The 110394-nt window shown below is 71.5% G+C and carries 110 protein-coding genes, 2 tRNA genes and 1 pseudogene (2 of these 113 only partly in view); 43 read left to right on the plus strand and 70 right to left on the minus strand.

All coding sequences use genetic code 11. From position 1 onward, the window contains the following. Positions 1–355, minus strand: the 5' portion of a protein-coding gene (locus tag EXU48_RS03115) for an efflux RND transporter permease subunit (protein ID WP_133106144.1). It extends 2822 nt beyond the left edge of the window; 355 of the gene's 3177 nt are visible here — the first part of the coding sequence; the start codon lies at positions 353–355; the stop codon falls past the left edge of the window. 72 nt (positions 356–427) lie between these two features. On the opposite strand from EXU48_RS03115, the gene EXU48_RS03120 reads away from it, so the two are divergent. Next, complete coding sequence (locus EXU48_RS03120; protein WP_133106145.1) at positions 428–892, plus strand: MarR family winged helix-turn-helix transcriptional regulator; 465 nt, start codon at positions 428–430, stop codon at positions 890–892. A gap of 33 nt (positions 893–925) precedes the next feature. Here the strand turns inward: EXU48_RS03120 and EXU48_RS03125 are convergent, their stop codons facing one another. Together EXU48_RS03125 and EXU48_RS03130 are read right to left on the minus strand one after the other, a co-directional pair. Continuing rightward, complete coding sequence (locus tag EXU48_RS03125) at positions 926–1303, minus strand: VOC family protein (protein WP_133106146.1); 378 nt, start codon at positions 1301–1303, stop codon at positions 926–928. Between the two features lie 40 nt (positions 1304–1343). Then, positions 1344–2519, minus strand: coding sequence for an acyl-CoA dehydrogenase family protein (locus EXU48_RS03130; RefSeq protein WP_133106147.1), 1176 nt, complete (start codon positions 2517–2519; stop codon positions 1344–1346). A 223-nt stretch (positions 2520–2742) separates the two neighbouring features. On the opposite strand from EXU48_RS03130, the gene EXU48_RS03135 reads away from it, so the two are divergent. Then, positions 2743–3213: a hypothetical protein gene (locus EXU48_RS03135; RefSeq protein ID WP_207947611.1), complete on the plus strand. Its 471-nt coding sequence runs from the start codon at positions 2743–2745 to the stop codon at positions 3211–3213. 14 nt (positions 3214–3227) lie between these two features. Here the strand turns inward: EXU48_RS03135 and EXU48_RS03140 are convergent, their stop codons facing one another. From EXU48_RS03140 to EXU48_RS03160, 5 genes are all read right to left on the minus strand, one after another. Next, positions 3228–3902 (minus strand): response regulator, encoded by a 675-nt coding sequence (locus EXU48_RS03140; RefSeq protein WP_133106148.1) that lies wholly within the window; start codon positions 3900–3902, stop codon positions 3228–3230. Beyond that, a complete protein-coding gene (locus EXU48_RS03145) occupies positions 3899–5983 on the minus strand; it encodes a sensor histidine kinase (protein WP_133106149.1) in 2085 nt (694 codons plus the stop codon). The genes EXU48_RS03140 and EXU48_RS03145 overlap by 4 nt, the downstream gene beginning before the upstream one ends. 19 nt (positions 5984–6002) lie before the next feature. After that, positions 6003–6716: a hypothetical protein gene (locus tag EXU48_RS03150; RefSeq protein ID WP_207947612.1), complete on the minus strand. Its 714-nt coding sequence runs from the start codon at positions 6714–6716 to the stop codon at positions 6003–6005. Positions 6717–6869: 153 nt separating this feature from the next. Beyond that, the gene (locus EXU48_RS03155; RefSeq protein ID WP_133106150.1) at positions 6870–7205 is read right to left on the minus strand and encodes a TraR/DksA family transcriptional regulator; all 336 of its coding nucleotides are present in this window, start codon (positions 7203–7205) and stop codon (positions 6870–6872) included. A gap of 55 nt (positions 7206–7260) precedes the next feature. Further along, a complete protein-coding gene (locus EXU48_RS03160) occupies positions 7261–7962 on the minus strand; it encodes a GNAT family N-acetyltransferase (protein WP_133106151.1) in 702 nt (233 codons plus the stop codon). Between the two features lie 149 nt (positions 7963–8111). On the opposite strand from EXU48_RS03160, the gene EXU48_RS03165 reads away from it, so the two are divergent. Then, positions 8112–9962 carry a lipase family protein gene (locus EXU48_RS03165; protein WP_207947613.1) on the plus strand — a complete coding sequence of 617 codons (1851 nt, stop codon included), beginning with the start codon at positions 8112–8114 and terminating at the stop codon, positions 9960–9962. Between the two features lie 16 nt (positions 9963–9978). Here the strand turns inward: EXU48_RS03165 and EXU48_RS03170 are convergent, their stop codons facing one another. From EXU48_RS03170 to EXU48_RS03220, 11 genes are all read right to left on the minus strand, one after another. Then, positions 9979–11298, minus strand: a complete 1320-nt coding sequence (locus tag EXU48_RS03170) for an aspartate aminotransferase family protein (protein ID WP_133106152.1) — start codon at positions 11296–11298, stop codon at positions 9979–9981. 98 nt (positions 11299–11396) lie between these two features. After that, positions 11397–12554 (minus strand): ABC transporter substrate-binding protein, encoded by a 1158-nt coding sequence (locus tag EXU48_RS03175; RefSeq protein ID WP_133106153.1) that lies wholly within the window; start codon positions 12552–12554, stop codon positions 11397–11399. A 57-nt stretch (positions 12555–12611) separates the two neighbouring features. Beyond that, on the minus strand, positions 12612–13370 hold the full coding sequence (locus EXU48_RS03180) for an ABC transporter permease (protein ID WP_133106154.1): 759 nt from the start codon (positions 13368–13370) through the stop codon (positions 12612–12614). Further along, positions 13367–14209, minus strand: coding sequence for an ABC transporter ATP-binding protein (locus EXU48_RS03185; protein WP_133106155.1), 843 nt, complete (start codon positions 14207–14209; stop codon positions 13367–13369). The genes EXU48_RS03180 and EXU48_RS03185 overlap by 4 nt, the downstream gene beginning before the upstream one ends. Continuing rightward, entirely contained in the window at positions 14206–15159 is a 954-nt protein-coding gene (locus EXU48_RS03190; protein ID WP_133106156.1) for an ABC transporter permease, read from the minus strand. Before EXU48_RS03190 ends, EXU48_RS03185 begins: the two co-directional genes overlap by 4 nt. A gap of 34 nt (positions 15160–15193) precedes the next feature. Further along, positions 15194–16216: a TIGR03842 family LLM class F420-dependent oxidoreductase gene (locus tag EXU48_RS03195; protein WP_133106157.1), complete on the minus strand. Its 1023-nt coding sequence runs from the start codon at positions 16214–16216 to the stop codon at positions 15194–15196. A 16-nt stretch (positions 16217–16232) separates the two neighbouring features. Continuing rightward, on the minus strand, positions 16233–17654 hold the full coding sequence (gene hydA / locus EXU48_RS03200; RefSeq protein ID WP_133106158.1) for a dihydropyrimidinase: 1422 nt from the start codon (positions 17652–17654) through the stop codon (positions 16233–16235). Between the two features lie 29 nt (positions 17655–17683). After that, a complete protein-coding gene (locus EXU48_RS03205) occupies positions 17684–18532 on the minus strand; it encodes a nitrilase-related carbon-nitrogen hydrolase (protein ID WP_133106159.1) in 849 nt (282 codons plus the stop codon). A gap of 276 nt (positions 18533–18808) precedes the next feature. Then, positions 18809–19279, minus strand: coding sequence for a hypothetical protein (locus tag EXU48_RS03210; protein WP_133106160.1), 471 nt, complete (start codon positions 19277–19279; stop codon positions 18809–18811). A 70-nt stretch (positions 19280–19349) separates the two neighbouring features. Next, the gene (locus EXU48_RS03215; RefSeq protein WP_133106161.1) at positions 19350–20135 is read right to left on the minus strand and encodes an SDR family oxidoreductase; all 786 of its coding nucleotides are present in this window, start codon (positions 20133–20135) and stop codon (positions 19350–19352) included. Positions 20136–20222: 87 nt separating this feature from the next. Continuing rightward, complete coding sequence (locus EXU48_RS03220; protein ID WP_133106162.1) at positions 20223–20948, minus strand: hypothetical protein; 726 nt, start codon at positions 20946–20948, stop codon at positions 20223–20225. 137 nt (positions 20949–21085) lie between these two features. Here EXU48_RS03220 and EXU48_RS03225 point away from each other — a divergent pair, with 137 nt between their 5' ends. From EXU48_RS03225 to EXU48_RS03250, 6 genes are all read left to right on the plus strand, one after another. Further along, positions 21086–21628 (plus strand): RNA polymerase sigma factor, encoded by a 543-nt coding sequence (locus EXU48_RS03225; protein ID WP_133106163.1) that lies wholly within the window; start codon positions 21086–21088, stop codon positions 21626–21628. Then, positions 21625–22464, plus strand: a complete 840-nt coding sequence (locus tag EXU48_RS03230) for a hypothetical protein (RefSeq protein WP_133106164.1) — start codon at positions 21625–21627, stop codon at positions 22462–22464. Before EXU48_RS03225 ends, EXU48_RS03230 begins: the two co-directional genes overlap by 4 nt. Positions 22465–22711: 247 nt before the next feature. Then, complete coding sequence (locus tag EXU48_RS03235) at positions 22712–23737, plus strand: putative F420-0 ABC transporter substrate-binding protein (RefSeq protein WP_133106165.1); 1026 nt, start codon at positions 22712–22714, stop codon at positions 23735–23737. Continuing rightward, positions 23734–24918, plus strand: a complete 1185-nt coding sequence (locus EXU48_RS03240; RefSeq protein WP_133106166.1) for a putative F420-0 ABC transporter permease subunit — start codon at positions 23734–23736, stop codon at positions 24916–24918. Before EXU48_RS03235 ends, EXU48_RS03240 begins: the two co-directional genes overlap by 4 nt. Continuing rightward, positions 24915–25772: an ABC transporter ATP-binding protein gene (locus EXU48_RS03245; RefSeq protein ID WP_133106167.1), complete on the plus strand. Its 858-nt coding sequence runs from the start codon at positions 24915–24917 to the stop codon at positions 25770–25772. Before EXU48_RS03240 ends, EXU48_RS03245 begins: the two co-directional genes overlap by 4 nt. A gap of 10 nt (positions 25773–25782) precedes the next feature. Continuing rightward, positions 25783–27069, plus strand: a complete 1287-nt coding sequence (locus EXU48_RS03250; RefSeq protein WP_207947614.1) for a phospholipase D-like domain-containing protein — start codon at positions 25783–25785, stop codon at positions 27067–27069. Between the two features lie 18 nt (positions 27070–27087). On the opposite strand, the gene EXU48_RS03255 is transcribed toward EXU48_RS03250, so the two are convergent. From EXU48_RS03255 to EXU48_RS03265, 3 genes are all read right to left on the minus strand, one after another. Next, complete coding sequence (locus tag EXU48_RS03255) at positions 27088–27627, minus strand: MOSC domain-containing protein (protein WP_133106168.1); 540 nt, start codon at positions 27625–27627, stop codon at positions 27088–27090. Positions 27628–27697: 70 nt separating this feature from the next. After that, positions 27698–28432, minus strand: coding sequence for a coenzyme F420-0:L-glutamate ligase (cofE, locus tag EXU48_RS03260; protein WP_133106169.1), 735 nt, complete (start codon positions 28430–28432; stop codon positions 27698–27700). Next, on the minus strand, positions 28433–29431 hold the full coding sequence (locus tag EXU48_RS03265) for a TIGR03557 family F420-dependent LLM class oxidoreductase (protein ID WP_133106170.1): 999 nt from the start codon (positions 29429–29431) through the stop codon (positions 28433–28435). It lies immediately after the preceding gene. 128 nt (positions 29432–29559) lie between these two features. Here EXU48_RS03265 and rpmG point away from each other — a divergent pair, with 128 nt between their 5' ends. Next, positions 29560–29730 carry a 50S ribosomal protein L33 gene (rpmG, locus tag EXU48_RS03270; protein WP_133106171.1) on the plus strand — a complete coding sequence of 57 codons (171 nt, stop codon included), beginning with the start codon at positions 29560–29562 and terminating at the stop codon, positions 29728–29730. A gap of 51 nt (positions 29731–29781) precedes the next feature. Here rpmG and EXU48_RS03275 read toward each other — a convergent pair whose 3' ends face one another. Together EXU48_RS03275 and EXU48_RS03280 are read right to left on the minus strand one after the other, a co-directional pair. Beyond that, positions 29782–30738: a hypothetical protein gene (locus EXU48_RS03275; protein ID WP_133106172.1), complete on the minus strand. Its 957-nt coding sequence runs from the start codon at positions 30736–30738 to the stop codon at positions 29782–29784. An 81-nt stretch (positions 30739–30819) separates the two neighbouring features. Then, the gene (locus tag EXU48_RS03280) at positions 30820–32160 is read right to left on the minus strand and encodes a family 4 glycosyl hydrolase (protein ID WP_133106173.1); all 1341 of its coding nucleotides are present in this window, start codon (positions 32158–32160) and stop codon (positions 30820–30822) included. Positions 32161–32200: 40 nt separating this feature from the next. On the opposite strand from EXU48_RS03280, the gene EXU48_RS03285 reads away from it, so the two are divergent. The 8 genes from EXU48_RS03285 to EXU48_RS03320 all read left to right on the plus strand — a co-directional run bounded on the left by EXU48_RS03285 (position 32201) and on the right by EXU48_RS03320 (position 43567). Beyond that, on the plus strand, positions 32201–33379 hold the full coding sequence (locus EXU48_RS03285; RefSeq protein WP_165962670.1) for a carbohydrate kinase family protein: 1179 nt from the start codon (positions 32201–32203) through the stop codon (positions 33377–33379). Between the two features lie 27 nt (positions 33380–33406). Further along, positions 33407–34774: an extracellular solute-binding protein gene (locus EXU48_RS03290; RefSeq protein ID WP_133106175.1), complete on the plus strand. Its 1368-nt coding sequence runs from the start codon at positions 33407–33409 to the stop codon at positions 34772–34774. Positions 34775–34836: 62 nt separating this feature from the next. After that, entirely contained in the window at positions 34837–35706 is an 870-nt protein-coding gene (locus EXU48_RS03295) for a carbohydrate ABC transporter permease (RefSeq protein ID WP_133106176.1), read from the plus strand. After that, on the plus strand, positions 35703–36521 hold the full coding sequence (locus tag EXU48_RS03300) for a carbohydrate ABC transporter permease (protein ID WP_133106177.1): 819 nt from the start codon (positions 35703–35705) through the stop codon (positions 36519–36521). The genes EXU48_RS03295 and EXU48_RS03300 overlap by 4 nt, the downstream gene beginning before the upstream one ends. Positions 36522–36580: 59 nt before the next feature. Then, a complete protein-coding gene (locus tag EXU48_RS03305) occupies positions 36581–36973 on the plus strand; it encodes a VOC family protein (RefSeq protein WP_133106178.1) in 393 nt (130 codons plus the stop codon). A 55-nt stretch (positions 36974–37028) separates the two neighbouring features. After that, positions 37029–39719 carry a valine--tRNA ligase gene (gene valS, locus EXU48_RS03310; protein WP_133106179.1) on the plus strand — a complete coding sequence of 897 codons (2691 nt, stop codon included), beginning with the start codon at positions 37029–37031 and terminating at the stop codon, positions 39717–39719. A gap of 183 nt (positions 39720–39902) precedes the next feature. Then, positions 39903–41201: an alpha-L-fucosidase gene (locus EXU48_RS03315; RefSeq protein ID WP_133106180.1), complete on the plus strand. Its 1299-nt coding sequence runs from the start codon at positions 39903–39905 to the stop codon at positions 41199–41201. 62 nt (positions 41202–41263) lie between these two features. Further along, positions 41264–43567 carry a glycoside hydrolase family 3 C-terminal domain-containing protein gene (locus EXU48_RS03320; protein WP_133106181.1) on the plus strand — a complete coding sequence of 768 codons (2304 nt, stop codon included), beginning with the start codon at positions 41264–41266 and terminating at the stop codon, positions 43565–43567. Positions 43568–43569: 2 nt separating this feature from the next. Here the strand turns inward: EXU48_RS03320 and EXU48_RS03325 are convergent. Together EXU48_RS03325 and EXU48_RS03330 are read right to left on the minus strand one after the other, a co-directional pair. Beyond that, a pseudogene (locus EXU48_RS03325) lies at positions 43570–43938 on the minus strand (NADPH-dependent FMN reductase); the annotation flags it as partial. A 147-nt stretch (positions 43939–44085) separates the two neighbouring features. After that, a complete protein-coding gene (locus tag EXU48_RS03330) occupies positions 44086–47652 on the minus strand; it encodes a GH39 family glycosyl hydrolase (RefSeq protein WP_133106182.1) in 3567 nt (1188 codons plus the stop codon). 243 nt (positions 47653–47895) lie between these two features. Here EXU48_RS03330 and EXU48_RS03335 point away from each other — a divergent pair, with 243 nt between their 5' ends. Beyond that, entirely contained in the window at positions 47896–48123 is a 228-nt protein-coding gene (locus tag EXU48_RS03335) for a ribbon-helix-helix domain-containing protein (protein ID WP_207947615.1), read from the plus strand. Between the two features lie 8 nt (positions 48124–48131). Further along, positions 48132–48536, plus strand: a complete 405-nt coding sequence (locus EXU48_RS03340; RefSeq protein ID WP_235856850.1) for a type II toxin-antitoxin system VapC family toxin — start codon at positions 48132–48134, stop codon at positions 48534–48536. 41 nt (positions 48537–48577) lie between these two features. Here the strand turns inward: EXU48_RS03340 and EXU48_RS03345 are convergent, their stop codons facing one another. Next, positions 48578–49840 (minus strand): ATP-grasp domain-containing protein, encoded by a 1263-nt coding sequence (locus EXU48_RS03345; protein ID WP_133106185.1) that lies wholly within the window; start codon positions 49838–49840, stop codon positions 48578–48580. Positions 49841–49929: 89 nt separating this feature from the next. On the opposite strand from EXU48_RS03345, the gene EXU48_RS03350 reads away from it, so the two are divergent. Further along, positions 49930–50514, plus strand: a complete 585-nt coding sequence (locus EXU48_RS03350; protein ID WP_235856808.1) for a uridine kinase family protein — start codon at positions 49930–49932, stop codon at positions 50512–50514. Positions 50515–50523: 9 nt separating this feature from the next. Here EXU48_RS03350 and EXU48_RS03355 read toward each other — a convergent pair whose 3' ends face one another. Together EXU48_RS03355 and EXU48_RS03360 are read right to left on the minus strand one after the other, a co-directional pair. Next, on the minus strand, positions 50524–51270 hold the full coding sequence (locus tag EXU48_RS03355) for an esterase family protein (RefSeq protein ID WP_133106186.1): 747 nt from the start codon (positions 51268–51270) through the stop codon (positions 50524–50526). Further along, on the minus strand, positions 51260–52330 hold the full coding sequence (locus EXU48_RS03360; RefSeq protein WP_133106187.1) for an alpha/beta hydrolase-fold protein: 1071 nt from the start codon (positions 52328–52330) through the stop codon (positions 51260–51262). Before EXU48_RS03360 ends, EXU48_RS03355 begins: the two co-directional genes overlap by 11 nt. A gap of 84 nt (positions 52331–52414) precedes the next feature. Between EXU48_RS03360 and EXU48_RS03365 the strand changes: the two genes are divergently transcribed. Further along, the gene (locus tag EXU48_RS03365) at positions 52415–52846 is read left to right on the plus strand and encodes a PPOX class F420-dependent oxidoreductase (protein ID WP_133106188.1); all 432 of its coding nucleotides are present in this window, start codon (positions 52415–52417) and stop codon (positions 52844–52846) included. A 12-nt stretch (positions 52847–52858) separates the two neighbouring features. On the opposite strand, the gene EXU48_RS03370 is transcribed toward EXU48_RS03365, so the two are convergent. Both EXU48_RS03370 and fgd read right to left on the minus strand, forming a co-directional pair. Beyond that, positions 52859–53629, minus strand: a complete 771-nt coding sequence (locus tag EXU48_RS03370; protein ID WP_328591616.1) for a sirohydrochlorin chelatase — start codon at positions 53627–53629, stop codon at positions 52859–52861. 82 nt (positions 53630–53711) lie between these two features. Next, positions 53712–54734 (minus strand): glucose-6-phosphate dehydrogenase (coenzyme-F420), encoded by a 1023-nt coding sequence (gene fgd, locus EXU48_RS03375; protein ID WP_133106189.1) that lies wholly within the window; start codon positions 54732–54734, stop codon positions 53712–53714. A gap of 80 nt (positions 54735–54814) precedes the next feature. Between fgd and cobA (EXU48_RS03380) the strand changes: the two genes are divergently transcribed. The 4 genes from cobA (EXU48_RS03380) (at position 54815) to EXU48_RS03395 (ending at position 57611) form a co-directional block, all read left to right on the plus strand. Further along, the gene (gene cobA, locus EXU48_RS03380; RefSeq protein ID WP_133106190.1) at positions 54815–55819 is read left to right on the plus strand and encodes a uroporphyrinogen-III C-methyltransferase; all 1005 of its coding nucleotides are present in this window, start codon (positions 54815–54817) and stop codon (positions 55817–55819) included. A 63-nt stretch (positions 55820–55882) separates the two neighbouring features. Continuing rightward, entirely contained in the window at positions 55883–56866 is a 984-nt protein-coding gene (locus EXU48_RS03385; RefSeq protein ID WP_133106191.1) for a zinc-binding dehydrogenase, read from the plus strand. 131 nt (positions 56867–56997) lie between these two features. Continuing rightward, on the plus strand, positions 56998–57225 hold the full coding sequence (locus tag EXU48_RS03390) for a type II toxin-antitoxin system Phd/YefM family antitoxin (RefSeq protein WP_133106192.1): 228 nt from the start codon (positions 56998–57000) through the stop codon (positions 57223–57225). Next, positions 57222–57611 (plus strand): type II toxin-antitoxin system VapC family toxin, encoded by a 390-nt coding sequence (locus tag EXU48_RS03395; protein ID WP_235856809.1) that lies wholly within the window; start codon positions 57222–57224, stop codon positions 57609–57611. The genes EXU48_RS03390 and EXU48_RS03395 overlap by 4 nt, the downstream gene beginning before the upstream one ends. 50 nt (positions 57612–57661) lie before the next feature. Here EXU48_RS03395 and EXU48_RS03400 read toward each other — a convergent pair whose 3' ends face one another. Beyond that, positions 57662–58156 carry a hypothetical protein gene (locus EXU48_RS03400; RefSeq protein WP_133106194.1) on the minus strand — a complete coding sequence of 165 codons (495 nt, stop codon included), beginning with the start codon at positions 58154–58156 and terminating at the stop codon, positions 57662–57664. A 405-nt stretch (positions 58157–58561) separates the two neighbouring features. On the opposite strand from EXU48_RS03400, the gene EXU48_RS25480 reads away from it, so the two are divergent. Then, positions 58562–58804 (plus strand): zinc-binding dehydrogenase, encoded by a 243-nt coding sequence (locus EXU48_RS25480; RefSeq protein ID WP_133106195.1) that lies wholly within the window; start codon positions 58562–58564, stop codon positions 58802–58804. On the opposite strand, the gene EXU48_RS03410 is transcribed toward EXU48_RS25480, so the two are convergent. The 10 genes from EXU48_RS03410 to EXU48_RS03455 form a co-directional block, all read right to left on the minus strand. Then, complete coding sequence (locus EXU48_RS03410; RefSeq protein ID WP_133106196.1) at positions 58746–59270, minus strand: hypothetical protein; 525 nt, start codon at positions 59268–59270, stop codon at positions 58746–58748. The two genes, EXU48_RS25480 and EXU48_RS03410, sit on opposite strands and share 59 nt — an antisense overlap. A 130-nt stretch (positions 59271–59400) precedes the next feature. Beyond that, positions 59401–60483: a uroporphyrinogen-III synthase gene (locus EXU48_RS03415; RefSeq protein ID WP_133106622.1), complete on the minus strand. Its 1083-nt coding sequence runs from the start codon at positions 60481–60483 to the stop codon at positions 59401–59403. Positions 60484–60527: 44 nt separating this feature from the next. Continuing rightward, positions 60528–61421: a uroporphyrinogen-III C-methyltransferase gene (cobA, locus tag EXU48_RS03420; RefSeq protein ID WP_235856810.1), complete on the minus strand. Its 894-nt coding sequence runs from the start codon at positions 61419–61421 to the stop codon at positions 60528–60530. Beyond that, on the minus strand, positions 61418–61843 hold the full coding sequence (gene nirD / locus EXU48_RS03425) for a nitrite reductase small subunit NirD (RefSeq protein WP_133106197.1): 426 nt from the start codon (positions 61841–61843) through the stop codon (positions 61418–61420). Before nirD ends, cobA (EXU48_RS03420) begins: the two co-directional genes overlap by 4 nt. Next, entirely contained in the window at positions 61840–64530 is a 2691-nt protein-coding gene (gene nirB / locus EXU48_RS03430; RefSeq protein ID WP_133106198.1) for a nitrite reductase large subunit NirB, read from the minus strand. Before nirB ends, nirD begins: the two co-directional genes overlap by 4 nt. An 84-nt stretch (positions 64531–64614) precedes the next feature. After that, positions 64615–66261: an FAD-dependent oxidoreductase gene (locus EXU48_RS03435; RefSeq protein ID WP_235856811.1), complete on the minus strand. Its 1647-nt coding sequence runs from the start codon at positions 66259–66261 to the stop codon at positions 64615–64617. Continuing rightward, complete coding sequence (locus EXU48_RS03440) at positions 66258–68423, minus strand: molybdopterin oxidoreductase family protein (protein WP_133106625.1); 2166 nt, start codon at positions 68421–68423, stop codon at positions 66258–66260. The genes EXU48_RS03435 and EXU48_RS03440 overlap by 4 nt, the downstream gene beginning before the upstream one ends. Before the next feature lie 22 nt (positions 68424–68445). Further along, on the minus strand, positions 68446–69828 hold the full coding sequence (locus tag EXU48_RS03445) for an MFS transporter (RefSeq protein WP_133106199.1): 1383 nt from the start codon (positions 69826–69828) through the stop codon (positions 68446–68448). A gap of 134 nt (positions 69829–69962) precedes the next feature. Then, positions 69963–70268: a chorismate mutase gene (locus EXU48_RS03450; RefSeq protein ID WP_133106200.1), complete on the minus strand. Its 306-nt coding sequence runs from the start codon at positions 70266–70268 to the stop codon at positions 69963–69965. Positions 70269–70385: 117 nt separating this feature from the next. Next, a complete protein-coding gene (locus tag EXU48_RS03455) occupies positions 70386–71564 on the minus strand; it encodes a baeRF2 domain-containing protein (RefSeq protein ID WP_133106201.1) in 1179 nt (392 codons plus the stop codon). A gap of 339 nt (positions 71565–71903) precedes the next feature. Here EXU48_RS03455 and EXU48_RS03460 point away from each other — a divergent pair, with 339 nt between their 5' ends. The 3 genes from EXU48_RS03460 to EXU48_RS03470 all read left to right on the plus strand — a co-directional run bounded on the left by EXU48_RS03460 (position 71904) and on the right by EXU48_RS03470 (position 75488). Continuing rightward, on the plus strand, positions 71904–73268 hold the full coding sequence (locus EXU48_RS03460; RefSeq protein WP_133106202.1) for a cystathionine beta-synthase: 1365 nt from the start codon (positions 71904–71906) through the stop codon (positions 73266–73268). Between the two features lie 15 nt (positions 73269–73283). Further along, positions 73284–74474 carry a cystathionine gamma-synthase gene (locus EXU48_RS03465; RefSeq protein ID WP_133106203.1) on the plus strand — a complete coding sequence of 397 codons (1191 nt, stop codon included), beginning with the start codon at positions 73284–73286 and terminating at the stop codon, positions 74472–74474. 129 nt (positions 74475–74603) lie between these two features. Beyond that, positions 74604–75488 carry a LysR family transcriptional regulator gene (locus tag EXU48_RS03470; protein ID WP_133106204.1) on the plus strand — a complete coding sequence of 295 codons (885 nt, stop codon included), beginning with the start codon at positions 74604–74606 and terminating at the stop codon, positions 75486–75488. A gap of 120 nt (positions 75489–75608) precedes the next feature. Here the strand turns inward: EXU48_RS03470 and EXU48_RS03475 are convergent, their stop codons facing one another. The 9 genes from EXU48_RS03475 to EXU48_RS03515 form a co-directional block, all read right to left on the minus strand. Further along, entirely contained in the window at positions 75609–76691 is a 1083-nt protein-coding gene (locus EXU48_RS03475) for an LLM class flavin-dependent oxidoreductase (protein WP_133106205.1), read from the minus strand. A gap of 45 nt (positions 76692–76736) precedes the next feature. Next, positions 76737–77501: an alpha/beta hydrolase gene (locus EXU48_RS03480; protein ID WP_133106206.1), complete on the minus strand. Its 765-nt coding sequence runs from the start codon at positions 77499–77501 to the stop codon at positions 76737–76739. Further along, a complete protein-coding gene (locus EXU48_RS03485) occupies positions 77498–78637 on the minus strand; it encodes an LLM class flavin-dependent oxidoreductase (RefSeq protein WP_133106207.1) in 1140 nt (379 codons plus the stop codon). Before EXU48_RS03485 ends, EXU48_RS03480 begins: the two co-directional genes overlap by 4 nt. Before the next feature lie 65 nt (positions 78638–78702). Continuing rightward, positions 78703–79617 (minus strand): ABC transporter ATP-binding protein, encoded by a 915-nt coding sequence (locus tag EXU48_RS03490; protein WP_133106208.1) that lies wholly within the window; start codon positions 79615–79617, stop codon positions 78703–78705. Beyond that, complete coding sequence (locus tag EXU48_RS03495; RefSeq protein WP_133106209.1) at positions 79610–80476, minus strand: ABC transporter ATP-binding protein; 867 nt, start codon at positions 80474–80476, stop codon at positions 79610–79612. Before EXU48_RS03495 ends, EXU48_RS03490 begins: the two co-directional genes overlap by 8 nt. Further along, the gene (locus EXU48_RS03500; RefSeq protein WP_133106210.1) at positions 80466–81335 is read right to left on the minus strand and encodes an ABC transporter permease; all 870 of its coding nucleotides are present in this window, start codon (positions 81333–81335) and stop codon (positions 80466–80468) included. The genes EXU48_RS03495 and EXU48_RS03500 overlap by 11 nt, the downstream gene beginning before the upstream one ends. Next, positions 81332–82381 carry an ABC transporter permease gene (locus tag EXU48_RS03505; RefSeq protein WP_133106211.1) on the minus strand — a complete coding sequence of 350 codons (1050 nt, stop codon included), beginning with the start codon at positions 82379–82381 and terminating at the stop codon, positions 81332–81334. Before EXU48_RS03505 ends, EXU48_RS03500 begins: the two co-directional genes overlap by 4 nt. Next, positions 82378–83907 carry an ABC transporter substrate-binding protein gene (locus tag EXU48_RS03510; RefSeq protein ID WP_133106212.1) on the minus strand — a complete coding sequence of 510 codons (1530 nt, stop codon included), beginning with the start codon at positions 83905–83907 and terminating at the stop codon, positions 82378–82380. Before EXU48_RS03510 ends, EXU48_RS03505 begins: the two co-directional genes overlap by 4 nt. Positions 83908–84388: 481 nt before the next feature. Then, positions 84389–84865, minus strand: a complete 477-nt coding sequence (locus EXU48_RS03515; RefSeq protein ID WP_133106213.1) for a hypothetical protein — start codon at positions 84863–84865, stop codon at positions 84389–84391. Positions 84866–85068: 203 nt separating this feature from the next. On the opposite strand from EXU48_RS03515, the gene EXU48_RS03520 reads away from it, so the two are divergent. The 3 genes from EXU48_RS03520 to EXU48_RS03530 are packed head-to-tail and all read left to right on the plus strand — an operon-like array spanning position 85069 to position 87427. Next, positions 85069–85725, plus strand: coding sequence for a DUF998 domain-containing protein (locus EXU48_RS03520; protein WP_133106214.1), 657 nt, complete (start codon positions 85069–85071; stop codon positions 85723–85725). A 35-nt stretch (positions 85726–85760) separates the two neighbouring features. Further along, complete coding sequence (locus EXU48_RS03525; RefSeq protein WP_133106215.1) at positions 85761–86129, plus strand: YciI family protein; 369 nt, start codon at positions 85761–85763, stop codon at positions 86127–86129. After that, positions 86129–87427 (plus strand): RNA polymerase sigma factor, encoded by a 1299-nt coding sequence (locus tag EXU48_RS03530; RefSeq protein WP_133106216.1) that lies wholly within the window; start codon positions 86129–86131, stop codon positions 87425–87427. Before EXU48_RS03525 ends, EXU48_RS03530 begins: the two co-directional genes overlap by 1 nt. Positions 87428–87434: 7 nt before the next feature. On the opposite strand, the gene clpX is transcribed toward EXU48_RS03530, so the two are convergent. The 7 genes from clpX to EXU48_RS03565 all read right to left on the minus strand — a co-directional run bounded on the left by clpX (position 87435) and on the right by EXU48_RS03565 (position 93819). Further along, complete coding sequence (gene clpX, locus EXU48_RS03535; protein ID WP_133106217.1) at positions 87435–88718, minus strand: ATP-dependent Clp protease ATP-binding subunit ClpX; 1284 nt, start codon at positions 88716–88718, stop codon at positions 87435–87437. Positions 88719–88902: 184 nt separating this feature from the next. Beyond that, positions 88903–89529, minus strand: a complete 627-nt coding sequence (locus tag EXU48_RS03540; protein WP_133106626.1) for an ATP-dependent Clp protease proteolytic subunit — start codon at positions 89527–89529, stop codon at positions 88903–88905. A gap of 80 nt (positions 89530–89609) precedes the next feature. After that, complete coding sequence (locus tag EXU48_RS03545) at positions 89610–90227, minus strand: ATP-dependent Clp protease proteolytic subunit (protein WP_133106218.1); 618 nt, start codon at positions 90225–90227, stop codon at positions 89610–89612. Positions 90228–90407: 180 nt separating this feature from the next. Beyond that, positions 90408–91931 (minus strand): trigger factor, encoded by a 1524-nt coding sequence (gene tig / locus EXU48_RS03550; protein WP_133106219.1) that lies wholly within the window; start codon positions 91929–91931, stop codon positions 90408–90410. Between the two features lie 313 nt (positions 91932–92244). Then, positions 92245–92544, minus strand: coding sequence for a hypothetical protein (locus tag EXU48_RS03555; protein WP_133106220.1), 300 nt, complete (start codon positions 92542–92544; stop codon positions 92245–92247). Between the two features lie 58 nt (positions 92545–92602). Then, positions 92603–93433 (minus strand): MerR family transcriptional regulator, encoded by an 831-nt coding sequence (locus EXU48_RS24715; protein WP_133106221.1) that lies wholly within the window; start codon positions 93431–93433, stop codon positions 92603–92605. 2 nt (positions 93434–93435) lie between these two features. Next, a complete protein-coding gene (locus EXU48_RS03565) occupies positions 93436–93819 on the minus strand; it encodes a VOC family protein (RefSeq protein WP_133106222.1) in 384 nt (127 codons plus the stop codon). A gap of 122 nt (positions 93820–93941) precedes the next feature. Here EXU48_RS03565 and EXU48_RS03570 point away from each other — a divergent pair, with 122 nt between their 5' ends. Together EXU48_RS03570 and EXU48_RS03575 are read left to right on the plus strand one after the other, a co-directional pair. Beyond that, the gene (locus EXU48_RS03570; protein WP_133106223.1) at positions 93942–95021 is read left to right on the plus strand and encodes an NAD(P)H-dependent flavin oxidoreductase; all 1080 of its coding nucleotides are present in this window, start codon (positions 93942–93944) and stop codon (positions 95019–95021) included. A gap of 40 nt (positions 95022–95061) precedes the next feature. Further along, positions 95062–95652, plus strand: a complete 591-nt coding sequence (locus EXU48_RS03575) for a carboxymuconolactone decarboxylase family protein (RefSeq protein WP_133106224.1) — start codon at positions 95062–95064, stop codon at positions 95650–95652. Positions 95653–95788: 136 nt separating this feature from the next. On the opposite strand, the gene EXU48_RS03580 is transcribed toward EXU48_RS03575, so the two are convergent. After that, a tRNA-Pro gene (locus tag EXU48_RS03580) sits at positions 95789–95862 on the minus strand. A 67-nt stretch (positions 95863–95929) separates the two neighbouring features. Here EXU48_RS03580 and EXU48_RS03585 point away from each other — a divergent pair. Beyond that, positions 95930–96003: transfer RNA gene (locus tag EXU48_RS03585), tRNA-Gly, on the plus strand. Between the two features lie 176 nt (positions 96004–96179). On the opposite strand, the gene rpmF is transcribed toward EXU48_RS03585, so the two are convergent. From rpmF to rpsN, 3 genes are all read right to left on the minus strand, one after another. After that, complete coding sequence (rpmF, locus tag EXU48_RS03590; RefSeq protein ID WP_133106225.1) at positions 96180–96350, minus strand: 50S ribosomal protein L32; 171 nt, start codon at positions 96348–96350, stop codon at positions 96180–96182. Positions 96351–96454: 104 nt separating this feature from the next. Next, positions 96455–96712 carry a type B 50S ribosomal protein L31 gene (locus EXU48_RS03595; RefSeq protein ID WP_133106226.1) on the minus strand — a complete coding sequence of 86 codons (258 nt, stop codon included), beginning with the start codon at positions 96710–96712 and terminating at the stop codon, positions 96455–96457. Positions 96713–96765: 53 nt separating this feature from the next. Next, positions 96766–97071, minus strand: coding sequence for a 30S ribosomal protein S14 (rpsN, locus tag EXU48_RS03600; protein ID WP_133106227.1), 306 nt, complete (start codon positions 97069–97071; stop codon positions 96766–96768). Between the two features lie 378 nt (positions 97072–97449). Between rpsN and EXU48_RS03605 the strand changes: the two genes are divergently transcribed. Together EXU48_RS03605 and EXU48_RS03610 are read left to right on the plus strand one after the other, a co-directional pair. Next, positions 97450–97806 carry a GntR family transcriptional regulator gene (locus EXU48_RS03605; RefSeq protein WP_133106228.1) on the plus strand — a complete coding sequence of 119 codons (357 nt, stop codon included), beginning with the start codon at positions 97450–97452 and terminating at the stop codon, positions 97804–97806. A 23-nt stretch (positions 97807–97829) separates the two neighbouring features. Further along, entirely contained in the window at positions 97830–98843 is a 1014-nt protein-coding gene (locus tag EXU48_RS03610; RefSeq protein ID WP_207947616.1) for an SdpI family protein, read from the plus strand. 12 nt (positions 98844–98855) lie between these two features. Here EXU48_RS03610 and EXU48_RS03615 read toward each other — a convergent pair whose 3' ends face one another. Further along, the gene (locus EXU48_RS03615) at positions 98856–100067 is read right to left on the minus strand and encodes an FAD-dependent monooxygenase (RefSeq protein ID WP_165962671.1); all 1212 of its coding nucleotides are present in this window, start codon (positions 100065–100067) and stop codon (positions 98856–98858) included. Continuing rightward, positions 100064–100705, minus strand: coding sequence for a PadR family transcriptional regulator (locus EXU48_RS03620; protein WP_133106231.1), 642 nt, complete (start codon positions 100703–100705; stop codon positions 100064–100066). Before EXU48_RS03620 ends, EXU48_RS03615 begins: the two co-directional genes overlap by 4 nt. Before the next feature lie 235 nt (positions 100706–100940). Between EXU48_RS03620 and cysK the strand changes: the two genes are divergently transcribed. Both cysK and epsC read left to right on the plus strand, forming a co-directional pair. After that, a complete protein-coding gene (gene cysK / locus EXU48_RS03625) occupies positions 100941–101876 on the plus strand; it encodes a cysteine synthase A (protein ID WP_133106232.1) in 936 nt (311 codons plus the stop codon). 1 nt (position 101877) lies between these two features. Then, complete coding sequence (gene epsC / locus EXU48_RS03630) at positions 101878–102459, plus strand: serine O-acetyltransferase EpsC (protein WP_133106233.1); 582 nt, start codon at positions 101878–101880, stop codon at positions 102457–102459. Here the strand turns inward: epsC and EXU48_RS03635 are convergent. Further along, positions 102450–102794 (minus strand): MGMT family protein, encoded by a 345-nt coding sequence (locus EXU48_RS03635; RefSeq protein ID WP_235856812.1) that lies wholly within the window; start codon positions 102792–102794, stop codon positions 102450–102452. The two genes, epsC and EXU48_RS03635, sit on opposite strands and share 10 nt — an antisense overlap. A gap of 27 nt (positions 102795–102821) precedes the next feature. On the opposite strand from EXU48_RS03635, the gene EXU48_RS03640 reads away from it, so the two are divergent. After that, positions 102822–103568, plus strand: coding sequence for a hypothetical protein (locus tag EXU48_RS03640; protein WP_133106235.1), 747 nt, complete (start codon positions 102822–102824; stop codon positions 103566–103568). 134 nt (positions 103569–103702) lie between these two features. Here EXU48_RS03640 and EXU48_RS03645 read toward each other — a convergent pair whose 3' ends face one another. Continuing rightward, on the minus strand, positions 103703–104152 hold the full coding sequence (locus EXU48_RS03645) for a ribose-5-phosphate isomerase (RefSeq protein WP_133106236.1): 450 nt from the start codon (positions 104150–104152) through the stop codon (positions 103703–103705). Positions 104153–104220: 68 nt separating this feature from the next. Between EXU48_RS03645 and EXU48_RS03650 the strand changes: the two genes are divergently transcribed. After that, complete coding sequence (locus EXU48_RS03650) at positions 104221–106227, plus strand: M13 family metallopeptidase (protein ID WP_133106237.1); 2007 nt, start codon at positions 104221–104223, stop codon at positions 106225–106227. A 90-nt stretch (positions 106228–106317) separates the two neighbouring features. Here the strand turns inward: EXU48_RS03650 and EXU48_RS03655 are convergent, their stop codons facing one another. The 4 genes from EXU48_RS03655 to EXU48_RS03670 form a co-directional block, all read right to left on the minus strand. Next, positions 106318–106710 carry a rhodanese-like domain-containing protein gene (locus EXU48_RS03655; protein WP_133106238.1) on the minus strand — a complete coding sequence of 131 codons (393 nt, stop codon included), beginning with the start codon at positions 106708–106710 and terminating at the stop codon, positions 106318–106320. A 178-nt stretch (positions 106711–106888) separates the two neighbouring features. Then, positions 106889–107269, minus strand: a complete 381-nt coding sequence (locus EXU48_RS03660) for a DoxX family protein (protein ID WP_133106239.1) — start codon at positions 107267–107269, stop codon at positions 106889–106891. A gap of 108 nt (positions 107270–107377) precedes the next feature. Continuing rightward, positions 107378–107950 carry a hypothetical protein gene (locus EXU48_RS03665; RefSeq protein ID WP_133106240.1) on the minus strand — a complete coding sequence of 191 codons (573 nt, stop codon included), beginning with the start codon at positions 107948–107950 and terminating at the stop codon, positions 107378–107380. A 122-nt stretch (positions 107951–108072) separates the two neighbouring features. Next, the gene (locus EXU48_RS03670) at positions 108073–108723 is read right to left on the minus strand and encodes a mycothiol-dependent nitroreductase Rv2466c family protein (RefSeq protein ID WP_268958142.1); all 651 of its coding nucleotides are present in this window, start codon (positions 108721–108723) and stop codon (positions 108073–108075) included. Positions 108724–108911: 188 nt separating this feature from the next. On the opposite strand from EXU48_RS03670, the gene pepN reads away from it, so the two are divergent. After that, a protein-coding gene (gene pepN / locus EXU48_RS03675; protein WP_133106241.1) for an aminopeptidase N crosses the window boundary here: on the plus strand, positions 108912–110394 show its 5' portion. 1094 nt of this gene lie beyond the right edge of the window; 1483 of the gene's 2577 nt are visible here — the first part of the coding sequence; it begins with the start codon at positions 108912–108914; the stop codon falls past the right edge of the window.

Raw genomic sequence — 110394 nt, forward strand, 5'->3', positions numbered from 1 at the left:
TCGTGGCGAGCCGGGACAGCGCCGACTGAAGTTCCTGCTGCGCCACCGTCGCGTCGGTTCCGTACTCGAGGGTGAGCAGCACCGTCGAGACGTTCGCGCTCGAGGTGGACGTACTGCTCTCCAACCCGCTCACGGCGCCGGTGGCCTGCTCGACGTACGTCGTGACCTGCTCCTCGACGATCTCCGGGGAGGCCCCGGGCAGGATCGTCACCACCCCGACCACGGGCAGTTCGAGCGACGGCATCAGCTCCTGCTTGAGCGTGGTGGTCGACCATAGCCCACCGAGCACGGCGAGGATCGTGGCCAGGGCCACGAGGGCACGATTGCCGAGGCTGAAACGGGCGAGGAACGTCACGAGCGGACTCCGATAGGATCGCAATGGTGAAAGAGAACCGAACAGTTCGGTTCAACCGAAGTAAGGGTACACGTGGGTCAGCACGACGATGAGCGGGACCACCTGATCGAGCAGGTCTTCGAGACCCAGCACGCGATGATGCGGTCGAGCCTGGCAGCGGAGCTCGAGCCGCTGCTGGACAGCACGCTGACGATGCAGCAGTTCAAGCTCCTCGCGATCGTGCACTTCCACGGCGAGCAGACGGTCTCCGGACTCGCCGAGGCCATGCGGGTCTCGATGCCGACGGTCTCCGGTGCCGTCGAGCGGCTCGTCGAACGCGACCTGCTGAGCCGCCGCGAGGACCCGGACGACCGTCGGGTGCGGCTGATCGGCCTCGCCGAGGCCGGCAAGCGGCTGTTCGCGGAGGCCGAGGCGACGAGGACCCGGCTCGGCCGGGACCTGCTCGGCGAGCTGGACCTGGATGCGCTGCGGGCCCTCGCCGGCGCCTACACGCAACTGGCGGACGCCGTCGAACGCAGACTGGGACCGAGCCGGTAGGCGCGATCCGGTCCGGCCCGGTCCGCCCCGGGCTCAGCCCAACCAGAGGCAGAACGGGTGGCCGTGCGGGTCCAGGCAGACCCGCACGTCCTCCTGGGGCTGGAACTGGGCGAGGGTGGCGCCGCAACCGAGGGCGAACCCGACCGACGTGTCCAGATCGGTCACCCTGATGTCGAGGTGCATCATCATCTGCTGGTGGTCGGCGGTGTTCGGCCACGCCGGTGGCGTGAAGACGTCCTCGAGCTGGAACGACAGGGAGATCCCGCCGGCGGGATTGCGCAGGTGGGCGTCGGTCTCCTCCACCCGGGCCACCTCCCAGCCGAGCAGCCGGGCGTAGAAGTGGGCGAGCGTCGCCGGGTCGGGCGAGCCGATGTTGATCGTGGTCAGGGTCAGGCTCGGTCGATCGGTCATGGATTCCTCTCCTCGCCCGCTCCGCGACGCTCGCGCCGGCTCAGAGTCCGGCGCCGGCCAGGCCGAGCCCGCGGGCGATCACCATCAGTTGCACCTCGGTGGTGCCCTCGCCGATCTCCAGCACCTTCGAGTCGCGGTAGTGCCGGGCCACGAGGTTCTCGTTGAGGTAGCCGTAGCCACCGAAGATCTGGGAGGCATCCCGGGCGTTCGCCATCGCCGCCTCGCTGCCGGTGAGTTTCGCGATGGACGCCTGCGTCTTGAACGACCCACCCGAGGCCATCTGCCGGGCGGCGTTCAGCCAGGTGAGCCGGGCGGTGTGCACCCGGGCCTGCATGCGGGCGATCATGAATGCGGTGTGCTGGTTCTGGGCGAGCGCCCGCCCGAACACCTCGCGCTCCTGGGCGTACCGGACCGCCTCCTCCAGGCAGCCCTGGGCCGCGCCGGTGCACAGGGCCGCGAAGGCGATCCGGCCCTCATCCAGGGACTCCAGGAAGTTCGCGTACCCGCGCCCTCGTTCACCGAGGAGGTTCGCCTCGGGCACCCGGACGTTCTCCAGCGTCAGCGGGTGCGTGTCGGAGGTGTGCCAGCCGACCTTGTCGTAGGGGGGCCCGACGGTGAGCCCTTCGGCGGGGACCGGCACCAGGATCGCGGAGAGTTCCTTCTTGACGGTGCCGTCGGCCCGGGTTGTCTGCCCGGTGACGGCGGTGATCGTGATGAGGCGGGTGATGTCGGTGCCGGAGTTCGTGATGAACTGCTTGGACCCGTTGATGACCCATTCGCCGTCGACGAGTTCCGCCGTCGTGCAGGTGCCGCCGGCGTCGGAGCCGGCCGCGGCCTCGGTGAGCCCGAACGCGGCGAGCGCCTCACCGGACGCGAACCGTGGGATCCACTCGCGCCGCTGCGCCTCGGTGCCGAACCGCATGATCGGCATGGCGCCCAGCCCGATGCCCGCCTCCAGGGTCACCCCGAGGCTCTGGTCCACCCGGCTGATCTGCTCCACGGCCAGACAGAAGGAGACGTAGTCGCCGCCACTGCCGCCGTACTCGGTCGGGAACGGCAGACCGAACAGGCCCAGGTCCCCCATCTGCTTGATGATGCCGTACGGCAGTTCGCGCTTCGTGTCGTACTCGTAGGACGCCGGCCGGACGACGGTGTCCGCGAACTCGCGGACCTGGTCGATCAGTTCCTGCTGCTGCGGCGTGAACCCGTAGGACATGCTCGTGACTCCCTCGTCGGATCTTGTGGATCGTGGCCCGGGTGGTGACCTTGTGGGTCGGTCCCGGGGGGCGTCGACGGCGATCGACCGGTCGCAGGGCCCAGTCACCTGCGACCGGTTTCCCCTGGCGAGCACACTCCTCGACGACGGCGTCCGGGCCCGAGTCTACCGGCGGCACCGCCGGGCGAGCCAGGAAAAGCACCCCGCACCTACCATCGACAGGGTGAGGCCACCCGTGCGCGTGACCCGCAGCGTAGGCGTCGCGGCCCCGCTGGCCGAGGTCTGGGACCGGGTCACGGCCCCCGCCGGCATCAACGACGAACTCGCACCGTTCCTCACCATGACCATGCCGGCGCGCTGGCGGGCCGAGACGATCGCGACCGTGCCGGTCGGCGAACACCTGGGCAGAGCGCACCTCCGGTTGGCCGGCCTGGTCCCGGTCGAGTACGACGACCTGTTCCTCGTCGCGGTGGCGGCCCCGACCATGTTCCATGAGCGTTCGGAGATGGTCACGGCCCGGGTCTGGGAGCACCGGCGCGAACTCGTCGCCCTCGCCGACGAGTACACCCGGGTCACCGACGAGGTGACGATGGTCCCCCGGTTCCCGCTGCCCGGGCGTCGCGTGCGGGTGCTGATCGATGCCCTCTTCGCGCACCGCCACCGCCGGCTACAGGCCTGGGCCCACTCGCGCTGAGGCGTGCGCCGGTCTCAGGCCGGACCCATCTCCTCCGACGCCTCCATGCCGCCGAGTCCGCCTTCGCGGGCCCGCACGATCAGCGTCGGCCTGCTCGAGACCGACAACTTCGTCAGGATGGTCGTCACATGATTGCGGACCGTCTTCGGGCTGAGCACCAGCCGGCGGGCGATGGCCGCGTTGTCATGGCCGCGGGCGACCAGGTCGAGAACCTCGCGTTCCCGCGCGGACAGTTCCGGGAACGGCACGCGGACCGCGGTGCGCCCGGACACGAGCGTGGACATCGCCCGGGCCGCGACTTGGGGACCGAGGATCATCTCCCCGTTGGCCACCGCCCGGATCGCCCGTTCCACCGCGTCCGGGCCGGCGGTCTTGAGCAGGTAGCCCCGCGCGCCGCAGCGAACCGCCGCGACCACGGCCTCCTCGTCGTCGCTCATGGTGATCACCAGGACGGCGAGCCCGCGATGGGCACGGACGAGGTCCCGGGTCACCTCGATGCCGGAGTCGCCGCCGAGGTGCAGGTCCATCAGCACCACGTCCACGTCCGCGGTCACCAGCGCGCGGGCCTCGGCGGCGTCGGCCGCCTGACCCACGACCACGACGCCGGGAAGGGAGCCGAGCAGGCCGGTCATGCCGAGCCGGAACACCGGGTGGTCGTCGACGATGGCGACCCGGATCGGCCCGGTCATGGCGTCCCCACGGTGCCCACAGTGCCCACAGTGCCCGCAGTGCCCACAGTGCCCACAGTGCCCACGGTCTCGGGAGTCCCGGTGGCCACGCCCGGCGGGCGCACGGGGACGATGGCCTCGACCGCAGTGCCGTGCGGGAGCAGGTGGTGCACCTCGACCGTCCCGCCCAGATCCTGGGCGCGTTCGCGCATCGACCGGGTGCCGACCCCGGCGCGCGCGTCGCTGCGGTAGCCCGCGCCGTCGTCCCGGCAGGACACGCGCACGGTCGGTCCGTCCTCGAGTACCTCCAGGTCGCACCCGTCGGCGCCGCTGTGCCGGGCCGCGTTCAGCACGGCCTCGGACGCGATCCCGTAACAGCCGGCGGCCACGGCCTCCGGCAGGTCCGAGTCGACGGCGTACCGCAGGCGCACGTCGAAACCGCTCTGCCGGTGCCGGGCCACCAGTTCCACGAGGGCCGGCTCGAGCCCGAGCTCCTCGAGCACCGGCGGCAACAGCGTGCGCGCGATCGTGCGGACGTCCTCGATCCGCTGGTCGAGTTCGTGCTGCAGCGTCCGCAGCATCCGGCCGGCCTCCGCCGGGTCGTCCGCGATGGTGTTCGCCACCCCCTGCAGGCCGAGCCGCAGGCCGGCCAGCCATGGCCCGAGCCCGTCGTGCAGTTCCCGCCTGATCACCCGGCGCTCCTGCAGCCGCGCGTCGGTCAGCCGGCGACGGGTCCGCGCGAGCTCCTCGGCCGTGCGGGTGAGCACAAGACCGGCGGTGATCACGGCCGCGAGCTCGTCGAGGGCACCACGGGTGGTGAGGTCGAGGGTCTCGCCGGGTCGCGGCGTCGCCTCCAGGGTCCCTATCGTCCGTTCCCCGGAGACCAGTGGAAGGGCCACGGGCGTGCCGGTCGGGGAGCCCCAACCAGCCAGCACCGGTCCCGGCGGCTGCCGGAGCGTCGCATCCGCCGGCGGCGCGGCCCACTCGGTGCCGCGCACGGTCACCGATTCCAGCCGCAGGGCGGTCCCGACGCTCTCGACGAGCGAGGTGAGCAGGCCCTCGTCCGTGCCGGTTCGTCCGATCCGGGTGCCCATCGACCCGGCCACCCGCCAATGGTCGTGCGCGACCCCGTACACCAGCCGCCGGATGCGCGCGGCGAACCACAGACGTGTCGGTCCGACCGCGATGACCACCGCGGCGGCCGCGGCCGCCTGGGCGACGCCCTGTCCCGGGACCAGCACCCCGGCGAGCAACGCGGCGACGAGATAGATCCCCGCGAGCGCCGCCGTCAGCACCCCGGCCAGGAGCGCTCGCGAGACCGCCAGCTCGATGCCCCAGAGCCGCTGCCGAAGGATCACGGTGAGGATCGCCGCTGGGAACAGCGCCTGGCTGGCCAGGTGCAGCGCCGGGGTCAGCCAGTCCGGCACGGTCCCCACCGGCGCCAGCAGCGGCACGAACGACACGGCGAGCACCAAGGTGCCCAGGCCGAGCCAGCCCAGACCGACCGCCTCGGACTCGGGCGACCTCCGCCGTCGGACCTCCACCGCGGCCGCGGTGACCGCCCCGAAGCCGACGGCGGCAACGAGCACCCCCGCGAGCATCGCGTAGTTGCCCGCCAGGCTCGCCGCCAGGGCGGCGACGCTGATCAGTCCCCCGGTCGCGGGCCCCCACCAGGCGGACCCGAGCGGTCGCTCCCGGACCAGCCACGGCACCACGAGGAACAACGCGAGGGTGCCCGGGACCCAGGCCCAGCCGAACGTGTCCGCGAGCGGGCCGGGCGTCAGGCCCCGGCTCTCGGTGAACATGCGCCACCCGCCGCCGAGCGCGGACAGTCCGCCACCGAGCGCCGTGAGCGCCACCAGGTAGCCGACCGGGTGGCGGCGTCGGGACAGGACGAGGGCCGCGACCGCCCCGTAGACGAGGCCGACCATGACATCCACGATCAGGAACAGGTCGTCGACCGTGCCGACCGGTCGGGCGGCCAGGAACAGCAGCAGACCGAGGAACGCGAGGAGTCCGGGCAGTCCGGCCGCCCAGGCCGCCACGAACCCCGGGCGCGGCGGTCCGTGACCGCCGCGTCCGCCGTCGCCGGGCTCTGACATGAGCAAACTGTAGGGACGATCAGCGCCCCGCCGAGGCGAATTCCGGCCGTGATTGCGCGCGCAGCGCCGCGAGCCCCACGACGAGCAGCCAGATCGGGCCGACGAAGCCCGCCATGTACTGCAGCGGGGAGACCCCGACCAGGACGATCAAGGCGCCGAGGACCACGCTGACCAGACCGACGACGCGACCGAATGCGCCGTGCCGGATTGCGGCCAGGCCGAGGGCGAGCCCGCTCACGCCGGCGGTGACCCAGAGCCAGGGGATCGTCGCTACCCAGTGCGAGTAGAACGACACGTCGGTGGCGACCAGCAGTTCCGGTTCGGTCAGCCCGAACACGAACTCGGTGTCCAGGCCCGATCCCAGCACGAGCACGGCCGAGAGCACGACCAGCCCGACAGCGGCCACGCCCGGCAGGAGCGACCCGGCCGGGGTGCGACGGGTCAGGTGTCGGTGCAGCCCGACAGCGAACGGGATCAGCGCCAGCCCGGCGACGATGGTCGCGACGTGGAAGCCGAGGAGCTGCGGCACCATCGTGGAAAGGTGCGCGGTGATCGACTCCGGGGTCGGTGGCGCCGCCGGGTCGTACGCTGGGCTGACGGTCAGCGACAGGTAGATGCTCGCCATCCCCGCCAGGCCCGCTCCGACGCCGGCGAGGGCCCAGCCGCGGGACGTGCGCTCCGGCGCCGGACCGCTCGGCGGCACCCGATGGGACGCAACGGCATGAGTGGACATGATGGTTCTCCTTCACACACCCGCCGGGGCCGGTCACCGTGACCGGGGCGCGCGGGCTGAGGAACGCCATGCTCGGTGACCCACCGTCCCGGCCGACAGGGCCGTGCGTCCCGGGATGCCGGGCAGTTCCGGCGGGACCGGGTCGAGGGACCCTCAGACGCAGGTGACGCAGGTCCGAGCGGCCGGCCGGGCCTCGAGCCGAGCGGCCGGGATCGGCCGACCGCATCGCTCGCAGACGCCGTACGTCCCGTCCGCGGCCCGGACCAGGGCCGCGTCCAGCTCCTCGCGTTCGCGCTCCGCGTCGGCGATCAGAGAACCGATCTGGGCCCGGTCGTAGGCGATCGTCGAGCCCTCCGGGTCGTGCTCGTCGTCGGCGTTCGACGACGCCGAGGAAGCCACGATCTCGGCGTGGGACGCGGTCAGGCCGCGCAGCCGCGCCTCGAGCGTGGCTCGCCGCTCGCGCAGCCGGGCCTGGGGGTCGACGGGCATGTGGAGGCAACGCGGCGTGAGGCACGGGCATTCCACCTCGCCCGCGCCCGGTGGGTCAGTCGATCCGCAGGAACTCCCGCACCGCCTCGGTACCGGTGAGGGTGACGTCCGGCAGCCGTGCGGACGCGTTCGCCTCCCAGTCCGCCCGGTCCAGGCGATAGTGCAGCTTCTCGGCGGGCTTGCCCTCGCGGGCCTCCAGCCGCACCCCGTTCGTGGTGTAGCCGAGTTTGCGGGTGACCCCGTTGGAGGGTCCGTTGTCCGCCCAGGCGCTGGTGGTGGCGATCTCGGCGCCGAGGCCGGCGAACGCCAGGTGCAGCATCAGCGCCCGCATCCGGGTCCCGACACCGTGGCCCTGGTGGGCGCGGCCCAGCCAGGAGCCGGTCTCGACGGTGTGGGCCACCGTGAAGTCCCGTGCGTCGATCGCCTGGATCCCGGCCGGCACACCGTCCACGACGACGCCGAGCTCGATCGTCCAGCCCGCGGGTGACATCGCCGCACGCTTGCCCCATTCGTAGGCGAGCACGCTGCGGGCCACCTCCGCCGGGGTCCCGCGCGTCCACGGGTGGTCGAACGGCATGAAGCCCTCGGCATGCACCCCGGCGGCGGCGACGGCGGCGACGGCGAACAGCAGGTCGTCGTCGAGGTAGCGCAGTTCGAGGTCGCCCGACCGAGCGGAGAGACCCGGGAAGGGCCAGAGGGCAGCAGGGCTCAGGCCCTCGTCGGGGTGGATCTCGGCATGCGTGCGGCGTTCGGGCATGCGTCACCCTAGCCGTCGACATCGGCGGCGATCACGCTCAATTCGGGCGCGTCACGTTGGACGACGGACGACCCTGATCGGTTGAATGGGACGGAGCCGGTCGAACGGGTTGTTCGACCACGCGCCGAGGTGCGCTGGGAGACCCGAAGATGACCGAGGACCGACGTAAGCGGTGGTGGCGGGACCGGATCCGGGCGCTGCCCTGGGTGACCGCTCGAGCGCCGTGGTGGGTGGCGGCGGTGCTCGGGGTGATCCTGGTCGCGGCCGGGCTGGTGCTGGTGAGCCACCCGCTGGGGGCGCTCGGCGTCCTCGGCTTCTACGTCGGGGCGAGCTGCGTGGTCTCGGGCGTCGCCGACCTGCTGGGACGCGGCCCGGCGGCACTGCGCACTGGCGGGGTCGACAGCGCCGAACCGGCCGGTGCGACGTCGGCGCGGTCGCTGTCGGACCGGCTCCTCCCGTGGTTCTGGATCGCGGTCGGCGTCGTTGTGATCGTCTGGCTCGGACGCGACGTCGGCCTGTTCGGGCCGGCCATCGCGATCGCGATGATCGTGTCCGGCTGCGTATCGGTGCTGCGACCGATCGTCGGCCGGACCTGGCGGGGAGCACCCGAGGCGATGCTCGGGATCGCCGAGGTCACCTTCGGGGTACTGGCTCTGCTCTGGCCGGACGCCACCCTCATCGTGATCGCGGTGCTCTTCGGGGCTCGCACCGTTCTGTTCGGCCTGACGCTGCTGATCCGCGCCGGGCAACAGGTGTGGCGGCCCGGGCATCGTCCCGAACTCCGGGATCGCCGCACGGCGGTCCTGCGCTGGGTCGGCGCCGCGGCGGTGCTCGCGCTGGCCGTCGGTGCCGGATGGATCAGCCACACGTTGCGGGCCGGCATCCCCGTTGCGGACTCCTTCTTCGACACCCCGGGCGAGTTGCCGGACACCCCCGGGCACCTGATCCGGTGGGAGGAGTACTCCGGCAACCTGCCGGACGGGATGGTCGGCTTCCGGATCTTCTACACCACCACGAACGCCTGGGGCGAGGTCGTGCCCAGCAGCGGGATGCTCGCGGTCCCCGCGGATGCCGACGGTCCGGTCCCGCTGATCACCTGGGCACACGGGACGGTCGGGGTGGCCCGGGCCTGTGCCCCCTCGATCGGACCCGACGCCCTGACCGTCGGTGGCCAGCCGGCCGCAGCGCAGCTCGCGGACCTGGGCTGGGCGATGGTCGCGTCCGACTACCCCGGCATGGGCGCCGCAGGCGACGACCCGTACCTGATCGGTGAGGGTGAGGGCCGGGCGGTGCTGGACGCCGCCCGGGCCGCACGTCAGCTGGAGACCACGTCACTGTCCGACCAGACCGTCATCTGGGGACACTCCCAGGGCGGGCACGGGGCACTCTGGGCCGGGCAGCTGGCCGATGACTACGCACCGGACCTAAATGTCCTCGGCACCGCCGCACTCTCACCCGCGAGCAACCCGCGAGCCCTGGCGGACAGCGTCCTGGCCCACCCGGACGCGGCCGGGGCGACGCTCGGGATCGCGTTCGTGGTGGACTCCTACACCCGGTACTATCCGGACCTCGCCCTCGATGACACGGTGGTTCCGGCCGGCCGCACGATCGTGCGCGAGGCGGCGTCCCGGTGCACCGGCGAGGGCGGCACCCTGGTCACGATCCTGGCCGGCCTCTCGGTCGCCCGGGACCAGCCGATCGTGGACCCGGACGCGCTCGCCGGAACCTTCGGCGACCGGCTCACCGAGAACACGGCGACCGGCCCGTGGGCCGCGCCGGTGTTCATCGGACAGGGTGAGGCCGACGAGGTGATCGAGTTCGGGATCAACACCGACTATGTCGGTCTGCTCTGCGGTCAGGGCGTCGACGTCGAGTTCCACGGCTACCCCGACGGCACCCACATGAGCGTGCTCGCCACCGGGTCGCAACTGAACGCCGACGTCGTGCGGTGGACCCAGGAGCGGCTCGCCGGCAGTCCGTCGGAGCCGAACTGCCCGTGAGCCGGGCCCGCTCCCGTCAGCCGGCCTCGACCTCGGTGAACACCTCGTCGTAGATCGCGAGCGCCTGGGCCACCTCGTCATCGGTCACGATGCACGGCGGCACCACGTGGATCCTGTTCTCCGCGGCGAACACGAGCAGGCCGCGGTCCGCGCACGCGGCCTTGATCGCCCCGACCGTGGCCGGCGGCGCCGGGGTGCGCGCCTGCGGGTCCGTGACCAGGTCGAGGGCCCAGAACACGCCCATCCCCCGGACCTCGCCGATGATCGGATGCTTCTCGGCGAGCGCGCGCAGGCCCGGCCCGAGCACGTCGGTCCCGATCCGGTTCGCGTTGGCCACGATGCCCTCGGACTCCATCGCCCGCAGGGCCGCGAGGATGGACGCCGCGGCGAGCGGGTGTCCCGAGTAGGTGAGCCCACCGGGGAACACCGTGTCGTCGAACGTCTTCGTGATCGGCTCGGAGATCATCACCCCGCCGACCGGCACGTAGCCGGAGTTGACGCCCTTCGCGAACGTGACCAGGTCCGGGACCACCGTGCCGCCGTCGACCCCGTCCAGGGCGAGCCAGTGCCCGGTGCGGCCGAACCCGGCCATCACCTCGTCCAGGACCAGCATGATGCCGTGCCGGGTCGCCAGTTCCCGGACCCCGGTCAGGTACCCCGGCGGGGGCACGATCACGCCGGCGGTGCCGGGCACGGTCTCGAGCAGGATCGCCGCGATCGAGTTCGGCCCCTCACTGAGGATGACCCGCTCGAGGTGGTGCAGGGCGCGCTCGGTCTCCTGCTCCGGGGAGTCGGACCAGAACTCGGACCGGTACGGGAACGGCCCGAAGAAGTGCACATGCCCACGGGCGTACTCGTTCGGGATCCGCCGCCAGTCACCGGTGGCGACGACGGCGGCGCCCGTGTTCCCGTGGTAGCTGCGGTAGGTGGACAGCACCTTGTCCCGTCCGGTGTGCAGGCGCGCCATCCGGATCGCGTTCTCGACGGCGTCCGCCCCGCCGTTGGTGAGGAACACCTTCGTGAAACCCTCGGGTGCGTGCCGCAGGATCTCGGCGACGGCGCGGCCCCGGACCAGGTTCGCCGTCGGCGGGGCGATGGTGGCCAGCTCGGCCGCCTGCTCGGCGATCGCGGCGACCACCTTCGGGTGACTGTGCCCGATGTTGGTGTTGACCATCTGCGAGGAGAAGTCCAGGTACTCCCGCCCCGCGTGGTCCCAGAGCCGCGAGCCTTGGCCGCGGGCGATCGCGATCGGGTTCAGGTGCGCCTGCGCGGACCAGGAGTGGAAGACCTGTTTGTCCAGCGCCAGTGCCTCGGCGCCGAGGTCGGTGTCCGTCATCGATGATCAGCCTTCTGTTCTGGGTGGGCCGTACCCGGCGAGGCTATCGCCGGGCACGGCCCAGTGTGGACGGGGTGGGTGAGGTTGCGTGGCGGGGCCTAGTTGCCGCCCTCCACCAGTTCCACCTCGATCGGCTGGAAGTCGGCGCCCATCACGTCCAGGCCCTCGGCCTCGACGTCCTCGAGCGCCTGCTCGATGTACTGCATGTCCAGCGCCGTCTCCGGCGGCGGTGCAGTGATCAGCGTCGAACCGGTCTCGTTCTGGGTCTGCAGGGCCATGTCCACGGTGTTGTCCCAGGTGCCCTGGTCGACGAGCCCGATGCCGTTCGTGGACGGCCAGATGAGCCGGTTCGTCTCGTTCGTCATCCACAGCTGGTGGCTCTCACCGAGGGTGGACCCGGCGTTCGTGACGATCGTGGCCGACTCCTCGGGGTTGTCCCTGGCGTAGACCCAGCCGCGGATGACCGCGCGCAGGAACGCGGTCGTGGTCTCCGCGAAGCCCTCCTCGTTGGCCAGCCGCTCGGTGTCCGCCCAGATCGCATCCTGCAGCATCGCCGACCCGACCTCGTTGTAGTCGATGATGTTCAGGTCCTCCGGCTGGTACAGCTCACCGGTGTCCGGGTTGAGGGTCTCGAGCACCTGCGCGTACTCGTTGTAGGTCATCGCCTGGGCGGCCTCGATGTCTCCGGAGAGGAAGCCGAGCATGTCGAAGCCCTGGGTGACGAGCTCGATGTCGTCGACCGTCAGACCCTCCTGGGTCATCGCGGCGAAGATCTCCCACTCGTTGCCGAAGCCCCAGGACCCGACCCGGCGGCCCTCGAAGTCCGCGATCGTCTCGATCCCGGAGTCCGCCATGGACAGCTGCAGTGTCCCGGACCGTTCGAAGATCTGCGCGATGTTCGTGATGTTCGCGCCCTGCTCGATCGACCCGAGCACCTTCGGCACCCACGCGATCGCGTAGTCGACGTCCCCGTTGACCAGGGCGTCCTGCGGCACGATGTCGCCACCGCTCTCGACGATCTCCACCTCGAGACCCTCGTCGGCGAAGAAGCCCTGGTCCTGTGCGGCGAAATAGCCCGCGAACTGGCCCTGCGTGAGCCATTGCAGCTGCAGCCGCACCTGGGTCAGTTCACCGTCGCCACCGGTCTCGCCCGATCCGGTGCCGTTGTCGCCACCGTCGTCGACGGTGCAGGCGGCCAGCAGCAGCGCTGCCGCGACCGCCCCGGCGCCGATCGCCAGTCGTCTTGAATGCCTCATCGTGGTTCCTTCCGTTGGGTGGTGCGAGTGCTTCAGGGCCCGACGGCGGTGGTCGCCTCAGGCCGGGCGGCGCCGCAGCGCGAGGGTCTCGACGGCGAGCGCGGCCAGGTAGAAGATCAGGCCGAGCACGATCGAGGCGAGGACGTAGGACCAGGCCCGCGCGTAGTCGCTGCCTGCCACGGACGCGGTGATGAACGTGCCGAGCCCACCCCGTGGGCCGCCGAAGTACTCGGCCACGAGGGCGGCGATCACGGAGAGTGAGGACGCGATCCGCAGGCCGGTGAAGATGAACGGGCGAGCAGTCGGCAGGGTCACGGTGCGCATGGCCTGCCGGCGGGTGGCGGCGTAGGCCCGCATCAGGTCCCGGTGCACGGGCCGGGTCTGACGCAGGCCGCGCAGCGTGTTCAGGAAGACCGGCACGAACACACTGATGCCGGCCACGACCTGCCGGGCGGACTGCAGGTCCGCGCCGAACATCGTGTAGAGCACCGGCGCGAGCGCCACGATCGGGATCACCGCCAGGGCCGCGACCAGCGGCACCGTCAGCTCGTCGAACACCCGGGCGTTCGCCGCCACCAGGGCCAGTGCGATCCCGAGGACGCTGCCGATGACGAGGCCGACCAGGGCGTTCCACCCGGTCACCAGGGCCGCGGACACCAGCACCGGGAGGTAGGCGAGCGTCTCGGCGAGGATGGCCGACGGACTCGGCAGCACCAGTTCCGGGATCGCCAGCACCGTGACCGTGGCCTGCCAGATCACGAGCGCCACGACACCGAGGACCACCGGTGGCAGCACCCGGCGGGCCACGAGGTTCATGTCGCCTCCCCGGAGCCGCCCGCACTGCCCGCGTGCAGGGCCTCCCGGATCGCTGTGACCGCCTCGAAGAACCGGGGGTCCTCCCGCAGGGCGTCGGTGCGCTGGCCGACCGGACCGAGCCCGGTGGTCACCGTGGTGGTGACCCGGCCGGGTCGCGGCGACATCACGACCACCCGGTCGGACAGGAACGCGGCCTCCGAGATCGAGTGCGTGACGAACACGACGGCGGCGCCGGTCTCGGCGCTGATCCGGGCCAACTCGGTCTGCATCCGTTCCCGGGTCATCTCGTCCAGGGCACCGAACGGTTCGTCCATGAGCAGCAGCCGGGGCCGCTCCGCCAGGGCCCGGGCGATCGCGACCCGCTGCTGCATGCCACCGGAGAGCTGGTCGGGGAACCGGGCAGCGAACTCGCTCAGTCCGACCAGGTCGAGCAGTTCGGCGGAGCGGGTCCGGCGTTCGGACCTGCCCACGCCGTGCAGTTCGAGCGGGAGTTCGACGTTCGCGGCCACGGTGCGCCAGCCGAGCAGCCCGGCCTGTTGGAACGCGATGCCATAGGCCTGGTCGAGGCGGGCCTGCGGGGCCGACGTCCCGAACACCCGAACCTCCCCCGAGGTGGGCCGCTCCAGGTCGGCGATGATCCGCAGCAGGGTGCTCTTGCCGCATCCGGAGGGCCCGATCAGGGACACGAACTCACCGGCGGCGACCGCCAGGTCGATGCCCTCGAGGGCCTGGGTCAGGCCGTCGGAGGTGGTGAAGGTCTTGTCCAGCCCGGCGACGGCGACGGCCGGCACACCTGCGTCGGCCCGCCCGGGAGGTGCCGTGGTCTCGGTGGTACTCATGCGGGTTCCTCTCCACGTCGGTAGCGGCGCAGCGCCAGGCCGAGCAGCGCGACAGCGCCGGCGGCGAGCAGACCGAGAACGATGGCGCCGAAGATCGGTGCCCAGGACTTCGGCGGGTCCCCGGCCGCCGACTGCGCGAACTCGAGGATCATCCGCCCGATCCCGCCACGCAGGCCGATGGACACCTCGGCCACGACGGTGCCGATGACGGCGTTCGCGGCAGCCAGGCGCAGGGCGGGCAGCAGATAGGGCACGCTCGCCGGCAGCCGGAGCCTGATCAGGGTCTGCCACCAGGAGGCCGCGTAGGAGCGGAGCAGGTCGGCGTGGATCGCGTCCGGGGACTTCAGGCCGCGCAGGGCACCGACCGCCACCGGAAAGAACGCCAGGTAGGACGCGATGACCGCGACCGACATCCAGTTCTCCCAGGAGATCGGTCCGACGGACAGCCGTGAGCCCCAGTTCCGCACGAGCGGGGCGAGCGCGATCAACGGGACGGTCTGGGACAGCACCACCCAGGGCAGCACCGCCGACTCCGCAGTACGCAGCCGCTGCATCAGCAGGGCCAGGGCCAGGCCCACGCTCACTCCGATGACCCAGCTCAGCGCGGCCACCCCGAGGCTGAAGGCTGCTGCCTTGGCGGTGGCCACCCAGAGCAGGTCCGCCCCTTCGGCCCGGGTCACCGGTTCGGTCAGCCGGACGGCCATGTCCCACAGGTGCGGCATCGCGATATCCGTGGTCCGTGGCAGGATCCGCACCCCGGCCACCACCACCCCGTCGTCCGGGCCGATGAACTTGTAGGCCTCCCATGCCACCCCCACGGCGAAGACCCCGAGCACCCCCATCAGCACCCGCCGCGTCCGGCCGGTCCGCTCGTGGGGCGGTGTGGTCAGGGCCGCCGCGGGGTCGGCGGTGCGCTCGGCGACCGCGGTCGCCGTCGTGTGCTCGCTCATCGGCGGGCCCGTCCGCCGATCGCGACCGGCGGCCTCATACGGCGGCGAACCGGTCGATCACGTGCGCGCCGTAGGCCTCCAGGGTGGCGTCGATGGCGTCGTGCTGGAGATAGGCGGCGAACTGGTCCACGCCGAGGTCGGCCAGCACCCGGAGCTTGGCGAGGTGCTCCTCCGGGGTGCCGATGATGCAGAACCGTTCCACGATCTCGTCGGGCACGAACGTGGTGTGGGTGTTCCCGGCCCGGCCGTGCTCGGCGTAGTCGTAACCCTCGCGGCCCTTGATGTAGTCGGTCAGGGCCTGCGGCACGACTCCCGCACTGCCGTCGCCGTAGCGCGCGACGATGTCGGCGACGTGGTTGCCGACCATCCCCCCGAACCACCGGCACTGCTCCAGCGCATGCGCCCGAGCCTCCGGTCCGCCGTCGGGCAGCACGTACGCGGGTGCGGCCACGCAGAACGCGATAGCACTCGGATCCCGGCCCACGGCCTCGGCGGCGGCGCGAACGGCGGTGATCATCCACGAGGCGATCTCCGGGTCGGCCAACTGCAGGATGAACCCGTCCCCCACCTCTCCGGCCAGGGCGAGCGCCTTCGGCCCGTACGCCGCCACCCACACCTCGAGCTGGGACGACGTGATCCACGGGATCCGCAGCGTCTTCTCGCCCACGGTGGCCTGCCGGCCGTTGGCGAGCTCCCGGATCACGCCGACCGACTCCCGCAGGCTCGCGAGGGTGGTCGGCCGCCCGCCCTGCACCCGCACGGCCGAGTCCCCCCGCCCGATCCCGCAGATGGTGCGATTGCCGTACATCTCGTTCAGGGTGGCGAACATCGACGCCAGGACGCTCCAGTCCCGGGTGGCCGGGTTGGTCACCATCGGCCCGACGAGCACCCGCTGCGTGCGGGCGAGCATCGCCGAGTAGATGACGAACGGTTCCTCCCACAGCACGTGCGAGTCGAACGTCCACACATGGGAGAACCCGGCCTCCTCCGCGGCCACGGTGAGGTCGACCACGCGCGAGGCGGGCGGGTTGGTCTGCAGGACGATGCCGAGATCCATGTGCGCTCCTTCGCGGTCAGATCAGGTACTGGGACAGGCCGCGCTTGATGTACCGGCCGTGTCCCGCGCGCCCGCGGTACTCACCGTCGTCGACCACCACGGTGCCCCGGGAGAGCACCGTGTCCACGTGACCGTCGATCTCGAAGCCCTCCCATGCGGAGTAGTCCATGTTCATGTGGTGGGTCTTGCCGAGCCCGATGGACGTGTGCCCGTTCGGGTCGTAGACCACGACGTCCGCGTCGGCACCGGGTTCGATGACTCCCTTGCGCCCGTACATGCCGAACATCCGCGCCGGGGTGGTGGACGTGATCTCGACCCACCGTTCCAGGCTGAGCCGGCCCTCGACCACGCCCTGGTAGAGCAGGTCCATCCGGTGCTCCACCGAGCCGATGCCGTTCGGGATCTTCGAGAAGTCCCCGACGCCCATGTCCTTCTGGTCCTTCATGCAGAACGGGCAGTGGTCGGTGGAGACCATCTGGATGTCGTTCGTGCGCAGGCTCCGCCACATGTGGTCCTGATGGCCCTCGGCCCGGGCCCGCAGCGGCGTGGAGCAGACCCACTTGGCACCCTCGAAGCCGGGCGCACCCAACTGCTCCTCGAGCGAGAGGTACAGGTACTGCGGGCAGGTCTCGCCGAAGACGTTCATGCCGCGGTCCCGGGCGGACATGATCTGCTCCACGGCCTGCTTCGCGGACACGTGCACCACATACAGGGGCGCCCCGGTGACGTCGGCGATCATGATCGCCCGGTGGGTGGCCTCCTCCTCGGCCTGCCAGGGGCGGGAGATCCCGTGGTAGTACGGGTCGGTCTTGCCCTCGGCGATCAGTTGCTGCACGAGCACATCGATCATGGCGCCGTTCTCGGCGTGCATCATCATCATCGCGCCGTTGTCGGCCCCCTTCTGGAACGCCCGAAGGATCTGGCCGTCGTCGGAGAGGAACACCCCCTTGTAGGCCATGAACAGCTTGAAACTCGTGACGCCCTCGCTGACGAGCTCGTCCATGGCGCTCAGCGAGGAGTCCTGCACGTCGGAGAGGATCTGATGGAACCCGTAGTCGATGGCGCAGTTGCCCGCAGCCTTCTCGTGCCAGAGGTGGTACTGGTCCAGGACGTTCTGATCCGGGTACTGGACCACGAAGTCCACGATCGAGGTGGTGCCGCCCCAGGCCGCGGCCCGGGTGCCGGTCTCGAACGTGTCCGAGGCGAAGGTGCCGCCGAACGGCATCTCCATGTGGGTGTGCGCGTCGATCCCGCCGGGGATGACGTACTTGCCGCTCGCGTCGATGACGGTGTCCACTGTTGTCCGCAGGTCCGAGCCGAGCACGGTGGAGCCGGGCTCGAGCAGTGCGACGATGCGCTCGCCGTCGATGAGCACGTCGTACTCGCGGCGACCGGTGCTGGAGACGACGGTGCCTCCGCTGATCAGGGTGGTGGCCATGGGGTGCTCCTCTCAGGTCCGGATCCGGTTCAGGGCTTGGGGATCGAGGTGTAGGACTCGGGCCGGCGGTCCCGGTAGAACTGCCAGTCGTTGCGCACCTGGCGGATCAGGTCCAGGTCGAGGTCGCGGATCACCACCTCCTCGTGCTCGGCGGAGCCGAGGTCCCCGATGTGGTTACCGCGCGGGTCCACGAACTGGCTGGAGCCGTAGAAGGTCACGGCGAGGTCCCCGTACTCGTTGTCCTCGGTGCCGACCCGGTTCGGGGCGGCCACGAAGTAGCCGTTCGCGGCAGCCGCGGCGGGCTGTTCGATCTCCCAGAGCCGGTTCGACAGGCCCGGCTTGGTGGCGTTCGGGTTGAACACGATCTGGGCGCCGTTCAGGCCGAGCTCGCGCCAGCCCTCGGGAAAGTGCCGGTCGTAGCAGATGTAGACCCCGACCGGGCCGACGGCGGTGGCGAACACCGGGTAGCCGAGGTTGCCCGGCCGGAAGTAGAACTTCTCCCAGAACTTGTCGAGGTTCGGGATGTGGTGCTTGCGGTAGGAGCCGAGGATGGTGCCGTCGGCGTCGACCACGACGGCGGTGTTGTAGTAGACGCCGGGCTGCTCCTCCTCGTAGATGGGCAGGATCATCACCAGGGCGAGTTCCTTGGCGAGGGCGGCGAAGCGCTGCACGATCGGCCCGTCCGCCGGCTCGGCGTAGGCGTAGTACTTGGGATCCTCGGTGATGCCGAAGTACGGGCCGTAGAACAGCTCCTGGAAGCAGATGATCTGCGCCCCCTGTTCCTTCGCGTCCCGGGCGAACTGCTCGTGCTTGGCGACCATCGACTCCTTGTCACCGGTCCAGGTCGTCTGCGTGATCGCAGCGCGTACGACGGTCATCCCGCTCTCCCATCCTCCGGGCGGGCGGTCGATCGATCCGCGCCCGGTACGTGTCCGGTCATTCTTTGACGTACGTGTTACGGCGGCATTTCACTCGGTGTCTCGCATGTGACACGCCGTCGTGCCAGCCCCAACGTAACGCGAGGGAGGTCACCATGGCACGAATTTCCTCCGGCCGGGGCGGGTACCGATCCGTGAGCCCCCGATGCCTACCCTCCGGGCGGACCGGAGGAATCGTCCATCGCCGACCCGGCACCTTGGCGCCGACGGTAGGAGTCAGCCGACGGGCGCGCAGGTGTACTGCAGCTCGGCGCCGTCATGCTGCACGTAGTGCAGCCCGGTGAAACCATGTCCTCCGACGAACTCCACGCTGACCTGACTCTCGTCCTCGTCGAGCTGGAACAGCGTGGACGTCAACCTCGTCCCGTTCGCCGCCTCGACGACGATGTCGATGCTGCGACCCTCCGGCGCATCACCGATGTACCGGGCGGCCAGTGTCATGGTCGCGAAATCCAGGACCTCGGGTCCACTCGCCCCGCCGATCCTCGGGACGACGAGCGTGCGGCTCTCCTCACCAACGTCAGAGCCGGCCTGGGGCCGGTACTTCGCGGCGCACTCGATCGCATCCGGTGGCGTTGCCTGCGGCTCGGGCGCAGCAGTGCAGGACACGAGCAGGGCGCCCGCGGCCGCCCACCCGAGGAAGGTCACCGTCCGTGGCGCGCTGACCTGCGTGATCGAGCGGGTCATGGACACTCCTCGATTTGGGGTTTCGGGGCTTCGGCCGCCCGTCGCTCGGTGGCTCTCGGCTCGTGCCGGCTCAGAGCCCGACGCCGCGGGCCACCTGCGTGTTCGAGGCCTGCGCGACGGGCCGAATCGTGAGCGAGTCGATGTTGACGTGCCGCGGCCGGGTCAGAGTCCAGGTGATCGCATCCGCGACGTCCTCGGCGAGCAACGGGTTCGCGACGCCGTCGTAGACGGCCGCGGCCCGGGCCGGGTCGCCGAGCCGGTTCACCGCGAACTCCTCCGTGCGCACCATTCCCGGGGCGACCTCGATCACCCGGATCGGCTCGCCGTTCAGTTCCAGGCGGAGGGTGTTCCCGAGCACCCGCTCGGCGTGCTTGGCGGCCACGTACCCGGCGCCGCCGGGATAGGTGCCGTGCGCCGCGGTGGAGGTGAGCAGCAGGATGTCCCCGCCTCCGTCGGCCCGCAGCTGCGGCAGCAGCGCCTGCGTGACCCGCAGGGTCGAGGAGACGTTGATCCGGAACATCTCCTCCCAGTCCGCCACCGATCCGGACTCGACCGGATCGGCGCCACGGGCGCCGCCGGCGTTGTTCACGAGGGCGTCGAGCCGTCCGCCCTCGGCGACGGCCTTCGCCAGGGCAGCCACGTCCTCGTCGCGGGTGAGGTCGGCGACGACGTACTCGGCACCGGTCTCGGCGGCCAGCGCCGCCAGCCGGTCGGACCGGCGGGCGGTGGCGACGACGGCGTACCCCGCCGTCCGCAGGGAGCGCACCGTCGCGGCACCGATGCCGGTGGATGCGCCGGTGACGACCGCGCGCCGCACGATCGGCGCGTCGGGTCCCGTGGTGGGTGGCTGGCTCATGGCGTCATGGTGCTACCGGCCCCGGCCGACCGGTAGCACCGTCCATTGGATGGACTGGATGGATGCAGGCGGCCGCGGTCCCCGGGGTCAGAGGTAGCCGCAGGCGCTGCCCCAATTCGTGTAGTGGCCGAGCCCGACGTAACGCCAGAACCGGGCGCTGTAGTTCGTGCTGGCTCCCGAGTACACGCTCACGCTGCGCTGCACGCCGTAGGTGTATCCGGACACGCCACTGCTGACGAGCTTCGGGGAGGACCCGCAGCTCTTGTAGATGCTCATGTATCCGGAGATGCTGCCGCCGCCGTAGTAGGCGAAGCTGCTCACCACGTAGTTGCCGCTGCGGTACACGCAGAGCGAACCGGGGCCGCTCGTCGTGGAGCAGTCGGCGCCGGTCGCGCCGAATCGCTGGGTGTGCGCCTGGGCCGTCGCCAGACCCTGGGTGGTGGAGCCGAAGGTCGTGGTGCGCGCCGGTGCGCAGTCCTCACGACGGTCGACAACGGGCAGCAACACGTCCGCCGGTGCGCCGATCTGGGCGGCGACCTCTGGCATGGTGGTGTCGGTGATCTCCACCGAGAGCAGGGTGCAGCCGCGCTGGGCCGCGTCCGCCGCCCAGTCGGTGGCACGGGCGGTCGCGCGTTCGGCCTCGGACCACGCATACCACTCGGCGTCGGTCGCGTCGGCCGCCGGCTGGCCTGCGGCCTCGGGCTCCAACGGCTCGGCATCGGCCGAGGCCGGCGCCACCAGGAGCACCCCCGCCAGCAGGGCCGCTGCACCGGCGACCGCGGCAGCGGTGGCCCTCATTCGTGAGGTACTCACGTACTCCCCCTTCGCCGGTCTCTCGACCGGGGTTGGTTCCAGTTGTCTCGTGCCACCACGATCGTGACACAGATCACGTGTGTAATCACCCCAGGGGTGCCGGACATATCAGGTTGTAGGGGACGGGGAGAGGGTGGATGAAGGCCACGCCGGAGGAGCGGTTCGAGTCGTTGTACTGGACTCACCACCGTGAGCTGTTGGCCTTCATCCGCCGTCGGACCTCGCCGAACGTCGCGGAGGACATCCTGGCCGAGACGTTCGTGGTCACATGGCGACGGATCGAGGAGGTGCCGATGGAAGCGCGACCGTGGTTGTTCGGCGTCGCCCGGAATTCGATCCGGAACTACCTGCGCGCGGACGGTCGGCAGCAGGCGTTGCGGATCCGGCTCGAGCAGGAGCCGCCGGAGGCGCAGCCGGACCTCTCGGTGGCGATCGCCAGCCGGGCGGACCTGGTCACCGCCTGGAACCTGTTGACCGACTCCGAGCAGGAGGTCATCGCGCTGACCGCGTGGGATGACCTCAGCAACAGCGAGGCCGCGACGGTGCTGGGGTGCACCAAGAGCGCGTTCGCCGTGCGCCTGTTCCGGGCGCGCAGACGCCTCCTCCATCTGTTGGAGCGCACCGGGACCGGATCCTCGCGTTCGGGTCCGCGGCGACAGGCGCAGGGGAGCCAGTCATGAGCGACAACAACTCGACGCTGCTGCGTGCCGTGCAGCAGCTTGACCCGCAGGCGAACCCGGACCCGGTGGACAGCGACGCCCTTCTGGCGCGGGTCCGGTTGGCGATCGCGGACGCTCCTGCGGAGATGCCGGACCTCGCGCCGAGGCCGGTGCCACGGACCACCCGACGGGTCGTGGTCGGAGCGGCGGCCACGATCCTTCTCGGCGCCGCCGTCTACACGGTCGCGAATCCGGCCCAGCCGCCCGCGTACGCCTCCTGGACGCCGACCCCGACGGAACTCACCGCCCCGGTGGCTGCCGAGCGCGCCGTCGAATGCCCGACGGTGGAGGTCATGCAGGGCCCGCCCGAGGACCCCACCGACATGACCGACATTCCGCTCACCATGAATCTGGCCGAGGAGCGCGGCGACTACACGTTCGCGGTGTCCTCGGGGGTCGGCGCCGAGGGGGAGAGCGCGTACAGCGTCTGTCTCATCGAACCGGACCGCATCACCGCGCAGGGGGAGGTCCTGCCGGCGGATGCGCTGACGCCCCCGGCCGCGTCCGACGTTGTCGTGCTGAACTCGAGCATCGACTGGAGTGTGAGTTCCGAGGAGGACGCCATCACCTACCTGGTCGGAACCGCCGGTGCGGACGTGACGGGCATCGATGTGAACGCTGTGGCCGGCAGCTTCGCCCACGCCTCGCTCGCCGACGGCTGGTGGGCCGTGTGGTTCCCGGGCGACGTGGACCTGACCACCGATCTGACCGTGACCACGAGCGACGGCACCACCCGGGAGGTCGCCGCGGTGCCGGGCAGCTCGGACGACACCGGCGATCCGGAGGACACCGACTGAGTCGGAACACAACCGAACAAGTCTTGGACGGCCCGGTCGGCACGCCGATCGTGCAGGTCCGGGCACCGGAGTGGGGAGGGCCATCCGGCGCCCCACGGGGCCGGCCGCGCGGGGGCGCGGCCGGCTCCCGTTGTAGGGTGGGAGACCACGGACACCGGGGCTGACTGTGCCCCGAGTTTGACCGGCCCGATCTGGCCGGCGGGTCCTTTGCGCATCCCCGAGATCCCACCCGCGCTGGAGCCTGCCCATGTCCCATGCTCGTCCCGTCGCCGCGCGCCCGGCCGCGGCGTTGCCCCTCGTCCTCGCCCTGGCCGCCTGCTCGGGCGGCGCCGCACCGGACCCGCCCGGCGCCGTGCCGCAGGAGTCGACCGTTCAGGCCGAGGTCGGGTACCCGGTGACCGTCGACAACTGCGGCACGGAGGTGTCGCTGGAGGCGCCACCGGAACGCATCGTCACCATCAAGTCGGCCCCGACGGAGATGGTCCTGGCGCTCGGCCTCGGCGACCGGCTCGTCGGGACCGCGTTCGCCGACGGTCCGCTCCCGGACGACCTGGCCGACGCCGGAGCCGACGTTCCCGTGCTCGCCGAGCAGGCGCCGTCGTCGGAGGTGGTGCTGTCCACCGAACCGGACCTGGTCTACGCGGGCTGGGAATCGAACCTGAGCGCCGAGACGGCCGGCGACCGGACCGCACTGGCCGACCTGGGCGTGGCCACCTATGTGAGTCCTGCGGCGTGCCTCGAGGAGGGCTACCAACCGGACCCACTCACATTCGACGGCGTGTTCGCCGACATCATCGAGGCCGGGGACCTGCTCGGGGCCCCCGACGCGGCCGCGGACCTGGTGGCCGCACAGCAGGAGGAGCTGGCGGCCGTGGCGCCGTCGGACTCCGGGCTGAGTGCGCTCTGGTACTCCTCGGGCTCGGACACCCCGTACGTCGGAGCCGGGATCGGCGCGCCCCAGATGCTGATGGACGCGATCGGCGTGGAGAACATCGCCGCGGACATCGACGACTCGTGGTCCTCGCTGTCCTGGGAGGCGATCGCCGACGCCGAGCCGGACCTGATCATCCTGGTCGACTCCGCCTGGAACACGGCCGAGTACAAGATCGGCCAGCTGGAGGCGAACCCGACCACCGCGGCGCTGCCCGCGGTGCAGGAGGGGCGGTACCTGATCGTGGACTTCCCCGCCACCGAGGCCGGGGTGCGCAGCGTCCCGGCCGCGACCGAGCTCGCCGACCAGCTGGCGCAGCTGGAGTCGGGACCCGGCTCATGACCCGGCTCGACGTCGAGGCGGCTCGGGCGCCGCAGGAGCTCCGTTCGGGTGCGCCGTCCGCTCGACCGGCCGGCGCGACCTCCGCGGCCGCCGGACCCGACCCTGCGGTACCCCGGCCGGGCCCCGGGGCCACGCCCCGGCGGCCCGGCCGGATCCTGCTCTGGCTGCCGGCCGCGATCGCGGTCCTGGTCGTCTCCCTCCTGGTGTCGTTGACGATCGGTCCGGCGCAGATCACCGTCGCCGAGATCGTCGGGTCCGCATGGCACCACGTCCTGGCCTGGCTGCACGGTCTCGGGCTCGGCGTGGACGTGCCGCCCAACCCACTCACCGAGATCCGTGACGCGATCATCTGGTCCGGCCGCGCACCCCGGCTCGCCACCGGCGCGTTCGTGGGTGCCGGGCTCGCCCTGTGCGGCGGGGTGATGCAGGCGATCACCCGCAATCCGCTCGCGGACCCGTACCTGCTGGGGGTGTCCTCCGGCGCCGCCCTCGGCGCGGTCGCGGTGCTGCTCCTCGGACTCGGTCTGGCCCTGCCCGTCGCGGCCTTCGGTGGGGCGCTGCTCGCCCTCGGCGCCACCCTCGCCCTGGCCGGGCTCGGCGGGCGGCTCAGCCCGAACCGGACCGTGCTGGCCGGGATCGCGGTGGCCCAGGCCTGCTCGGCACTCGTGTCCTTCACGATCTTCGCCGGCGCCCGCGGCGACGCCTACCGGGAGATCATCAACTGGCTGATGGGGTCACTGGCGGGCCGGACCTGGGCCTCCGTCGCGATCGCCGGGATCGCGACCGTCGTGATCGGCGTCGTGCTGCTCGGGTTCGGGCGCACGCTGGATGCGTTCGCGTTCGGGGACACGTCCGCCGCCTCCCTCGGCGTGCACGTGGTGCGGACCCGGTGGGTGCTGCTGACGCTCACGGCACTGCTCACCGGCGCCCTGGTCAGCGTCAGCGGAGCGATCGGTTTCGTCGGGCTCGTCCTGCCGCACGTGGTCCGGCTCCTGATCGGTGGGCGACACCTCCGCCTGCTCCCGGTCGCGGCGTTCGGCGGGGCCACGTTCCTGATCTGGGCCGACACCGCGGCACGGACCGTGTTCGCACCCCAGGAGGTCCCGGTCGGCATCCTCACCGCCGCGATCGGTGCCCCGGTGTTCGCGTGGCTGCTGGTCCGCTCGAGGAGGACCGCATGAGCGGCGCACCGGACGCGACGGTGACCGTCGCGGACCTGTGGGCGAGCGAGTTGCGGTACCGGATCAACGCGGCCGAGATCCTCGGCGGCGTGGACGTGAGCGTGCGCGCCGGGCAGATCACCGGGGTGCTCGGGCCGAACGGCTCCGGGAAGTCGACGCTGCTGCGGCTGATCGTGGGCGCCCTGGTGCCCTCGAGCGGTCACGTGCACCTGCTCGGCCGGGACGTGGCCCGGGTGGGCCGGCGCGAGCGGGCCCGCCAGGTGGCATTCGTCGAGCAGGAGGCGCACGCCGAGGTGGACCTACCGGTCCGGGACGTGGTGCTCCTCGGCCGGACCCCCCACCGGCCGGTGTTCTCCGGCGACAGTGCCACGGACCTGGACCTGGTCGAGTCCACGCTCCGACGCGCGGGTGCGCTGGAGCTGGCGGACCGGGCCTACGCGACGCTGTCCGGTGGGGAGAAGCAGCGGGTCCAGATGGCCCGGGCCCTGGCCCAGACACCGCGGGTGCTCCTCCTCGACGAACCGACGAACCACCTCGATGTCGCCGCCCAGCTGCAGGCACTGACGCTGGTCCGGGAGGTGGCCGCCGCCGGCACCGGCGTACTGATGGCCATCCATGACCTCGCCCACGCCGCCGCGGTCTGCGACGACGTCCTGGTACTGCACGAGGGCCTGGTGGTCGCCGCCGGGCCCCCGCGGGAGGTGCTCACCCCCGGGCTCATCGCCGCCGTGTACGGCGTGCACGCCGAATGGGTCGACGGCGAACACGGGGCCGCTCTGGTGTTCTCACCACTGCGCGGCGAGGGTACGGCTCACCACCATCGGGCGATGCTGGCGGAGTCCTTGCGACGGTAGGTTGGGCACCATGCCCTTGAGCGACGGACGGCGCTGGCGCCTCGACATCCCCCGCCCGAGCGTGAAGACCCTGAGCACGGCCGCCCGATGGTGGCTCGCGGCCACCGTGGCGGCCCACCTCGGGGCGGCCGTCACCGTCATGACCGTCGACCACATCCGTAAGCGTCGGACCCCGCTGGCGGGCGAGTTCCCCCGCACCCCACCGGGCACCGTGCCGGTGGCGGACTCCGAGGTGACCACCTACACCTTCGGTGCGGACGTGTTCGACGCGATGCTCGACTCGATCAACAACGCTAAGCACACGATCCTGTTCGAGACCTACATCTGGAAGGCCGACGAGGTCGGGCACCAGTTCAAGGACGCACTCATCGCCGCCGCCCGGCGGGGCGTGGACGTGTACCTCATCTGGGACACGTTCGGGAACCTGGTGGTCGATCCGCGCTTCTACCGGATGCCGGACCTACCCACACTGCACGCGCTCCGGTTCCCGCTGTTCCGCGGCGGCTTCCTCACCCTGAATGTGCGCAAGACCGGCCTCGACCACCGCAAGATGCTCGTGGTGGACGGCGAGACCGGCTACGTCGGCGGGTACAACATCGGGTCGCTGTACCGCACCCAATGGCGCGACACCCACGTACGCGTCGAGGGGCCGTCGGTCTGGGAGCTGCAGAACGCCTTCGTCGACTTCTGGAACGACCACCGCCGCTCGTTCCACCCGGAGCTGCCGGACACCGGGGCGCACGGCTGGGAGCCCCGGATCCGTGCCGCCCAGAACGAACCGAGCCGGTTGTTGTTCCCGGTCCGCGGCCTCTACCTGGAGGCGATCGACCGGGCCGAGTCCCACGTGTACATCACGCAGGCGTACTTCATCCCGGACCGGGAGATCCTGGCCACCCTGATCGCGGCCGCGCGGCGGGGCGTCGACGTGCGGGTGCTCATCCCGGAGGTCTCCAACCACGTCCTCGCGGACTGGGCCGCACGGACCTACTACACCCGCCTGCTGGAGGCCGGGGTCACCCTGTGGCTGTTCAAGGGCGCCATGGTGCACGCCAAGACCATGACCGTGGACGGTCGCTGGTCCACGATCGGCACCACGAACATCGACCGGATGTCGATGACCGGGAACTTCGAGGTGAACCTCGAGTTCTACGACGACGACCTCGCCGCGCAGATGGAGCGCGTGTTCACCACCGACCTGACCAACGCCCGCCAGCTCACGCACGAGGAGTGGACCGGACGGAGCCGGGGGACGCGGGTCCTGGAGTACCTGACCAAGCCGTTCGGGCCGCTGCTCTAGCCCGGAGCCCACCTCGGTCTAGACGCCCGTGAGGGCGTAGTGGGGCTCCGGTGGCAGTTCGACGGCGATCGCTTCCCCCGGCCGGACGGTGCCGCTGCGCGCCACGACACCCATGACCCCGGCGAGCTTGTGCACCTGCCCGGAGTCGTCCTTGCGGAGCACCTTCTTGAGCAGTCCGGGCTGGAAGTCGTTGATCTGCTGGCACGGGTTCCGCAGCCCGGTCACGATGACGACCGCGTCCGCGATGTGCAGCCGGGCGCCGACGGGCAGGTCGAGCAGGTCGATCCCCACCGTGGTGATGTTCTCGCCCAGCTGCCCGGGCCCGACGCGGTGCCCCGTCATGCCGAGCTCCTCGAGGAGTTCGGCGTGGATCAGGTGCACCTGACGCAGGTTCGGCTGACTGGGGTTGGCGGCCACCCGGCTCCGGTGTCTCACCGTGGTACCCGCGTGGGCATCCCCTCGGACGCCGACGCCCTCGACGAGTTCGATCTGCGGGGTGGTGGACTTGCTGAAGGTGTGGGTCGGGCTGACGTGGACCGAATCGACTCGTGCGCTCATGGGGTGGTGATCCTCGGCGGGTCGGCGGACTCGGCCCGTGCCTGGTCGCGAAGCCCGCGTGGTGGAACGGTCAGTTGCCGGTGCGGAACATGTCCTCCTCGGGCGGGCGGATCGCGACGGCGGCGCCGTCACCGTCCTCCTGGGTGACCAGGTGCCCGAGGCCGCGGACCACGGCGAACGGGCGTCCCTTCGCCTTGCCGCGGACCAGGTCCGCGGCCCCGGCGATCTCGTCGGCGACGGCGATCACGCTGGCCCGCAGGTCCCGGCCCTGCATGTCCTGCTGGCCGCGCAGGTCCTCCAGCACGTTCAGGCCGGCCGCGCCGATCGAGATGTCGGCGATGCCGCGCCGCCACGGGCGACCCACGGTGTCGGTGACCAGCACCCCGGGCCGAACCCCGAGCCGGGCGTTCAGGCCGCGCCGGATCCGGCGGGCTGAGGCGTCCGGGTCCTCCGGCAACAGCAGCACGGTACCGGGCAGCACGTTCGAGGCGTCCACCCCGGCGGCGGCCATCACCAGGCCCTGCTTGTTCTCCACGATCCGTAGCGTGGACCCGTCCGGGTACTCGCGGGTGGCCACCACCCGCACCGTCTCGGCGGTGATCGCGGCCTCGCGGTCCTTGCCGGCCACCAGGCGGCCCTCCGCCTTGGCGACGATCTTGGAGGCGATCACGATGATGTCCCCCTCGGCCGGCCCGGTCGAGCCGTCGGGCCAGGTCAGGGCGGCGAGCAGCGGGGTGAGCAAGGCGGCCAGGTCCGTTCCGGACGTGACCTCACCGACGCCGTCGGGCGCTTGGACGAGCAGCATTCAGCGGACCACCTTGGGCAGGACGTCGCGGCCGAAGGTCTCGATCCATTCGGTCTGGTTCCGGCCGACGTTGTGCAGATAGATACGGTCGAATCCTAGGTCCGCGTAGGCCTGGATCGCACGCAGGTGCACCTCCGGGTCCGCGGAGACCACCATCCGGCCCTCGAAGTCCTCCGGTCGCACCATCTTCGCGACCTGGGCGAACTCGAACGGTGAGCGGATGTCCGCCTTCGGGAACCGCATCGCCCCGTTCGGCCACTGGGTCATCGCGTTCGCGAGGGCCACCTCGTCGGTCTCGGCCCAGGACAGGTGCAGCCGGACCACCTTCGTCATCGACGCCGGATCCCGGCCGGCCTCCTTCGCGCCGGCGGCGAACCGCGCGAGCAGGGTAGCCACCTTGTCCACCGGTGCACCGATCGTGATCAGGCCGTCCGCATGCTTTCCGGCGCGGCGCGCGGTCACCGGCCCACCCGCGGCGATCAGGATCTCCGGCGCGACCTCGGGCATGGTCCACAGCCGGGTCGACTCGAGTTTGAAGAACTCGCCGGAATGCTTGTAGTCCCGGCCGGCCAGTGAGTTCGAGAACAGCCGCGCGATGAGGTCCACGGCCTCGAACATCCGGTTGATCCGCTCCGGCGCCTCCGGCCAGTAGCCACCGACGATGTGCTCGTTGATCGCCTCCCCGGAGCCGATGCCGAGCCAGTGCCGACCCGGGTACATCGCCGCCAGCGTCGCGCTCGCCTGCGCCACCATCGCCGGATGCCACCGGAACGTCGGCGCACTCACGCCGGGACCGAGGTCCCCGGCGGTCCGCTCCCCCAGCGCCGCCAGCACGTTCCAGACGAACGACGCCTGCCCCTGCGCCGGCACCCACGGCTGGTAGTGGTCGGCCGCCATCACCCCGGAGAACCCGTGTGCCTCCGCCTGTGTGGCGTAGGAGAGCACCTCCCTCGGGTGGAACTGCTCGAGCATCGCCGCGTAGCCGATGGTCAACGTCATGGACGCGAGCCTAATGGGCACACCGGGACGCTTATCGGGAATGCTTCTCACCCGAGAGTGGTTGTTCGTGGTGCCGGCGGATCGCCGGCTCAGTGGTGCGGTGAGACCGCGCAGAAGGAGAAGTGTCGATGGCCTCGACCAGCAGGAGCGTCCGGCCGAAGATCACATTGCGATCGACGGCGGGGACCGGCTATCAGTACGTATCGGAGAAGAGTCGGCGCAACGACCCCGACCGGATTGTGCTGAGCAAGTACGACCCGCGGGTGCGGCGGCACGTGGAGTTCCGCGAGGCGCGCTGAGGCCGCCGGGTCGCCCGCCGCGGTGGAGGAGTCAGGCCCCGGCCCGAGGAATCAGTCCCCGGCGACCCCTTCGGTCCACTCCCCCGGGAGTTCCTGGGCCGGGTTGGCGACCCGCACCTGCGGCCAGAGCGCGGCCCAGCCGGTCTCGTCGAACGCCCCGTCCGGGCAGACGAACCGCAACTCGGTGGTGTCCAGGTAGGCGGTGCCCCAGTGGTCCAGCATCACCTCGGTGCGGGCCGCTCCGCGGACCTCGGCGCCGTCCGTGTTGGTCCAGCCGGACATCAGCAGGTTGGTCCGGTCCTCCTCGGCCGTCTCGGACGAAGGCCCGTTGTAGAGGGCGAGGTCGGCGGCCGCGGTGGCTCCGGTGGCCCCGTCCGCGGCCTGATGGCCCGTGAGCGTGGTGGCCGACAGGTCGCGAGCATCACCGGCCTCACGCGGGTTGACGGGCTCCCCGCCCGCACTCGCCCGGGTCAGGTACGTGCACTGGCCGACCAGGACCTCCTCCCAGCCGTCCTCGGTCACCGCGCCCGCGGTCCGGGTGTAACCCGGCGGCGGGCGCAGCAGCGTCGGTGGCGTGGGCTCGGGCGTGACCCCAGGGTCGGTGGGCGGGTCGGAGGGCTCCGGGGACGGTGACGTGGTCGGCTCCGCCGAGGTGGGGTCCGGCGACGGCGTCACGCCGGGATCGGCGGTGGACGGCTCCGGTGTCGTCGTGGTGGCCGGGTCGCTGGGGTCCGACGGGCCGGAATCATCCGGCGGCGTGGGGCTCCCACCCGGAGCCTCAGTACCGCCCGGTGTCGTGGCCGGCGGCGGGTCCCCCGGTTGGTGGTCGGTGCTGCCGGGTTCGGGCGTGGTCGGCTGGGGGGAGGACGGGACCGGTTCCTCCGGCGGGAGGGTGCGCTCGGCGGCGCAGCCCGCGAGCGTCAGACCGGCCACGAGGGTCAGCCCGACGACGGCGCGGCGCACCCGCGACACTCCCGCCATAGACATCCCCTCGGTCTGCTGATTCATCCCCCGCGCCCGTGGCGCCGCCCCCCGGCGATTCCGAGTGTGCCATGGCCGCGGAGGAATGACACCAACCTGTGGGATGACTCACGCCGCGTGCAGGACCGCCGCGATCTGCGGGCTGGCGGCCAGGTAGCCGTCCACGAGCCGGCGGGCCAGGTCCACCGAGTCCACGAGCGGGTGGGTCCCGAACGCGCGCCAGGCGAGCTCGCGCGAGCCGGTGCGAGCGGCCTCGATGAGTTGCCGGTCGGCCGCCTTGACGGCGGTGACCAGGCCCAGTTCGTCCAGGCTCAGCGGCGTCGGCGGCGTCATCGGGTGCACTCCCGCGGAGTCCACCCGGCAGGGCACCTCGATCACGGCGTCGTCGGGCAACGTCGGGATGATGCCCTTGTTCGCGACGTCCAGGATCATCGAGGCCCGCTCACCCGAGCGCAGGGCGGCCATCAGGTCAACGGCCACCTCGTGATAGCCGCCGCCCTCCACGTCCGCCTGCTCCCGTTCGCCGTCGCGGGCCTCGGCCATGTACGTGGCCTCCCGTTCGTGCAGGGTCTGGTCCCAGGCCGCACGGGCCGAACCGGCCCCGGTGCCCGCCCGGGCGTAGAACGTCGACTGCTGCGCGTCGAGGAACTCCCCGCGGGTCTGCTCGGCGCGGGAGATCCGAGCCGCCGCCTCCCGGGCGTAGTAGTAGTAGTAGAGGTATTCGTTCGGGATCGCGCCGAGCGCGCGGACCCACTCCGGGCCGAGGGTGCGCGCCTCCTCGATCGAGGCGAGCAACCCGTCGTCGGCGAGCAGTTCGGGAAGGCGGTCGACCCCGTCGACCACCAGCGAGTGCAGCCAGCCGAGGTGATTCAGCCCGACGTAGTCGACCACCGTCCGGTCGAGGGCCACGCCGAGCGTGCGGGCCACCCGCCGGACCAGTCCGATCGGGGTGTCGCAGATGCCGATGACCCGGTCCCCGAGGTGGGTGCGCATCGCCTCGGTGATGATGCCCGCGGGGTTCGTGAAATTGATGGTCCAGGCCTGCGGCGCGAGTGCCGCGATGCGGGCGGCGACGTGGTCCATGACCGGCACCGTGCGCAGGGCGTAGGCGAGACCACCGGCGCCGATCGTCTCCTGGCCGAGCAGCCCGAGGTCGAGGGCGACCCGCTCGTCGACGGTGCGGCCGTGCGTGCCGCCCACCCTGATCGCACTGAACACGACGTCGATGCCGTCGACGGCGGAGTCAAGGTCGGGCGCGAGGCTCACCCTGGGCGCGTGCGGCAGATCGGCGGCCAGGCCGTCCAGGACGGCCGCCATGGTGCGCAGCCGCGAGGCGTCGGTGTCCTGCAGCACCACCTCGGTGGTGTCCACGCGATCGTGGGCGCGGGCCAGCGCCGAGTAGACCAGCGGCACCCGGAACCCCCCGCCGCCGAGGATGGCAATTCTCATGTCCGCAACGTAGCCCACCATGGCAGACTCGCTACTCACCATGATTTACCCCACTCGTCCGCCCGGCCCCGCCCCCGTCACCCCCACGCTCGACGTGCTGCTCGCCGGGACGGTGTTCTTCGACCTGGTCTTCACCGGGTTCCCGAACGCACCCGCGCCGGGCACCGAGGTCTGGACGGAGGGCATGGGGTCCTCACCGGGGGGCATCGCGAACCTGGCCGTGGCCACGGCCCGACTGGGCCTGCGCACCGGCCTTGCCGCCGGTTTCGGCGACGACCTGTACGGCGACTGGATGTGGTCGGTCCTGCGCGACCAGGAGCATGTGGACCTGAGCCGGTCCCGTCGCTTCCACGGCTGGCACACCCCGGTCACGGTCTCCCTCGCTCTCGACGACGACCGCTCGATGGTCACCCACGGGCACCCCGCCCCCGAGCCGATCACCGACCTGCTGTCGCCGCCGCCGCGCACCCGCGCGGTCCTCGCGGACCTCGGTGACCGCGAGGTGCGGAAGGCCTCCTGGTGGCGCGACGCGGCCGCCGACGGCGCGCTGGTGTTCGCCGACGCCGGCTGGGACCCGGAGCAGCGGTGGGACCCGCAGATCCTCACCGACCTCGCGCACTGCCACGCGTTCACCCCGAACGCCGACGAGGCCATGGGCTACACCCGCACCGACACCCCGGAGGCCGCCCTGGTGGCGCTCGCCGAACACGTGCCGCTCGCCGTGGTCACCCGCGGGTCGCGCGGAGTGATCGCCATCGACTCCTCCACCGGCGAACGGGCCGCGGCGCCGTCACTGCGCGTCGGGGCGATCGACCCGACCGGCGCCGGCGACGTGTTCGCCGCGGCGCTGGTGCTCGGCACCCTGCGCGGCTGGCCGCTGCTCAAGCGGCTGCGGTTCGGGGTGCTGTGCTCGGCGCTGGCCGTTCAGCAGTTCGGTGGCTCCCTGGCCGCACCCGGCTGGGGCGACCTCACCGACTGGTGGCGCCTGACCAAGGAGGCCGCGGGCGCCGGTGACCCGAACTCCCGGGAGACCGTGACGCACTACGGCTTCATGGACGACTGCCTGCAGGGGGTCGACACCCGGCGGGTACGCCGCGCCGAGGCCACCATCGCCCGGTTCTCCGACGCGGATGTGGCCATCGACGAACCCGTCGCCCAACCCTCGCTGCGCTATCCGCCGCCGCCCCCACGACCTGACGCTCCGCCGTCGACCCGCTGATCACACCCCCCGAACGCAAGGACGACCATGAACCTCAAGACCCTGAAGATCTCGACGGCGGTGCTCGCCGCCGGCGTGCTGCTCGCCGCCTGCGCGCCCGGCTCGGGCGCCGGCGACCCGACGGAGCCCGAGGACCGGGAGGTCTCCACCGATCTCGCCGCCCTCGGGGACGTCACCCTGACCGTCTGGGACCAGGAGACCCGCGGCGGCCAGAACGAGCAGATGGAACGGCTCAACGACGCGTTCATGGAGGCGTACCCGAACATCACGATCGAGCGGACCTCACAGTCCTTCGACGACCTGGAGACCACGCTGCGCGGCGCCATCACCGCCGACGACGCCCCGGACGTGGTGCAGGCGAACAACTCGCGCGGCACCATGGGCGCGTTCGTCGGCGCCGGCCTGCTCCGGGACCTGACCCCCTACGCGGACGAGTACGGCTGGGCCGACCGGTACCCCCCGTCGGTGCTGGCGGCGTCGACCTATTCCGCGGACGGCGTGACGTTCGGCGAGGGCAACATCTACGGACTACCGCAGGTCGGTGAGATCGTCGGGGTGTTCTACTCGCGGACGGCGCTGAGCGCCGCCGGGATCGACGAAGCGGCCCTGCGCGAGGGCACGTGGGCGGACTTCACGGCGGCGCTGGCGACTGCGCATGCCGCCGGTCAGGTGCCGATCCAGCTCGGCAACCTGGACGGCTGGCCGGCCGTGCACGTGTTCGGCCCGATCCAGGGCCAGCACGTGCCCGCCGACCAGATCGCCGCACTCGGGCAGGGCAACGCCGGCGCGTCCTGGCTGACCCCCGAGAACGAGGCCGCGGCCGCCGAACTGCAGTCCTGGGTCGACTCCGGCTACTTCAACGAGGGCCCCAACGGCACCGACTACGACGCCGCCTGGGCCACGTTCGGCGAGGGCACCGGCACGTTCCTGATCGGCGGGTCCTGGCTCGCGGCGGACCTCGAGGCGGCCATGGGTGAGGACGTCGGCTTCATGTCGCCGCCGCCCGCGGAGACCGGGGGCCAGCGGGCCACCACCGGCGCGACCGGACTGCCGTTCGCGGTGACCGAGGCGAGCGCGAACGCCGACGCCGCGGCCGGGTACATCGACTTCATCACCAGTGACGACGCGATGGCGATCCTCGCCGAGACCGGCAACATGCCCGTGAACCGGACCGCCGAGCTGGCTCCGGAGTCCGGCGTGAACGCGGACATCTTCGCCGCGTTCGGCGACGTCAGCGAGAACGGGCACCTGCTGCCCTACCTGGACTGGGCGACCCCGACCATGGGCGACACGATCGGCGCGGCGCTGCAGGACCTGATCGCGGGCCAGACCGACCCGGCGCAGTTCACGCAGGCGCTCGAGGACGACTACAGCGCGTTCGTCGAGCAGGGCTGAGCGGGTTTGAACAGGTTGCCGGGACCGACGGCGGTGGGCCGGGTACCGGGGGTGGGTGAGCGATGAGGCACCAGCGCCGCTACCTGCCGTACCTGTACCTGACTCCCGCCCTGCTGCTCTTCGGCACCTTCCTGCTCTACCCGCTGGTGCGGTCGGCGCAGTTCTCGCTGTTCTCCTGGGACGGGCTGGGGGCCTCGGAGTTCGTCGGGTTCGACAACTACGTCGAGCTGTTCACCGACGAGGTGCTTCGGGCCGCGTTCGGGCACGCGCTCGTGCTGATCCTCTTCTTCAGCGTGCTGCCGCTGGGGCTCGGCCTCGTGATCGCGGCGATCCTGAACCGGGGCCAGGTGCGGGGCCTGGGGCTGTTCCGGACCGTGGTGTTCCTGCCCCAGGTGCTCGCGATGGTCGTCGTGGCCGTCGCCTGGCGGCAGATCTACGCACCGAACGGCACCCTGAACACGGCGCTGCGCGCCGTCGGGCTCGACGAGCTCACCCGCACCTGGCTCGGTGACTACACCTGGACCCTGCCGGCGGTGGGCATGGTGGGCACCTGGGTGCAGACCGGGCTGGTGACGGTGCTGCTGCTCGCCGGAATGGGCCGGGTTCCGCGGGACCTCTTCGAGGCGGCCCGACTCGACGGCGCGGGTGCGGTCCGGGAGTTCTTCGCGATCACGCTGCCGAGTGTGCGCGGGGAGATCGCGGTGGCGCTGACCCTGACGATCGTGGCCGCCCTGAAGACGTTCGACCTGGTCTACGTGACCACCGGCGGCGGTCCGGGCAACTCGACCACGGTGCCCGCCTACGAGGTGTTCCAGCGGGCGTTCCGGGAGGGCGCGGTGGGCTCGGCGGCCGCGATCGCCATCGCCCTGACCGCGATCATCTTCGTGCTGAACGTGATCGTGAACCGGATCGCCGAAGGGCGGGAGGAATGAGCACCTCCGCCGCCGAGCGCGCCGTCAACTACGTGATCCTCATCGTGTTCGCCGCGTTCGCGCTCGCCCCGATCGTGACGGTGCTGGCCGCGGCCCTCTCACCGCAGTCCGGCGCCGAGTCCGCCGGGCTCGCTGGCCTGCACCCGGGCAACTTCGTGGACGCCTGGAGCGAGGGTGAGTTCTCCCGGTACCTGCGCACCTCCGTGCTGGTGGCCGTGACCGTGGTGTCGGTGGCCGTGATCGCGTCCATCCTGTCCGGGTTCGCGTTCGGCACCATGAGGTTCGGCGGGTCCCGGGTGCTCTTCTACCTGTTCCTGCTCGGCATCATGGTGCCGGCCGAGGCGATCGTGGTGCCGCTGTTCTACGACCTGCGCGAGGTCGGCCTGACGAACACCCTGTGGGCGGTGGCGCTGCCGCAGATCGCCCAGTCGATCGCGTTCGGCACCTACTGGATGCGCGCGTACTTCCGCACCAGCCCACCCTCGCTGATCGAGGCCGCCACCCTCGACGGGGCGAGCCCGCGCCGGGTGCTGTGGTCGATCCTGGTGCCGATCGGCCGGCCGGCCGTGATGACGCTGACCGTCCTGGCGTTCATGTGGACCTGGAACGAGTTCCTGATCCCGCTGGTGATGAGCCCGAACGGGGACTTCCGCACGGCGCCGCTGGCCCTGGCGATCTTCAAGGGCCAGCACGTGCAGGCGACCGCGCTGCTGGCCGCGGCCGCGGTGCTGGTGGCGCTGCCCGTGGTCATCGTGTACCTGTTCGCGCAGCGGCACTTCATCCGGGGCATGCTGGAGGGTGCCGTGCGCGAGTAGCGGACGTAATCTGGGACCCCGGCCGCGACGGCGCGGCCCCGAGATGGAGGTGGTCCCCCATGACCGGTCGTGTGGTGCACTTCGAGATCCCGTTCGACGACGGTGACCGGGCCCGCGGCTTCTACCGCGACATCTTCGGCTGGCAGATCGAGACCGTCTCCGGCTTCGACTACTCCTTCGTCGCCACCGGCCCGAGCTCGCCCGACCAGGGGCCCACCGAGCCCGGCTACATCGGTGGCGGCATGATGCAGCGCGAGGGCCCGATCGACAAGCCGGTGATCACGATCGACACGACGGACATCGACGCCACCCTGGAGAAGGTGGGTGCCGCCGGCGGCGCGACCGTGCTCGGCAAGACCGAGATCGGTCAGGACATGGGTTTCACCGCCTACATCACCGACACCGAAGGCAACCTGATCGGCCTGTACCAGAGCGCACGGAAGGGCGGGTGAGGCTCACCCGAATTCGATTCGGTCGCGCCCCCGCGATCTGGGATGATCTGGAACCATGACTTCCAGCGCCTCCTCCACCCGTCCCGCACCAGCTCCGACCGAGGCCATCCGCCCGGTCGCGCAGGTACCGGACAAGCCCTCCCTTGAGGGTCTGGAGGACCGGTGGGGTGCGACCTGGGCGCAGGAGCAGACGTACGCGTTCGACCGCTCCGCGACCCGCGAACAGGTGTACTCGATCGACACCCCGCCGCCCACTGTGTCCGGCTCGCTGCACATCGGTCACGTGTTCTCCTACACGCACACCGACGTGGTGGCCCGGTTCCAGCGGATGCGCGGGCGCGAGGTGTTCTACCCGATGGGCTGGGACGACAACGGCCTGCCCACCGAGCGCCGGGTGCAGAACTACTACGGGGTGCGGTGCGACCCGTCGCTGCCGTACGTGGAGAACTTCACTCCCCCGCACGACGGCGGCGACGGCAAGTCCGTGAAGGCCGCGGACCAGCAGCCCATCTCCCGGCGCAACTTCGTGGAACTGTGCGAGCGGCTCACGGCCGAGGACGAGCAGCAGTTCGAGAAGCTGTGGCGCCATCTCGGGCTGAGCGTGGACTGGTCGCAGCACTACCAGACCATCGGCGCGCGGGCCCAGAGGGTCGCGCAGACCGCGTTCCTGCGCAACCTCGCACGTGGCGAGGCGTACCAGGCGGCGGCGCCCGGACTGTGGGACGTGACGTTTCAGACGGCGGTCGCGCAGGCAGAGCTGGAGGCACGGGACTACCCGGGCCACTTCCACAAGATCACGTTCCATACCCCCGACGGCGAGCGCGTGATCATCGAGACCACTCGCCCCGAGTTGCTCCCGGCCTGTGTGGCACTGATCGCGCACCCGGACGACGAGCGGTACACCCACCTGTTCGGCACCACCGTGACCTCCCCGCTGTTCGGTGTGGAACTGCCGGTGCTCGCGCACCCGGCCGCCGAGCCGGACAAGGGCGCCGGGATCGCGATGTGCTGCACGTTCGGTGACCTCACTGACGTGACCTGGTGGCGTGAGCTGCAGCTGCCCACCCGGCCGGTCATCGCCCGGGACGGACGCCTGGTGCCAGAGATCCCGGACTGGCTCACCACCGAGGCGGGCCGCGCGACGTACGCCGAGATCGGCGGCAAGACGACGTTCTCGGCACGCGCCGCCGTCGTCGATGCGTTGCGCTCCAGCGGCGACCTGGTCGGCGAGCCCGTGGCCACCCAGCGCAAGGCGAACTTCTTCGAGAAGGGCGACAAGCCGCTCGAGATCGTCACCTCCCGGCAGTGGTACATCCGCAACGGTGGCCGTGAGGCGCCGGGGCGGGACCTGCGCGGCGAACTGCTCGCCCGCGGTGCCGAGCTCGACTTCAACCCCGAGTTCATGCGGGTGCGGTACGCGAACTGGGTCAGCGGCCTGAACGGGGACTGGTTGGTCTCCCGACAGCGGTTCTTCGGCGTGGCGATCCCACTCTGGTACCCGGTCGGCGCGGACGGCGAGGTCGACCACGACCACCCGATCGTCCCGGCCGAGGCGACCCTGCCGGTGGACCCGTCCTCGCACGTGCCCGCCGGGTACACCGAGGACCAGCGCGGCGTGCCGGGCGGCTTCGTGGGCGACCCGGACATCATGGACACCTGGGCGACGTCCTCGCTGAGCCCGCAGATCGCCGGCGGCTGGCTGGAGGACGAGGACCTGTTCGGCCGGGTGTTCCCGATGGATGTGCGCCCGCAGGGGCAGGACATCATCCGGACCTGGCTGTTCTCGACCGTGGTCCGCTCGCACCTGGAGTTCGACACCCTGCCCTGGCAGCATGCCGCGATCTCCGGCTGGATCCTGGACCCGGACCGCAAGAAGATGTCGAAGTCCAAGGGCAACGTGGTGACCCCGATGGGGCTGCTGGTCGAGCACGGTTCCGATGCGGTGCGGTACTGGTCGGCCTCCGCCCGGCTCGGCACCGACGCCTCGTTCGATCCGCAGCGGCCCACCCAGATGAAGATCGGGCGCCGGCTCGCGATCAAGATCCTGAACGCCTCGAAGTTCGCTCTCTCGTTCGCCGGGGACTCCCCCGTGACGCTGGACCCGGCCGCGGTCACGGAGCCGATCGACCGGGCCGTCCTGCGCGCGCTCGCGGACGTCGTGGACACCGCCACCGAGTCGCTCGAGTCCTACGACCACACCCGGGCCCTGGAGGTGTCCGAGACGTTCTTCTGGACGTTCTGCGACGACTACCTGGAGCTGGTCAAGGACCGGGCGTACGGCCGCGAGGGCATGGACCCGGATGCGGTGGCCTCCGCCCGAGCGGCCCTGTGGCTCGCCCTGGACGTAATCCTGCGCCTGTTCGCCCCGGTGCTGCCGTACGCCACCGAGGAGGTCTGGTCGTGGTGGCGGGACGGTTCGGTGCACCGCGCCGCCTGGCCCACCTCCGACGTGCTGCGCGAGGCCGCCGGTGATGGCGACCCCGAGTTGGTCGCCGTGGCCGGCGCCGCCCTGGCCGCACTGCGCAAGGTGAAGTCCGAGGCCAAGGTGTCCCAGCGGACGAAGTTCGCCTCGGCCGAGCTGACCCTGGACGCGGCGCAGCACGACCGGGTCCTGGCCGTGCTGCCGGATCTTCGCGCCGCCGGGGGTGTGGCCGGGGAACTCACCCTGGTCGCAGCGGAGGCCGGCCCGGACACCGTGGGCGTCACCGTCGCCGGGGACCTCCTGCCTGCCGAGCCGAAGCGGTAGTCCCGCTCGTGAGGGCGCGGTCCTGCGGCGCATCCGGCCGTTGCGCCGCAGGACTGCACGCTCGCCGGAGTAACCCCCGGGCCGCGCAGCCACCACACCCGCGAGGGTGTCATTCTGCGGCGCCACCGCCCGTTGCGCCGCAAGACCGCGCGCTCGTAGCGCGGGCACCCAGGATCGGGTTGAATGGCGCCCGTGAATCCTGCGCACGCGTGGCTGACCCACGCCCGGTTCGGCATGTTCGTCCACTGGGGGCTGTACTCCCTGGCCGCCCGGCACGAGTGGGTGATGAACCGTGAGCGGACCCCGCTGGCCGACTACGAGCGGTACGCGACCCGATTCGAGGCGGACCGCTACGACCCGCGTGCCTGGGCCAGGGCCGCGAAGGCTGCGGGCATGGAGTACGTGGTGCTGACCACGAAGCACCATGAGGGGTTCTGCCTGTGGGACTCCGCCCTCACCGAGTACAAGGCGACGAACACGCCGTTCGGGCGGGACGCCGTCGCCGAGTTCGTCGAGGCGGTCCGCGCCGAAGGGCTGCGGGTCGGCTTCTACCACTCGCTCATCGACTGGCATCACCCGGACTTCACCATCGACGGCGCCCACCCGCGTCGTGACGACGCCGACGTGGCCGCTCAGAACGCGGGGCGGGACATGGGGCGCTATCGCGAGTACCTGCACGGACAGGTCCGCGAACTGCTGACCGGTTACGGGCGGGTCGACTACCTGTTCTTCGACTTCTCCTACCCGGACGCGTTCGGTGGCTCGGACCTGCCCGGCAAGGGCGCCGCGGACTGGGATGCCGAGAATCTGCTCGCGCTGGTCCGCGAGTTGCAGCCGGACATCATCGTCAACGACCGGCTCGGCATCCCCGGCGACCTGATCACCCCGGAGCAGTACCAGCCGACCGGCCCGATGGAGCGCGACGGGGCGCCGGTCGTCTGGGAGGCGTGCCAGACGCTGAACGGGTCCTGGGGCTACGACCGGGACAACCACGACTACAAGGCCCCCGACCTGCTGGTGCGGATGCTGATCGACGGCGTCGCCAAGGACGGCAACCTGCTGCTGAACGTCGGGCCGACCGGGCGGGGCGACCTGGACCCGCGGGCCGTCGAGTCCCTCGCCGGGATCGGTGCCTGGATGGACACCCACGCCCGCGCGATCCGCGGGGCCGGGGCCACCGACCTGGTTCCCCCGCCGGATGCCCGCTACACCCGTGCCGGTGACCGGCTCTACCTGCACCTGTTCGCGTGGCCGTTCGGGCACGTGCACCTGCCGGGGCTCGCCGGGAAGGTCAGGTACGCCCAGTTCCTGCATGACGCCTCCGAGGTGGCCTACTCCGAGATCGATCCGGACCAGGCCGGCTGGAACACCACTCCGGACGGGCCGGCACCCGGCACCCTGACGTTGACGCTGCCGGTGCGACGTCCGGACGTGGCGGTTCCCGTGGTGGAACTGTTTCTGGGTCCGACGGCGGCCGGCTGAGTCCGGCGCGCGTGCGCGCCTCATCCTGATCACAGCTCCAAGCACCTGAAAGGTCCGTTGACATGGTCGTCACCGTTTCCGACATCCCCCGCCTCCTCGCCGAACTCACCCTCGAGGAGAAGGCGTCGTTGCTGTCCGGCTCCGACTTCTGGCACACCCAGGCCGTCGACCGGCTCGGAATCCCGGCCGTGATGCTGACCGACGGGCCGCACGGGTTGCGCAAGCAGGCCGGCGCGACCGACCACCTCGGCCTGAACGACTCGGTGCCGGCCACCTGCTTCCCGTCCGCCGCCGGGCTCGGCTCCACCTGGGACCCGGACCTGCTCCGCCGGGTCGGGCAGGCGCTCGGCGCGGAGACCCTCGCCAACGACGTGGCCGTGCTGCTCGGCCCGGGCATCAACATGAAGCGCAGCCCCTTGTGCGGGCGGAACTTCGAGTACGTCGCCGAGGACCCGCACCTGGCCGGCGAACTCGCGGCGCCGCTGGTCGAGGGCATCCAGTCCCAGGGGGTCGGCACCTCGCTGAAGCACTTCGCCGCGAACAACCAGGAGACCGACCGGATGCGCATCTCGGCCGAGGTCGATGAGCGGACCCTCCGGGAGATCTACCTGCCGGCCTTCGAGAAGGTCGTCACCCGCGCCCAGCCGTGGACGGTGATGTGTTCCTACAACAGGATCAACGGCACCTATGCCTCGCAGGACCCCTGGCTGCTCACCGACGTGCTCCGCAGCGAGTGGGGCTTCGAGGGGCTCGTGGTCTCCGACTGGGGCGCGGTGGACGACCGGGTCGCCGGCGTCGCCGCAGGCCTCGACCTGGAGATGCCGGCCTCGGACGGGATCAACGACGCGCGAGTGGTCGAGGCAGTGCGCTCGGGCGACCTCGCCGAGGCCGACCTCGACCGTGCCGTGGCCCGGGTCCTCCACCTGGTCGCGCGCTCGCAGGCCGCCCGGGCCGAACCGGGCACCACGGATCATGAGGCGAACCATGCCCTGGCCCGCGAGGCGGCGACCCGCGCCGCGGTGCTGCTGAAGAACGACGACGGCGCGCTCCCACTGGAGCGCGGGTCGCTGCCGGCCACCACGGTCGTCATCGGTGAGATGGCACGCACGCCGCGCTACCAGGGCGCCGGGTCCTCACAGGTGAACCCGACCCGGCTGGTGAGCGCTCTGGACGCCCTGCGTGAGCAGGGCCTCGACGTGCCGTTCGCCCCGGGCTACGTGCTCGCGGAGGCGAGCACCGCCGTCGGGCAGGAGCGCAGCGACGTCGACCTGAGGCGCGAGGCCGTCGAGCTGGCCACCGGGCGAACGGCGGTGCTGTTCCTCGGCCTGCCCGCGATCGATGAGTCCGAGGGCTACGACCGTGCCCACCTGGACCTGCCGGCCAGCCACATCGCGCTGCTCGCGGACGTCGCCGCCGTGGCCGACCGCACGATCGTGCTGCTGTCCAACGGGTCCGCCGTGGCCGTGGCCGACTGGCAGGAGCATGCCGACGCGATCCTCGAACTCTGGCTCGGCGGACAGGCCGGCGGCCCGGCCGCGGTCGACCTCCTGCTCGGCGACGCCGCGCCGTCCGGCCGGTTGGCCGAGTCGATCCCGGAGCGGCTCGCGGACGTCCCCGCGCAACTGAACTTCCCGGGTGAGAACGGGGTGGTGCGCTACGGCGAGGGCATCTTCATCGGATACCGCGGCCTGGACGCGACGGGCGCCGCCGTGTCCTACCCGTTCGGGCACGGCCTGACCTACACCACGTTCGCCTACGCCGACCTCGCCGTCGACGGCGGCCCCGTGACCGAGGCCACGGGCGCCGACGACGTCGTGGTCCGCGTGCGGGCCGTGGTCACCAACACCGGTGGGCGAGCGGGCGCCGCCGTCCCGCAGCTGTACGTCGGCCGGCCGGACTCGCTGCTCGCCCGGGCACCACGTGAGCTGCGGGGCTTCGCCCGGCTCGAGCTCGCGCCCGGCGAGTCCCGGCCGGTCGAGTTCACCCTGACCCGGCGTGACCTCAGCCACTGGGACACGGTCACCCGCGGCTGGTCGGTCGAGCCGGGGGCGCTGGAGGTCTCGGTGGGCGCATCGTCGCGGGACCTGCCCCTGCGCGCGGTGCTGCCGCTGGAGGCGCCGGCGCGCCGGGCGCCCCTCACCGGGTACTCGACGATCGGCGAATGGGTCGCCGATCCCGAGGCGGGGCCGGCACTGATCGGGGCGATGGGCGAGTTCGGGGCCATGTTCGGCCCGGACAGCCCGGACGCGTCGATGGCCGCGTTCCTGACCTCGATGCCCGTGGTCAAGGTGCCACTGATGGGGATGAGCCGGGCCCTCACCGTCGAGACGCTCGAGGACCTGATCGCCCGGTACGGGACGCGCTGACCTCAGGGGTGCCCCGTGGCCTCCGCGTCGCCGATGTGGCCCGGCGCGTTCACGGCGAGCACCCGCTGGACGAACCCGCTGTACTCCTCCATGTAGTGCCGCAGGAAGTCCGCGGTCGAGGGGTCCGTGCACTCGCCGTCGTCGGCGAAGTCATCGGGCTTGAACGTGATGTAGGCCTCGGGCGCGTTCAACTGGGGGGCGTCGAGGAAGCTCAGCACGCTGCGCATCGACGACTGCATGACGGCGGTGCCGATGCCGCCGATCGAGGCACCGATGATCCCGCTCGGTTTGCGAGCGAAGGAATTCGTGCCCCACGGGCGCGAACCCCAGTCGATCGCGTTCTTCAGCGCGCCCGGGATCGAGGCTCCCCACGAAGTAGCCGATCTTGAAGGCCATGCCACTCTCCCATCTCGCGGGATCGGCGGGGAGCCGATCCGCCCGCGTGCGGTGGACCCGCAGGGTTCCATCCTGAACCCCGGGCGTCGTCCCGTCACGCTGGGGGCCCGGGCATGCCGCCCTCAGGCGCAGGTCACCGCCTCATACGCCACACTGAAGCGCTCGTACACGGACTGACCGTCGTTCCAGGCGTACGCGGCGACGGTCACCGATCCGGCGTCGACCGCCGCGGCTCCGCTCGTGAAGCCGTGGTAGCCGGCCGCGCCTGGCGCGGTGCCGGTCAGTTTGTGGCTGCCGTAGTCCGTCGTCATGCGGATGTCGAGCGGCACCTCCGAAGTGTTGACGACGTGGACGGCGATGACCGCTTCGGCTCCCCAGCACTGCGGTCGGACGGAGATCCGCAGCGTGACCGGTGGCAGCGGTTCGTCGGTCACGGCGAGGACGAGAGCGTTGAACAGCGAGACGTTCTTGGTCTCGGCGAGTCCGAGTCCCCAGCTCAGCCAGCCCTCGCGGCCGGAGCCGTCGTTCTCGTTCAGGACGACCGTGCTCGCCAGCAGCCGCCCGGCCGGGTCGATGCCGATCTCGGCCCAGCTGATCGCGACCTCGTAGGTCGTGGTCGCGGCGCCCTCGTCGCGGACGACGGCGGCGCTCACACCGGCGGGCGTGCCGGCGACGTCGGCGGGCGCCCACCTGTGCACGACCACCTCGCCGGCATCGGTGAGGGCGACTCCGATCTCCTGCGGTACCGGGTCCTCGCCGGGCGCTCCGGCGACGAGTCCGATCTGCACGCTGTCGCCCTGCCAGATGTCACCGCCGGTGCTGGGCTGGGCGTGGACGTCATCCTGGGCACGAAGCGTCAGGTAGAGGTTCTCGTCGTCGTGGGTCAGCCAGATCGACGCCGAGGCGTCCGCTGGGCCCTCCCAGCCGGGGAGCGCGGGCGCCTCTTCCGTCCCGACCTCCTGCGCGGCCAGTTCCAGCACCGCCGGGTCGGCGACGCCGTCGACGTCGATCCCAAGGCCGGGCACCCCGACCGGCTCGCCCAAGGGCGTCAGGGTGCCCGACGCGGCGGCGGGCGTGCCGGCGGTGGTCAGGACCGTCGCGGTCCAGCCGGTCGGCTCGGTCGGCGCGATCGGGACGCTCAGCACGACGGTGCCCGTTGCCGGCACCGACTCGCCCTCACCCACCCGCGTGCGCTCGTCCCCGACGGCCACGTCGACGCCGTCGAGCGTGATCGCCGTGGGTGTCGCGTTCGTGACCTGCAGCCGCAGGACCTGACCGTCGGGGTCGACGCCGTGCACACCGGTGATCGAGAGTGCCGGCGTGGGCGAACCCGTGGTGCGCAGCAGCGCGACCGCGACGCCGTCGACCCGTGCGAGCACCGAGTAGGTACGCTCGGCGCCGGAATTCTGCGGCAGGTAGGCGACGTCGACCGTCGCGCTCTGCCCGGCACCGACGCTCGCGCTCGCCGAGTCGCCTCCGACGGGCTCGAGCTCGAGCTCGATGCCCGACCGTCCGGTCCGGTCGACGACGACGTGGCCGGTCGCAGGGGTTCCCGCGACCTCGGGCTGGATGTCGAATCGGTACGCGTCCGAGACCGAGACGGTGGTGATGGCACCCTCGACGTAGATGGGCTCCTCGTCGAGGCTCACGTGCACCAGCCCGTCGCTGTCCGGGGCGAGTTCGACAGCGCCGCCGTAGGCGTCGGTGACGGTGACAGGACCCGTCGCAGCGAACGCAGCCGTGGTCGGGACGGTGGCCCACGCCGCGTGGACTGTGCGGTTCCCGTCCGAGAACACGACATCCCACGCATCGTCCCCGAGGTCGCCGGAGCTCTCGAAGGGCAGGCCCGCGAGCATCCGGTTCATGACGGCGCTGGTCACGTAGGCGGGCTTGGGCACCCAGGCACCGCGGGGGTCGTCGGTGTTGCGCACGATCCCGAACCGGTGCTCGACCTCACCGGAGTCGGTGCCGTCGTCCATGAAGTCGTAGATGGTGAAGTTCTGCGCGCCGTCAGCGAAGGCGGTCAGCTGACCGCGAACCATCAGGCGTGCCTGGGTCGCCTCGTCGACGCCGACGGCCGTCTCGGCCGTCGGCCAGCCGACCTCGGACAGCAGCAGCGGCATGTCGGCGTGGCCGTGCTCACTCATGATCGTGCGGAGCGCGCCGTACTGGCCCTGGAACCGCGACGACCCCTCGGGGGCGTTCGGGTGCGTGTAGGGGTGGGTCGATACCGCGTCGATCAACTCGAGCCCACCGAGGTCGGCGAACTCGGAGAACCAGTCCTGCCAGTCGTTCATCGGTGCGAGCGCGGGCCCCACCAGCACCGCGTCCGGGTAGGCGGCCTTGACCGCGTCGTGCACGACCTGCAGCAGCGCGACGTACTGGGACGCGCTGCCGGCCGCCGGCCCGTCGAGGTCGCGCCAGTTCCACTCGTTCCAGACCTCGAAGTAGTTGCCCTCGACGCCCAGCTCCGCCACGGTGGCGATGGCGTAGCGTGCGAACGCCTCCCGACCCTCGGGCGTCGTCGGTGCCTCGTCCGGGAAGTACAGCGGGTTCCCATAGCTGAGCACGCGGAAGTGGCCGAGGCCGAGGTCCTCGAACTCGTCCTGGTAGGCCACGACCTTGTCCTGCCAGACGATCTGACCGGGCGTCGTCTCCTGGCCGGCCCAGTAGGCCTCGTCCCGAGCGAGCCCGAATCCCGCATCGGCGACCAGAGCGGCGGTCTCCAGGGGCCAGGACTGGCCGTAGTGGGTGGCGACGCCGAAGCGGGGATCGCGCACGAAGTCCGCCGGCAGCGGCTCGAGAACCGCGAGGTCGGTGCCGACCAGGTACCGGGTGCCGTCCGCCGTGGTCCCGACGACATCCGCCGTGTACCAGCCGGGATCGGTGACGCCGAAGGGGAGCGTTCCCTCCAGGTCGGCGGCCGGGGTCGCGCCCTGGTCGACGACGGTACCGTGCGCGTCGCGGACGGTCCAGGACAGCTCGACGACGTCGTCGCCCGTGAAGGCGACGGCGACGTCATCGCCGGTGTGGAAGACGTTTCCGCGCGCGAGTGTCTGCAGCGTCAGCGGCGCGGTCACGACGTCGACCTCCGCGACGACGGCATCGATGTCGAGCGTGCCCGCGGTGCTGCCCTCCCGGAACGACCAGGTGTCCAGGATGACCGAGAACGCTCGCAGCGGGCCGTGCCAGACGCCGTCGTCGGCGCCACCGAAGTGCAGGTAGCCGTCGCCCGAGGTGAAGTCCTCGAGGCGAAGGGTCTGCCAACCCTCGGCATCCGGGTCGACGGCCACGCGCTGCTGGTGTGCCTGGCCGGTCGAGTCCTGCAGCCGGAGGGTGACGAGGTCGACGTCCGCCGTGCGCACCTGCAGCTCGAGCGCCGTGGCCTCGATCTGACCTGGCCAGCGGGCGAGCTCGAAGGTGCCGGTCGGCACCGAGGCCTCGATCCGGCCGTGCCCGGCTCCGCTGGCCGGTGCCTCGGTGGCGAGGGTGATCGCGCCGCTGGCCGCCCCGGTCGTGTACACGTCCCAGTCCGGCGAGCCCGGTTCGAAGTCGCCGACGACGACCTGCCCGGTCGCGGCCGGTGCGAGTTCGGCAGGGAGCGGCGCCGCGGTGGCGCCGATGGCGGTGACGGCGCTGGCCGCCAGGGCGAGGATGGCGGCGAGTGCCGCCGATCGGTATCGCATCATGTTGCCTGGCCTCGATCTCGTCGGTGAGCGTCGGGTGACCGGAACCGCTGGTCGGGGTCGGTGCGAAAGCAGTTTCGCATACGTCTACGAGAACGTCTAGAGTCGCTACAAATCCATGGGATTCGGGGTGCGCTTGCGGTTTCGCGGATGCATCACGGCCAGGGCGTCGCCGGACCTCGAGGGCTACGTCGCGGCCGGTCCTATGCCGGTGTCACGGCCCCACCTCCGGGTATGCTGGCATACATGAAGCGCACAACCGTCAAGATCCCCGACGCACTCGACGCCCGCCTACGGCACGAAGCCGAACGCCGAGGAACGACCATCGCCGAAGTCAGCCGTGAGGCACTCGAGGCCTACCTCGGCGGACCCTCGACCCGACGCCAGCTCGGTGCAGCCGCAGCCGGGCGAAGCGGAAGAAGCGACGTCTCCGAGCGCATCGAAGAGATCCTCGCCTCCGAGGTCGGACAATAGCGGCGCTCATCGTCGACGCCGGGCCGCTCTACGCCTACGTCGACGCCGACGACGCGCACCACGCGGCCGCGCTGGAACTTCTCGAAACACATGCCGGCCCGCTGATCGTCCCCACCCTGGTCATCACCGAGGTGGTCTACCTCCTGGCGACCCGACTCGGGACAGGTCCGGAAGTCCGCTTCCTCGGCGACCTGGCCGGCGGCTCGTTCACCGTCGAGCCAGTCGCTGCCGCGGACTGGCTACGCATCGCCGAGTTGGTCGCGCGCTACCGGGACCTGCCACTGGGGACCGTCGACGCCTCGGTCGTGGTCACCGCGGAACGTCTCGGGGTCAGTGAGATCGCCACCGTCGACCGACGTCACTTCACCGTGGTGCGACCCGCCCACGTCGACGCATTCACTCTCCTGCCGTGAGGCCCGGCGATGCTCAGGTCGTCCTCGGACCGGCTCGGCGCTCAGCCGGCCGCGCCGCCCGCCAGCCGGGCCTGCTCGTCGGAGGTCCACAGCCCGATCAGCCCGCGGAAGTGGGCGAGGAACTCCTCGTGCTCGTGCGGCGGGTAGGTGGCCCGCACGGTGTCGGTGAGCATGCGGTCGAAGTCTGGTGAGGTGACCCAGTCCAGCACCCGTTCGGGCAGGTCCGCCAGGTGCGTGGCGCACCAGTCCCAGTACCGGTCGGTCTCGAAGTGGTCGTCGGCGAGGCGCCGGTAGGCGGCCATCCTCCCCGGGTAGTCGAGTTCGGGGTCGTCGGCGATCGCGAAGTAGGCCGCGGTACTCGTGTCGACCGGCGTGCGACGGCCGGTCACGAGCGCGTACGTGCTCCACCGCACCAGCGCCGTGATCGCCCACGGGAAGTAGTAGTGCAGCGACGTCACGGCCACGTCCGGACACGCGTTCGCGTAGTCGATCGGGTACACCGCGTCCCCGGTCACGAGCATCTCCGCGGAGTTGAACTCCCACCGGAAGAACGCGTTCACCAGCCGGGAGACGGTCACCGCCTGCTCACCGGCCGACGGCGTGAGGAAGTCGTGACTGACGGCGTACCGCTGATGCATCGGCTGGTCCGGGCGGAAGTCCATCACCATGGTCTCGGGCCCGATGGACAGTGCCCTGGCGAAGTGCTCGTAGTCGACGGTGGCCTGCAGGTGCATGAGCATCTGCCCCGAGGAGTCGTAGGCGGTGCGCAGATCCTCGGGGTTGTCGATCCGGGACACCCCACGCCAGCCACCGCCGTCAAACGGTTTCATGTACAGCGGATAGCCGAGGTCGGCGGCGATCGCCTCGAGGTCGAAGGGCTCGTTGTACTTCGCGGACGTGTACGCCCAGCGGGCGTTGTCCACCGGGTTCTTGTACGGCACCAGCACGGTGCGCGGGATGTTCAGCCCGAGCCGCAGCATGGCGCAGTAGGCACTGTGCTTCTCCATCGACTGGAACGTGAACGGGGAGTTCAGCAGGTAGGTGTCGTCCATCAGCGCGGCCTTCTTCAGCCACTCCCGGGGCACGTAGTACCAGTAGGCGAGCCGGTCGATGACGAGGTCGGAGGACACCGGGTCGGTGAGTTCGAACGGGGCGATGGTCAGGCGTTGCGTAGCGATCTCGTGGGTGCGCCCGCCGGCGTCGGTGATCGGTCCGAGCCGCGCCACGATCGACTCGAACGCGCGCGGCCAGTCCTCCTCCTGCCCGAGCAGCAGGCCGATCAGGTGCCGGGAGATGTCGACCATTGCGTCCTCCGCAGGTGGGTTTCGTGCCTGGCTGCAACCTACTCGGTCGTGGCAACGGCGCCCGTCGGCCGCCACGATAGGGTCGCCCGGTGGTCGCCTACGCCGACGAGGACACCCTCGCGCAACGGATCGCCGCGCTCCCCGGCCGGGCCACCATCGGGATCTCGGGGTACGCCGGCGCGGGTAAGTCCACGCTCACCCGTGCCCTCGTCGGCCGGATACCTGGCGCGACCCGCCTGCGCGGGGACGACTTCCTGGACCCGGCCCGATCACATCGCCGGTCCCCGGACTGGGACGGTGTCGGGCGGGACCGGCTGCGCGAGGAGGTGCTCCGGCCGCACCTGCGCGGCGACCGCACCATTCGGTACCGACCGTTCGACTGGTCACGGCGCGAGCCCGGTGAGCCGGTCACGCTGCCCACCGGGGACGTCCTCGTGCTCGATGCGATCGGCATCTTCCATCCCGACCTCCTGGACCTGTTCTCGCTCACGATCTGGGTCGAGGCCGACCCCGAGGATGCGGTTCGGCGCGGGATGGCGCGCGACCGAGCGCTCGGGCGCCTCCACGATCGGCTCTGGACCGAGGTCTGGGCGCCGAACGATGTCGAGTTCGCGGCGAGGTTCGCGCCGGCCGGTCGGGCCGAGCTGCGCTACCGGGCCGATCTCGAGCGCTGAGCGGGTCGCTCAGCAGAACCGCGGCAGATGATGCGCGATCTGCTTGCGCCACCACGGCCACTGATGGGACACGTCGTGGCCCCAGACGTCCAGCTCGTGCCCGATGCCCTTGTCCGTGAGCAGCCGGTCCATCGCCAGGGTCGCCGGCAGCGCCCCGGTCGGATCCACCTCGAACTCCCCCCGCCCGACGGTCAGGACCGGGTACACCCGCGAGCGCAGCCAGTCCAGGTGGTCGCCGTCGGCCCCGCGCAGGTAGTCCATCGGGTTCGTGAAGTACGCGTCGTCGCCGCGCTCGCCCCAGGTGCGCCAGAACGACGGGTCGTAGTTGCCCGACTGGCAGATCGCGACCGTGAACAGGTCCGCCCGCGTCAACATCAGGTGCAGGGCGTGGTAGGCGCCGAGGCTGGCGCCCGTGGTGATCAGGTCCCCCGCGCCCGGGGAGTCGTCGCGGATCACCGGCACGACGGCGTCGGTCACCCAGCGCTCGTAGTCCCGGTACCGCCGGGCTCGCTCCTCGTGGGAGATCGAGGTGTCCGACCAGGTCAGGTGGTCGAAGGAGTCCACGCAGTAGAGCTTGATCCGGCCGTCGTCGATCAGCGACGCGAGCGCCCCGACCATGCCGTTCTCCTCGTACTCCCAGGCCCGCCCCAGCTCGGTGGGGAACACCACCACCGGGCGGCCCCAGTGCCCGTAGGCGATCAGAGTGCCCGGCCGGTCCAGGCCGGGGGCGTCCAGTTCGACCTGGTCACGTCGCATCGTGGCCTCCGGCCACCTTGTGCCCGACGGCGGCGGTCACCAACCGGGTCAGGTGCGGCTCCAGGGCGTCGCGCCAAGAGACGTAGTTGTGCAGGTCGTCGGTCTCGGCGTAGCGCACGTCCCAGCCCAGCCGGCTCAGGTGGGCTGCCATCAGCCGGTTGTTCACGACGTTCTCCTCCGTCGCGCCACAGGTGAGCGTGACGACCGGCAGCATGACCGACCCAGGCTCCGCCGTCGCCCCGGCGATCTCGGCCACGAACGAGGTGATGTCGCCGAACCTGGCGAACCACGACTCCTGGGCGTCGGTGCCCGGCGTGAAGAAGGAGCCGGACTGCAGGAACAGGCCGTCGAAGGCACCGGGGTGACGCCACTGGGCGTGCAGGGCGGCGAGCGCGCCGAGGCTGACGCCGGCGGCGACCATGACGGTCGTGGGCCACTGGTCACGGGCGGCGTCCAGGACGTGCAGCACGAGGGCGTCGGCGTAGTCGTCGTTCGCGGCGTACCAGGACATCCGGTCCGGTGAGCCGAGCAGCAACACCCGCAGTGGCGCGAGGACGCCGGCGTCGATCCGGGACCCGATGAAGTCGGTGAGGTGCCCCATCGCGGCGTAGTCGGGCCCGTCGTGGGCGATCAGCAGCGGCGCCGGCTCGTCCGGGTCGAGCCGCTCCGGGACCCAGAGGGTGCCGTCGATGTCGCCCACCGGGGTGTCGGTGAAGGAGACGTCCGCGAGCCGGCTCGCGATCGGTTCGGCCGCCAGCCAGCCGGGCGTGGCATAGCCCGGCAGCTCCAGCACCGACCGGTCGCCGAACCCACCGGGAGCGGTGTGCGGGTTGGCCGGGTCCAGGAGGGTGGTGGTGACCTCGAACCGGTACTCCACCCGTCCCAGCGGCGGCCGCGGGATGCACAGCTCCCAGACGCCGTCGGTGCGGGTCAGGTCCCGGGGTGAGTCGGTGGTGCCGAGGTCGGCATCGAGGCGGACCCGCCGGTAGCGCGCGTCGGGATCGGCGAGCCGGAAGCACACCTCGTTCCCGGAGGTCTCGGTGCTGGGGTCCTCGCGCATGGTTGGAGACTAGCCACCCGCGCGTGGTTGCGCCGGACCGGCCATCGCGGAATAGGAGTACCGGTGATCCGGGTTCGACCGTGCATGACCGACACCACGTTCGATCCCCGCACCGTGCTCACCACCGCCAAGATCGGCGTTCTCGCCACGATCAAGGCGAACGGGCTGCCCCAGCTCTCCCCGGTGACCCCGTTCTACGACCGCGATGCCGAGCAGCTCCTGGTCTCGATGACCGAGGGCCGCGCCAAGACGACCAACCTGCGCCGCGACCCGCGGGCCGCGCTCGAGGTGACCAGTGAGAACGGCTGGGAGTGGGCGACCGCCGAGGGTCCGGTGACCCTGACCGGGCCGGGCACCGACCCGAACGGACCCGAGGTCGAGGCGCTCGTGGACTACTACCGGCGCGCCGCCGGAGAGCACCCGGACTGGCAGGAGTACCGCGACGTCATGGTCGCCGACCGCCGGGTCCTGATGACGATGAAGGTCGAGCGTGTGTACGGGGCGAAGATCCGCTGACGCGGCGGCCCGTCAGCACGCCAGGTACCGGTCCAGCACCAGGTCCACCAGCTCGACCGGCGGAACCTCGCCGTCGACGAGCAGCGGCGGGGTGACCACGTCCGCACCGCAGCCCACGGCGAGGTCGGCGAAGTAGCCCGGCGCGAGCAGGTAGGTCGCGACGACGACGCGACCTGCGCCGTCGGGCCGGGCCCGCAGGCCGGCCCGCGCGGTCGCGACCGCGTCCCCCAGGCTCGGGCCGGCCGCGGAGATGAAGCCGGTGATGACGTCACGGCGCAGCGCCGCGGCGAGCATCTCGCCGGTCTGTTCGCAGTGGGCCACGGCGCCCGCGTCCGAGGAGCCGGCGGCCGCCAGGACGACCGCATCACCGGCCGCCAGGCCCGCCTCGGTGAGTCGGTGCTGCAGTTGGCGGACGAGCCGCGGATCCGGGCCGAGTGCGCGCATCACCCGGGTGTCGGGGTTCGTGGCGGCGGCCTCGGTGAGGTCCACGTGCACGTGGTAGCCGGCCGAGAGCAGCAGCGGCACGATCCGCACCGCCCCGCGGCCCAGCCCGGTCAGCGACGTCGGCACGTCGGGCTGCTGCACGTCGACGAACGAGCCGGCCACGGGCACGTCCGGACGACGGTCCGCCACCGCCTGCACCAGGCCGGCGACGGCCCGCTGGCCCGCGGGCGAGGACGTGCCGTGCGAGCACGCGAGCAGGGCCGGCATCGTCCGGGTGGCGGGGGTGAGCGGGGCTCGGCCGTGGCGGGTGTGCGGGGCGCCGGCGAGGATCGCTGTCATGCCCCGACGCTAGGTGGGCGCTGTTACGCCGGAGGGTGTCGATCGGTTTCGGGACGGTTAAGACTTCCGCACGCCGCGCCGGTCACCCGTGCGCGCGCAGCCGCGGCGCGAGGTCTCGCTCGAAGAGCTCCAGGAACCGGCGCTGGTCCTGCCCGGGGGCGTGGAAGACGAGGTGGTTGAACCCGGCCCGGCGGTATTCGAGGACCTTCTCGGCGGCCTCGTCCGGGTCCGCGGAGACGATCCAGCGCTGCGCGATGGTCTCGATCGGCAGCGCGTCCGCGGCCCGTTCCATCTCGATGGGGTCGTGGATCGAGTGCTTCTGCTCGGCGGTGAGCGACAGCGGCGACCAGAACCTGGTGTGCTCCAACGCAGCTTCGGGATCGGTGTCGTAGGAGAGCTTGATCTCGATCATCCGGTCGATCGTGGCGGGGTCCCGCTCGGCCTTGGCCGCACCCTCGGCAACCGCCGGGATGAGCTTCTCGGTGTACAGGTCCCAGCCCTTGCCGGACGTGCAGATGAACCCGTCCCCGGCCCGGCCCGCGTACCGGGCCACCATCGGACCGCCGGCCGCGATGTAGACGGGGATGCCGCCGTCGGGCCGGTCGTAGATGCTCGCGCCGTGCGTGGAGTAGTACTCGCCCTCGAAGTCGACCCGGTCGCCGCTCCACAGCTCCCGCATCAGGCGGACCGCCTCGCGCAGCCGGGCGAACCGCTCCTTGAACTCCGGCCAGTCCTGCTCCCCGGCACCGCGGAACCCGGTGGCGATCTCGTTCAGCGCCTCCCCGGTGCCGACACCGAGCATGATCCGCCCCGGGTAGAGCACGCCCATGGTCGCGAACGCCTGGGCGATCACGGCGGGGTTGTACCGGAACGTCGGCGTCATCACGGAGGTGCCGATCTGCACCCGGGAGGTCCGCTCCCCCACCGCCGCCATCCACGCCAGCGAGAACGGAGCGTGCCCACCATCGTGGCGCCACGGCTGGAAGTGGTCGCTGACCGCGACGCTCTCCATCCCGTGCTCCTCCGCCGCGACGGCGATCTCCACGAGTTCCCGGGGGGCGAACTGTTCGGCCGAGGCCTTGTAACCGAGCTTCAGGGGCAGCATGAGACATTCCTGTCGTGGCGGGTGCGGTGCCTCAAACGTAGTCGACAATGATCAGCACCGAACGAGAGGGAACGCCGCGAATGCTGATCGAGACCCGGGTCGACGGTCTGACCGTGCTCGTCCTCGGCGCCGGCGCGCAGGCCGCCCGCCTCGAGCGCCGCTATGCCGCCGCGGGCGCGCTGGTGCGCACCGCGTCGATGCCCGACGACGTCACGCCGGCCCTGCTCGACGGCGTCGCTCTGGTGGTGGTCGCCTTCACCCCGGCCGAGGTCTCGGCGGAGTGGGACCTGACGCTCGCCGGGGTGGCCCGCACGCACCTGCTCAGCCGCGAGCCCGAGGCTCCGGCCGGGCAGGTGACCCTCGTCGGGGGCGGTCCGGGCGCCGACGACCTGCTCACCCTCGCCGCCGTACGCGCCCTCGCCACCGCGGACGTGATCCTGTTCGACCGGCTCGCGCCCACCGATCACCTGGCCGACCTCGCTCCCGGCGCGGAGCTGATCGACGTCGGCAAGCGGCCCGGTCATCACCCGCTGGGTCAGACCGAGATCGAGTCCCTGATGATCGAGCGGGCCCGAGCCGGTCAGCGGGTGGTCCGGCTCAAGGGCGGAGACCCGTTCGTCTTCGGCCGCGGCGCCGAGGAACTCGGGTCCGCGCGGGCCGCGGGGGTATCCGCGCGCGTCGTCCCCGGGATCAGTGCGGCGATCGCGGTGCCGGCGGCGGCCGGGATCCCGGTGACCTATCGCGAGGTCTCCCACCACTTCACCGTGATCTCCGGGCACCACCCCCTCTCCGGCGACGAGCACGCCCACCTGACCCGCGCGCTCACCCTCGGCGGGACCGTCGTGGTCCTGATGGGCGTCGGCACCCTGCCGCACCTGCTCGCCGGGCTGCTGCGGGCCGGGCTCGCCCGCCAGACCCCGGTCGCGGCGATCGAGCGCGGATACACCCCGGACCAGGCGAGCACCCTCAGCACCGTCGGGGAGGCCGTCGCCGAGGCGACCCTCGCCGGGATCTCCTCCCCCGCCGTCATCGTGCTCGGGAACGTGGTCCGGATCGGCGGCCGAGCCGACCTCCCCGGGACTTGACCTCAACCATGGTTGATGTCGTTGGGTGGGATCCCTGACCCACCGACCCCAGGGAGACCATCGATGGACGCCATCCGCCTGCACGCCTTCGGCCCGCCCGAGAACCTCGTCCTGGACGAGGTCCCCGACCCCGAGCCGGGCCCGGGCCAGGTGTTGATCGCCGGGCGCGCGCACGGTGTGCACCTGCTCGACACGACGCTGCGCCGCGGCGAGCCCGGTCCGCTGCCGCTGCCGGCTCTGCCGACGATCCCGGGCCGCGAGGTCGCCGGCTCCGTCGCCGCGGTCGGACCTGGGGTCGACCCGGCCTGGGTCGGTCGCCGGGTCGCCGCGCACCTGGGGGCGGTGCCCGACGGCGGAGGTTACGCGAGGCTGGTCGTGGCACCGCTCGAGGTGCTGCACCCGATCCCCGACGGGCTCTCGGAGGCCGTGGCGGTCGCGATGATCGGCACCGGCCGGATGGCCACGATCGTGCTCGACGCCGCCCAACTCGAGTCCGAGGACAGGGTGGTCATCACCGCCGCCGCTGGTGGGTTGGGCAACCTGTTCGTGCAGGCCGCACTGCGGGCCGGCGCCCGGGTGGTCGCCCTCGTCGGCGGCCCGGCGAAGGCGGACCGATTCGCCGAGGTGCTCGCCGACATCGACACGTCCGCCCTCACCGTCCTCGACTATCGCGCCGACGACTGGCTCGACGAGGCCCGCTCGGCACTCGGCGACGGCGGCGCGACCGTGGTGTTCGACGGCGTCGGCGGCGAGTCCGGCACCGCGGCCGCGTCCCTGCTCGTCTCCGGTGGCCGCCTGGTCTGCTACGGCTGGGCCTCCGGCGCCGCGACCGACGTCCCGGCCGACGCCGCCTACACGGTGGTGCCGATCGTCGGACCCGGTGCCAAGCCGATCACCGACATCTTCCAACGCCAGCAGCATGCCCTCGCCCTCGCGGCCGCCGGCACGTGGCGTCCACTGCTCCACGAGGTCCCGTTCGCCGACGCAGCCGGCGCCCACCGCGACCTGGAGGCCCGGGCGACCACCGGGAAGGTCGTCCTGGTCTGACGTCAGCGAAGGGTGCGCTCTTGCGGCGCAAGGGCGCCATCAGCCGCGCGATGACACCCTCGCTCCGCGGAGTCTCAGCCTTGTTGACCAGGGATGGTTGACCAACCATGGTCAACCGGTAGAATCGACCCATGGAGCACGTGAAAGTCCAGTACGCGAAGACGCACCTCTCCGCGCTGATCGCTTCGGTCGAGCGTGGCGAGGAGGTCGTCATCGCCCGAGGAGATCAACCCGTTGCCCGGCTCGTGCCCATCGAGGGCCGCGAGCACCGCGACCTCGGGTTCGTCGCCTACCCCGTACCCGACGAGTTCTTCGCGCCGCTGCCGGAGGACGAGTTGGCCGCATGGGAGGGCGCGTGACGTTCCTGCTCGACACGCATGCGCTGCTCTGGGCGCTCACCGACCCTGAACGCCTCGGTCCCGAGTCGAGCCGGATCATCTCCGCCCGCTCGTCCCGGCTCATCGCCTCGGCCGCATCGGCGTGGGAGATCTCCACCAAGCAGCGTCTCGGCAGACTTCCGCACGCCGACGCGCTCGTCGGTGCCTATCCCCGACATCTCGATCGCTTGGGCGTTGTCCGGCTGCCCATCAGCGAGGAGCACGCGCTCCTCGCCGGAGGGCTCGAGTGGGCCCATCGCGATCCGTTCGACCGACTGCTGGCCGCACAAGCGATGATCGAGTCCCTGACGCTGCTGACCAAGGACCCGGCGTTCACCGGGCTTCCCGGGCTTGCGACCACCTGGTGAGTACGCCATCAGGGACCCTCTCCTTCGACCCGTGGACGTAGGGCTGGTGCTCACCCGACGACGATGGGTCGCAGAATCGGGGTCAGCCACCAGAGGATGACCCCCCAGGCCAGCGCAACGACGAGGATCGACGGCACCGCAGTCGTCCACCACCGGCGCAGGCGTCTGCGGACGGGGCGACCGTCCACGGCATCGCCGGGGTCTCCGTCAACCCATGCCCGCATGGCCCTGCCCGCGTCGGAGAGTCGCCGACTCACGAGGAAGGCCTGCAGGAGCGACGAGCCGTAGGCGGCCGGCTCGAAACTTCTCGAGTCGAACAGGTGCACGGTGATCCCGTCGTGCCACTCAACGTCCACGATCAGGGACCGGGGGATCCGTGACTCGATGATGACGTCCGTGATCACCAGGTCGTCGTCCTGGGCGTAGACCTGGGCGGTCCCGATCGCCCCGAAGAAGCCGAGCATCCCGGTGATCAGGACTGGATAGCCCACATACCCGGGCCACGCCGCATCACTGACCATGACGAGGGAGAACATCGTGAACACGACCACTGACGCAATCGCGCAAAGACCGACGAGCACCGGCCGTGGTGGTGCCAGACTCAGCCGCGCAGCGGAGCTCATCGAGGCGTACCGCGCGCTGTTGGCCCTCGGCTGTGCTGCTCAGCGGTAGCGTCCCGGGTCGCCCGTTCCGGACCGGGCTCTGTGACCGGGTCGGAACGCAGCAGCGCGATGCCCGGGCTCGGTCCTCGCGTCATGCCGGTTCGTTCCAGCGCCCGCAACTCCTGCCCATCAGCCACGACCTCCCGTTCCGCCCTCGACGGATAGCGCAGAGTATCGAGCCGGGCGGTCGGGGTGTGGTCGATCGGCGTCGGAGAGTCGTGACCGACTCGGGCTGGCCGGTGGCGGCCGGAGCAGTGAGGATCGGGCAAGTTCGAGCCGCTAGCCCACTTGACGAACATCTTCCAGCGCCAGCAGCGGGCGCTCGTCCTCGCGGCCGCCGGGACCTGGCGTCCGCTGCTCCACGAGGTCCCGTTCGCCGAGGCCGCCCGCGCCCACCCCGACCTGGAGGCCCGGGCGACCACTGGGAAGGTCGTCCTGCTCGAGAATCGCGCATTCCGCACTTCTGTACGTCTCAGCGCGCTCGGCGGCCGGAGAAGATCCACGTCGTCCCGGCGTCACCGGCCACGGTGACTCGCACCTTCTGCCACAGCCGCGGCCGCGGGATCCCTGCGGTGTACTTGCCAGTGGCCAGCGCGGAGATCACGGCGAGAAGGTCGCTCTCCGAGATGTAGCACTCGGCACGTGGGATCTCGATCTCGAGATCCGAATACCCCACCCACAAGTACGCATCATCCTCTTCGATCACCTCGATCGTCCGAGGCGGCGAGACGCTCACTATCCTCAGAACAGGGGTGTCGTCGGCGCCGACGGCTCTCGCCCGCACCGGCGAGACATGAGCGACGACCCCCTCGTCATCCCGCCTGACTCGGTCCGAAACGTAGCCCAGCACGGGCCATCCCATCCCGAGCAGACTCAGGAGCGCAACAAGCCTGGAGGAGATCCACGCAACCTTGCGCCATCTCCGGTTCGATGCCGTGAGAGCCCTGCGTTCACTGGTCATGCGGATGCTTCCGAGGCGCCACCCGAGTTCGGTCATGGAACACCTGGGGCCCTCTCTCAGCATCCCGTCACCGACGGTGAGCGAAATCTACCGAGAGCGGTGATACGCAAGCAGCCGAAACAACGTCACAGATCGTCCACACGACGTGGCGCACCGTCAGATCCCACTAGGCGAGCTCGAGCCGGTAGCCCCTCTTGACCACCGTCTTGATCAGGTCACGCCCGGCCGCCTCGCGCAGGCGGGCGATGGCCACCTCGGCGGCGTGCGGGTCGGTGGAGTCCCCGGGCAGCACGGCCAGCACCGCCTCGCGGGAGACCACACCACCTCCCGCGAGCAGGCGCAGCACCTCCACCCCGGTCGGTGACAGCGGCAGCACCTGCCCGTCGAGGACAGCGACCCGGGACCGGATCTGCAAGGCGCCGACGGCGGTGTTCAGGGCGAGCGTCTCGGCGTGCTCATAGTGGCCGACCAGGGTCCGCACGAGCGCACCGAGGCGGCCCCGCTCAGGCTGCAGCGGCACGATCCCTCGGTGCTCCAACGGTTTCGCTGTGATCGGCCCGACTGCTGCGGCGATCATCGCACCCGACGCGAACCGCGCCACGATCTCGGGTCCGAACCCCTCCTCCTCGGCCGCGGACAGCCATGCCTCGGCGCCGGGAGCGGAGGTGAACACGACGGCGTCGATCTCGCCGGTGGCTGCCGCGCGGGCCGACGCCCGGACCGCGTCGGCGTCGAGGGCGGGACCCCACCGGTACACGATCAGGCTCTGCACGTCGGCGCCCGCCTTGGCGAAGACCGCGTCCAGGCCGTCCGCTCCGGCGCCGTGATGCTGCACGGCCACCCGCAGGCCGGCTACCCCCTCGCCGAGCAGGACGTCGGCGATCTCTCCGGAGGTCTCGGACTCGGCGACCCAGTCGGCCTGCAGCCCGGCCGCCTGGATGGCGCCGCGGGCCTTCGGGCCGCGGGCCACGATCCGTGAACCGGCGAGCACGGCCAGCAGGTCATCGGCGATGCCGTGCGCGTCCGCGGCCTCGATCCAGCCGCGGAACCCGATCCCGGTGGTGACGACCACGACGTCCGGGGCGTGTTCGACCAGCTCCCGGGTGTCGGCGATGAGCTGCTCGTCGTCGACGTTGGACAGGATGCTCAGCGCGGGCGCGTGCCGCACCTGGGCGCCACGCCTGGTCAGTGCCGCGGCGAGCTCGGCGGAGCGGCGGTCCGCGGTGATCAGCACGGTGCACCCGGCCATCACCTGACCGAGGGCGGGCCTGCCCGACGGCAGGTCCTCGCGGTTCACGCGAGGAGCACCCGGGCGCCGGGCGCCACGTCGTGACCCGCATGCTCGGGGTCGAACCCGGAGCGCACCCGAGCCGGGCGACCCGCCACCCCGTGGTCCCTGGTGGGCGCCGGCGTGAGCAGGCCCGGCGCGGCGACGTCGCCGAGCACGATCACGGCGGGATTGCGCACCCCTACCTGCTCGGCGCGGGCGACCAGCTCCCCCAGCGGCGCACGGGTGACCCGCTGGGCCGGCGTGGACCCGTTCTCGACGATGGCTGCGGGCAGGCCGGGGGCGGACCCGGCGGCCAGCGCCTGGTCCACGATCCGCTCCAGCATCGCGACGCCCATCAGGATGACGACGGTAGCGCTGCGGTGTTTCAGACAGGTGACGGCCGCCTCGTCGAGTCCGTCATGGCCACTGAGCACGTGGAACGCGGCCACGGTGCCGCGGTGGGTCACCGGGATGTCCGCGAGCGCGGGAACGGACAGTGCGCTGCTCACCCCGGGGATGATCTCGACGGCGATGCCGGCCTCCCGGCACGCGATCGCCTCCTCGCCGCCGCGGCCGAACACGAACGGGTCGCCGCCCTTGAGGCGCACCACCACGCGGCCCCGCCGGGCCTGCTCGAGGAGGATCTCGTTGATCTCCTCCTGCGGCACCCGGTGGTGGCCGGGCACCTTCCCGACGTCGATGACCTCGACGTGCGGCGGCAGGTCGTCGAGCACCTCGGTCGGGGCCAACCGGTCCACCACCACCACGTCGGCCGTCTGCAGTGCCCGCCACGCCCGCAGGGTGAGCAGATCCAGCGCGCCCGGGCCGCCGCCGACGAGGATCACCCGGCCGACGCCGCCGGAGGCCCCTGCGGCACATGCGGCACCTGCCGCAGCACCCGCCCGCTGCGTGCTCACGCGGCCGGCTCCGCGGCGCCGTCGAGCAGTCCCACCTGCACCACGCCATCGGTGACCCGCACCGGGAAGGTGCGCAGGTTCGCCTGCGCGGGGTCGAGCGGGGTGTACCCGACCGGGTCGAGGCAGGCGCCGGTCTCGAGGCTGAACACCTGCTTGTACATCGGTGCCGCGACCGTGGGCCGACCCTGCCGGGTACCGACGATCCCGCGGGACATGATGTTCGCGCCGCTGTACGGGTCGCGCTGCTGCACCGCGCGGACGGAGTCGTCCGGGAGCCGGAACAGGGCGATCTGGTCGCCGTCCACGAGCGCGGCGGCGCCGCGTTCGACCGCGAGGTCGTGCAGCAGACAGACGCGCACCCAACGCCCGACGGCGGTGCTCGCCTCGTCCGCGGCGGTGGCGGTGCTGGCGGTGGTACTCATGAGCGGACCGCCAGGGTGGCGCCGGCGATCAGGACGGGCGCGCCGGTCTCGGCGGCAGCCTCGCGTTCCGCCTCGGTGGCTGGGCGGATCTGACCACGCTCGGGCACGTAGGCCAGGTCCGGGTCGGCGGTGGCCGGGGCGTTCACGAAGGAACCGAACCGGCGGAGCTTCTCCGGGTCCTCCAGGACGGCCCGCCACTCGTCCTCGTAGTTGCCGACGTGGGCGGCCATCGCGGTGTCCAGGTCCGCGGCGATGCCGAGGGAGTCGTTCATGATGACCTCGCGGACGCCGTCGAGGCCGCCCTCGACGTCCTCGATCCAGGGCGCGGTGCGCTGCAGCCGGTCCGCGGTGCGGATGTAGTACATGAGGAACCGGTCGATGGTGCGGATCAGGGCGCGGGAATCGAGGTCCTCGGCGAGCAGCTGCGCGTGCCGCGGGGTGAACCCGCCGTTGCCGCCGACGTAGACGTTCCAGCCCTTGTCCGTGGCGATCACGCCGACGTCCTTGCCGCGGGCCTCGGCGCACTCACGGGCGCACCCGGAGACGCCGAGCTTGAGCTTGTGCGGGGACCGCAGACCCCGGTAGCGCAGCTCCAGCTCGACGGCCATGCCGACCGAGTCCTGCACCCCGTACCGGCACCAGGTGGACCCGACGCAGGACTTCACGGTGCGCAGCGACTTGCCGTAGGCGTGCCCGGACTCGAAGCCGTGCTCCACGAGCCGTCGCCAGATCTGCGGGAGCTGCTCGATCCGGGCGCCGAACATGTCGATGCGCTGGCCACCGGTGATCTTCGTATAGAGGCCGAAGTCCTTGGCCACCTGCCCGATGACGAGCAGCCCGTCCGGGGTGATCTCGCCGCCGGGGATCCGCGGCACCACCGAGTACGTGCCGTCCTTCTGCAGGTTCGCCATCACGTGGTCGTTCGTGTCCTGCAGGGTGGCCTGCTCCCCGTCGAGGATGTGCCCGTTGCCGAGGGAGGCCAGGATCGAGGCGACCACCGGCTTGCAGATGTCGCATCCGCGGCCCGGCCCCACGCCGTCGGGCACTTCCGCGGAAGCGGCGCTGACGGAGCCGAGAGTCCCGACAGCGCCGAACCGGCCGATGATCTCGCTGAACGTGTGCAGCTCCGCGACCCGGACGGCGTCGAAGAGCTGCGCCCGGGACAGGTCGAAGTGCTCGCAGAGGGCGCCCGAGACCTCCACACCGGCCCGTTCGAGCTCGGTGGTGGTGAGCTTCTTCACCAGCGGCAGGCAGGACCCGCAGGAGGTGCCGGCCTTCGTGCAGGCCTTCACGCCGGCCACGTCGGTGCACGCGTGTTCGGTGACCGCGGCTCGGATCGTCCCGGCGGTGACGTTGTTGCAGGAGCACACGGTGGCGGCGTCGGGCAGTTCCAGGCTCGCCGCGCCGCCGCCGGTGGACTCCGGCAGCAGGAACGCGCCCGGATCGCCCGGCAGCTCGCTTCCGACCATGGGACGAAGCGACGCGTATGGGCTCGCGTCCCCCACGAACACGCCGCCGAGCAGGGTGCGGGCGTCGTCGGAGAGCACCAGCTTCTTGTAGACGCCGGCCACCGGGTCCGCCCAGACGAGTTCCATCGCGCCCTCGGTGCGGGCGAACGCGTCCCCGAAGCTGGCCACGTCGACACCCTGCAGCTTCAGCTTGGTGGCGGTGTCCGCGCCGGGGAACGTGGCCTTGCCGCCGAGGAGCCGGTCCGCGACCACCTCGGCCATCGCATACCCCGGGGCGACGAGGCCGATGCAGCGGCCCTCGATGCAGGCGACCTCACCGACCGCCCAGACGTGCGGGTCCTGCGTGCGGCAGTCGAGATCCACCACGGCGCCGCCGCGTTCCCCGATGTCCAGGCCGGCGGCCCGGGCCAGCTCGTCGCGGGGACGGACACCGGTGGCGACGACCACGACGTCGACGTCGAGCCGGCCGCCGTCGACGAAGTCGAGCCGGCCCACGTGACCACTCCGGCGGGACGGGCGCAGCTGCGCGGTGGCGGTGTCCGTGCGCACGGCGATGCCCATGTCGTTGATGAGGCGCTTGAGGGCCTGCCCGCCGCCGAGGTCGATCTGGGCGTCCATCAGGTGCGTGCCGAACTGGATCACGGTGGCCTGCGCGCCGAGCGCCTTGAGCGCGCCGGCGGCCTCGAGGCCGAGCAGGCCACCACCGATGACGGCGCCGCGGACCGGGCGCTCGAAGTCGGTGGACCTCCCCTTGCCGGCGGCGGCGCGCTTGTCCTCGACCCAGCCGCGCAGGGCGGCGACGTCGTCGATGGTGCGGTAGACGAACACGCCGGGCAGGTCGTTGCCGGGGATCGGCGGCATCGCCGCGCTGGAACCGGTCGCGAGGATGAGCTCGTCGTAGTGGTGGGTGCGGCCGAGCCGGTCGGTGACCTGGTGGGAGTCCCGGTCGATCGTGGTGATCGCGCAGTCCCGGTGGAGCGTGACCAGCGGGTCCTCCCACAACTCCGGGTCGCCGAGCGTGAGTTCCTCGGGGTCACGGGCGGAGAAGTAGGAGGTCAGGGCCACCCGGTCGTAGGGCTTCGCGGCCTCCTCGGCGAACACGCTGATCCGCCAGGCGCCGGCACCGTCCCGGGCGCGCAGGGCCTCCACGAGGCGCTGGGCCACCATACCGCCACCGACGACGACCAGGTGCTTGGGCTGGTTTCCGCTCTGGCTCATCTGGACTCCTCCGGTGATCGTCGACCGCTGCCGATCGGCAGTGGTGGGGCGATGTCGGTGACGCTATGAGGCGGCGGTTTCACGTCAGTGCCCCGCCCGTTGCCCGGTCGTAACGTTGTTCTCACGCGTCGCCCGAGCAGGGTGAGAGATCGCGTCGCTGCGGCCCGACGGCGTTGGCCGGGTCGGTCGCTCGGCTGCGCCGAGCCAGTCCAGCAGCCCGCAGACGGTCTCCTTGCAGCCGCCGCACCCGGTTGTCGCCCGGGTGGCGCGCGCGATGTCCGCGGCGGTGTGGGCGCCGTCGCGGCAGGCCGTCACGATGTCCCCCTTGGTGACCCCGTTGCACAGGCACACGGTGGCCGAGTCCGGCATCCGCTCCGGAGTGGCCGCGGGGGCCGCGGCACTCGCGAGGGGCCGGATCAGCAACTGCGCCGGGTCGGCGGGGACCGGGGTGCGGCGCGTGTACGCGGCGCTCAGGTCCGCGGCCACCTCGGGCGCCCCCACGCAGGTGGCGCCGACGAGCAGCCCGTCGGCGACGACCACCTCGACGTGGCGGCCGGAGGCCGGGTCGGACAACCGTACTGAGCGGTGGCCGGGGTCCCGGCGTCGCCGGGTGCCGCTGACGCCCATCGTCACCACCTCGAGACCGGCGGCCTTGAGGCGGACCACGTCGGTGCCCGCGGCTAGGGCAGGCGTCGCCGCAAGCCCGGCCGGGCGGGACACCACCCCCGCGTTCAGGCTGAGCCGCAGCGCGATGCTCGGCCGCTCCGGCCGGGCCGCGGACGGCGGCCCCTGTCCCGGGCGGGAGAGCCGGTCGGCGAGCCGGCGGGCCTGGTCCCACCCTTGGGCGATCAGACCGGCCCCACCCTCGGGCGGCTGGGCGCAGTCCCCGATCGCGAAGATCCTGGGGTCGTCGGGGCTGGCCAGGTCCTCGCCGACCAACACGCCGCGGTCGACGGCGAGGCCCGCGGAGCGGGCCAGCGCCACCTCCGGGGTGGTGCCGCAGGCGAGGACCACCAGGTCGGCGGCCAGGGTGACCGGCCGCTCCCCTGCGTCGACCTCGATGCTGGTGACCCGGCCCTCCTCGACGACGACCCGCCGGGTCCTGGCCCCGGTCCAGGCGGCGATGCCGAGGCCGGCGAGGGAAGCCTGCGCCACCTGGCCGGCGTCGGCGTCGAGCTGGCGGTCCATCACGGTCGGTGCGGCGTGGATCACGGCCACCTCGAGCCCGCGGCGGGCCAGCCCGCACGCGGCTTCCAGGCCGAGCACCCCGGCGCCGATGACGACGGCGCGGCGGGCGTTCGCGGTCGCCGCGACGATCTCGCGGGCGTCGTCGAGGGTGCGCAGCGCGTGCACGCCGGCGGGCAGGTCGCACTCGAGCCCGGGCAGGTCCGGGATCCGGGCGACCGAGCCGGTGGCGAGCACCACCCGGTCATAGCGGTGCGACCCGGAACTGGTGAGCACGGTCCGCGAGGCGCGGTCGATCGCGATGACCGGGGCGCCGCGCTCGACGCGCACCCGGTCGCCGTCGGGCTCGGGCAGTGCAAGGGCGGACATGTCGACCTTGCCGGCGACCACCTCGGAGAGCAGCACCCGGTTGTAGGGGTGGTACTCCTCCTCGCCGAGCAGCGTCACGTCGAACTCGGCGTCGGCGTCCCGGGCAGTCAGGTCGGCGACGAACCGGGAGCCGACCATGCCGTTGCCGACCACGACGATCCTGGTGGTTGCGGTCACGGGGCGACCGCCTGCGCTGCGGCCATCGGCTCGGCGACGGGGACCATCGGGGTCACCGAGACGGCGCAGACCTTGAACTCCGGCATGTGCGAGATCGGGTCGGTCGCGTCGGTGGTGATCCGGTTGACGCTGCCGGCGCCGCTCCAGTGGAACGGCATGAACACGGTGTCCGGCCGGATCCGGTCGGTCCAGCGTGCGGGTGCCTGGACCGTGCCGCGTGCGGAGGTGAGCCGGACCCGGTCGCCGTCGGCGATGCCGAGGCGGAACCCGAGGATGGGGTGCAGCTCCACGAACGGCTCGCCGCTGATCCGCTCCAGGTCCGGCACCCGGTGGGTCTGCGCGCCGGACTGGTAGTGCTGCAGCACCCGGCCGGTGACGAGATAGATCGGCGCGTCCGGCCGGACGTCGTCGCTCGGGCCGACGTGGTCGACCGCGATCATCCGGGCCCGCCCGTCCGGGGTCGGGAACGCGTCCAGGAACAGCCGCGGCGTGCCCGGGTGGTCCGGCCCGGGGACCGGCCAGAACAGGCCGGGGCCGCCGTCGACCTCGTCGGCGTCGAGGCGGGCGTGGCTCAGGCCGGCGTAGTCCGCGATCCCGCCGGCGGAGGCCGCGGCGAGTTCGTCGAAGACGACGGCCGGGTCGGTCTCGAAGTGGACGTCGGAGCCGAGCCGGCGGGCCAGCTCGGCGAGGATCCACAGCTCCGAGCGGGCCTGCCCGGGGGCGTCGACGGCGCGGCGCCGTCGGATCACACGGCCCTCGAGCGAGGTCATGGTGCCCTCCTCCTCCGCCCACTGGGTGACTGGCAGCACCACGTCCGCGAGGAGCGCGGTCTCCGAGGGGACGAAATCGCACACCACGAGCAGGTCCAGGGCAGCCAGCCGGTCCGCGACCCGGTCGGTGTTCGGGGCGCTGACGAGCACGTTCGAGCCGTGCACGAACAGCGCCCGGGGGCCGCCCGGGGTGCCGAGCGAGGTCAACAACTGCACGGCGGGCTTGCCGGGCCCGGGGATCGTGGCCTCCTCCACGCCCCAGACCCGTGCGACGTGGGCGCGGGCGGCCGGGTCGTCGATCTTGCGGTAGCCGGGCAGCTGGTCGGACTTCTGGCCATGTTCGCGCCCACCCTGCCCGTTGCCCTGCCCGGTGATGGCGCCGTAGCCGGAACCGAGGCGGCCGGGCAGCCCGAGCGCCAGGGCGAGGTTGATGGCGGCGGTGACGGTGGCGGTGCCCTGTCTGGACTGCTCGACGCCGCGTCCGGTGAGGATGTAGGCACCGGGACCCCCGTGTGCCGGCGCGGCGGCGGCGAGCAACCGGGCCACCTCCCGCAGTTGCGCCGCCGGCACCCCGCACACGCCCTCGGCTCGTTCGGGCCACCACGCCGCCACCGAGCGCTGCACGTCGGCGGCGCCGGTGGTGCGGTCGGCGAGGTAGGCCTGGTCGGCGAGCCCTTCGGTGAGCACCACGTGCGTGAGCGCGAGCAGGACCACCAGGTCCGTGCCGGGCACCGGCTGCAGGTGCACCCCACCCTCGCCGGTGCCCGGCCCCGCCCCGGTGAGGGCCGCCGTCGTACTCCGACGCGGGTCCACCACCACGAGACCGCCGCGTTCACGCACCCCGGCCAGATGCTGCACGGACGGCGGCATCGTCTCGGCGAGGTTGGACCCGAGCAGCATGACCGCGCCGGCCCCGGCGAGGTCGGCGAGCGGGAACGGCAGCCCGCGGTCCGCGCCGAGGCTGCGGTTCGCCCCGGCCGCGGCGCTGGCCATGCAGAACCGGCCGTTGTAGTCGATGTTCGGGGTGCGCAGGACGGTGCGGGCGAACTTGCCGAGCGCGTACGCCTTCTCGTTCGTGAGCCCGCCGCCGCCGAACACGGCGACGGCGTCGCGCCCGTGGGCGGACCAGATCGCCTCGATCCGGGTGGTGATCACGGTGAGTGCCTCGTCCCAGGTGGCCGGGTGCAGGTCACCGTCCGGGCCGCGCAGCAGCGGGGTGGTGATCCGGTCCGGGGTGTTCAGCACGGTGGCGCTGGTCCAGCCCTTCTGGCACAGGCCCCCGAGGTTCGTCGGGAACTGCCGCGGCCCGATGGTCACCGGCGTCGTGGTGCCCGGCGCCGCGGGGGTCAGCGTCATCGCGCACTGCAACGCGCAGTACGGGCAGTGGGACATGGTGCCGGCAGTCACGCGCCGCTCAGATCCCGGCCGTGGCCATCGCGGACCCGCGCCGCGCGTATACGGCCCAGGTGACCACGGCCATCGCCGCGTACACGGCGATGAAGATCGCGAGCGCCGGCGCCAGCGAGCCCGCGAGTTCATTCGACGCCGCGAACCCGCGTGGGATGAGAAACCCGCCGAACGCCCCGATCGCGCCCGCGATACCGATGCACCCGGCGGCGGCCTTCACCGCGGCCGGCCCACCGCCGTCGGCCCGGAAGACCGCCGGGATCATCCGGTACGTCGACCCGTTGCCGACCCCGGTCGCGACGAACAGCACGAGGAACGAGGCGAAGAAGAGGCCGAAGCTGCCCCGGTCCAGGGCCGCGATCGCCCCGGCCGCGCCGAGCCCCATCACCACGAACGACGCGATCGTGACCCGTGCGCCGCCGACCCGGTCGGCGATGATGCCGCCGAGCGGCCTCGACACGGAGCCGACGAGCGCGCCGAGGAACGCGATGGAAAGCGTCACGGTCGGGAACTGCCCGCGCAGCAGCGTCGGGAACACCCCGGAGTAGCCGATGAAGGACCCGAACGTACCGATGTACAGGAACGAGATGATCCAGGTGTGCCGGTTGCGGGTCGCGGCCGCGAACGAGCGCAGGTCCGCCGTCGCCGTCGAGAGGTTGTCCATGGACCGCCAGGCGAGGAACGCGGCCAGCAGGATGAACGGGATCAGCATCAGTCCGGCCCGCTCCAGGGCGATGCCCGCGCCGGTGACGATCACGAGCGGCACCGCGAACTGCACCGCGGCCGTGCCGAGGTTCCCGCCGGCGGCGTTCAGCCCGAGGGCCCGGCCCTTCTCCCGCTCGGGGAAGAAGAACGAGATGTTCGCCATCGAGGAGGCGAAGTTGCCGCCGCCGACGCCCGCGAGGGCCGCGATCGCGAGCAGCGCCCCGAACGGGATCTGCGGGTGCTGAACCGCGACGGCCAGGGCGATCGTGGGCAGCAGAAGCAGCAGCGCGCTCACCACGGTCCAGTTCCGGCCGCCGAAGACCGGCACCGCGAACGTGTAGGGGATCCGCAGGGTCGCCCCCACCAGCGAGGGCACCGCGATCAGCCAGAACTGCTGGTCCACGGTGAGCGCGAACCCGGCCGCACCCAGCTGCGGCACCACGATCGACCAGAGCGCCCACACCGAGAAGCCGAGGAACTCCGCGAAGATCGAGATCCGCAGGTTCCGGCCGGCGACCTTCGCGCCACCGCCGCGCCAGAACGTCGGGTCCTCGGGGTCCCAGTGGTCGATCCAGCGCCCGCTGCGGCGGGTGATCCCCCCGACGGTGGCACTCGCCGCCGCGGTCGCGGCACCGTGGTCGGTGGTCGGTTCGGTGATGCTCGTCGGTGTCACTGGCGCAGACATGGCGGCTCCTCACGCGCTCGGTGTCAGTACCGAGGACGGTAGGAATCGCGTGTTTCACCCGCCTGCGCGAGTGGTTACCCGGCCGTAATCAATTCCGCACAGACAGGACGGGGTGGCTGTGAAGGGAGGACCTCTCAGCCCTCGGCCGCGATGTCCTCGTGGTGCCGGATCACCTCGGCGACGATGAAGTTCAGGAACTTCTCCGCGAACACCGGGTCCAGGCCGGCCTCCTCGGCGAGCGCCCGCAGCCGCTGGATCTGGCGCTCCTCACGCGCGGGGTCCGACGGCGGCAGTCCGGTGCGCGCCTTGAGCCGGCCGACCGTCTGGGTGCACTTGAACCGTTCCGCGAGCAGGTGCACGAGGGCGGCGTCGATGTTGTCGATGCTCCCCCGGATCCGGATCAGTTCGTCCGGGAGGTCGGTCTCGGTTCCCTCGCTCATGGCAGGCATCCTAGGCACCGGAGGGCCTCCGATGCGCACCGGTCCCACGGCTCGGGCGCAACCCGGCACCGCGGACCACCCGGCACCGCGGGCCGGCCCGGCCCGCGCCGTCAGGACCTACACCCGGCCGCGGTCCGTGCTGCGCGTGTAGGCGGTCTCACCGGGCGTGGCGGCGTCGTTCCACCGCAGCACCGCGCCAACGCCGTCGATCAGGGTCACCGACGCCGCGTCCGCCACCGTGATGCCGGCGCCCTGCTCCAGCGCGGCTCGGCCGATCGCGAGGTCGGCGCGCAGTTCGCGCGGCTCGCTCACGCCCAGGTCGGTCAGGTCGGAGCGGGTCAGGGCCAGTTCGAGGGCGCCCGGGCCCACCCAGAGCAGCCGCTCCGCGATCGCCGACGGCGGCCCGGCCACCTCCTCGGTGACCACGAGTTCCGCCACCTGTCCCTTGCGCAACACGTCCACGACGTCCTCGACGCCGGACACGGCGGCGCCGTCGCGGCCCTGCTCCTGGCGCAGAAGGTCCAGGGCAACCTCCCGGCGCCGGAGCCGGAACGCCTCGAGCGCGTTGGTGATCGCGGTGTCGAACGCGCGGGTGTTCACCCCCTCGGTGCGGGCGCCACCCTCGATCTCCATGAGGATCTCCGCGACCTGCTGGCCCACCTCGGCCCGCACCAGGGACACCGCGCGCAGGTCTCCGGTCAGCAGCACGAGTTCGGGCCTTCGTGCGGCGACCACGCGGTCCAGTTCGGCGGCCACGACCTCGGCGTTGCGCTCCCAGGAGTCCTCGGCGCGGTTCTCGATGCGCTTGTGCGCCAGCGGACCGAGCTGGGGCTTGGCGAGCTCGTCATGATCACCCTCGACGCTGTGCTGCTCCCGGGTGGCCTGCAGGTCGGTCGTGTCGTGCAGGCTCAGGTCGGCTCCCGCACGGTCGACCGTGACCAGGAGGTACCGCACCCCGCAGTCCGCCACGCGCGCGAGCGCGAAGACGTGTGGGGCGTCCCCGACAACCGCACGGTCCACACCCGGCGGCGAGGCCAAGGACCGGTCCAGGTACACCCGATCGCCGGCCGCGACCACCACCCGGCCGTGCGGTCCGCTCAGCCAGGTTGGCCGGGACACGCAGTCCTCGATGGCCTCCAGCAGCGCGCCGTCGGCGCCCTGCTTGTGCAACTGACGGCGCAGATCGGCCCATCGGCCGAGCACAGTCTGGTCGCCGCTCTCACTGGCTCGCGTGGCGTCCAGGATCACGGTCACCACCGGCTCCCCCGCCGGCAGTTCGGGGACGTTCAGGCGCATGTGCTCCTCCGCAACATTGCTCGGATCCCGTTGGGTGCAACTGTCCCCCAACCTTGCATCACCCGCAGGGTCCGCGCCACTGCTTACGGGCTTCGGCCCGGGCCGACGACGCGCCGGGCGTCGGCTAGAGTCGAGCCATGGTCCTGTGCATCCGCCTGTGTTGTTGTTGAGCCGAGCTCCGACCCACACCGCGCGGCGCGTTCGCCTCAACCGGCACGCCGTCGCACCCCGCCTGACCGCACGGCCCGACGACGGGCCGGCCGCAGCCGATCACACCCTCCCGAACACGGGCCGGTCCCGGCCAACACCCCGCATCCAGACCCACGCAAGGACACCGAGATGAAGTACGCAGAGTCCATCGTCGATCTCGTCGGCAACACCCCGCTCGTCAAGCTCAAGCACGTCACTGCTGGGCTCGAGGCCACGGTGCTGGTCAAGGTCGAGTACTTCAACCCGGGCGGGTCCAGCAAAGACCGGATCGCGACGAGGATCATCGAGGCGGCCGAGGCCGAGGGCAAACTGGGCCCGGGTGGCACGATCGTGGAGCCGACCTCGGGCAACACCGGCGTCGGGCTGGCACTGGTGGCCCAGCAGCGCGGCTACCGGTGCGTGTTCGTGGTGCCGGACAAGGTCGGTGAGGACAAGCGGGCCGTGCTGCGCGCGTACGGCGCCGAGGTCGTGGTCACCCCGACGTCGGTGGCCCCGGACAGCCCGGAGTCCTACTACTCCGTCTCCGACCGGCTCACCGCTGAGATCCCGGGCGCGTTCAAGCCGAACCAGTACGAGAACCAGAACGGGCCACGCTCCCACTACGAGAGCACCGGACCCGAGATCTGGCGGGACACCGACGCGAAGATCACGCACTTCGTGGCGGGCGTCGGCACCGGCGGCACGATCAGTGGGACCGGCCGCTACCTCAAGGAGGTCTCCGACGGCGCCGTCACCATCGTCGGCGCCGACCCGGAGGGCTCGGTCTACTCCGGCGGCACCGGCCGCCCCTATCTCGTCGAGGGCGTCGGTGAGGACTTCTGGCCGGGGGCCTACGACCCATCGGTGGTCGATGAGATCATCGCCGTCTCCGACGCCGACTCGTTCGCCATGACGCGGCGGCTCGCGCAGGAGGAGGGCATCCTCGTCGGCGGGTCCAGCGGCATGGCCGTGGTGGCCGCGCTGCGCGCCGCGAAGAACCTCGGGCCCGACGCCGTGGTGGTGGTCCTGCTCCCGGACGGCGGCCGCGGCTACCTCGGCAAGATCTTCAACGACGGCTGGATGCGTTCCTACGGGTTCGCCCCGGATTCCGAGGAGCGCACCGTCGCCGATGTGATCAGCGCCAAGACGGGGCATCTGCCGGACCTGGTGCACGTGCACCCGGCGGACACCGTGCGGGAGGTGATCGACATCCTGAACGAGTACGGCGTCTCCCAGGTGCCGATCCTGTCCGCGGAGCCGCCGGTGGTGATGGGTGAGGTGGCGGGCTCGATCAGCGAGCGCACCCTCGTCGATCTCGTGTTCTCCCGTGAGGTCGAGCTGACCGACCCGGTCTCGAAGGTGATCGGCCCGCCGCTGCCCCTGATCGGCGCGACCGAGTCGATCCGCGCCGCGCGGACCGCGCTGGCCGACGCGGACGCCCTGCTCGTCACCGAGGCGGGCAAGCCCGTCGGCGTCCTGACCCGCCACGACCTGCTCGCGTACGCGGGCGTCTGAGGAGAGGAACCCACCATGCACGATGACCACGGGAACGACGCCCACAGTGCCCACAGTGCCCACAGTGCCTTTGATACTCGGGCCATCCACGCCGGTCAGGCGTTCGACCCGACCACCGGCGCCGTCATCCCCCCGATCTACCAGACGTCCACGTTCGTCCAGGACGGCATCGGGGGCCTGCGCGGCGGCTACGAGTACAACCGCAGCGCGAACCCGACCCGCGACGCGCTGCAGACCCAGCTCGCCTCACTCGAGGGGGCCGCGCACGGGTACTCGTTCGCCTCCGGCCTCGCCGCCGAGGACGCCCTGTTGCGGGCGGCGATGCGCCCCGGCGACCACATCGTGCTCGGCAACGATGTGTACGGGGGCACCCACCGGCTGATCTCGAAGATCCTCGGCGCGTGGGGCATCGAGATCACCACCGTGGAGATGGGCGACCTCGACGCGGTGCGCGCCGCGATCCGGCCCAGCACGAAGGTCCTCTGGGTGGAGACCCCCTCCAACCCACTCATGAAGATCACCGACATCGCGGCCCTGGCGGCGCTCGGTCACGACTCCGGCCTGCTCGTGGTCGTCGACAACACGTTCGCCACACCCGCCCTGCAGACGCCGCTCACCCTCGGCGCCGACGTGGTGGTGCACTCCACGACGAAGTACCTGGGCGGTCACTCCGACGTGCTCGGCGGCGCCGTGCTGCTCAGCGACGACGAACTCGCCGAGAAGCTCGGCTTCATCCAGTTCGCGGCCGGCGCGGTCTCGGCTCCGCTGGACGCCTGGCTCACCACCCGCGGCATCAAGACCCTCTCGGTGCGGATGCAGCGGCACAGCGAGAACGCCCAGGCGATCGCCGAGCACCTCGCCGCTCATCCGGCCGTCGAGCGGGTCTACTACCCCGGTCTGCCCGGCCACCCGGGGCACGAGATCGCCGCCGCCCAGATGTCCCGGTTCGGTGGCATGGTCTCGCTCGGCCTCACGGCCGGCCCGACGGCGGCCCGCACCCTCGCGGAGAGCACGCACCTCTTCCAGCTGGCCGAGTCGCTCGGTGGGGTCGAGTCGCTCATCGGGTATCCGCCGGAGATGACGCACGCGTCGGTGCGCGGCACCGAACTCGCGGTCCCGGAGAACGTGGTGCGGCTGTCCGTCGGGATCGAGGACGTCGGCGACCTGATCGCGGACCTGGACGAGGCGCTGGGCCGGCTCGGCTGATTCGAAGCGTGGGTCGTGCACCCGCCTACCCACGTTTCCCGTCAGGAGAACACGGACGGTGCGTTCCCACGTGGTGAGACGAATCTGAGGCTCTCGGTGGACGCGTAAACGGATTCCTAGACTCGCCACATGCAGGCCTCCCTCGACATCACCCCGCTGCGCAGCCTCGTCGCGGTCGCCGACCACGGCGGCTTCGCGCGGGCCGCCGAGGCGCTGCACCTGACCCAGCCCGCCGTGAGCCAGCACATCCGCAAGCTCGAGAAGGCGGTGGGCCGTGACCTGGTCACCAAGCGCGGCCGGGTCAGCGTGTTCACCGAGGCCGGCACCCACCTGCTCGACGAGGCGCGCCTGATCCTGAGCGCCCACGACGGCGCGCTCGGCCGGCTGCAGGCCCTGCCCACCACGATCGTGGTCGGCTCCACCGAGCACGGCGCCGAGGACCTGCTCCCGGTGGTGGCCGACGCGCTGCGCGCCGCGAACCCGGGTGCGACGGTGCGGTTCCGCGTGGACCGGGGCGCTCGGTTGGCGGAGGAGGTCGAGCGCGGCACCGTCGATGTGGCGCTCCTGCTCGGCGCGGACGACGATGCCCCCGGGGACCTGCCCGCCGCTCCGCTCCCGGTCAGCTGGTTCGCCACTCCCGGGTGGCGTGCTCCCGAGAACGGCGCGATCCCCGTGGTCGCCTTCGACGCCCCGTGCCGGATCCGCGACCGGGCCCTGCGTGGCCTCGCCGAGGACGGTCGCCCGGGCGAGGTCACCGTCGACTGCACCTCCCTGGCCGGGGTGCTGGTCGCCGTCCGGTCCGGCCTCGGTGTCACCGCGCTGCCGCTGCAGGATGCCGCCCCCGGCCTGGTGGTCCGCCCGGACCTGCCCGACCTCGAGCCGATCCCGCTGCGGGTCCGGGCGCGGGTCGGCGCCAGCGAGTTCGGCCACGTCGCCGCCCGGGCCGTGCGCACGCATCTCGGTGCCGACGCCCCCGCGATCCGCCATACCCGGGCGTTCGCGGCCGCGCGCTGAGCAGACCCGCCGGGCGGGTGCGGTGGCCCCGCCACTCAGGCAGGAGCGTCCACGCTCAGACCGAACCCCTCGCCCGAGGCAGTTGGTCGTAGCGTCCTGCCTCGGGCGGGAGGTCGGGCGTCAGCGGGCGGCGACCCCGGCCAGGCTCGACCCGACGCCGGCAGCCCCGCCCAGGCGGTGGCCGACCAGCGGGAACACCTGCTCGGCGATCCGCTCCAGCTCCTCGTGCAGCGGTGAGGACTGGATGAGCACCAGGTCCAGGCCGGCGTCGGCGTAGGCGAGCAGCTTCTCGGCCACCTGCTCCGGGGTGCCCACCAGGTTGGGCCGCAGGCCACGGGTGCCGACCGAGTAGTCGCGCAGGCTGACCTTCTGCTCCAGCTGGGAGTGGCTGATGAACTCCTGGTAGGAGGCGAAGCCGGGGCTGTCCGCGGACGGCGCGGCGGTGATCCGCTCGAGCTCGGCCTGCGCCTCGGCTTCGGTGTCTCGCACGATGACGTAGGCGGCCATGCCGAACTCGTCGAAGCCGTCCGTGCCGAGTTCCTCGCGGCGCCGGCGCATCTCAGCGACCTTCGTGCCGATCTCCTCGACGGTGCCGCCGTGCATCACGTAGGAGTCCGCGAACCGCGCGATCGAGGCCTTGCCACCCTCACTCTCGCCGCCGGCCCAGATCGGCGGTATCCGCTGCGGCTTGGGTTCCAGGATCGTGCCCTCCGCCGTGTAGAACTGGCCGGCGAAGTTGAACGGCGTCTCCCTCCAGAGCCCGGAGACCACGTCCATCCACTCCTCGGTGCGCACGTACCGCTCGTCGTGCTCGCCGAACACGCCGCCGTACTGCTTGGCCTCCTCGGCCCACCACGCGGACACCACGTTCAGGGCGAGCCGGCCGCCGCTGATGTCGTCCAGGGTGGCGGCGCGCTTGGCGAGCACCTGGGGGGTGTGGAACCCGGGCCGCACGGCGACCATGATCTCCACCTGCTCGGTGACCGCGGCGACCGCGGCGGCGAGTTCCCAGGCCTCCAGGCTCGGCGCGGAGGGACCCTTGCGGTCGTTCAGGTACAGCTCGGGGATGAGCGTGATGTCGTAGCCGAGCCGGTCGGCGATCTCGGACACGCGGCGCACGTAGGCGAACGTGGCCGGCATCTGCTCGTCGTCGATGTTGCGGAGGAATCCGCCGTAGATCGGGGTCCAATAGCCCAGTCGCATCGCTGGTCTCCTTCAGGTGTGGGGGTGATGGTCGGCGCGCCGGGTTCAGGCCGGGCGGCCGCCGTGGTTGAGGATCTGGCCGCCGGCGCGCAGCTGCTCGAGGAACTGCACGAGCACGCCGGCGACGCTGCGGTGGTTGGCGTCGTTGAGGACGTCGTGGACACCGCCGCGGACCGTGACGAGTTCCACGCCCGGCCAGTGTCCGACGGCGTCCCGCACCCGGGCCCAGGGCGCCAGCGCGTCCGCCTCGCCATGCAGCACGAGGGTGGGCACCGCGACCTGCCACGCCTCGCCGCCCTCGATGGCCGCTCCGTCGAGGGCGGCACGCCACTGCCCGACGGCGGGGGTGCTGTCCGCCAGCGACGTCACCGTGGTCTCGTCGGCGGCGAGCAGTCCGCGGTGCAGCGGGCAGGCGGTGCGGGCCGAGAGCGCCTCGTCGACGTCCGCCGGGGGCGCGCTCACCTCGAGGGTGGTGCCGGCCAGCACGAGCGCGTTCGCGTCGATCGTGGCCGGCGAGAGCGCCTGCACGGCGGCCGCGGCGGACACGTCGGTGGCGACGAGCACGCGGGGGGCGTCGCCGAGTCGCCCGGCCAGGGCGAGCGCGTCCCAGGTCCGGGCGAGCTCGTGCCCGTCCGAGGCCAGGTGGGGCAGGATCTCGACGGCGTACCCGTCCGCGCTGAGCCGGCGGCCGAACCGCTCGTAGTGCTCGGGTCGCTCGCCACGGCCGGGGACCACCACGATCGTGCCGCGCACGGTGGCCGGCGGATCCCAGCGGACGGCGTCGACCGCGCTCTCGACCAGGGTGCTCATACCGTCCCACCCGCACCGACCAGGGCCGGTTCGCCGGGGACGTCGGAGGCGGCAGCGTCGCGCGCGTCGGCACCGGAACGCAGCAGTGGGACGAGCTCCTCGCCCCACCGGCGCACGTCGTTCAGCGGGTCGAAGCCGCGGATCAGCACCCGGGTGACGCCGAGGTCGTAGTACTTCAGGATCGCCTCGGCCACCTGCGCCGGGGTACCCACCGGCGCCGTCGAGTTCCCGGCCGGGCCGACCAGCTTGGTGATACCGGTCCAGAGCCGCTCGTCGTGGACCTCGGACTCGGCCGCGGCGTCCTGCAGGCGCTGCGCGGACGTGGAGGTCTGGTCCCCCTGCCGCCGGCCGAAGCGCCACCCGGCCTGGTGGTTGCCGAGGCGCTCCGCGGCGGCGTCGTAGATGGCGGCGGCCTTCTCCCAGGCGGCGTCCTCGGTGTCCGCGACGATCGGGCGCAGCGAGACGGAGAACTCGACGTTGCGGCCGTGCTTGGCGGCCTCGGCCCGGATCAGCGCGATCCGCTCGGCCGTGGGCGCCAGCGGCTCTCCGAAGAGCATGAACGTGTCCGTGTGCTCGGCGCCGATCGCGACGGCGTCGCCGGACTGGCCGCCGAAGAAGATCGGGATCTGGCCGTTGGGCTTGACCGCGCTGAATGCGCCCACGTACTTGTAGAACTCGCCTTCGTGGTCGAACGGCTCGGCACTGCTGAGGGTGCGACGCAGGACGTCGATGAACTCCGCGGTGCGGCGGTAGCGGGCGGGCTTGTCGGAGAAGTCGCCCTCCCGCTGCTGGTCGGTGTCGCTGCCGCCGGAGATGTGGTGGATGGCGACCCGGCCCTCACCGTAGAGGTTCTCGAGAGTGGCGAGCTTGCGCGCCACGAGCACCGGCTCGGTGAACCCGGGCCGGTGCGCGATCAGCACGCCGAGGCGTTCGGTGGTGGCGAGGATGTCCGAGGCGATCGCGAACCCGTCCGGGGAGGCGGCGCTGTAGCCGATCAGGGTGCGGTCGAAGCCCGCGTCGTCGTGGGCGCGGGCGAACGCGCGCAGGAACGCCGGGTCGACGACCTTGGTGTTGGCCCAGCCGAGGGACTCGGATCCGTTCTGGGTGGCGACCATGCCGAGGATCTGGATGCTCATGGGAACTCCTTGGGGTGCGAAGAGGTCAGGAAGGTCGGGTGGGGTCTGGTGGGACGGGGTGCGGCTCAGGTGCCCGCGAGCACCTCCCGGCGCAGGACCCGGCGCCCGGCGGCGCCGGAGTCGCCGGCGTGCAGCGACGCCGCGGAGGCGAGCAGCATCCGGGTGTACGGATGCTCCGGCCGGGAGAGCACCTGCGCCGTCGGGCCCTCCTCCACGATCGAACCGCGGTAGAGCACGGCGACCCGGTCGCTGACCGCGGCCACCGAGCCGAGGTCGTGGGAGATGAGCAGCAGGCCGAGCTCCCGTTCGCGGCGCAGGCCGTCCAGCAGTTGCAGTACGTGGTTGCGGTGCGCGGCGTCGAGCGCGCTGACCGGCTCGTCGCAGATGAGGACCTGCGGCGAGACGGCGAGTGCGCGGGCCACCGCGACACGCTGGCGTTGCCCTCCCGAGAGTTGCCCGGGGGTGCGCGTGGCCAGGTCGGGGTCGAGCCCGACGGCGTGCAACGCCTCGGTCACGCCGGTCTCGATCCGGGCGGCGTCGAGTCCGCCACGCAGCACCAGCCCCTGTCCCACCGACCGGCCGACGGTCAGGTCCGGGTCCAGGGAGCGTAGGGGGTCCTGGAAGACGTACTGCACGGCCCCGGTGCGGCGGAACGCCCGCAGCCGGGAGCCACGCAGCGCGCTCACCACTGTGCGGTTGCTGCCCTCGCGGCCCACGGTGATCGTCCCCGCGGAGGTCGGGACCAGGCCGAGTACGGCCCGGGCGAAGGTCGTCTTGCCGGAGCCGGTCTCGCCGATCAGGCCGACGACCTCACCGGCACGCACGGACAGGTCCACGCCGTGCAGGATCTCCCGCCGGCCCAACCGTACCCGGACCCCGCCGGCGGTGAGCAGTTCGGCTCCGGCCGTGCTCGTGGCTCCGACCGGACCGTCGTGCTCGGCGGCGGTCGGCCGGGGCGCGGTCGCGACGGACTCAGACATCGGCGGTCTCCTTCTCCAGGTACCCGGCGAGCGAGTACGCGTCGTGATGCTCCACCAGCAGCCGGGTGTACGGATGCCGCGGGTCGGCCAGGACCTGCGCGGTCGGACCGGCCTCGACGACGACCCCGTCGCGCATCACGAGCAGGTTCTCGGTGCTCCGGGACACCACGGCGAGATCATGGGAGACCAGCACGAGGGCGAGGCCCTCCCGGACCCGGACGGTCTCGAACAGGTCGAGAACATCCGCCTGGACGGTGACGTCCAGGGCCGTGGTGGCCTCGTCGGCGATGAGTAGTTCAGGTCCGAGGCAGATCGCGATCGCGAGCAGGACCCGCTGCAGCATCCCGCCGGAGAGCTCGTGCGGGTACTGAGTCAGGACCAGGTCCACCTGGTGCAGACCGAGGGACCCGAGAAGTTCCGCGGCCCGCTCCCGAGCCGCGGAACGGGAGAGTCCGCCGCGCACCCGCAGGACCTCGGTGAGCTGCTTGCCGACGGCGATGGACGGATTCAGGTAGGAGGCCGGGTCCTGGAACACCGCACCGATGCGGGAACCCCGCACCTGCTCCCACTGGGTGCGGCGCAGGGCACGCAGGTCCATTCCGTCGAAGACCACGCTGCCGCCGGTCACGGAGATCCCGTGCGGCAGCAGGCCGAGCAGTGACCGGGTGGTGAGGGTCTTGCCGGAGCCGGACTCCCCCACGATCCCGAGCGAGCCGCCGCGGGCCAGCTCGAAGGACACGCCGGAGACGAGCTCGCGGCCGTCCGGGGCCTCGATGCGCAGGGCGTCGACCTGGACGAGTGCCTCCCCGGCCGTCACGGCGGCGGGCCCACGGTCATGCGTACCGGTGTCAGCGGACATCGGCCACCTCCCGCTTGAGTGGGTTGCGCAGGGCTTCGGCGGCTCGGCCGGCGTCTCCGCTGGAGTCGCGGATCGCGTCCGCGAGCAGGTTCAGCGCGGCCACCGTGCCCATGATCGCCAGGGCCGGCGCCACCGGCCCGAACGGGCGCTGGGTGAGGTAGCCGAGGTCGGAGGCGAGCATGCCGCCCCAGGTGGGATCCGGCGGCTGGATCCCGATGCCGAGGAACGTGAGCGAGGACACGACGAGCAGGCCGCCGGCGGCCAGGTTCGCGGTCGTGACGACGACCGCGGGCAGCACCTTGGGCCAGATGTGCACGGCCAGCACGTGCCACCAGGGGGCTCCGAGCAGGGTGGCCGCCTCGACGTACTGGGCGCCGGCGTACCCGAGCGCGGCGGCCCGGATGATCCGGAAGTAGACCGGGGCGATCAGCACCCCGACCGCCACCATCGCCTGGAACAGTCCGTTGCCGAACAGCCCGGCGACGGCGATCGCGAAGATGATGAACGGCAACGCCATGAACGCGTCCGCCACCCGCAGACTGGTCCAGGCCACCACTCGGCCGCTGAACGCGGAGAGCATGCCCGGCACGATCCCGAGCAGCGCGCCGATGACGACGGCGGTGAGCGCGGCGAGCACGGACACCCGGGTCCCGGCGACGAGCCGGGACAGCACATCGCGGCCCAGGTAGTCCGTCCCGAGCCAGTGCGCCGAACTGGTGCCCTGCAGCACCGCACTGGTGTCCTGCGCCAAGGGGTCCTGCGGGGCGAGCAGGTCACCCGTGACGACGAGCAGGACAACGACGGCGAGGAACGCCAGTGCCACCTGCGCCGACCGCAGCCGCAGTGCCCGGCGGATCATGCCGCACGCTCCGAGGCGGGCAGCAGCCGGGCCAGCACCACGTTCACGACCAGGGAGGAGACCAGCACCAGCAGCACCGCCACCAGCAGGGACCCCTGGATCACCGGCACGTCACCGCGCAGGGCCGCGTCCCGGGTGAGCTGCCCGAGGCCGGGCATCTGGAACACCGCCTCGGTGATGACCGCACCGCCCACGAGGCGGGGTATGTGCAGACCGATCACGGCGATCGCGGGGGCCGCGCCGTTGCGCAGCGCGTGCACCAGCACCACCCGGCGCCAAGGCAGACCGCGGACCTGGGCCCCGAGCACATAGTTCTCGTCGAGCGCGCTCACGAGGCCGGTGCGCAACTGCCGGGCCAGGTCCGCGGACGCGTCCAGGCCGAGCGCGAACGCCGGGAGGACCAGGAACGAGGCCCACAGGCCGATCCCGGCCGAGATCGGCACGTAGCCACCGGTCGGGAACACGGGGATCAGCACCGCGAACACGATGATCAGACCGATCCCGGCCACGAACGCCGGCACCGTGGTGATCGCTGCCGCGACGGCGGTGATGGCCCGGTCGACGAACCGGCCCCGGTTCAGTGCCGCGACGATCCCACCGCACCCGCCGAGCACGACCGCGATACCCAGCGCGAGCCCTGCGACGGACAGGCTGACCGGGAGTCGTTCGGCGATCGAGTCGGCGACCGGGATGTTCGTGAACCAGGAGGCGCCGAGGTCCCCGTGCAGCGCGTTCCAGACCCAGCTGCCGTACTGCTCGTGGAACGGCCGGTCCAGCCCGAACTCGTGGCGCATCCGCTCCACGTCCGCGGGGGTGGCGACCTCACCGAGCACGGCCGCCGCGGGGTCCTGGTCGCTGAACGCGCCGAGCGCGAACGTGATCAGGGTGGTCAGGAACAGCACCGGGACCGCGATGGCCAGGCCCCGGCCGAGCGCGATCAGGACGCCGCGCGCCGGCGAGTGCGGGGCGAGGTCGGCCACCTCGTCGAGCGGGGCGAGGACCTCCTCGTCCGCGGCCTGCACCTCGGGGGTCGCGACCGCCGTCATTCGACCCACACGCCCTCGAATCGCACCGTGCCGATCTGGTGCTGCCAGTCGTGCACGTTGTCGCCGTGGACGTACAGCCGCGGCCACGTGAACAGGAACGTGTTCGGCATCGTGGTCACCGCCGTGTGCACGGCGGTCTGCAGCGTCTCGGCGTAGGCGGGGTCGTCCAGCGGGACCTGGCGGGCCGCGTCGATCGCCGCGTCGAGTTCGGCGGGGCTGTTGCGCCCGAGGTTCATCAGGCCCTCCGGCCCGAACAGCACCTCGAGCGACTGCACCGGGGACTCCCTGCCGGAGAAGCTGTCCAGGAAGAGCGGGTACTGGCGGGAGATGTAGTTGCTCACGCCAGGCGTCGCCACCTCGATGGTGATGGTGATTCCGGCGGCCGCGACCTGAGCCTGGATCTGTTCGGCCAGTGCCTGGTCCTGGGCGCCGTAGATGGTCAGGGTCAGGTCGATGCCGTCCGGGTACCCGGCCTCGGCGAGCAGGTCCGCGGCGGTGTCCGGGTCGTGGGCGTACAGGTCATCCAGGGATGCGTCGTAGGCGACGTAGTCGGTCGGGAACGGCTGCCAGTTCGGCTCGCCGTGGCCGAAGAACGCGACATCCACGAGGGCCTGCCGGTCGATCGCGTGGCTCAGCGCCTGCAGCACGAGCGGGTCGTCGTACGGGGCGACCGTGTTGTCGACGTCCAGGGTGCGCACCGTGAAGACGCGCTGCTCCTCGACGGTCAGCTGCGCCGCCTCGGCCGCTGCGACCTGAGCCGGCGGCACCACGGCGATGTCGAACTGACCGGAGGTGAGCCCGGCGACGGCGACCGTCGGGTCGGGCGGCGGCTTGAGCTCCAGCCCACCGAGCAGGATGTTCTCGACGTTCCAGTAGTCGGCGTTGCGTTCGAACACGGCCCGCGAGTCCGGCACGTACTCGGTCAGCACGAACGGGCCTGACCCGACCGGCGCGGTGGCGAGTGCGTCGACGTCGGCCGCGAACGCCGTCGGGCTCACGAGCATGCCGGTCTTGCCGGACATCAGCAGCGGGATCTGGTAGTCGGGCTGGTCCAGCTGGAAGGTGACGTTCAGCTCATCGACCACGGTGACGCCCGTGATCACCGCGAGCTGCGCGGCGATCGTGGAGTTCGACTGCGTCTGCCCGCGCTCGATATTCGCTCGGACCGCTTCGGCGTCCACGGGCGTGCCGTCGCTGAACGTGAGGTCGGGGCGCAGGGTGAAGGTGATCTGGTCACCGGCGTCGTTGTAGGACCAGGACTCGGCCAGCCCGGGCCGGGCGTCGCCGTCGTTCTCCTGCTGGACGAGGGCGTCGTAGGCGAGGGCGAGGGCGTGCACATCCTGGCCGGCGGTCGAGGCGACCGGGTCCCACGAGGTCGGCAGGTGCCAGCCCCAGATGAGCGTGCCGTCCGGGTTCGGGGTGCCGTCGGAGGAACTGTTTCCGCCGGCGCCGCCCGAGCAGGCCGCCAGGAGGGCGAGCAGGAGCAGGGGGATGAGGGCGCGGACGGGGCGTCGGCGTGAAGTCATGGGGCGTCCTGTGCGGTGCGGAGGGGTGTGCGGGGGCACGGTGGGCGGATCGGCCGGGGTGTCAACCGGCGACGGCTCGAGGGCGACACCCGAGAGGGCCTGTGTTCGGGCCCTGTCGGGCCGCTGGGGGGCGGGCACGTGCCCGACGGGTCGGCGTCAGGGCCGACAGCAGGACATCCGGGCGCGCCCGCAGGGACACTCCCGACACCGCATCCGGGCAGCCCGGGACCCACGCCGAGCGGCGGGACGGTTCAGGTTGCTCCGAGTCATGACAGCGATGCTCGCAGGCACGCCGGCGCGGCGTCCAACAACGATTCCTGGGCCGACCGATAGCGAGCGCTTATCGGTCGATCACACACCACCTGTGATCCGGGGTTCGACTCCTGATGGAGCTGCCGGAGCCGCCCGTGCCACGTCGGACGCGTGGCGCCGACCCGGCCGTGCGGATCGGCGCCACGCGCGCGTCGGTCGTACTCCCGCGTCAGCCCTGCTGCCGCGTCATGGTGCTGGGGTACCCACCACCGCCCGGGTAGATCCAGTCGCCGGACATCGCGCGGTCATCGTCGGTGAACGTGCCACGGAAGTAGGCGGGGCTGTCCTGTGCACCGGCCCAGATGGTGAGGGTGTCGCCCTTGAGTTCGTAGACGTAGTCGAAGGTGTTCCCCATCGAGTCGTAGAACCGCGAGGCGACCTCCTCGCTGACCGGCTCTCCGAACGGGTGCAGGTGTCCGATCACCTCGAACCCGGTCACCGACTGGCCGTACTGCTCGAGTTCGACATGCTGGATGAGGAAGTGCCCTCCGGGCATCCACTCGTACCGGACCGTGCCCTGCGCCCCGCCGGTCACCGCCCAGGTGCCGACGAGCCGGTCGAGGGCGCGGACCACCGCGCTCGGCTGCGGCGGCGCCTCCTGCGAGTGGTCCTGCGCGTCGGGCTGGTCGTTGGTGTCGATGCTCATGATCTGCTCCTGTCTCGGCTGGAGAGCCCCGGTGTGGGCCGCTCCCACCGATACCTCGGAGCGGCCGTCGGATTCTCGACAGGACCACGGAAGAAGTCCGACCCAAGTCTTCGGCCGATGATGTCGAGATGACGGACCGCGCTACGTGGTGTCTGTGAGCGCCGCCCGATCCCGGACGGCCACCACCATGACCGGAGGACACCATGACCACCACAACGTCTCGGCGGACCACGCACGACGCCCCACCCGGTGGCGGGGCGACGACCGGGCGGCTACTCACAGCGGCCGCACTCGCCGGACCGTTCTTCGTCGTCTCGTCCACCATCCAGGCCTTGGCCAGGGACGGGTTCGACATCCGGGTGCACCCCCTCAGCCAGCTCGCCACGGGTGGGCCCGGATGGATCCAGATGGTCACGTTCGTCGTGGCGGGGCTCGGCGGCCTCAGCCTCGCCGTCGGGCACCGACGCGTGGTGACCACCGGTGCGGGCGCCCGGGTCGCGCCCGTGTTCCTCGTGGTGTTCGGCGTGGCGTTCGTGGTCGCCGGCCTCGTCCCGATGGATCCTCAGAACGGACTCCCGGTCGGTGCGCCGGAGGGCGCCGTGGCGATGTCCTGGCACTCCGTCGTGCATGGGACGGCGGCCGCGGTGTCGTTCACGGCCCTCGCGGTTGCGTGCGTCGCCCTGGTGGTCCGTGCGATCCGAGCGCGGCGGGTGTGGGCAGTGCTCGGGAACGGAGTGGTCGCCGTCGTGCTTCTCGTGCCCGTCTCGGCGACGAACGCGAGCATCCAGGTCGCCGCCACCGGACTGGTCGCCTTCACCTGGATGACGGTCACCGCCCTTCGTCTGCGCAGGCCCGTATGAGCACGCCTAGGCTGGGAGTCTCTGGGAGGAGAACCATGAAGTTCCTGCTACTGAGCTACACACCCGCGCAGTCGTGGGACGCCGAGACGGCTGACGTGCCGGGCGAGGAGGCCCTCGCCGCGTTCGCCGCCTACCAGAAGTTCGAGGCGGAGCTCCGCGAGTCCGGGGAGTTCGTACTCAGCGAGGGCCTGGGACATCCGGCCGTGACCACCACCGTCCGCAAGGTCGACGACGGCGTCGTCGCCACCGACGGCCCGTTCGCCGAGTTGAAGGAGGTGCTCGCGAGCTTCGCGATCATCGAGTGCTCGAGCCACGAACGTGCGCGTGACATCGTCGCCCGCATGGTCGATGTGCTCGGCGAGCCCATGGAGATCAGGCCGATCATGGGCGACGACTTCGCCTGATGGCACCTCCCGCCGACGACCGCGCCACCGGCCCGGACGAGCGCCGCATCGAGCACGTGCTGCGTACCGAGACGCCGCACGTGCTCGGTGCGTTGGTGCGCCGCTTCGGCCGGTTCGAGCTCGCCGAGGACGCGGTGCAGGAGGCCCTGTTCGTGGCGAGCCGGCGCTGGGCGGCCGAAGGGCTGCCCGACGAGCCGCGCAGCTGGCTGATCCGAGTCGGCTACCGCAAGATGGTCGATCTCATCCGGTCGGAGCAGGCCGCCCGGCGACGCGAGGACGAGGCGGCACGGGCCGACCCCGTCCTGGTCGACCCGACCCAGCCCGGACCGGCCGTGGTCGACCGCGACGACAGCCTGCAGTTGCTGCTGCTGTGCTGCCATCCGGCGCTCAGTGAGGTCTCCCAGGTGGCACTCACCCTCCGCGCGGTCGCCGGCCTGACCACCGGCGAGATCGCCCACGCCTACGGTGTCCCCGAGACCACCATGGGTACCCGGATCAGCCGGGCCAAGCGCACGCTGAAGGAAGCGGGTGCACGGTTCGAGATCCGCCACTCCGACGACCTGAGCGCGCGAGTCACAGCCGTGATGCGGGTGCTCTACCTGGTCTTCAATGAGGGCTACACGGCCACCGCCGGCGACGCGCTCACCCGCCCCGATCTGACCACTGAGGCGATCCGGCTGGCGCATCTGCTGCGGGCGCTCCTTCCCCGGGACCCCGAGGCGACCGGCCTGCTGGCACTGATGCTGCTCACCGACGCTCGCCGGGCCAGCCGCACCGACCGCGACCACGAGCTCGTGCTGCTCGGGGACCAGGACCGCACCCGGTGGAACCAGCACCAGATCCGTCAGGGACGGGCGTTGATCGAGCAGGCATGGGCCCTGGATCGCGTGGGGCCGTACCAGTTGCAGGCTGCGATCGCGGCCACCCATACGCAGGCGAGCACCTCCACGGAGACCGACTGGCCGCAGATCGCCGCGCTCTACCTCTGGCTCGAACGACTGCAGCCGAGCGCGCCGGTCCGACTCAGCCGCACGGTCGCCGTCGCCCACGCCTTCGGGCCGCGCCGCGGCCTCGCCCTGCTTGACCAGTTCGAGCGCGAGCACGGACTGACCGACGATCCACTGGTCGCGCAGCGAGCCCGTGCCGTCCGTGCCCACCTGCTCGAGCGGGTCGGCGAACACGACTCCGCCCGAGCGGAGTTCCGCGCGGCCGCGGCGCTGACCGCCAACGGCGCCGAGCGCCGCTACCTGCTACGCCGCGCACGCCCGAACGCGAGCCCGGGAGACCCGGCGCACTAGGACCGGCTCAGGCGCTCTTCTCGCGGGGGGTCCGCTTGGACCGGGGCGCCTCGCGGGGCACCAGGGTCGGGTTCACGTTCTCGAGGACGACCTCGCGGGTGATCACGACGCGGGCGATGTCCTCGCGGCTGGGCACGTCGAACATCACCGACTGGAGGACCTCCTCCATGATGGCCCGCAGGCCGCGGGCACCGGTGCCCCGCAGGATCGCCTGGTCCGCCACGGCCTCGATCGCATCGGGGGTGAACTCGAGTTCGACGCCGTCCATCTCGAACATCCGCTGGTACTGCTTGATCAGGGCGTTGCGCGGTTCGGTGAGGATCTGCGCGAGCGCCGGGCTGTCGAGCGGGGAGACGGTGGTGATCACCGGCACCCGGCCGATGAACTCCGGGATCAGCCCGAACTTCAGCAGGTCCTCGGGCATGACGTCGTCGATCACGTCGACGTCGTCGGCGCTGTGCAGCGGGGCGCCGAAGCCGATGCCGCGGCGGCCGGCGCGGGCGGAGATGATCTCGTCGAGTCCGGCGAACGCCCCGGCCACGATGAACAGCACGTTCGTGGTGTCGATCGTGATGAACTCCTGGTGCGGGTGCTTGCGTCCACCCTGCGGCGGCACCGAGGCCTGGGTGCCCTCGATGATCTTCAGGAGCGCCTGTTGCACGCCCTCACCCGAGACGTCCCTGGTGATGGAGGGGTTCTCGCTCTTGCGGGCGATCTTGTCGATCTCGTCGATGTAGATGATCCCGGTCTCGGCCTTCTTCACGTCGAAGTCGGCGGCCTGGATGAGCTTGAGCAGGATGTTCTCGACGTCCTCGCCGACGTAGCCGGCCTCGGTCAGTGCGGTGGCGTCGGCGATCGCGAACGGCACGTTCAGCATCTTGGCGAGGGTCTGGGCGAGGTAGGTCTTGCCGCAGCCGGTCGGGCCGATCAGCAGGATGTTGGACTTGGCGAGTTCCACGTCGGCGTCGTCGCCGCTGGCCGACGCCGCAGCCGGGCCGGCCTGGACCCGCTTGTAGTGGTTGTAGACGGCCACCGCGAGCGACTTCTTGGCGCCCTCCTGGCCGATGATGTACTGCTCGAGGAACTCGAAGATGTCCCGCGGCTTGGGCAGGTCGACCAGACCGAGCTCGTTCGCCTCGGCGAGCTCCTCCTCGATGATCTCGTTGCAGAGGTCGATGCACTCGTCGCAGATGTAGACGCCGGGGCCGGCGATCAACTTGATGACCTGCTTCTGGCTCTTCCCGCAGAACGAGCACTTGAGCAGGTCGGCGCCCTCTCCGATACGAGCCATGCGCGCCTCACCTCTCCGATCTGCTGGTCAATCTGGTTGCCCGGCGTTGCGCCGTCATCCCATTGTGCGTCATCGATCCTCGACAACAACCATTTCACACTACGTGCGCCACGTCTTTTGTTGCACGAACGGCCCGCCGCGTGTCGCCACGCGCCGGGCCGTTCGGGTCTCGGACGTCTGCCCGTCAGTTGCCGGCGGGCAACTGCGGTGCCTTGCGGCTCTCCAGCACCTGGTCGACGAGGCCGTACTCGAGCGCACCCTTGGCGGAGAGGATCTTGTCGCGCTCGATGTCGGTGCGGACGTCCTCCACCGCCTTGCCGGAGTGCAGCGCCAGGGTGTCCTCGAGCCACTCGCGCATGCGGAGCACCTCGGCGGCGTGGATCTCGATGTCGGAGGCCTGCGCGTACCCGCCGCCCTCGAGCGAGGGCTGGTGGATCAGCACGCGGGCGTTCGGCAGTGCCAGCCGCTTGCCGGGCGAACCGGCCGCGAGCAGCACCGCCGCCGCGGACGCCGCCTGACCGAGGCAGACCGTCTGGATCTGCGGCTTGATGTACTGCATCGTGTCGTAGATCGCCGTCATCGCGGTGAACGAGCCACCGGGCGAATTGATGTACAGGGTGATCAGGCCGTCCGGGTCCTGACTCTCCAGAACGAGGAGCTGGGCCATGATGTCGTCCGCGGACGCGTCATCGACCTGCACGCCGAGGAAGATGATGCGGTCCTCGAACAGCTTGGTGTACGGATCCTGCCGCTTGAAGCCGTACGCGGTCCGCTCCTCGAACTGCGGGAGCACGTAGCGCGAGCTCGGCATCCGGCCTGCGGAGCCGCCGAAGTTCGTCGCCTGGGTGGAAAAGTTCACGGGTCTCTCCTACGAATCAGTGGTGGGCGACGTCAGTTGGTGGTGCCACCGCCGCCGGACACCGCGCTGGAGTCGGTGACGACGTGGTCGATGAAGCCGTACTCGAGGGCCTCGGCCGCGGTGAACCAGCGGTCCCGGTCCGCGTCGCGGTTGATCTCCTCGACGGTGTGCCCGGTCTGCTCGGCGGTCAGTTCGGCCATGACCTTCTTCATGTGCAGGATCAGCTCGGCGTTGATCTTGATGTCCGTCGCTGTGCCGCCGATGCCTCCGGACGGCTGGTGCATCATCACGCGGGCGTGCGGGGTCGCATAGCGCTTGCCCTTGGTGCCCGAGGCGAGCAGGAACTGACCCATCGACGCGGCCATGCCCATCGCCACCGTGGCCACGTCCGGCTGCACGTACTGCATGGTGTCGTAGATCGCCATGCCCGCGGTGACGGAGCCGCCCGGGGAGTTGATGTAGAGCCAGATGTCCTTCTCGGGGTCCTCCGCCGCGAGCAGCAGCATCTGCGCGCAGATCTGGTTCGCGTTCTCGTCGCGCACCTCGGATCCGAGCCAGATGATGCGCTCCTTGAGGAGGCGGTTGAAGATGTGGTCGCCCAGCCCCAGTCCCTGCTGGTCCGACTGTGCGGCCTTGGGAATCTCGCTCACGGTTGCTGCTCCTGATCGTCGGTTGTTGTCTCTGCGCTTGACACTAACGCCGAGTGCGGCCGGTATCTGCCCGCGGGTCGCAGGTTTCGCTGTTGGCGCACGGGGTTCACCGCGGTTCGACGGCGGAGGTCCCGCACCCGGGGCGGGTGCGGGACCTCCTGCGCGTGCGTGGAGCCCGGCTCAGACCTTCGCGTCGGCCTCGTCGTCGGCGTCCTCCGGCGAGTCGGCCGAGTCAGCGGAATCTGCCGAGTCGGCCGAATCAGCAGAGTCGGCGGAGTCGGCCGAGTCAGCGGAGTCAGCGGACTCGGTGTCCTCGGTGTCCTCGAGGTCGACCTCGACGGTCTCGATGCCGCCGGCCTCGACGGTCTCGTCCGCCGCGGCCTGGGCGGCGGCGACGGCCGCCTGCACGGCGTCCTCCTCGTCGGAGCCGATGTAGTCGGTCAGGTCGACGTCCGCACCGGAGCCGTCGACGACCTTCACCTGTCGCAACGCCACGGCGAGCGACTTGTTCCGGGACAGTTCGGCCACGAAGGTCGGGATCTGGCCGTTGGAGTCGGCCTGCTGAATGAACTCGTTCGGGTCCATGCCGTACTGCTGGGCGGTCCGGAGCAGGAACTCGATCAGCTCGTTCTGGCCGACCTGCACCTCGACCTTCTCCGCGAGGGTGTCCAGCAGGAGCTGACGGCGGAGGGTGTCGGTGGCCTCGACGCGCACCTCTTCGCGGTGCGTGTCGTCCTCGAGCCGGCCCTCGTTCTCGAGGTGCCGGTGGATCTCGTCCTCGATCACGCCGCTCGGCAGCGGGAACTCGGTGTTCGCGAGCAGGTGCTCGAGGAGCTGGTCGCGGGCCTGCACGGCGCGGTTGTTGGACTTGGCGTCGGCGACCTGCTCGCGCAGGTTCTCACGCAGCTCCTCGACCGTGTCGAACTCGGAGGCGGTCTGGGCGAAGTCGTCGTCAACCTCGGGGAGTTCCTGCTCCTTGACGGCGGTCGGGGTCACGGTGACCTCCGCCTCCTCGCCGGCGCGGTCGCCACCGGCCAGCGGTGCCTTGAACGTGGTGGTCTCCCCCGCGCTCACGCCGGTGAGCGCCTCGTCGAGACCCTCGAGCATGTTGCCGGAGCCGATCTCGTAGGAGACCCCGGAGACGGAGTCGATCTCCTCGTCGCCGATGCTCGCGGTCAGGTCGATCGTGACGAAGTCACCGGTCTGGGCGGCGCGGTCCACGGAGACCAGGGTGGCGAACCGCTGACGCAGCGTGGTCAGGCGCTCCTCGACGTCGGAGTCGGAGGCCTCGGCGTCCTCGACCGTGAGGGTCACGCCGTCGAGCTCGGGCAGCGTGATCTCGGGACGGATGTCCACCTCGGCGGTGAAGACCAGGGCGTCGGAGTCCTCGCCGTCGGTGGACACGCCCGGCACCGACGTGACCTCGATGCTCGGCTGGCCCAGCGGGCGCACCTCGGCCTCGGTCACGGCCTGGCGGTAGAGGCCCGGCAGCGCGTCGTTGACGGCATGCTCGACGACGGCGCCGCGGCCCACCCGCTGGTCGATGATGCGCGGCGGCACCTTGCCCTTGCGGAAGCCGGGAATGTTCACCTGCTCGGCGATGTGGGAGTAGGCGTGGTCCATGCTCGGCTTGAGCTCCTCCGGCGTGACCTCAACGGTCAGCTTGACCCGGGTCGGCTCGAGGTTCTCGACGGCGCTCTTCACTACGTGTTCTCCACTCATGGATGTCTTGGGGCAGGTCGCGCGAACGCACTCGGCGGCGGCGCCACCTCTTCGTTCGTCATTGGCGTCCGCAGACACGTGAGGGCACGGCGAAGCGAACAGCGGCCACCAGTCTACCCCGCTCGGGATCACGCGAGTTCGGCGAGCCACCAGGTCCGCGCCCCGCGTCCCCTCGATCGGGACGACGGCGGCCGCGCTCCCCGCGAACGCGCACTCTCCATGTGTCCGTTCGAGTGATCCGCGGGGGAACCGCGCGTTCGGCAGGAAGGTCCCCAGGGGCCGGCCGGGCGAGCGGTCAGTGCAGCGTGACGGGGAACAACTCGGTTCGGGCGACCACGCGATCGCGCTCGACGGCCAGGGCGGCGCGGCGTGGGTCCGCGAGGTAGGCGTCGAGGCCGGCCTGCCCGCCGAACCGGAACAACTGCACCTCGTGCGGCTGCCCGTCCGCGCCGTCCGAGGTGGCCCGCTGGACGATCTGGGCGCCGTGGTCGGCGAGCAGTACGAGCACCGTGTCCTCATAGATGGACAGGTCCGCCTCGTTTCCGGGCGTCGCCCACAGCAGGCAGCACAGGGTGAGCGGGTCGGCCGAACTCATGGACGTGGAGTCTGGCAGCGGGGCACGCACGGGCACAAGGACGGCGAGCGGGATCAGATCAGGGGGCGAGCGGGGTCCAGAACGACCAGGGCTCCCCCTCGGGACCGGTCGCCCCGTACTCACGCACGCCGTAGGGCTGATCGGTCGGCGCGTAGGTGACCGTCCCACCCCGGGCGAGGACGCCCGAGTGGTGGGCGTCGACGTCCTGCACCGTGATGACCAGCATCCCGGTGGCGGCGCCGAGACTCGCCGGCGAGGCCAGACCCCACCGCGGCGCGACCGGGTGCAACATGACCAGCCCGTCGACGGTGCGGACCTCGGCCTGCACCACGGTGCCGGCCCGGTCCCGGCGCACCGGCCCCGGTTCGAGGCCGAACACCCGGACCAGGTACTCGTGGGCGCGAGCGAGATCGTCGTAGACCAGCACCGCGATCCGCCGCAGCGGCTCGGTGCGGGCGACCGCCGTGTCCTCGAGCACCGACAGCAATCGGCGACACACCCCCACATCGCCCACGCCGCCGCCGTCGGGCGCCTGGGACGTCCCGTCCTCGACCGGTGCGGCGCGGACGTCACTGAGCCGGTGCAGCAGCCGCTCGGTGCGCAGCACCTCGTCCTCGAGCGTGGCCAGGTGCTGACGCAGCGCGTCGTCGATGGCCCAGCCGGGTTCGTCGAGGGCGCGGCCGATCTCCTCGAGCGGCGTCCCGAACCGGCGCAGCACGCTGATCCGGTAGAGCCGTTCGACGTGCTCCCGGAGGTAGACGCGATGTCCCGCGGGCGTGCGCTCCGGTCGCAGGAGGCCGATGTCGTCGTAGTGGTGCAGGGTCCGCACGGTGAGACCGGCCAGGTCGGCGAGCTCACCGACCCGCCAGCCGACGTCCGCGGCCGCCATGCTCAGTCCTGCCGGGAGTTCAACGCCCAGCGGTGCCCGAACGGGTCCACGAGCCAGCCCCGCTTCTCGCCGCCCTCACCGCTCGGCTCCCGGTCCGGGGTGGCACCCGCGGCCACCGCGGCCGCGTAGGCCGCGTCGACGTCGGCCACGCCGAGCACGATCGCTGCCGTGCTGTGGCCCACGGTGGCGGGCGCGTAGGCGCCGTACTCGTGGAACTCGTCCGAGAGGTAGAAGACGTCGTCGCCGATCGCCAGGGTGGTGTGGCCGATCCGGCCGTCCTCCTCGTCATAGCGCTCCCCGGTCTCCCGAGCTCCGAAGGCCGCCGCGTAGAACGCCACGGCCGCCGCACCGTCGTGGACCGTGAGATAGGGAACCAGGCGTGTCATGACAGTCTCCTTCGTCCGCCGCGGCGGCCCGTCGTCGCCGCATGTGGCGACCGTATGCCCTCACGTCACGTGAGGTGCAAGGGGTCGCCCGCGAGCGGACCTCGCTGGCTACGATCGCAGCCATGACCTCGTGGCCGGACACCCGGATCCTGGACCTGTTCGGGATCGAGTCGCCGATCGTGCTGGCGCCGATGGCGGGGCCTGTCCTGGCCGACCTGACCGTGGCGGTCGCCCGGGCCGGGGGCCTGGGGTCGCTGCCCTGCGCCCTGCTTCCCGGGGACCGGGTCCGCGCCGAGCTCACCGAGATCCGCTCCCGCACCGACGCCGCGATCAACCTCAACTTCTTCTGCCACAGCACGCCCGTGCCGGACCCGGTCGCCGACCTCGCCTGGCGGGCCCGGCTGGCCCCGTACTACATCGAGGCCGGTCTGGACCCGTCGTCCGCCCCGGGCGTCTCGAACCGCAACCCGTTCGACGGCGCAGCCTGCGAGATCGTCGAGGAGTTCGGACCGGAGGCGGTCAGCTTCCACTTCGGTCTCCCCGAGCCGACGCTCCTGGACCGGGTCCGGGCCACGGGCGCGAAGGTGCTCGGCTGCGCCACCACGGTGGCCGAGGCCCGGTGGCTCGTCGACCGTGGCGCGGACGTGATCATCGCGCAGGGCGCCGAGGCCGGAGGGCACCGGGGCATGTTCCTGTCCACGGACATCAGCACCCAGGTGGGCACGTTCGCGCTCGTGCCGCAGGTGGTCGACGCCGTCGACGTACCGGTGATCGCGGCCGGCGGCATCGGTGACCCGCGCACGATCGTGGCCGCCCTGGCTCTCGGCGCCGCCGCGGTGCAGATCGGCACGGCGTACCTGTACACGCCGGAGGCGCGCATCGCCGTCGGGCACCGGGCCGCGTTGCTGGAGCAGAACGCGGACGACGCGACCGCACTCACGAACGTGTTCACCGGCCGCCCGGCCCGCGGCATCGTGAACCGTGCCATGCGTGAGCTCGGCCCCATGAGTGCGGCGACGCCCCCTTTCCCGCGGGCCGGTGGGGCACTCGCGCCGCTGCGCTCGGCCACCGAACCGTCCGGCTCCACGGACTTCATGTCGCTGTGGTCCGGGCAGGCGGGAGCGCTCAGTGCGCGGTACGCGGGCATGGGTGCCGAGGACCTCACCCGCACCCTGGCGCGTGAGGCCCTGGCGCGACTCTGACGGGCATTGCCCCGACGCCCCGGCGGGAGGACGATGTGCCATGTTCATCGACACGACGGCCGAGAGCGCGGCTACCGGGGCGCTCGCAGACTGGTACCAGTCCCAGCGGAGCAGTTGGGGCTTCCTGCCCAACTACGCCGGCTGCTTCACCACCCGGCCCGACGTCGCGGACGCCTGGACCAACCTCAACCTGACGATCCGGGGTGGCATGGACCGGCGCCGGTTCGAGCTCGCGACGATCGCAGCCGCGCGGGCGCGACGCTCGACCTACTGCACGGCCGCGCACAGCCTGTTCCTGCGGGACGTGGTCGGCGACGGCGACACCATGGCCGAACTCGCCCTCGCCCCCGACGGGCACACCCTCCCCGCACAGGACGCCGCCCTGTACGCGTTCAGCTCCCGCGTCGCCCGGGACCCCTCCACGATCGAGCAGGCCGACGTCGACGCCCTCCGCGACGTCGGACTCACGGACGCCGAGATCGCCGACGTCGTGCTCGCGGTCGCGGCCCGGCTGTTCTTCGCCACGGTCCTCGACGGCCTGGGCGCGCGGCTCGACCCGCAGACGGCGGCCACGTTCGAGCCGGACCTGCTCGCGGCGCTGGTGGTCGGACGGCCTGTCGGTGGGGACTGAGCGCGTCCTGTCGCCGGGTGGCAGGAGCCGTCGTCACGACCGGCTCGTGCCTCGCCGGGCGTTCCTCCTCCCGGCATCGTGTCACCGCGACATTGAACAAGGCCAGAACGGCTGCGCCGTCTGGCCTTGTTCATTGTCGGGGTGACAGGATTTGAACCTGCGACCCTTGCGTCCCAAACGCAATGCGCTACCAAGCTGCGCCACACCCCGCTGGTGTCATGAGTCTAGCGATGACCGAGCACCCCGGATGACCCAGTATCCTTGTGGACGAGTCATTGCGGGTGTAGCTCAATGGTAGAGCCTCTGCCTTCCAAGCAGATGGTGCCGGTTCGATCCCGGTCACCCGCTCCAGACCCCGAACGCCCGGGCCGGCCACGGCCCGGGCGTTCGTGCGTCCCCGCGCCCCGACCGGCCGCCGCCGACCCACCTTGGGCACGTGCCGCCGTCGGGCATCAACGAACGACGGCCGCCCCCTCACGAGGAGGGAGCGGCCGTCGGAGTCTGTGCCCAAGGGGCGCGCTCGTGGATCAGTCGTCGGTGTCGACCAGGCCACGCTCGGCCGCACGGGCCAGGCGCCGGGGCACCTTGACCTCGCGCCCGCCGGCGCGGACAGGTACGAGGTCCGCCGCCGTCATCTTCCACTGCGAGCGACGCGCACGCGTGTTGCTGCGCGACATCTTCCGCTTCGGAACTGCCATGGCTCTACCTCCCCTTCCGTCCTCGATGGAGCATCGTCGTGAACTGCCTCACGCCGATGCGTGATGCGACCGTCGGTGACCCGGTACGGGTCCCGCCGGAGAAATCAGGCGTTCTCGCCGGACTTGGCGTAGCGGCGACGGAACTTCTCGACGCGGCCGGCGGTGTCCATGATCTTCTGCTTGCCCGTGTAGAACGGGTGCGAGGCGGCGGAGATGTCGACGTCGACCACCGGGTACGTGTTGCCGTCCTCCCACTCGACCGTGGCGTCCGACGTCAGGGTCGACTTCGTCAGGATCGAGAAGTTCGCCGAGATGTCCCGGAACACGATCGGGTGGTAATCCGGGTGGATGTCGTTCTTCATGTCTTTTCCTACCTAGTTCCTTGCCTGGTGCGGCTGCGTGGGGATTGTGCGGGTTACCAGCTGGACTTCGTCACGCCCGGCAGCTCGCCGCGCAGTGCCATGTCACGGAGCTTGACCCGCGAGAGTCCGAACTTGCGGAGGTAGCCGCGGGGGCGTCCGTCCGCTGCGTCCCGGTTGCGCACACGCGTGGGGCTCGCGTTCCGGGGCAGGGCGTGCAGAGCGGCCAGGGCCGCGTCGCGCTCGGCCTCGGGGACGTTCGGGTTGACCGACGTCTTCTTCAGCTCGGCGCGGCGCTCGGCGTACCGTGCCACGATCACGCGACGCTGTGCGTCGCGGGCGATCTTGGACTTCTTCGCCATGCGTGTCCTCTGCTCCTTGCGATTACGGTGTGCGCTCTTGTGGCACCTTGCTCCTGCTCCCCCACACGTCCGACCTCCGGGTCGTCCCGGCGCTCATGTCGGTGAGGGCGAGGTCGCGATCCGGCTGACGGACGCTTCCCCACTGACCTGGATGTCAACGTCTGCGCCGGATTCCCGGTCGCGGGCGTGCCACCCGTGGGCGCAGGGGACCTTCGAGGTCACGATGCACCTCGAAGATGATACCCAAGATTCCGCCCGCGGGACACCTCGCGCCCCGCCGTCGACCGCCGAGATGCGCAGGGTGTGACGGATCCCTCACCGTATCGGCGGCGACCGACCCAAGTTGTTCTAGTTCAGCTAGAACAATAGAATGAACTCATGCTCATCACCGTCGACCCCACCAGTGCGGTGCCACTGTTCGACCAGATCGCCACGGCTGTCCGGATCGCGGTGGTGCGCGGTGAGGTGGCCGCCGGCGAGCGGCTCCCGAGCGCCCGCGAGCTGGCCGACTCGCTCGACCTGAACGTGCACACGGTCCTGCATGCCTACCGCACCCTGCGCGAGGAGGGTCTGCTCGAGGTCCGCCGCGGCCGGGGCGCGACCATCGCTACCGGCGCCGGGCGCGACTACCAGGACCTGCGCGCCGCCCTGGACACGCTGCTCGCCGAGGGCGACCGGCTCGGACTGACCCGTCAGGCCCTCACGGGCCTGCTCACCCACGAGGAGACCCGATGACGTCGAATGGCTCAGAAGCACGGATGCCCCTGCCGCACCGCGGCCGGGCGCTCGCGCTCGGCGTGGTGCTGCCCGCCGCGCTCCTGGGCGGCGGCTATGCCCTCGTCCTGGCCTGGCGCGACCGGCTCCCCGACCCGGTGGCCGTGCACTGGGGCGCCTCCGGCGTGGACCGGACCGGTTCGTTCGCCGAGCTGATCACGCCGATGCTGGTGCTCGGCCTCGTGACGCTCGCCGTGACCGGAACCCTGTCGATGACCGTCGGACGGAGCGCTCTGACCCGGCGGATGATCGTCGGGCTCTCGGCGGGGATGGCGGCGATGTACGCAGGGTTGTTCGTGGGCATGACCTGGGTGCAACTGGACGTCCCGACCGCCGAGCAGGCGAGCAACCCGGGTGGCGCGATCGCACTCGGCCTGGGTGCGGGAGTGGCCATCGGTGCGCTGGCCGCCGTCCTCGCCGGATCCGATCCGCCGCAGCCCGCCGAGGACGAGGTTCCCGCGGACGCTGCCCGGCTCGCCCTCGGGCCGAACGAGAGCGCCGTCTGGATCCGCTCGACGACGGCTTCCCGCCCGTGGCTGCTGTGGGTCGTGCTGATCCCGCTGTTCGCACTGACCGCCGTACTGACCGTGCCCACCGGTCAGTGGTGGCTGACCCTGATCCCGGCCGTGACGGCGGTCCTGGTCGCCTCGATGACCTCGTGGTCGGTGCGGGTCGACGCCGGCGGCCTCAGCGCGCGCAACGTGTTCGGATGGCCCCGGCTGGAGGTCCCGGCCGGCGAGGTGGAGCGAGCCGATGTGATCACCGTGAGCCCGTTCGGCGAGTTCGGCGGCTGGGGACTGCGCACCGACGGCCGTGGCCGCACCGGCCTCGTGGTCCGCAAGGGCCCGGCCATCAGCGTGCAGCGCACCGGGGGCCGAGTACTCGTGGTGACGGTCCCGGGCGCCGAGCGTGGCGCCGCCCTGTTGAACACGGTGGCGGCCCGGGCACGAACGCCGATGCCCGACGGCGGTCCCTCCTCGGGTCGGTCGCGCACCTGATCGCGGGGCGGGTCAGCGACTGCCCTCGCTGACTCCGGCTGCCCAGTCGAGATGGTGGTCGGAGGCCTGGTCGGCGCTGTTGCGGGCCATGGCGGACGCGAGGATCCGGGGCAGGACCGCATCCCGGACGAGCCGGCCGACGGCCCCGGGCGCCTTGTTGTTGTTGATGCGGGCGGCCGCGCGGATGATCGCCTCGACGCGCGGCCGGCGGAGGGTCTCGAACTGGGCGTAGGCCTGCTCGACGGAGTCGCGGTCACGTAGCGACATGGCGAGTACCACCGCGTCCTCGACGGCGAGCGAGGCGCCCTGACCTGATGTCGGCGACGGCGCGTGGGCGGCGTCGCCGATCACGATGACCCGGCCAGAGGACCAGGGTCGCAGCCGCGGAATCGTCTGGATCGCCGTCATCGGCGCGAAGTCGGGGGTGGCGGCGATGATCTCGAGGGCCGGCCCGGCGTCGTCCGCGTACAACTCGGCGAACCGTGCGCGCCACTGCGCGTCGCCGACCGCGGCCAGCTCACCGCGCGCCGGTTCGCGACGGTGGGGCAGGTTCACGAACCACCACGCCTGCTCGCCCGGCGCCACGGCGAAGCCGAAGAAGGCGCGCTTGCCGAAGATCATCTCGTAGTCGCCGGGCGGCGAGTCCAGCGTCAGGCCCGGTGCGTAGCCACCCGTCGTCACCAGACCGGAGTACGCGGGTTCGGGCGACCCCGGGAGCGCGAGCCGGCGCACCGTGGAGTGGATGCCGTCCGCGCCCACGAGGAGGTCCGCCTCCGCGACGCTGCCGTCGTCGAACTCGGCGCGCACCCGCGCCGGCCCGGCGTCCAACCCGACCAGGCGACGCCCGTAGCGGATCTCGATCCCCCGCGTCTCGACCTCGGCCCGGAGCGCCCGGACCAGGTCGGCGCGTCGGACGGTCTGGCTGACCGTGCCGTCGGCGAGCACGCCACCGGTGCTGGTGGTGCCGAGGCGCTTTCCGGTGTGGCTGCGCAGGGTCATCGCCGCCGTCGGGAAGCCCGCCTCGAGCACTCGTCCGTCGGCTTCGATCGCGCGCAGGGCGTCGATGCCGTTGGTCGCGAGGGTCAGGAACGAGCCGTGGTCGCGGTCGGTCCGGTCGTGGGCCTCGACCACCCTCACCTCGATCCCGGCCCGGGTCAGGGCGATGGCGGCCGCGGCGCCGGCGACGCCACCGCCGATCACGAGTGCTGTGCGTGCTGCGGTCATGACGGTTCTCCTGTGGTGTCCGGGTTCTCGGGGGCGCCGGGACCCGGCGCCTTCCGGTGGTAGGCACGCCATGGCTCGACCCAGCCGGCATCCGGGCTGTCGATGCGGTCGAGCAAGGTTCGGATGAATCCGGACTCGGCGTCGAGCAGTCGCTCGCGGTACTCGTCCTCGACGAGGAAGACCGGGTGAACCCCGCCGGCGAGGACCGCCTCGCGTTGCTCGGCGAGCGACGCACCCTCCCGCGCCAGGCGCTCCAGGCGGGCTTCCAAGAGGGCCCGCGCATCGTCCGGGGGCAGCACGATGATGAGCGAGAGCGCGGCGGCGAAGGCCGGATACTCGTGCTGCGGCTCGGCGATGAGCCGGCTCAGCCATCGGCGCGACTCGGCCCGGCCCTCGTCGGTCACCTGGTACGTGGTCCGCTCGGGCAGCCTGCCGGCCCGGTCGACCCCCGAGGCCGTGATCAGATCGGTCGCCTCGAGCTGGCGGACCACGCTGTAGAGCGCGCCGTAGCTGAGCCTGAAGGTTCGCGCGGCGTCCCGGTCGATCAGTTGGCGGTGGAGCTCGTAGGCGTGCATCGGCCGCTCCTCCAGATACGCGAGCACGGCGAGGCCGAGGAGGTTCGTCATTCGTCGAGGCATGCGGACAGTCTAGTTTTCCAAAACTAGTTCTACAAGATGTGGTGAGGTGTTCCTCCTCACCTGACCGGCCGCCGTCGGGCACCGCCCACTTCCCGCCCACGCCAAGGGATGCGCCCGGCCGCTCGGTGATGCAAGGATGACGACGTACCAAAAGTCGTCCGTTCAACCAATCGGTCCGCCCCGACCCCCGGTCGAGCGGTGACCGCCCGCACCGACCACGCCACCCGGAGGAACCATGGCCCGCATCTACGACAACGCGACCGCACTCATCGGCAACACTCCCCTGGTGAAGCTGAACCGCCTCACCGAGGGCGTCGGCGCGACCGTCCTCGCCAAGCTCGAGTTCTACAACCCGGCGAACAGCGTCAAGGACCGCATCGGGGTGGCCATCGTGGACGCTGCCGAGGCCTCCGGCGAACTCCAGCCCGGCGGCACGATCGTGGAGGCGACCAGCGGCAACACCGGTATCGCGTTGGCGTTCGTCGGCGCTGCCCGCGGCTACAAGGTGGTCCTGACCATGCCCGAGACGATGTCCAACGAGCGCAAGATGCTGCTCAAGGCCTACGGCGCCGAGCTGATCCTGACCCCGGGCTCCGAGGGCATGAAGGGTGCCGTCAGCCGCGCCGAGGCGATCGCCGCCGAGCGGCCCGGCTCGATCCTGGCCCGCCAGTTCGCGAACGAGGCGAACCCGGAGATCCACCGCCGGACCACGGCCGAGGAGATCTGGAACGACACCGACGGCGCCGTGGACATCGTGGTCGCCGGCATCGGCACCGGCGGCACCATCACCGGCGTCGGGCAGGTCCTCAAGGAACGCAAGCCCGAGGTGCAGATCATCGCGGTCGAGCCCGCCGAGTCCCCGATCCTCAACGGCGGCCAGCCCGGCCCGCACAAGATCCAGGGCCTCGGCGCGAACTTCGTGCCGGAGATCCTGGACACCTCGATCTACGACGAGGTCATCGACGTCAACGCCGAGACCGCCGTGAAGGTGGCCCGCCGGGCCGCCACCGAGGAGGGCCTGCTCGTGGGCATCTCCTCGGGCGCCGCGATCGACGCCGCCCTGCAGGTCGCCGCCCGGCCCGAGAACGCCGGCAAGACGATCGTGGTCGTGATCCCGTCCTTCGGCGAGCGCTACCTGTCCACGATCCTGTTCGCGGACCTCGCCGAGTAACGTGCACCATCTGCCACTGCGCGCACTGATCGCGGAGGACCTGGCCACCGCGCGCCGCCGGGACCCGGCGGCGCGCACCCGGGTCGAGGTCGCGCTGACCTACTCCGGGGTGCACGCCCTGTGGCTGCACCGGATCGCGCACAAGGTGTGGCACGTCTCGCCGCTGCTGCGGCTGCCGGCCCGGGTCATCTCCCAGCTGGCGCGCACGCTGACCGGGGTGGAGATCCATCCCGGCGCGGTGATCGGCCGGCGGTTCTTCATCGACCACGGGATGGGTGTCGTCATCGGTGAGACGGCCGAGGTCGGCGAGGACGTCCTGATGTTCCACGGGTCGACCCTCGGCGGGCGCACCATGTCGCACGGCAAGCGCCACCCGACCGTCGGGAACAACGTGGTGATCGGCGCCGGGGCGAAGGTCCTCGGGCCGGTGACCATCGGCAGCGACGTGCAGATCGGCGCGAACGCCGTCGTGGTCAAGGACGTGGCCGACGGCGACGTGGTGGTCGGCGTGCCCGGTCGCCCCCGGCCCCGGCCGGCCGAGGCCTCCCCCGAGGACCTGATCGACCCGGCGATCTACATCTGAACCGGCTCGGTCTCCTCGCCGGGCTCCCAGCCGGCCTCGCGCAGGTCCACCCGCGGCGGATCGTGCGCGGTCAACGGGACACCTTCGGCTCGCAACGCCTCGAGGGCACGGCCGGCCACCCGCTCGGCGGCGGCGCCGCTCGCGGTGACCACCCGCCACCACGGCACGTCCGACCCGTACAGGGCCATCACCCGGCCGACGGTGCGGGCACTGCCCTTGCCGGTGCGCTCGCGGGCGGCCTCGGCGATCACCCCGTACGTGCTCGCCCGCCCCGGCGGGATCTGGGCGACCAGGTCGAGCACGGCCTCGACGTAGTCCTCTGCGACGTCTCTCACCCGCCTATGATCACCCATGAGATGTCCATGAGTACCCGCTCCGAGCCCGCGCCCGCCCCCGACGAGCCCGTCGGCCACGTGTGCGCCCACTGCGACGCCACCCACGAGCACGAGCACGTCGACGAGCACGCGGTGGTGCTCACCCGGCTGGGCTCGCTCGCACGGTTCGCGTGGGTGCGGGTCGGCGTCGGCGTGCTCGCCCTGGCCGGGTTGCTCGTTCTCACCCCGCCGACGACGGCCCTCGCCTATGCGGGTGCGGGTCTGCTCGGGTGGGCACTCACCACGCTGCTCGGCCTGCTGGTCGCCTCCGTACGTGCAGCTCGCACGGGCAACCGTCGCGAGGGCGCGTTCGTGACGACCGCCGTGCTCGCCGGGGCCGCAGTGACCCCGGTCGCCGCGTTCGGCGTCGCGCTGGCGTCGCGGTCCGGCCTGGTCGGCGGATCCGGTGAGCCGGTGGCGATCGGTGCCGCCACGGTGGTCGCCGCAGCAGCCGGTCTCGGTTGGTACCTGGGCGCCGCCGGGTCCGAGGTGGTGGGGACCGTCAGTCTGCGCCGCCTGCTCCTCCAGGAGTCCCGTGCCGGCGAGGCGGCCCGCGATGTCGCCGTCCGTACCCGCCAGGCCGTGCATCCGGTCCGGGACCTGGTCTGGACCGTGGTCAGCGCGCTGGTGTTCGGCCTCTGGGTGTTCGCGTGCCAGTTCCTGCTGGTGCTGGTGGTCGTCCTGATCCCCCTGCACGTGGTGCTCGCGGTGTCGGCCCGACGCCTTCGCGACTGAGCCAGCCGAGTCACCGACCCAACCGAGTCACCTGGCCCGCCGCCACCCGGCCACAGTCCACCCCGGGCCGGTAGCGTCACGACAGCCGGGCTGATCAGCCGGCGGCGCCGAGGGCATCGCGGCAGGCCGGTTCGTCAGCGGGCGGCCTCGTAGGCGGCGAGCTGGTCGATCCGACGCTGGTGCCGGTCGTCGTTCGAGAACGGCTCCGCGAGGAACGCCTCCACGATCGCGATCGACTCCGCGTCACTGTGCTGGCGGGCCCCGACGGCGACCACGTTCGCGTCGTTGTGCTGGCGGCCGAGCTTGGCCGTCTCGATGTTCCAGGCCAGGGCGGCGCGGACCCCGGTGACCTTGTTCGCGGCGATCTGCTCGCCGTTGCCGCTGCCACCGATGACGATGCCCAACGTGCCCGGCTCGGCCACGACCGCCTCCCCGGCGGAGAAGCAGAACGCCGGGTAGTCGTCGAGGGCGTCGTAGGCCTCGGCGCCGTGGTCCACCACATCGTGACCGGCACCGACGAGGTGGGCGATCAGTGCGGACTTGAGCTCGAAACCGGCGTGATCGGCGGCGATGTGGATGCGCATGGACGTCATTGTGCCGCACCACCCGTTCGACCGCGCCGGTGCACTTCGACGTGAACTAGATTCGGTCCATGACGATCTCAATTGCCGACGCCACCTCCGCCGAGGCCAACCGCGCCGCCATGGACACCGACGTCCGGCCCCAGGACGACCTCTACCGGCACGTGAACGGTTCCTGGCTCGCTGCCCACACCATTCCCGCCGACCGCGGCCGGGACGGCACGTTCCACCTGCTGCACGACCAGGCCGAGCAGGACGTCCGGGCCATCATCACCGAGGCCGCGGAGGTACCCGCTGACGATCCGGCCGCCGACGAGGCCGCGAAGGTCGCCGCCGTCTTCGCCTCCTTCATGGGCGCAGAGCGCATCGAAGCGCTCGGCACCAGCCCTCTGACCCCCGACCTCGAACTCGTCACCGCGGCTCACACCCGCGAGCAGTTGACCCGGGCCCTCGGCGCCCTGCAGCGCACCGGGGTGGGCGGCGCCGTCGGCCTCTTCGTGGAGAACGACGCGGACGACCCGACGCGTTACGTCGTCTACCTGACCCAGTCCGGCCTCGGGTTGCCGGACGAGGCGTACTACCGTGACGACACCCACGGGCAGGTGCGAACCGCCTATGTGGTGCACGTCGCGGCGATGCTTGCCCTGGCCGGCGTGGTCACCGAGGCGGAGGCCCACGGCGCGGCCGAGCGGATCATGGCGCTGGAGACGAAGCTGGCCGCGGGGCACTGGGACAACGTGCGCAGCCGCGACGCCCAGGCGACGCACAACCCGAGCACCCTGGCAGCCCTGGCCGAGCAGGCTCCCGGCTTCGACTGGCCCCTGTGGACGCAGGCCCTCGGCGCCCCGGAGGGCGCCATGGCGGACCTGATCGTGCGCCAGCCCTCGTATGTGGAGGCGTTCGCGCAGGCCTGGGCCGCCGAGGACGTCGACCTGTGGCGCCTGTGGCTGACCTGGCGGGTGGTCCGGTCCCGGGCGCCGTACCTTCCCGAAGCGTTCGTCGAGGAGAACTTCGACTTCTACGGCCGCACCCTGACCGGCGCGCAGGAGGTCCGCGAACGATGGAAGCGCGGTGTCTCCCTGGTCGAAGGGGTGCTCGGGGAGGCGATCGGCAAGATCTACGTCGCGCGGCACTTCCCGCCGTCCCACAAGGACGCCATGGACACCCTGGTGGCGGATCTGATCGAGGCCTACCGCCGCTCGATCACGGACCTGGACTGGATGGGCCCCGCGACCCGGGAGCGCGCGTTGGCCAAGCTGGACGCGTTCACGCCGAAGATCGGGTACCCGGCGAAGTGGCGGGACTACTCCGACCTCGTCGTCGACGAGACGGACCTGGTCGGCAACGTGCGGGCGGCGAGCGCGTTCGAGACGGACTACGAGCTCGGCAAGATCGGCAAGCCGATCGACCGGGATGAGTGGTTCATGCCCCCGCAGATGGTGAACGCCTACTACAACCCGGCCATGAACGAGATCGTGTTCCCGGCCGCGATCCTGCAGCCGCCGTTCTTCGACGCCGACGCGGACGACGCCACCAACTACGGCGCGATCGGCGCCATCATCGGTCACGAGATCGGGCACGGCTTCGACGACCAGGGCAGTCGCTACGACGGCGAGGGTCGCCTGCACGACTGGTGGGAGGCGAGCGACCGGGAGGAGTTCGAGAAGCGCACCAAGGTGCTCATCGACCAGTACGGCGCCCTGGCCCCCGCGCAGCTGGATGGTTCCCACCATGTCAACGGGGCGCTGACCATCGGGGAGAACATCGGGGACATCGGCGGTCTCGGCATCGCGATCAAGGCGTATCGGATCGCCCTCGAACGGGCCGGTCGCACCGAGGGTGAGGTCATCGACGGGGAGAGCGACCTGCAGCGCCTGTTCTTCTCGTGGGCGCGCGGTTGGCGCCTGAAGGCCCGTGACGCGGAACTGATCCGGCTGCTGTCGATCGACCCGCACTCCCCCGACGAGATCCGCTGCAATGCGGTGGTCCGTAACATCGACGAGTTCCACACCACGTTCGGCGTGGCACCCGGCGACGGGATGTGGCTCGCCGAGTCCGAGCGCGTCCGGATCTGGTGAGCATCGGCTGAGGCGGCGCCGGCGCCGGTCCCCACGGACCCGACGCCGGCTCCGGCATCGCCGGCGAGGCCGGCGTGGCCGCCGGCCGCCTCAGCCGGCGTTGATCACCGGCAGCCCGGCGGACCGCCAGGCGGTGAAGCCACCGGTGACGTAGGACGGCCGGGCGATCCCGACGGCGTCGAGCCCGGTCGCGAGTTCGGTCGCCAGGGTCCCGTCCTCGGTGAGCAGGATCGCGTCGGTGTCGCGGCCGGTGTGCACGAGCCAGGTGGGCAGTTCCCGCGGGTGGATCACGACGGCGCCGAGGTCGGGATGGATCGCGCCGCTGCGCGACCGCGTCGCGTCCGGCCTCAGGTCCACCACGACCGCCCGGGAGTGGAGGACGGACTGGAAGGCGGCTCGGGCGCTGACGGCCTGATCCGCGGCCGTGTGGATGGGGCCCGCATTGAGGACGATGTCCCAGGCGGTGCCGGTGGTGATGGCCATGTCATGGCTCCAGGGGGTGGGAGGGTGGTGCCGGATGGGTCGGGTCCGCATTCAGCGGCAGCAACACATCAGACACGCCCGCGTGATGCGGGTCCGCACTCCGTTCTCCATGGACACAGACAATCAGGTGGCAGCTCCCCCGACGACCACCCCGCGGCTGGTCTCACCACGTGAGACATCAGACGGAGATTCCGGTGACGGGGCTGCCGATCGCCACGAACAGGGCCAGTGCGAGGTAGAACAGGTTCACGATCATGTGCTTGGGATCGCGCAGCCGAACGTGCAGGATGGCGGCGCCGCTCATGATCACCGCGATCCCGAGCGCGGCGACCGGCACCAGGATCGGCGCCGTGCCCGTCACACCGGGCAGGATCAGGCCGAGGGCACCGAGGACCTCGAAGGCCCCGATGGTCTTGACCAGGCGCGGGTCGACGTGGCTGACCCAACCCGACAGTGGAGCGTTCTTCAGCTTGTCGTAGGGGATGAGGAGCTTGTTGGCGCCGGCGAACAGGAACAGGAGAGCAAGCAGTCCGGCGACGATCCAGAGGGCGAGGTCCATGAAACTCCAGTCAGTGCGGTCGGCGGGCCCCGATGGCCCGTGGACCCCACTGACCGAACGCGCGGCGCGGACCTGACAACTCGGTGGACCCGGCCGGTCGTGCCGTTCTCAGAACTGGCTGGAGCCACCCCGGGCGATCGTCACGCCGTGCCCGGTGCTGATCGAGACGCACGTGACGCCGTCGGTCTCGCTCGTGCAGAGGAAGTCCCCGACGACCGTGCTGGCGCCGTAGGCGAGGTCCGGGAGGTCCGCGGGAGCCTCGGTCGGCACCTCGGCGCCGCAGATGGGATCGGCACGCTCGGCGGTGACTTGCCAGAAGTGGCCGGCGATGGCCGGGTCGCAGTCCGCGACCTCCGGCGGGGTGAACGTGATGTCCCCGATCATGCAGGTGGCGTCGTCCTGCGCGATCTCGCACCAGATGTTGCGGCTCGGGGACGAGAACGCCGCGACGTCGAGCGCGTCCTCCGGAACCGTGACGGCGGGCGCCTGGGTCGTCGGCTCCTCGTCAGTCGTGCCGTCGCCGGACGCCTCGGTCGTCGCGCCGGCCGACGCGGTGCCACCGTCGTCACCGGCGTCTCCGCGCGGGTAGTTGACCAGCATCACGACGAGGATCCCGATCAGGATGACGTCGACGACGATGAGCGTGATCGCCCAGGGCCCGAGCGCGCGTCTTCCCGCCATCACTTCCTCCAGAACTGTCGCCGATGCCCGCGCGGACGCCCCGCGGGAACCCCCATACGGTACGCGGTCGGAACGGGTGTCCGCGATTCCCGGCCCGCCGTCGGGGTCCGGACGGCGCTATCTCAGTCGAAGATCGGGCCCTGGGTACGGGTCCGCTTGATCTCGAAGAAGCCGGGGTAGGCGGCGACCGCGACGACGCCGTCCCACAATCGGCCCGCCTCCTCGCCCTTGGGCGCGGGCGTGATCACCGGGCCGAAGAACGCGGTCCCGTTGAACGCCACCACGGGGGTACCGACATCCTCACCGACGAGCGAGATCCCCTCGGCGTGCGAGGCCCGCAGGGACTCGTCGAACTCGTCGGAGTCCTCGAAGCGGATCAGGTCGGCCGGCAGGCCGACCTCGGCCAGCGCCTCGACCAGCACGTTGTGCCGGTCGTTTCCGCGCCCACCCGGGTGGAAACGGGTTCCGATCGCGTCGTAGAGCGGCTTCACGACCTCGTCGCCGTGTAGTTCGCGGGCGGCGTTCACGACGCGGACCGGGCCCCAGGACCTGTCCAGCATCTCCCGGTAGCCGGGGTCGAGGTCGCGGTCCTCGTTCAGCACGGACAGGCTCATGATGTGCCAGCGCACGGTGATGTCGCGGACCTTCTCCACCTCACCGATCCAGCGGGACGTCATCCACGCCCAGGGGCAGGCCGGGTCGAACCAGAAGTCGGCAACGTCCTTCCCGGTCTCGCGGGCGGTGCTGATGGCGGTCTCGGTTGCGGTGCTCACTGGTTCTCCTAAGGGCGGGTACGCGGTGCCGTTCTCGACGTCAGCGCCAACACCGGACCCCGGCGGGGCATTCCGGGCCGCGGTTATCGGTTTCCGGCGGGACGGGCCGAGGTGGCAGGATCACCCCACGGCCCACCGGCCACCATCACCGTCGATACCACCAGCTCGTCGATCAAGGAGTCACGTCCGTGCCCGGAGAGAACCTCACCCGCGTCGAGGCCCAGGAGCGCGCCGCGCTGCTGAGCGTGTCCAGCTACGAGGTCGAGATCGACCTCACCCGTGGCCCGGAGGTGTTCGGCTCCACCACGACCGTGCGCTTCGGTGCCTCCGAGGGCGCGTCCACGTTCATCGACCTGATCGCCCCCACGGTCCACGAGGTGGTGCTCAACGGTGCGCCGCTGGACCCGGCCGAGGTGTTCGCCGACTCCCGCATCGCCCTGGCCGGCCTGGCCTCCGAGAACGAGCTGCGTGTCGTCGCCGACGGCGCCTACATGAACACCGGTGAGGGCCTGCACCGGTTCGTCGACCCCGTGGACGACGCCGTCTACCTCTACACGCAGTTCGAGGTCGCCGACACCCGGCGCATGTTCGCCGTGTTCGAGCAGCCCGACCTCAAGGCGACCTTCCAGTTCACGGTGACGGCGCCGTCGGGCTGGCAGGTGGTCTCCAACTCCCCGACCCCCACCTCCACCCCCAATGGCGACGGCGACGGCGCCGTCTGGGCGTTCGCGCCGACCGGGCTGCTCCCGTGCTACGTCACCGCCCTCGTGGCGGGCCCCTACCACCGGGTCGACGGCGACCTCACCTCGAGCGACGGCCGCGCCGTTCCCCTGGGTGTCCTGTGCCGCGCCTCGCTGGCGCAGTACCTGGACGCCGAGAACATCATGGACGTCACCCGGGCCGGGTTCGAGTTCTACGAGAACGCGTTCGGGGTGCCGTACCCGTTCGAGAAGTACGACCAGCTGTTCGTGCCCGAGTTCAACGCCGGCGCGATGGAGAACGCCGGGGCGGTCACGTTCGTGGAGACGTACGTGTTCCGCTCGAAGGTGCCCGAGGCGACCGTCGAGCGGCGCGCTGTCACGATCCTGCACGAGCTCGCGCACATGTGGTTCGGCGACCTGGTCACGATGCGCTGGTGGAACGACCTCTGGCTGAACGAGTCGTTCGCCGAGTACGCCTCGACGCTGGCCACGGCCGAGGCGACCCGGTGGACGCAGGCCTGGACCACGTTCTCCTCGCTCGAGAAGTCGTGGGCGTACCGCCAGGACCAGCTGCCGTCCACGCACCCGATCGTCGCCGAGATCAACGACCTCGAGGACGTCGAGGTGAACTTCGACGGCATCACCTATGCCAAGGGCGCGTCCGTGCTCAAGCAGCTCGTGGCCTGGGTCGGTCAGGACGACTTCCTGGCCGGGGTCCGCGAGTACTTCACGAAGCACGCCCGGTCCAACACCGAACTGCGGGACCTGCTGACCGAGCTCGAGGCCACGAGCGGCCGGGACCTGACCGCGTGGTCGAAGGTGTGGCTCGAGGAGGCCGGCGTCACCCTGCTGCGCCCCGAGCTCGAGGTGGACTCCCAGGGCCGGATCACCTCGTTCACGATCACCCAGGAGGCACCGGAGACGAACCCGGTGCTGCGGCCGCACCGGATCGCCGTCGGTGGGTACGACG

It is taken from the genome of Occultella glacieicola, from assembly GCF_004353825.1.
GTDB lineage: Bacteria > Actinomycetota > Actinomycetes > Actinomycetales > Beutenbergiaceae > Occultella > Occultella glacieicola.

What these genes read in the sequence shown, in the direction of transcription:
- EXU48_RS03355 (WP_133106186.1), bottom strand. Translation starts at nt 51,270, where the DNA reads ATGCGACGTGACCAGGTCGAACTGGACGCCCCCGGCCTGGACCGGCCG.
- cysK (WP_133106232.1), top strand. Translation starts at nt 100,941, where the DNA reads ATGGCCCGCATCTACGACAACGCGACCGCACTCATCGGCAACACTCCC.
- EXU48_RS03640 (WP_133106235.1), top strand. Translation starts at nt 102,822, where the DNA reads ATGAGTACCCGCTCCGAGCCCGCGCCCGCCCCCGACGAGCCCGTCGGC.
- EXU48_RS03345 (WP_133106185.1), bottom strand. Translation starts at nt 49,840, where the DNA reads ATGGTCGACATCTCCCGGCACCTGATCGGCCTGCTGCTCGGGCAGGAG.
- EXU48_RS03450 (WP_133106200.1), bottom strand. Translation starts at nt 70,268, where the DNA reads ATGAGCGAGGGAACCGAGACCGACCTCCCGGACGAACTGATCCGGATC.
- EXU48_RS24715 (WP_133106221.1), bottom strand. Translation starts at nt 93,433, where the DNA reads ATGGCGGCCGCGGACGTCGGCTGGCGGGTCGGTGAGCTCGCCGACCTG.
- EXU48_RS03145 (WP_133106149.1), bottom strand. Translation starts at nt 5,983, where the DNA reads ATGTCAGAGCCCGGCGACGGCGGACGCGGCGGTCACGGACCGCCGCGC.
- EXU48_RS03240 (WP_133106166.1), top strand. Translation starts at nt 23,734, where the DNA reads ATGACCCGGCTCGACGTCGAGGCGGCTCGGGCGCCGCAGGAGCTCCGT.
- EXU48_RS03505 (WP_133106211.1), bottom strand. Translation starts at nt 82,381, where the DNA reads ATGACGGCGGTCGCGACCCCCGAGGTGCAGGCCGCGGACGAGGAGGTC.
- EXU48_RS03300 (WP_133106177.1), top strand. Translation starts at nt 35,703, where the DNA reads ATGAGCACCTCCGCCGCCGAGCGCGCCGTCAACTACGTGATCCTCATC.
- nirD (WP_133106197.1), bottom strand. Translation starts at nt 61,843, where the DNA reads ATGAGTACCACCGCCAGCACCGCCACCGCCGCGGACGAGGCGAGCACC.
- EXU48_RS03595 (WP_133106226.1), bottom strand. Translation starts at nt 96,712, where the DNA reads ATGAAGAACGACATCCACCCGGATTACCACCCGATCGTGTTCCGGGAC.
- EXU48_RS03475 (WP_133106205.1), bottom strand. Translation starts at nt 76,691, where the DNA reads ATGCGACTGGGCTATTGGACCCCGATCTACGGCGGATTCCTCCGCAAC.
- EXU48_RS03470 (WP_133106204.1), top strand. Translation starts at nt 74,604, where the DNA reads ATGCAGGCCTCCCTCGACATCACCCCGCTGCGCAGCCTCGTCGCGGTC.
- EXU48_RS03645 (WP_133106236.1), bottom strand. Translation starts at nt 104,152, where the DNA reads ATGCGCATCCACATCGCCGCCGATCACGCCGGTTTCGAGCTCAAGTCC.
- EXU48_RS03570 (WP_133106223.1), top strand. Translation starts at nt 93,942, where the DNA reads ATGACCTCGTGGCCGGACACCCGGATCCTGGACCTGTTCGGGATCGAG.
- EXU48_RS03495 (WP_133106209.1), bottom strand. Translation starts at nt 80,476, where the DNA reads ATGTCCGCTGACACCGGTACGCATGACCGTGGGCCCGCCGCCGTGACG.
- EXU48_RS03160 (WP_133106151.1), bottom strand. Translation starts at nt 7,962, where the DNA reads ATGCCCGAACGCCGCACGCATGCCGAGATCCACCCCGACGAGGGCCTG.
- EXU48_RS03245 (WP_133106167.1), top strand. Translation starts at nt 24,915, where the DNA reads ATGAGCGGCGCACCGGACGCGACGGTGACCGTCGCGGACCTGTGGGCG.
- EXU48_RS03525 (WP_133106215.1), top strand. Translation starts at nt 85,761, where the DNA reads ATGAAGTTCCTGCTACTGAGCTACACACCCGCGCAGTCGTGGGACGCC.
- EXU48_RS03530 (WP_133106216.1), top strand. Translation starts at nt 86,129, where the DNA reads ATGGCACCTCCCGCCGACGACCGCGCCACCGGCCCGGACGAGCGCCGC.
- EXU48_RS03440 (WP_133106625.1), bottom strand. Translation starts at nt 68,423, where the DNA reads ATGTCCCACTGCCCGTACTGCGCGTTGCAGTGCGCGATGACGCTGACC.
- EXU48_RS03575 (WP_133106224.1), top strand. Translation starts at nt 95,062, where the DNA reads ATGTTCATCGACACGACGGCCGAGAGCGCGGCTACCGGGGCGCTCGCA.
- EXU48_RS03510 (WP_133106212.1), bottom strand. Translation starts at nt 83,907, where the DNA reads ATGACTTCACGCCGACGCCCCGTCCGCGCCCTCATCCCCCTGCTCCTG.
- EXU48_RS03155 (WP_133106150.1), bottom strand. Translation starts at nt 7,205, where the DNA reads ATGCCCGTCGACCCCCAGGCCCGGCTGCGCGAGCGGCGAGCCACGCTC.
- EXU48_RS03265 (WP_133106170.1), bottom strand. Translation starts at nt 29,431, where the DNA reads ATGACGTTGACCATCGGCTACGCGGCGATGCTCGAGCAGTTCCACCCG.
- EXU48_RS03465 (WP_133106203.1), top strand. Translation starts at nt 73,284, where the DNA reads ATGCACGATGACCACGGGAACGACGCCCACAGTGCCCACAGTGCCCAC.
- nirB (WP_133106198.1), bottom strand. Translation starts at nt 64,530, where the DNA reads ATGAGCCAGAGCGGAAACCAGCCCAAGCACCTGGTCGTCGTCGGTGGC.
- EXU48_RS03540 (WP_133106626.1), bottom strand. Translation starts at nt 89,529, where the DNA reads ATGCCGAGCTCGCGCTACGTGCTCCCGCAGTTCGAGGAGCGGACCGCG.
- EXU48_RS03295 (WP_133106176.1), top strand. Translation starts at nt 34,837, where the DNA reads ATGAGGCACCAGCGCCGCTACCTGCCGTACCTGTACCTGACTCCCGCC.
- rpsN (WP_133106227.1), bottom strand. Translation starts at nt 97,071, where the DNA reads ATGGCGAAGAAGTCCAAGATCGCCCGCGACGCACAGCGTCGCGTGATC.
- EXU48_RS03330 (WP_133106182.1), bottom strand. Translation starts at nt 47,652, where the DNA reads ATGATGCGATACCGATCGGCGGCACTCGCCGCCATCCTCGCCCTGGCG.
- EXU48_RS03655 (WP_133106238.1), bottom strand. Translation starts at nt 106,710, where the DNA reads ATGGCCATCACCACCGGCACCGCCTGGGACATCGTCCTCAATGCGGGC.
- EXU48_RS03280 (WP_133106173.1), bottom strand. Translation starts at nt 32,160, where the DNA reads ATGAGAATTGCCATCCTCGGCGGCGGGGGGTTCCGGGTGCCGCTGGTC.
- EXU48_RS03190 (WP_133106156.1), bottom strand. Translation starts at nt 15,159, where the DNA reads ATGAGCGAGCACACGACGGCGACCGCGGTCGCCGAGCGCACCGCCGAC.
- EXU48_RS03515 (WP_133106213.1), bottom strand. Translation starts at nt 84,865, where the DNA reads ATGAGCATCGACACCAACGACCAGCCCGACGCGCAGGACCACTCGCAG.
- EXU48_RS03210 (WP_133106160.1), bottom strand. Translation starts at nt 19,279, where the DNA reads ATGACCCGCTCGATCACGCAGGTCAGCGCGCCACGGACGGTGACCTTC.
- EXU48_RS03360 (WP_133106187.1), bottom strand. Translation starts at nt 52,330, where the DNA reads ATGCGCGAGGACCCCAGCACCGAGACCTCCGGGAACGAGGTGTGCTTC.
- EXU48_RS03180 (WP_133106154.1), bottom strand. Translation starts at nt 13,370, where the DNA reads ATGAACCTCGTGGCCCGCCGGGTGCTGCCACCGGTGGTCCTCGGTGTC.
- EXU48_RS03290 (WP_133106175.1), top strand. Translation starts at nt 33,407, where the DNA reads ATGAACCTCAAGACCCTGAAGATCTCGACGGCGGTGCTCGCCGCCGGC.
- EXU48_RS03285 (WP_165962670.1), top strand. Translation starts at nt 32,201, where the DNA reads ATGATTTACCCCACTCGTCCGCCCGGCCCCGCCCCCGTCACCCCCACG.
- EXU48_RS03370 (WP_328591616.1), bottom strand. Translation starts at nt 53,629, where the DNA reads ATGACAGCGATCCTCGCCGGCGCCCCGCACACCCGCCACGGCCGAGCC.
- EXU48_RS03650 (WP_133106237.1), top strand. Translation starts at nt 104,221, where the DNA reads ATGACGATCTCAATTGCCGACGCCACCTCCGCCGAGGCCAACCGCGCC.
- EXU48_RS03485 (WP_133106207.1), bottom strand. Translation starts at nt 78,637, where the DNA reads ATGAGCATCCAGATCCTCGGCATGGTCGCCACCCAGAACGGATCCGAG.
- EXU48_RS03610 (WP_207947616.1), top strand. Translation starts at nt 97,830, where the DNA reads ATGCCCCTGCCGCACCGCGGCCGGGCGCTCGCGCTCGGCGTGGTGCTG.
- cobA (WP_133106190.1), top strand. Translation starts at nt 54,815, where the DNA reads ATGCTGATCGAGACCCGGGTCGACGGTCTGACCGTGCTCGTCCTCGGC.
- fgd (WP_133106189.1), bottom strand. Translation starts at nt 54,734, where the DNA reads ATGCTGCCCCTGAAGCTCGGTTACAAGGCCTCGGCCGAACAGTTCGCC.
- EXU48_RS03605 (WP_133106228.1), top strand. Translation starts at nt 97,450, where the DNA reads ATGCTCATCACCGTCGACCCCACCAGTGCGGTGCCACTGTTCGACCAG.
- EXU48_RS03480 (WP_133106206.1), bottom strand. Translation starts at nt 77,501, where the DNA reads ATGAGCACCCTGGTCGAGAGCGCGGTCGACGCCGTCCGCTGGGATCCG.
- EXU48_RS03660 (WP_133106239.1), bottom strand. Translation starts at nt 107,269, where the DNA reads ATGGACCTCGCCCTCTGGATCGTCGCCGGACTGCTTGCTCTCCTGTTC.
- EXU48_RS03460 (WP_133106202.1), top strand. Translation starts at nt 71,904, where the DNA reads ATGAAGTACGCAGAGTCCATCGTCGATCTCGTCGGCAACACCCCGCTC.
- EXU48_RS03615 (WP_165962671.1), bottom strand. Translation starts at nt 100,067, where the DNA reads ATGACCGCAGCACGCACAGCACTCGTGATCGGCGGTGGCGTCGCCGGC.
- EXU48_RS03500 (WP_133106210.1), bottom strand. Translation starts at nt 81,335, where the DNA reads ATGATCCGCCGGGCACTGCGGCTGCGGTCGGCGCAGGTGGCACTGGCG.
- EXU48_RS03175 (WP_133106153.1), bottom strand. Translation starts at nt 12,554, where the DNA reads ATGAGGCATTCAAGACGACTGGCGATCGGCGCCGGGGCGGTCGCGGCA.
- EXU48_RS03320 (WP_133106181.1), top strand. Translation starts at nt 41,264, where the DNA reads ATGGTCGTCACCGTTTCCGACATCCCCCGCCTCCTCGCCGAACTCACC.
- EXU48_RS03185 (WP_133106155.1), bottom strand. Translation starts at nt 14,209, where the DNA reads ATGAGTACCACCGAGACCACGGCACCTCCCGGGCGGGCCGACGCAGGT.
- EXU48_RS03555 (WP_133106220.1), bottom strand. Translation starts at nt 92,544, where the DNA reads ATGAGTTCGGCCGACCCGCTCACCCTGTGCTGCCTGCTGTGGGCGACG.
- EXU48_RS03150 (WP_207947612.1), bottom strand. Translation starts at nt 6,716, where the DNA reads ATGTCCACTCATGCCGTTGCGTCCCATCGGGTGCCGCCGAGCGGTCCG.
- EXU48_RS03565 (WP_133106222.1), bottom strand. Translation starts at nt 93,819, where the DNA reads ATGACACGCCTGGTTCCCTATCTCACGGTCCACGACGGTGCGGCGGCC.
- EXU48_RS03385 (WP_133106191.1), top strand. Translation starts at nt 55,883, where the DNA reads ATGGACGCCATCCGCCTGCACGCCTTCGGCCCGCCCGAGAACCTCGTC.
- EXU48_RS03125 (WP_133106146.1), bottom strand. Translation starts at nt 1,303, where the DNA reads ATGACCGATCGACCGAGCCTGACCCTGACCACGATCAACATCGGCTCG.
- hydA (WP_133106158.1), bottom strand. Translation starts at nt 17,654, where the DNA reads ATGGCCACCACCCTGATCAGCGGAGGCACCGTCGTCTCCAGCACCGGT.
- EXU48_RS03490 (WP_133106208.1), bottom strand. Translation starts at nt 79,617, where the DNA reads ATGTCTGAGTCCGTCGCGACCGCGCCCCGGCCGACCGCCGCCGAGCAC.
- EXU48_RS03255 (WP_133106168.1), bottom strand. Translation starts at nt 27,627, where the DNA reads ATGAGCGCACGAGTCGATTCGGTCCACGTCAGCCCGACCCACACCTTC.
- EXU48_RS03205 (WP_133106159.1), bottom strand. Translation starts at nt 18,532, where the DNA reads ATGACCGTCGTACGCGCTGCGATCACGCAGACGACCTGGACCGGTGAC.
- EXU48_RS03230 (WP_133106164.1), top strand. Translation starts at nt 21,625, where the DNA reads ATGAGCGACAACAACTCGACGCTGCTGCGTGCCGTGCAGCAGCTTGAC.
- EXU48_RS03250 (WP_207947614.1), top strand. Translation starts at nt 25,783, where the DNA reads ATGCCCTTGAGCGACGGACGGCGCTGGCGCCTCGACATCCCCCGCCCG.
- rpmF (WP_133106225.1), bottom strand. Translation starts at nt 96,350, where the DNA reads ATGGCAGTTCCGAAGCGGAAGATGTCGCGCAGCAACACGCGTGCGCGT.
- clpX (WP_133106217.1), bottom strand. Translation starts at nt 88,718, where the DNA reads ATGGCTCGTATCGGAGAGGGCGCCGACCTGCTCAAGTGCTCGTTCTGC.
- cofE (WP_133106169.1), bottom strand. Translation starts at nt 28,432, where the DNA reads ATGCTGCTCGTCCAAGCGCCCGACGGCGTCGGTGAGGTCACGTCCGGA.
- valS (WP_133106179.1), top strand. Translation starts at nt 37,029, where the DNA reads ATGACTTCCAGCGCCTCCTCCACCCGTCCCGCACCAGCTCCGACCGAG.
- EXU48_RS03170 (WP_133106152.1), bottom strand. Translation starts at nt 11,298, where the DNA reads ATGACGGACACCGACCTCGGCGCCGAGGCACTGGCGCTGGACAAACAG.
- EXU48_RS03620 (WP_133106231.1), bottom strand. Translation starts at nt 100,705, where the DNA reads ATGCCTCGACGAATGACGAACCTCCTCGGCCTCGCCGTGCTCGCGTAT.
- EXU48_RS03315 (WP_133106180.1), top strand. Translation starts at nt 39,903, where the DNA reads ATGGCGCCCGTGAATCCTGCGCACGCGTGGCTGACCCACGCCCGGTTC.
- EXU48_RS03365 (WP_133106188.1), top strand. Translation starts at nt 52,415, where the DNA reads ATGACCGACACCACGTTCGATCCCCGCACCGTGCTCACCACCGCCAAG.
- EXU48_RS03410 (WP_133106196.1), bottom strand. Translation starts at nt 59,270, where the DNA reads ATGACCGAACTCGGGTGGCGCCTCGGAAGCATCCGCATGACCAGTGAA.
- EXU48_RS03455 (WP_133106201.1), bottom strand. Translation starts at nt 71,564, where the DNA reads ATGCGCCTGAACGTCCCCGAACTGCCGGCGGGGGAGCCGGTGGTGACC.
- EXU48_RS03665 (WP_133106240.1), bottom strand. Translation starts at nt 107,950, where the DNA reads ATGGCGGGAAGACGCGCGCTCGGGCCCTGGGCGATCACGCTCATCGTC.
- rpmG (WP_133106171.1), top strand. Translation starts at nt 29,560, where the DNA reads ATGGCCTCGACCAGCAGGAGCGTCCGGCCGAAGATCACATTGCGATCG.
- EXU48_RS03390 (WP_133106192.1), top strand. Translation starts at nt 56,998, where the DNA reads ATGGAGCACGTGAAAGTCCAGTACGCGAAGACGCACCTCTCCGCGCTG.
- EXU48_RS03305 (WP_133106178.1), top strand. Translation starts at nt 36,581, where the DNA reads ATGACCGGTCGTGTGGTGCACTTCGAGATCCCGTTCGACGACGGTGAC.
- EXU48_RS03335 (WP_207947615.1), top strand. Translation starts at nt 47,896, where the DNA reads ATGAAGCGCACAACCGTCAAGATCCCCGACGCACTCGACGCCCGCCTA.
- EXU48_RS03235 (WP_133106165.1), top strand. Translation starts at nt 22,712, where the DNA reads ATGTCCCATGCTCGTCCCGTCGCCGCGCGCCCGGCCGCGGCGTTGCCC.
- EXU48_RS03130 (WP_133106147.1), bottom strand. Translation starts at nt 2,519, where the DNA reads ATGTCCTACGGGTTCACGCCGCAGCAGCAGGAACTGATCGACCAGGTC.
- EXU48_RS03275 (WP_133106172.1), bottom strand. Translation starts at nt 30,738, where the DNA reads ATGAATCAGCAGACCGAGGGGATGTCTATGGCGGGAGTGTCGCGGGTG.
- EXU48_RS03225 (WP_133106163.1), top strand. Translation starts at nt 21,086, where the DNA reads ATGAAGGCCACGCCGGAGGAGCGGTTCGAGTCGTTGTACTGGACTCAC.
- EXU48_RS03165 (WP_207947613.1), top strand. Translation starts at nt 8,112, where the DNA reads ATGACCGAGGACCGACGTAAGCGGTGGTGGCGGGACCGGATCCGGGCG.
- EXU48_RS03415 (WP_133106622.1), bottom strand. Translation starts at nt 60,483, where the DNA reads ATGGCCGGGTGCACCGTGCTGATCACCGCGGACCGCCGCTCCGCCGAG.
- EXU48_RS03445 (WP_133106199.1), bottom strand. Translation starts at nt 69,828, where the DNA reads ATGTCTGCGCCAGTGACACCGACGAGCATCACCGAACCGACCACCGAC.
- EXU48_RS03140 (WP_133106148.1), bottom strand. Translation starts at nt 3,902, where the DNA reads ATGACCGGGCCGATCCGGGTCGCCATCGTCGACGACCACCCGGTGTTC.
- EXU48_RS03215 (WP_133106161.1), bottom strand. Translation starts at nt 20,135, where the DNA reads ATGAGCCAGCCACCCACCACGGGACCCGACGCGCCGATCGTGCGGCGC.
- EXU48_RS03195 (WP_133106157.1), bottom strand. Translation starts at nt 16,216, where the DNA reads ATGGATCTCGGCATCGTCCTGCAGACCAACCCGCCCGCCTCGCGCGTG.
- EXU48_RS03520 (WP_133106214.1), top strand. Translation starts at nt 85,069, where the DNA reads ATGACCACCACAACGTCTCGGCGGACCACGCACGACGCCCCACCCGGT.